The 111874-nt window shown below is 72.2% G+C and carries 103 protein-coding genes, 2 pseudogenes and 1 riboswitch (1 of these 106 cut by a window edge); of the genes and pseudogenes, 52 read left to right on the forward strand and 53 right to left on the reverse strand.

Annotated features, from left to right (window positions below):
- Nucleotides 1-1019 carry the 5' portion of an MFS transporter gene (locus ACFY6U_RS26330; protein ID WP_390042049.1) on the reverse strand. Its footprint begins 331 nt before the window's first position, so 1019 of the gene's 1350 nt are visible here — the first part of the coding sequence; it begins with the start codon at nt 1017-1019; its stop codon lies off the left edge, out of view.
- A 29-nt stretch (nt 1020-1048) separates the two neighbouring features.
- Nucleotides 1049-1486 (reverse strand): MarR family transcriptional regulator, encoded by a 438-nt coding sequence (locus tag ACFY6U_RS26335; RefSeq protein ID WP_351484269.1) that lies wholly within the window; start codon nt 1484-1486, stop codon nt 1049-1051.
- A 181-nt stretch (nt 1487-1667) separates the two neighbouring features.
- Here ACFY6U_RS26335 and ACFY6U_RS26340 point away from each other — a divergent pair, with 181 nt between their 5' ends.
- Complete coding sequence (locus ACFY6U_RS26340; RefSeq protein ID WP_293989037.1) at nt 1668-1862, forward strand: ribbon-helix-helix protein, CopG family; 195 nt, start codon at nt 1668-1670, stop codon at nt 1860-1862.
- A gap of 10 nt (nt 1863-1872) precedes the next feature.
- On the opposite strand, the gene ACFY6U_RS26345 is transcribed toward ACFY6U_RS26340, so the two are convergent.
- On the reverse strand, nt 1873-3324 hold the full coding sequence (locus tag ACFY6U_RS26345; RefSeq protein ID WP_390042051.1) for an NCS2 family permease: 1452 nt from the start codon (nt 3322-3324) through the stop codon (nt 1873-1875).
- A gap of 112 nt (nt 3325-3436) precedes the next feature.
- Here ACFY6U_RS26345 and ACFY6U_RS26350 point away from each other — a divergent pair, with 112 nt between their 5' ends.
- Nucleotides 3437-3691, forward strand: a complete 255-nt coding sequence (locus ACFY6U_RS26350) for a DUF2530 domain-containing protein (protein WP_293989033.1) — start codon at nt 3437-3439, stop codon at nt 3689-3691.
- Between the two features lie 301 nt (nt 3692-3992).
- A complete protein-coding gene (locus ACFY6U_RS26355; RefSeq protein ID WP_390042053.1) occupies nt 3993-6392 on the forward strand; it encodes an HAD-IC family P-type ATPase in 2400 nt (799 codons plus the stop codon).
- Between the two features lie 116 nt (nt 6393-6508).
- Here the strand turns inward: ACFY6U_RS26355 and ACFY6U_RS26360 are convergent, their stop codons facing one another.
- The 4 genes from ACFY6U_RS26360 to ACFY6U_RS26375 all read right to left on the reverse strand — a co-directional run bounded on the left by ACFY6U_RS26360 (nt 6509) and on the right by ACFY6U_RS26375 (nt 13558).
- Nucleotides 6509-7342: a hypothetical protein gene (locus ACFY6U_RS26360; RefSeq protein ID WP_390042055.1), complete on the reverse strand. Its 834-nt coding sequence runs from the start codon at nt 7340-7342 to the stop codon at nt 6509-6511.
- 173 nt (nt 7343-7515) lie between these two features.
- A complete protein-coding gene (locus tag ACFY6U_RS26365) occupies nt 7516-8439 on the reverse strand; it encodes a hypothetical protein (protein ID WP_390042057.1) in 924 nt (307 codons plus the stop codon).
- A 133-nt stretch (nt 8440-8572) separates the two neighbouring features.
- Nucleotides 8573-11689: a sacsin N-terminal ATP-binding-like domain-containing protein gene (locus ACFY6U_RS26370; protein WP_390042059.1), complete on the reverse strand. Its 3117-nt coding sequence runs from the start codon at nt 11687-11689 to the stop codon at nt 8573-8575.
- A 942-nt stretch (nt 11690-12631) separates the two neighbouring features.
- Nucleotides 12632-13558, reverse strand: a complete 927-nt coding sequence (locus tag ACFY6U_RS26375) for a DUF3027 domain-containing protein (protein WP_351484279.1) — start codon at nt 13556-13558, stop codon at nt 12632-12634.
- A gap of 647 nt (nt 13559-14205) precedes the next feature.
- Between ACFY6U_RS26375 and ACFY6U_RS26380 the strand changes: the two genes are divergently transcribed.
- The 4 genes from ACFY6U_RS26380 to ACFY6U_RS26395 all read left to right on the forward strand — a co-directional run bounded on the left by ACFY6U_RS26380 (nt 14206) and on the right by ACFY6U_RS26395 (nt 17636).
- Nucleotides 14206-15543 (forward strand): MFS transporter, encoded by a 1338-nt coding sequence (locus ACFY6U_RS26380; protein ID WP_390042431.1) that lies wholly within the window; start codon nt 14206-14208, stop codon nt 15541-15543.
- A 62-nt stretch (nt 15544-15605) separates the two neighbouring features.
- Nucleotides 15606-16079, forward strand: a complete 474-nt coding sequence (locus tag ACFY6U_RS26385; RefSeq protein WP_351484281.1) for a DUF2771 domain-containing protein — start codon at nt 15606-15608, stop codon at nt 16077-16079.
- Nucleotides 16049-16798, forward strand: coding sequence for a futalosine hydrolase (locus ACFY6U_RS26390; RefSeq protein WP_390042061.1), 750 nt, complete (start codon nt 16049-16051; stop codon nt 16796-16798). The genes ACFY6U_RS26385 and ACFY6U_RS26390 overlap by 31 nt, the downstream gene beginning before the upstream one ends.
- Nucleotides 16785-17636, forward strand: coding sequence for a 1,4-dihydroxy-6-naphthoate synthase (locus ACFY6U_RS26395; protein ID WP_351484284.1), 852 nt, complete (start codon nt 16785-16787; stop codon nt 17634-17636). Before ACFY6U_RS26390 ends, ACFY6U_RS26395 begins: the two co-directional genes overlap by 14 nt.
- Before the next feature lie 51 nt (nt 17637-17687).
- Here the strand turns inward: ACFY6U_RS26395 and ACFY6U_RS26400 are convergent, their stop codons facing one another.
- Nucleotides 17688-18071 carry a cold-shock protein gene (locus ACFY6U_RS26400; protein ID WP_093501504.1) on the reverse strand — a complete coding sequence of 128 codons (384 nt, stop codon included), beginning with the start codon at nt 18069-18071 and terminating at the stop codon, nt 17688-17690.
- A gap of 188 nt (nt 18072-18259) precedes the next feature.
- Between ACFY6U_RS26400 and ACFY6U_RS26405 the strand changes: the two genes are divergently transcribed.
- Nucleotides 18260-18514 (forward strand): hypothetical protein, encoded by a 255-nt coding sequence (locus tag ACFY6U_RS26405; protein WP_093501502.1) that lies wholly within the window; start codon nt 18260-18262, stop codon nt 18512-18514.
- On the opposite strand, the gene ACFY6U_RS26410 is transcribed toward ACFY6U_RS26405, so the two are convergent.
- The 3 genes from ACFY6U_RS26410 to ACFY6U_RS26420 form a co-directional block, all read right to left on the reverse strand.
- Nucleotides 18487-19116 carry an HAD family hydrolase gene (locus ACFY6U_RS26410; RefSeq protein WP_390042063.1) on the reverse strand — a complete coding sequence of 210 codons (630 nt, stop codon included), beginning with the start codon at nt 19114-19116 and terminating at the stop codon, nt 18487-18489. The two genes, ACFY6U_RS26405 and ACFY6U_RS26410, sit on opposite strands and share 28 nt — an antisense overlap.
- A 353-nt stretch (nt 19117-19469) precedes the next feature.
- Entirely contained in the window at nt 19470-20384 is a 915-nt protein-coding gene (locus ACFY6U_RS26415; protein ID WP_390042065.1) for a hypothetical protein, read from the reverse strand.
- 70 nt (nt 20385-20454) lie between these two features.
- Nucleotides 20455-20661: a hypothetical protein gene (locus ACFY6U_RS26420; protein WP_390042067.1), complete on the reverse strand. Its 207-nt coding sequence runs from the start codon at nt 20659-20661 to the stop codon at nt 20455-20457.
- 244 nt (nt 20662-20905) lie between these two features.
- Here ACFY6U_RS26420 and ACFY6U_RS26425 point away from each other — a divergent pair, with 244 nt between their 5' ends.
- Nucleotides 20906-23449 (forward strand): helicase-associated domain-containing protein, encoded by a 2544-nt coding sequence (locus tag ACFY6U_RS26425; protein WP_390042068.1) that lies wholly within the window; start codon nt 20906-20908, stop codon nt 23447-23449.
- A gap of 280 nt (nt 23450-23729) precedes the next feature.
- Here ACFY6U_RS26425 and ACFY6U_RS26430 read toward each other — a convergent pair whose 3' ends face one another.
- Nucleotides 23730-24278: a hypothetical protein gene (locus tag ACFY6U_RS26430; protein ID WP_390042070.1), complete on the reverse strand. Its 549-nt coding sequence runs from the start codon at nt 24276-24278 to the stop codon at nt 23730-23732.
- A gap of 233 nt (nt 24279-24511) precedes the next feature.
- Between ACFY6U_RS26430 and ACFY6U_RS26435 the strand changes: the two genes are divergently transcribed.
- The gene (locus tag ACFY6U_RS26435) at nt 24512-26155 is read left to right on the forward strand and encodes a DNA repair helicase XPB (protein WP_390042071.1); all 1644 of its coding nucleotides are present in this window, start codon (nt 24512-24514) and stop codon (nt 26153-26155) included.
- Here the strand turns inward: ACFY6U_RS26435 and ACFY6U_RS26440 are convergent.
- Nucleotides 26113-27234: a glycosyltransferase 87 family protein gene (locus tag ACFY6U_RS26440; RefSeq protein WP_390042433.1), complete on the reverse strand. Its 1122-nt coding sequence runs from the start codon at nt 27232-27234 to the stop codon at nt 26113-26115. The two genes, ACFY6U_RS26435 and ACFY6U_RS26440, sit on opposite strands and share 43 nt — an antisense overlap.
- A 150-nt stretch (nt 27235-27384) precedes the next feature.
- A complete protein-coding gene (locus tag ACFY6U_RS26445) occupies nt 27385-27570 on the reverse strand; it encodes a hypothetical protein (protein WP_351484294.1) in 186 nt (61 codons plus the stop codon).
- A 372-nt stretch (nt 27571-27942) separates the two neighbouring features.
- Between ACFY6U_RS26445 and ACFY6U_RS26450 the strand changes: the two genes are divergently transcribed.
- The gene (locus tag ACFY6U_RS26450) at nt 27943-30033 is read left to right on the forward strand and encodes a HelD family protein (RefSeq protein ID WP_390042073.1); all 2091 of its coding nucleotides are present in this window, start codon (nt 27943-27945) and stop codon (nt 30031-30033) included.
- A gap of 162 nt (nt 30034-30195) precedes the next feature.
- Here ACFY6U_RS26450 and ACFY6U_RS26455 read toward each other — a convergent pair.
- The 3 genes and pseudogenes from ACFY6U_RS26455 to ACFY6U_RS26465 form a co-directional block, all read right to left on the reverse strand.
- Nucleotides 30196-30261 (reverse strand): annotated as a pseudogene (locus ACFY6U_RS26455) (hypothetical protein); the annotation flags it as partial.
- 117 nt (nt 30262-30378) lie between these two features.
- Nucleotides 30379-31089 (reverse strand): copper homeostasis protein CutC, encoded by a 711-nt coding sequence (locus tag ACFY6U_RS26460; protein ID WP_390042075.1) that lies wholly within the window; start codon nt 31087-31089, stop codon nt 30379-30381.
- 136 nt (nt 31090-31225) lie between these two features.
- Entirely contained in the window at nt 31226-31897 is a 672-nt protein-coding gene (locus ACFY6U_RS26465; RefSeq protein WP_390042077.1) for a maleylpyruvate isomerase family mycothiol-dependent enzyme, read from the reverse strand.
- A 47-nt stretch (nt 31898-31944) separates the two neighbouring features.
- Between ACFY6U_RS26465 and ACFY6U_RS26470 the strand changes: the two genes are divergently transcribed.
- Complete coding sequence (locus tag ACFY6U_RS26470) at nt 31945-32610, forward strand: hypothetical protein (RefSeq protein ID WP_390042078.1); 666 nt, start codon at nt 31945-31947, stop codon at nt 32608-32610.
- A gap of 10 nt (nt 32611-32620) precedes the next feature.
- On the forward strand, nt 32621-33691 hold the full coding sequence (locus ACFY6U_RS26475; RefSeq protein WP_390042079.1) for a GNAT family N-acetyltransferase: 1071 nt from the start codon (nt 32621-32623) through the stop codon (nt 33689-33691).
- A gap of 26 nt (nt 33692-33717) precedes the next feature.
- On the opposite strand, the gene ACFY6U_RS26480 is transcribed toward ACFY6U_RS26475, so the two are convergent.
- Together ACFY6U_RS26480 and ACFY6U_RS26485 are read right to left on the reverse strand one after the other, a co-directional pair.
- Nucleotides 33718-33990, reverse strand: coding sequence for a DUF4031 domain-containing protein (locus ACFY6U_RS26480; RefSeq protein WP_294001256.1), 273 nt, complete (start codon nt 33988-33990; stop codon nt 33718-33720).
- A gap of 10 nt (nt 33991-34000) precedes the next feature.
- Nucleotides 34001-34387: a hypothetical protein gene (locus tag ACFY6U_RS26485; protein ID WP_390042081.1), complete on the reverse strand. Its 387-nt coding sequence runs from the start codon at nt 34385-34387 to the stop codon at nt 34001-34003.
- Nucleotides 34388-34441: 54 nt separating this feature from the next.
- Here ACFY6U_RS26485 and ACFY6U_RS26490 point away from each other — a divergent pair, with 54 nt between their 5' ends.
- The 3 genes from ACFY6U_RS26490 to ACFY6U_RS26500 all read left to right on the forward strand — a co-directional run bounded on the left by ACFY6U_RS26490 (nt 34442) and on the right by ACFY6U_RS26500 (nt 38053).
- Nucleotides 34442-35371 (forward strand): MurR/RpiR family transcriptional regulator, encoded by a 930-nt coding sequence (locus ACFY6U_RS26490; protein WP_390042082.1) that lies wholly within the window; start codon nt 34442-34444, stop codon nt 35369-35371.
- A gap of 110 nt (nt 35372-35481) precedes the next feature.
- Nucleotides 35482-36411, forward strand: a complete 930-nt coding sequence (gene murQ / locus ACFY6U_RS26495; protein WP_390042084.1) for an N-acetylmuramic acid 6-phosphate etherase — start codon at nt 35482-35484, stop codon at nt 36409-36411.
- A 16-nt stretch (nt 36412-36427) separates the two neighbouring features.
- On the forward strand, nt 36428-38053 hold the full coding sequence (locus ACFY6U_RS26500) for a PTS transporter subunit EIIC (RefSeq protein ID WP_390042086.1): 1626 nt from the start codon (nt 36428-36430) through the stop codon (nt 38051-38053).
- Here ACFY6U_RS26500 and ACFY6U_RS26505 read toward each other — a convergent pair.
- Nucleotides 37986-39563, reverse strand: a pseudogene (locus ACFY6U_RS26505) (subtype B tannase). The gene ACFY6U_RS26500 and the pseudogene ACFY6U_RS26505 sit on opposite strands and share 68 nt — an antisense overlap.
- A 239-nt stretch (nt 39564-39802) precedes the next feature.
- Between ACFY6U_RS26505 and ACFY6U_RS26510 the strand changes: the two are divergent.
- Nucleotides 39803-40120, forward strand: a complete 318-nt coding sequence (locus tag ACFY6U_RS26510) for a trypco2 family protein (RefSeq protein ID WP_390042088.1) — start codon at nt 39803-39805, stop codon at nt 40118-40120.
- 1 nt (nt 40121) lies between these two features.
- On the forward strand, nt 40122-43115 hold the full coding sequence (locus ACFY6U_RS26515; RefSeq protein WP_390042090.1) for a trypsin-like serine protease: 2994 nt from the start codon (nt 40122-40124) through the stop codon (nt 43113-43115).
- Nucleotides 43116-43124: 9 nt separating this feature from the next.
- Here the strand turns inward: ACFY6U_RS26515 and ACFY6U_RS26520 are convergent, their stop codons facing one another.
- Nucleotides 43125-43517, reverse strand: coding sequence for a hypothetical protein (locus tag ACFY6U_RS26520; RefSeq protein ID WP_390042435.1), 393 nt, complete (start codon nt 43515-43517; stop codon nt 43125-43127).
- A gap of 118 nt (nt 43518-43635) precedes the next feature.
- On the opposite strand from ACFY6U_RS26520, the gene ACFY6U_RS26525 reads away from it, so the two are divergent.
- Together ACFY6U_RS26525 and ACFY6U_RS26530 are read left to right on the forward strand one after the other, a co-directional pair.
- Entirely contained in the window at nt 43636-44475 is an 840-nt protein-coding gene (locus tag ACFY6U_RS26525) for a helix-turn-helix domain-containing protein (RefSeq protein WP_390042092.1), read from the forward strand.
- A complete protein-coding gene (locus ACFY6U_RS26530) occupies nt 44459-44710 on the forward strand; it encodes a DUF397 domain-containing protein (protein WP_390042094.1) in 252 nt (83 codons plus the stop codon). The genes ACFY6U_RS26525 and ACFY6U_RS26530 overlap by 17 nt, the downstream gene beginning before the upstream one ends.
- Here the strand turns inward: ACFY6U_RS26530 and ACFY6U_RS26535 are convergent.
- Genes ACFY6U_RS26535 through nthB form a run of 3 tightly spaced genes read right to left on the reverse strand, consistent with a single transcriptional unit; the run spans nt 44652 to nt 46239 of the window.
- Nucleotides 44652-44978: a nitrile hydratase accessory protein gene (locus ACFY6U_RS26535; RefSeq protein ID WP_390042096.1), complete on the reverse strand. Its 327-nt coding sequence runs from the start codon at nt 44976-44978 to the stop codon at nt 44652-44654. The genes ACFY6U_RS26530 and ACFY6U_RS26535 overlap by 59 nt on opposite strands.
- Complete coding sequence (gene nthA / locus ACFY6U_RS26540) at nt 44975-45571, reverse strand: nitrile hydratase subunit alpha (protein ID WP_390042098.1); 597 nt, start codon at nt 45569-45571, stop codon at nt 44975-44977. Before nthA ends, ACFY6U_RS26535 begins: the two co-directional genes overlap by 4 nt.
- Nucleotides 45568-46239 (reverse strand): nitrile hydratase subunit beta, encoded by a 672-nt coding sequence (gene nthB, locus ACFY6U_RS26545; protein ID WP_390042100.1) that lies wholly within the window; start codon nt 46237-46239, stop codon nt 45568-45570. The genes nthA and nthB overlap by 4 nt, the downstream gene beginning before the upstream one ends.
- Before the next feature lie 464 nt (nt 46240-46703).
- Here nthB and ACFY6U_RS26550 point away from each other — a divergent pair, with 464 nt between their 5' ends.
- From ACFY6U_RS26550 to ACFY6U_RS26560, 3 genes are all read left to right on the forward strand, one after another.
- Entirely contained in the window at nt 46704-47279 is a 576-nt protein-coding gene (locus ACFY6U_RS26550) for a hypothetical protein (RefSeq protein WP_390042102.1), read from the forward strand.
- Between the two features lie 103 nt (nt 47280-47382).
- Nucleotides 47383-48177: an SDR family NAD(P)-dependent oxidoreductase gene (locus tag ACFY6U_RS26555; RefSeq protein ID WP_390042104.1), complete on the forward strand. Its 795-nt coding sequence runs from the start codon at nt 47383-47385 to the stop codon at nt 48175-48177.
- A 59-nt stretch (nt 48178-48236) separates the two neighbouring features.
- Entirely contained in the window at nt 48237-49142 is a 906-nt protein-coding gene (locus tag ACFY6U_RS26560) for a GNAT family N-acetyltransferase (RefSeq protein ID WP_390042106.1), read from the forward strand.
- On the opposite strand, the gene ACFY6U_RS26565 is transcribed toward ACFY6U_RS26560, so the two are convergent.
- The 3 genes from ACFY6U_RS26565 to ACFY6U_RS26575 form a co-directional block, all read right to left on the reverse strand.
- Nucleotides 49125-50678 carry a carboxylesterase/lipase family protein gene (locus tag ACFY6U_RS26565; protein WP_390042108.1) on the reverse strand — a complete coding sequence of 518 codons (1554 nt, stop codon included), beginning with the start codon at nt 50676-50678 and terminating at the stop codon, nt 49125-49127. The genes ACFY6U_RS26560 and ACFY6U_RS26565 overlap by 18 nt on opposite strands.
- A 136-nt stretch (nt 50679-50814) precedes the next feature.
- Nucleotides 50815-51687 carry a metallophosphoesterase family protein gene (locus ACFY6U_RS26570; RefSeq protein ID WP_390042110.1) on the reverse strand — a complete coding sequence of 291 codons (873 nt, stop codon included), beginning with the start codon at nt 51685-51687 and terminating at the stop codon, nt 50815-50817.
- Between the two features lie 49 nt (nt 51688-51736).
- Nucleotides 51737-52330, reverse strand: a complete 594-nt coding sequence (locus ACFY6U_RS26575) for a GNAT family N-acetyltransferase (RefSeq protein ID WP_390042112.1) — start codon at nt 52328-52330, stop codon at nt 51737-51739.
- 300 nt (nt 52331-52630) lie between these two features.
- On the opposite strand from ACFY6U_RS26575, the gene ACFY6U_RS26580 reads away from it, so the two are divergent.
- Entirely contained in the window at nt 52631-53095 is a 465-nt protein-coding gene (locus ACFY6U_RS26580; RefSeq protein ID WP_390042114.1) for a hypothetical protein, read from the forward strand.
- On the forward strand, nt 53086-53490 hold the full coding sequence (locus tag ACFY6U_RS26585) for a hypothetical protein (RefSeq protein ID WP_390042116.1): 405 nt from the start codon (nt 53086-53088) through the stop codon (nt 53488-53490). Before ACFY6U_RS26580 ends, ACFY6U_RS26585 begins: the two co-directional genes overlap by 10 nt.
- Before the next feature lie 22 nt (nt 53491-53512).
- On the opposite strand, the gene ACFY6U_RS26590 is transcribed toward ACFY6U_RS26585, so the two are convergent.
- Nucleotides 53513-54640, reverse strand: coding sequence for an NADH:flavin oxidoreductase (locus tag ACFY6U_RS26590; RefSeq protein WP_390042118.1), 1128 nt, complete (start codon nt 54638-54640; stop codon nt 53513-53515).
- A gap of 216 nt (nt 54641-54856) precedes the next feature.
- Between ACFY6U_RS26590 and ACFY6U_RS26595 the strand changes: the two genes are divergently transcribed.
- Nucleotides 54857-55642 (forward strand): alpha/beta fold hydrolase, encoded by a 786-nt coding sequence (locus ACFY6U_RS26595; protein WP_390042120.1) that lies wholly within the window; start codon nt 54857-54859, stop codon nt 55640-55642.
- Between the two features lie 204 nt (nt 55643-55846).
- Here ACFY6U_RS26595 and groL read toward each other — a convergent pair whose 3' ends face one another.
- The 4 genes from groL to thrC form a co-directional block, all read right to left on the reverse strand.
- A complete protein-coding gene (gene groL / locus ACFY6U_RS26600) occupies nt 55847-57469 on the reverse strand; it encodes a chaperonin GroEL (protein ID WP_294001208.1) in 1623 nt (540 codons plus the stop codon).
- A 320-nt stretch (nt 57470-57789) separates the two neighbouring features.
- Nucleotides 57790-57996 carry a cold-shock protein gene (locus ACFY6U_RS26605; protein ID WP_007493268.1) on the reverse strand — a complete coding sequence of 69 codons (207 nt, stop codon included), beginning with the start codon at nt 57994-57996 and terminating at the stop codon, nt 57790-57792.
- A gap of 468 nt (nt 57997-58464) precedes the next feature.
- Complete coding sequence (locus ACFY6U_RS26610; RefSeq protein WP_294001193.1) at nt 58465-58740, reverse strand: ubiquitin-like small modifier protein 1; 276 nt, start codon at nt 58738-58740, stop codon at nt 58465-58467.
- Between the two features lie 43 nt (nt 58741-58783).
- Nucleotides 58784-60067 (reverse strand): threonine synthase, encoded by a 1284-nt coding sequence (gene thrC, locus ACFY6U_RS26615; protein ID WP_390042123.1) that lies wholly within the window; start codon nt 60065-60067, stop codon nt 58784-58786.
- An 18-nt stretch (nt 60068-60085) separates the two neighbouring features.
- A riboswitch (SAM riboswitch) is annotated at nt 60086-60247 on the reverse strand.
- Nucleotides 60248-60404: 157 nt separating this feature from the next.
- Between thrC and ACFY6U_RS26620 the strand changes: the two genes are divergently transcribed.
- Together ACFY6U_RS26620 and ACFY6U_RS26625 are read left to right on the forward strand one after the other, a co-directional pair.
- Entirely contained in the window at nt 60405-61349 is a 945-nt protein-coding gene (locus ACFY6U_RS26620; protein WP_390042125.1) for a glucosyl-3-phosphoglycerate synthase, read from the forward strand.
- A 94-nt stretch (nt 61350-61443) separates the two neighbouring features.
- Nucleotides 61444-62889, forward strand: coding sequence for a trehalose-6-phosphate synthase (locus ACFY6U_RS26625; protein ID WP_390042436.1), 1446 nt, complete (start codon nt 61444-61446; stop codon nt 62887-62889).
- A 109-nt stretch (nt 62890-62998) separates the two neighbouring features.
- Here the strand turns inward: ACFY6U_RS26625 and otsB are convergent, their stop codons facing one another.
- The 3 genes from otsB to ACFY6U_RS26640 all read right to left on the reverse strand — a co-directional run bounded on the left by otsB (nt 62999) and on the right by ACFY6U_RS26640 (nt 65548).
- Nucleotides 62999-63850 (reverse strand): trehalose-phosphatase, encoded by an 852-nt coding sequence (gene otsB, locus ACFY6U_RS26630; RefSeq protein WP_390042127.1) that lies wholly within the window; start codon nt 63848-63850, stop codon nt 62999-63001.
- A gap of 178 nt (nt 63851-64028) precedes the next feature.
- Nucleotides 64029-64262, reverse strand: coding sequence for a DUF3263 domain-containing protein (locus ACFY6U_RS26635; RefSeq protein ID WP_390042129.1), 234 nt, complete (start codon nt 64260-64262; stop codon nt 64029-64031).
- A gap of 17 nt (nt 64263-64279) precedes the next feature.
- Nucleotides 64280-65548, reverse strand: coding sequence for an extracellular solute-binding protein (locus tag ACFY6U_RS26640; RefSeq protein WP_390042438.1), 1269 nt, complete (start codon nt 65546-65548; stop codon nt 64280-64282).
- A 129-nt stretch (nt 65549-65677) separates the two neighbouring features.
- Here ACFY6U_RS26640 and ACFY6U_RS26645 point away from each other — a divergent pair, with 129 nt between their 5' ends.
- The 3 genes from ACFY6U_RS26645 to ACFY6U_RS26655 all read left to right on the forward strand — a co-directional run bounded on the left by ACFY6U_RS26645 (nt 65678) and on the right by ACFY6U_RS26655 (nt 68878).
- Nucleotides 65678-66616 (forward strand): ROK family protein, encoded by a 939-nt coding sequence (locus ACFY6U_RS26645; RefSeq protein ID WP_390042131.1) that lies wholly within the window; start codon nt 65678-65680, stop codon nt 66614-66616.
- Complete coding sequence (gene nagA, locus ACFY6U_RS26650) at nt 66616-67842, forward strand: N-acetylglucosamine-6-phosphate deacetylase (protein WP_390042133.1); 1227 nt, start codon at nt 66616-66618, stop codon at nt 67840-67842. The genes ACFY6U_RS26645 and nagA overlap by 1 nt, the downstream gene beginning before the upstream one ends.
- Before the next feature lie 106 nt (nt 67843-67948).
- Entirely contained in the window at nt 67949-68878 is a 930-nt protein-coding gene (locus tag ACFY6U_RS26655; RefSeq protein WP_390042135.1) for a 1-phosphofructokinase family hexose kinase, read from the forward strand.
- Here ACFY6U_RS26655 and ACFY6U_RS26660 read toward each other — a convergent pair.
- A complete protein-coding gene (locus ACFY6U_RS26660) occupies nt 68875-69828 on the reverse strand; it encodes a carbohydrate-binding protein (protein ID WP_390042137.1) in 954 nt (317 codons plus the stop codon). The genes ACFY6U_RS26655 and ACFY6U_RS26660 overlap by 4 nt on opposite strands.
- Before the next feature lie 118 nt (nt 69829-69946).
- Nucleotides 69947-71614, reverse strand: coding sequence for a diguanylate cyclase CdgB (gene cdgB, locus ACFY6U_RS26665; RefSeq protein ID WP_390042139.1), 1668 nt, complete (start codon nt 71612-71614; stop codon nt 69947-69949).
- A 380-nt stretch (nt 71615-71994) separates the two neighbouring features.
- Here cdgB and ACFY6U_RS26670 point away from each other — a divergent pair, with 380 nt between their 5' ends.
- Both ACFY6U_RS26670 and ACFY6U_RS26675 read left to right on the forward strand, forming a co-directional pair.
- Nucleotides 71995-72513 (forward strand): flavin reductase family protein, encoded by a 519-nt coding sequence (locus ACFY6U_RS26670; protein WP_390042140.1) that lies wholly within the window; start codon nt 71995-71997, stop codon nt 72511-72513.
- 65 nt (nt 72514-72578) lie between these two features.
- On the forward strand, nt 72579-73043 hold the full coding sequence (locus tag ACFY6U_RS26675) for a GNAT family N-acetyltransferase (protein ID WP_390042142.1): 465 nt from the start codon (nt 72579-72581) through the stop codon (nt 73041-73043).
- A gap of 158 nt (nt 73044-73201) precedes the next feature.
- On the opposite strand, the gene ACFY6U_RS26680 is transcribed toward ACFY6U_RS26675, so the two are convergent.
- The 6 genes from ACFY6U_RS26680 to arfB all read right to left on the reverse strand — a co-directional run bounded on the left by ACFY6U_RS26680 (nt 73202) and on the right by arfB (nt 78316).
- The gene (locus ACFY6U_RS26680) at nt 73202-73849 is read right to left on the reverse strand and encodes an ATP/GTP-binding protein (protein WP_390042143.1); all 648 of its coding nucleotides are present in this window, start codon (nt 73847-73849) and stop codon (nt 73202-73204) included.
- Nucleotides 73830-74228, reverse strand: a complete 399-nt coding sequence (locus tag ACFY6U_RS26685) for a DUF742 domain-containing protein (protein ID WP_390042145.1) — start codon at nt 74226-74228, stop codon at nt 73830-73832. The genes ACFY6U_RS26680 and ACFY6U_RS26685 overlap by 20 nt, the downstream gene beginning before the upstream one ends.
- Nucleotides 74225-74656 carry a roadblock/LC7 domain-containing protein gene (locus ACFY6U_RS26690; RefSeq protein WP_390042147.1) on the reverse strand — a complete coding sequence of 144 codons (432 nt, stop codon included), beginning with the start codon at nt 74654-74656 and terminating at the stop codon, nt 74225-74227. Before ACFY6U_RS26690 ends, ACFY6U_RS26685 begins: the two co-directional genes overlap by 4 nt.
- Nucleotides 74653-77202 (reverse strand): nitrate- and nitrite sensing domain-containing protein, encoded by a 2550-nt coding sequence (locus ACFY6U_RS26695; RefSeq protein ID WP_390042148.1) that lies wholly within the window; start codon nt 77200-77202, stop codon nt 74653-74655. The genes ACFY6U_RS26690 and ACFY6U_RS26695 overlap by 4 nt, the downstream gene beginning before the upstream one ends.
- Nucleotides 77203-77684: 482 nt before the next feature.
- Complete coding sequence (locus ACFY6U_RS26700; RefSeq protein WP_390042150.1) at nt 77685-77846, reverse strand: hypothetical protein; 162 nt, start codon at nt 77844-77846, stop codon at nt 77685-77687.
- Nucleotides 77847-77887: 41 nt separating this feature from the next.
- Nucleotides 77888-78316, reverse strand: coding sequence for an alternative ribosome rescue aminoacyl-tRNA hydrolase ArfB (gene arfB, locus ACFY6U_RS26705; RefSeq protein ID WP_390042152.1), 429 nt, complete (start codon nt 78314-78316; stop codon nt 77888-77890).
- Between the two features lie 182 nt (nt 78317-78498).
- Between arfB and ACFY6U_RS26710 the strand changes: the two genes are divergently transcribed.
- The gene (locus tag ACFY6U_RS26710; protein WP_294001156.1) at nt 78499-79074 is read left to right on the forward strand and encodes a TerD family protein; all 576 of its coding nucleotides are present in this window, start codon (nt 78499-78501) and stop codon (nt 79072-79074) included.
- 70 nt (nt 79075-79144) lie between these two features.
- Here the strand turns inward: ACFY6U_RS26710 and ACFY6U_RS26715 are convergent, their stop codons facing one another.
- Nucleotides 79145-79423 carry a DUF397 domain-containing protein gene (locus ACFY6U_RS26715; protein WP_390042154.1) on the reverse strand — a complete coding sequence of 93 codons (279 nt, stop codon included), beginning with the start codon at nt 79421-79423 and terminating at the stop codon, nt 79145-79147.
- Nucleotides 79420-80277: a helix-turn-helix domain-containing protein gene (locus tag ACFY6U_RS26720; protein ID WP_390042156.1), complete on the reverse strand. Its 858-nt coding sequence runs from the start codon at nt 80275-80277 to the stop codon at nt 79420-79422. The genes ACFY6U_RS26715 and ACFY6U_RS26720 overlap by 4 nt, the downstream gene beginning before the upstream one ends.
- 157 nt (nt 80278-80434) lie before the next feature.
- On the opposite strand from ACFY6U_RS26720, the gene ACFY6U_RS26725 reads away from it, so the two are divergent.
- From ACFY6U_RS26725 to ACFY6U_RS26735, 3 genes are all read left to right on the forward strand, one after another.
- The gene (locus tag ACFY6U_RS26725) at nt 80435-80842 is read left to right on the forward strand and encodes an ATP-binding protein (RefSeq protein WP_390042158.1); all 408 of its coding nucleotides are present in this window, start codon (nt 80435-80437) and stop codon (nt 80840-80842) included.
- 540 nt (nt 80843-81382) lie between these two features.
- Nucleotides 81383-81730, forward strand: a complete 348-nt coding sequence (locus tag ACFY6U_RS26730; RefSeq protein WP_390042160.1) for a hypothetical protein — start codon at nt 81383-81385, stop codon at nt 81728-81730.
- Nucleotides 81731-81942: 212 nt separating this feature from the next.
- Nucleotides 81943-82467: a GNAT family N-acetyltransferase gene (locus ACFY6U_RS26735; RefSeq protein ID WP_390042162.1), complete on the forward strand. Its 525-nt coding sequence runs from the start codon at nt 81943-81945 to the stop codon at nt 82465-82467.
- On the opposite strand, the gene ACFY6U_RS26740 is transcribed toward ACFY6U_RS26735, so the two are convergent.
- Entirely contained in the window at nt 82464-83834 is a 1371-nt protein-coding gene (locus tag ACFY6U_RS26740; RefSeq protein WP_390042164.1) for a M1 family metallopeptidase, read from the reverse strand. The two genes, ACFY6U_RS26735 and ACFY6U_RS26740, sit on opposite strands and share 4 nt — an antisense overlap.
- Nucleotides 83835-83948: 114 nt before the next feature.
- Here ACFY6U_RS26740 and ACFY6U_RS26745 point away from each other — a divergent pair, with 114 nt between their 5' ends.
- Entirely contained in the window at nt 83949-84449 is a 501-nt protein-coding gene (locus ACFY6U_RS26745; RefSeq protein WP_390042166.1) for a hypothetical protein, read from the forward strand.
- A 147-nt stretch (nt 84450-84596) separates the two neighbouring features.
- A complete protein-coding gene (locus tag ACFY6U_RS26750) occupies nt 84597-89753 on the forward strand; it encodes a hypothetical protein (protein WP_390042168.1) in 5157 nt (1718 codons plus the stop codon).
- A 116-nt stretch (nt 89754-89869) separates the two neighbouring features.
- Here ACFY6U_RS26750 and ACFY6U_RS26755 read toward each other — a convergent pair whose 3' ends face one another.
- The gene (locus tag ACFY6U_RS26755; RefSeq protein ID WP_390042170.1) at nt 89870-90556 is read right to left on the reverse strand and encodes a pentapeptide repeat-containing protein; all 687 of its coding nucleotides are present in this window, start codon (nt 90554-90556) and stop codon (nt 89870-89872) included.
- Nucleotides 90557-90904: 348 nt separating this feature from the next.
- Between ACFY6U_RS26755 and ACFY6U_RS26760 the strand changes: the two genes are divergently transcribed.
- A complete protein-coding gene (locus ACFY6U_RS26760) occupies nt 90905-93916 on the forward strand; it encodes a BTAD domain-containing putative transcriptional regulator (protein WP_390042172.1) in 3012 nt (1003 codons plus the stop codon).
- Here ACFY6U_RS26760 and ACFY6U_RS26765 read toward each other — a convergent pair.
- From ACFY6U_RS26765 to ACFY6U_RS26775, 3 genes are all read right to left on the reverse strand, one after another.
- The gene (locus tag ACFY6U_RS26765; RefSeq protein ID WP_390042174.1) at nt 93892-94551 is read right to left on the reverse strand and encodes a sigma-70 family RNA polymerase sigma factor; all 660 of its coding nucleotides are present in this window, start codon (nt 94549-94551) and stop codon (nt 93892-93894) included. The genes ACFY6U_RS26760 and ACFY6U_RS26765 overlap by 25 nt on opposite strands.
- A gap of 102 nt (nt 94552-94653) precedes the next feature.
- Entirely contained in the window at nt 94654-95523 is an 870-nt protein-coding gene (locus ACFY6U_RS26770) for a hypothetical protein (protein WP_390042176.1), read from the reverse strand.
- Between the two features lie 16 nt (nt 95524-95539).
- Nucleotides 95540-96337: a lytic transglycosylase domain-containing protein gene (locus tag ACFY6U_RS26775; RefSeq protein WP_390042178.1), complete on the reverse strand. Its 798-nt coding sequence runs from the start codon at nt 96335-96337 to the stop codon at nt 95540-95542.
- Between the two features lie 187 nt (nt 96338-96524).
- Here ACFY6U_RS26775 and ACFY6U_RS26780 point away from each other — a divergent pair, with 187 nt between their 5' ends.
- From ACFY6U_RS26780 to ACFY6U_RS26815, 8 genes are all read left to right on the forward strand, one after another.
- Entirely contained in the window at nt 96525-97370 is an 846-nt protein-coding gene (locus ACFY6U_RS26780; protein WP_390042180.1) for a DUF6668 family protein, read from the forward strand.
- Nucleotides 97367-97645 (forward strand): hypothetical protein, encoded by a 279-nt coding sequence (locus tag ACFY6U_RS26785; RefSeq protein WP_390042182.1) that lies wholly within the window; start codon nt 97367-97369, stop codon nt 97643-97645. The genes ACFY6U_RS26780 and ACFY6U_RS26785 overlap by 4 nt, the downstream gene beginning before the upstream one ends.
- Nucleotides 97646-97747: 102 nt before the next feature.
- On the forward strand, nt 97748-98038 hold the full coding sequence (locus tag ACFY6U_RS26790) for a hypothetical protein (protein ID WP_362591663.1): 291 nt from the start codon (nt 97748-97750) through the stop codon (nt 98036-98038).
- Nucleotides 98039-98058: 20 nt separating this feature from the next.
- Nucleotides 98059-98973, forward strand: a complete 915-nt coding sequence (locus ACFY6U_RS26795; RefSeq protein WP_390042184.1) for a hypothetical protein — start codon at nt 98059-98061, stop codon at nt 98971-98973.
- A gap of 1 nt (nt 98974) precedes the next feature.
- Nucleotides 98975-100210, forward strand: coding sequence for a hypothetical protein (locus tag ACFY6U_RS26800; protein ID WP_390042186.1), 1236 nt, complete (start codon nt 98975-98977; stop codon nt 100208-100210).
- Between the two features lie 135 nt (nt 100211-100345).
- Nucleotides 100346-101839, forward strand: coding sequence for an SCO6880 family protein (locus ACFY6U_RS26805; RefSeq protein WP_390042188.1), 1494 nt, complete (start codon nt 100346-100348; stop codon nt 101837-101839).
- A gap of 89 nt (nt 101840-101928) precedes the next feature.
- The gene (locus ACFY6U_RS26810; RefSeq protein ID WP_390042440.1) at nt 101929-103524 is read left to right on the forward strand and encodes an ATP/GTP-binding protein; all 1596 of its coding nucleotides are present in this window, start codon (nt 101929-101931) and stop codon (nt 103522-103524) included.
- Nucleotides 103521-105338: a type IV secretory system conjugative DNA transfer family protein gene (locus ACFY6U_RS26815; RefSeq protein WP_390042190.1), complete on the forward strand. Its 1818-nt coding sequence runs from the start codon at nt 103521-103523 to the stop codon at nt 105336-105338. Before ACFY6U_RS26810 ends, ACFY6U_RS26815 begins: the two co-directional genes overlap by 4 nt.
- A 72-nt stretch (nt 105339-105410) precedes the next feature.
- Here ACFY6U_RS26815 and ACFY6U_RS26820 read toward each other — a convergent pair whose 3' ends face one another.
- Together ACFY6U_RS26820 and ACFY6U_RS26825 are read right to left on the reverse strand one after the other, a co-directional pair.
- Nucleotides 105411-105695 (reverse strand): hypothetical protein, encoded by a 285-nt coding sequence (locus ACFY6U_RS26820; protein ID WP_390042192.1) that lies wholly within the window; start codon nt 105693-105695, stop codon nt 105411-105413.
- Between the two features lie 115 nt (nt 105696-105810).
- Nucleotides 105811-106851 carry an inositol polyphosphate kinase family protein gene (locus tag ACFY6U_RS26825; RefSeq protein WP_390042194.1) on the reverse strand — a complete coding sequence of 347 codons (1041 nt, stop codon included), beginning with the start codon at nt 106849-106851 and terminating at the stop codon, nt 105811-105813.
- Nucleotides 106852-107002: 151 nt separating this feature from the next.
- On the opposite strand from ACFY6U_RS26825, the gene ACFY6U_RS26830 reads away from it, so the two are divergent.
- A complete protein-coding gene (locus tag ACFY6U_RS26830; RefSeq protein WP_390042195.1) occupies nt 107003-107416 on the forward strand; it encodes a DUF4913 domain-containing protein in 414 nt (137 codons plus the stop codon).
- 7 nt (nt 107417-107423) lie between these two features.
- Here ACFY6U_RS26830 and ACFY6U_RS26835 read toward each other — a convergent pair whose 3' ends face one another.
- Nucleotides 107424-108662 carry an aldo/keto reductase gene (locus ACFY6U_RS26835; RefSeq protein ID WP_390042197.1) on the reverse strand — a complete coding sequence of 413 codons (1239 nt, stop codon included), beginning with the start codon at nt 108660-108662 and terminating at the stop codon, nt 107424-107426.
- A gap of 181 nt (nt 108663-108843) precedes the next feature.
- On the opposite strand from ACFY6U_RS26835, the gene ACFY6U_RS26840 reads away from it, so the two are divergent.
- From ACFY6U_RS26840 to ACFY6U_RS26850, 3 genes are read left to right on the forward strand one after another with little or no spacing between them, the layout of a single operon-like run.
- Nucleotides 108844-109692: an MHYT domain-containing protein gene (locus ACFY6U_RS26840; protein ID WP_390042198.1), complete on the forward strand. Its 849-nt coding sequence runs from the start codon at nt 108844-108846 to the stop codon at nt 109690-109692.
- Nucleotides 109693-109751: 59 nt separating this feature from the next.
- Complete coding sequence (locus ACFY6U_RS26845; RefSeq protein ID WP_390042200.1) at nt 109752-110408, forward strand: rhomboid-like protein; 657 nt, start codon at nt 109752-109754, stop codon at nt 110406-110408.
- 10 nt (nt 110409-110418) lie between these two features.
- Nucleotides 110419-111825 carry an NAD(P)/FAD-dependent oxidoreductase gene (locus ACFY6U_RS26850; protein ID WP_390042202.1) on the forward strand — a complete coding sequence of 469 codons (1407 nt, stop codon included), beginning with the start codon at nt 110419-110421 and terminating at the stop codon, nt 111823-111825.
- The last annotated feature ends 49 nt before the right edge of the window (nt 111826-111874 follow it).

Here is a 111874-nt window from a genome sequence, read left to right on the forward strand (position 1 = left end):
ATGCCGATCGGGACCATGAGCAGGGAGAACAGCCAGAGGGAGGGCGCGGTCGCGGCCACCAGCTCCAGGCCGCCGAAGGCGACCGCCGCCGCGAGCATCACGCGCAGCTTGGCCGTGCCGCGTCTGGCCGCGAGCAGGGCGCCGGCCAGGGAGCCGGCCGCCATCAGGGTGTTGAAGAGGCTGTAGGAGCCGGCGCCCGCGTGGAAGACGTCGTCCGCGAAGGCGGAGAGGTAGACCGGGAAGTTGAAGCCGAAGGTGCCGATGAACCCGATCAGGATGATGGTCCAGGTCAGGTCCGGGCGGCCGGCGACATAGCGCAGGCCCTCTCTGAGCTGGCCCTTCCCCTTCGGGGCGCGCCGGACGACGTGCAGGTCACGGGCGCGCATGAGCAGCAGGCCGACGAGGGGGGCCACGAAGGACAGGCCGTTGAAGAGGAACGCCCAGCCGGTGCCCACGCCGGTGATCATGAGGCCGGCGACGGCCGGGCCGACCAGGCGGGCGGACTGGAAGTTGGCGGAGTTCAGGCTGACCGCGTTCTGCAGCTGGTCCGGGCCGACCATCTCGGAGACGAAGGACTGGCGGGCCGGGTTGTCGACGACCGTGGCGAGGCCGACGGCGAAGGCGGCGAGGTAGACGTGCCAGACCTGGACGTGGCCGGAGAGGGTCAGCAGCGCCAGCGCGATGCCGGTCAGGGCCATCGAGGTCTGGGTGACGAGGAGGGCGCGCCGCTTGTTGAGGCGGTCGACCAGGACGCCGCCGTAGAGGCCGAAGAGCAGCATCGGCAGGAACTGCAGGGCGGTGGTGACGCCGACGGCGGTCGCGGAGCCGGTGAGGCTGAGGACCAGCCAGTCCTGCGCGATGCGCTGCATCCAGGTGCCTATGTTCGAGACGACCTGGCCGGCGAAGAACAGCCGGTAGTTCCTGACCTTCAGCGAGCTGAACATCGAGGACCTACGGGCTGCGGGGGTAGTAGGGGCGGTCGGTGCGGGGGCGGAAGGTGTTCCGGGTCCCGTACTCAAACGGATTCGCCTCCTCCTTCTATCGGCTGTTACAGGTGTGCGAGCTTCTCCAGCACGGGGGCGGCGGCGCGGAGTTTCGCCCACTCGTCCTCGTCGAGGCCGTCGACCAGGCCGGCCAGGAACGCGTTGCGCTTGGCGCGGCTCTCCTCGAGCATCGCCTCGGCCTGTTCGGTCTTGGTGACGACCTTCTGGCGCCGGTCCTCGGGGTGCGGCTCCAGCCGGACCAGGCCCTTGGCCTCCAGCAGCGCCACGATGCGGGTCATCGAGGGCGGCTGGACGTGCTCCTTGCGGGCCAGCTCACCGGGGGTGGCCTGGCCGCAGTTGGAGAGGGTGCCCAGCACCGACATCTCGGTGGGGCTCAGTGACTCGTCGACCCGCTGGTGCTTGAGCCGTCGCGAGAGTCGCATCACGGCGGAGCGGAGGGAGTTCACGGCGGCCGCGTCGTCGCCATGGGTAAGGTCCGGCATGTTCTTTAGAGTAACTCATTACTCTATCTAAAGACCACTCCGCCGCGCCGACATGCCCGTGACCTCGGCCACTGAATCCGGGGGTCTGGGGGCACCCCCAGAAAACATCGCATCACCCTTACGAGTGAGCTGGATCCGGAAAGTGACGCACCGGGCGCGCGGATGTGGCGCCCTCGTATGCATGGGGACCAGTGTGCTCAGCCTGCGTATAGACGGGGAGCTGCTCGAACGGCTCCGGTGTCATGCGGCGAAAAGAGGAATGAGCGTCCAGGACTACGTGGTCCGGACGCTCATTCGGGACGACTTCGACGAGCGGTTCTCGGCCGCCGTCGAGGAGACGGAGAGGTTCTACGGCGACCAGGTGAAGGTCACCTGACCCCGGGAGGTCACGTGAGGCCGAGGGCCGGCATCAGGTAGTAGAAGGCGAACACCGCCGAGACCACGTACATCGCGACCGGGATCTCCCTGGCCCGGCCGGCCGCCAGGCGCAGCACCACGAAGGTGATGAAGCCCATGCCGATGCCGTTCGTGATCGAGTAGGTGAACGGCATCATGACCATGGTCACGAAGGCCGGGATCGCCAGCGTGTAGTCGGACCAGTCGATCTCCTTGATCGACCCGGCCAGGATCAGGAAGCCGACCGCGAACAGCGCCGGGGTGGCCGCCTGCGACGGGACCATCGTGGCGACGGGGGTGAGGAACAGCGCCACGGCGAACAGGCCGCCCGTGACGACGTTGGCGAAGCCGGTGCGGGCACCCTCGCCGACGCCCGCCGTCGACTCGACGAAGCAGGTGGTGGCGGAGGACGAGCTGGCACCGCCGACCGCGACCGCGACACCGTCGATGAAGAGGACCTTGTTGATGCCCGGCATGTAGCCCTGGGCGTCGGTCAGCTTGGCCTCGTCGCTGACGCCCATGATCGTGCCCATGGCGTCGAAGAAGCAGGACAGCAGGACCGTGAAGACGAAGAGGATGCCGGTCAGCACGCCGACCTTGCCGAAGCCGCCGAAGAGGCTGACCTTGCCGAGCAGGCCGAAGTCCGGGGTGGCGGCCGGGTTGCCGGGCCACTTCGGGACGGTCAGGCCCCAGGTCGTCACGTGCGCGACGGCGTTGATGACCAGCGCGAGCACGGTCATCGCGACGATCGAGATCAGGATCGCGCCGGAGACCTTGCGGACGATCAGCGCGAGGGTCAGCAGCACGCCGAGCACGAAGACGAGCACCGGCCAGCCGTTGAGGTGACCGTCGGCGCCGAGCTGGAGCGGGACGGTGGTCTGGGCGACGTCCGGGATGCGGGTGACGAAGCCGGAGTCCACCAGACCGATCAGCATGATGAACAGGCCGATACCGATCGAGATCGCCTTGCGCAGGCTGTAGGGGACGGCGTTCATCACGCGCTCGCGCAGACCGCTGGCGACCAGCAGCATCACGACGATGCCGGCCAGCACCACCATGCCCATGGCGTCCGGCCAGGACATCCGGGGGGCCAGCTGGAGCGCGACGACGGAGTTCACGCCGAGGCCGGCGGCGAGCGCGATCGGGACGTTGCCGATGACGCCCATCAGCAGCGTCGTGAAGGCCGCGGTGATGACCGTGGCGGTGACCAGCTGACCGTGGTCGAGCTGGTGGCCGTACATGTCCTTCGCGCTGCCGAGGATGATCGGGTTCAGCACGATGATGTACGCCATCGCGAAGAACGTGGCGAAGCCGCCGCGCACCTCGCGGGCCAGGGTGCTGCCCCGTTCGGAGATCTTGAAGTAACGATCCAGCGCGCCGTACGCGGGGGTCGCACCCGGCTGTTCGGGGGCGGGGGCCTGAGTGGAAGCCGGGCTCGACATTGTAGGTTCCTACGATAAGAAGTAGTCAGACACAAACGGTTTCAGTATGAACGTATGATGTCTAGATCGCTATCTCCGCGCGTAGACCCTTGGGGTGCGTATGCTGAGCGCCATGGCGAAGTGGACCCCCCAGCACGAGGCACCGGAGCCCCTCGAGGGCCCTGTCGTCCCGACGATCATCGGCGGCACGATCATCTGGTTCGTCCTCTTCCTCGCCCAGCTCCCCTTCTACGGCTGGTACTCCGACCACGGCCACACCTGGTGGATCTGGACCTGCCTGGCCGGCGGCGGCCTCGGCCTGATCGGCGTGTACTACGTGAAGCGACGCGACGCGGCGATCAAGGCGCACCGGGCGACGGCCGAGTAGGGCATCACCGCGAGGCCGGCCAGAAGCGCCCCCTCGGGCGCCGGGCGGAACCGAAGGGAACACACGCCGGGCCTCGCGCCCTCGAACACCGGACGACCCGACGGGAACGCGGAGCAGGACTCGACCGTGGACGCCGGGGCGGCCGGAGGGTCGGCCCCGCTTTTCGGGGGGCCGAGTCGGGCGGGCGGGTGGGCAAAGGGTCCCGGTGTCTACAACCTGCGCACGACTTCGGTCCTCCCCTGGTCGGATCTTCCGGGCACTCGGCAGGTGAACGCGCAAATCCGCACGTACCGTCGAATGCATGCAGCACATCGACGCGGGCGCCGAGCTCGACCCTGTGCATCCCGTACCGTTGCCGGCGCCCGTGCGGGCGACCGGCCTGACAACCGCCGAGGTCGCGGAGCGGGTCGCGCGCGGCCAGGTGAACGACGTACCGGTCCGCAGCAGCCGCTCGTTCGGCGAGATCGTGCGCGCGAACGTCTTCACCCGGTTCAACGCGATCATCGGCGTGCTGTGGCTGATCATGCTGGTCGTGGCGCCGATCCAGGACAGCCTGTTCGGCTTCGTGATCCTCGCCAACACGGGCATCGGCATCGTGCAGGAGTGGCGGGCGAAGAAGACCCTGGACTCGCTCGCGGTGATAGGCGAGTCGCGGCCGACCGTGCGCCGGGACGGGGCCGCCGTCGAAGTGAGTACGAGTGAGATCGTGCTCGGCGATCTGATCGAGATCGGTCCCGGCGACAAGATCGTCGTGGACGGGGTCTGCGCGGAGGCCGACGGCCTCGAGATCGACGAGTCGCTGCTCACCGGTGAGGCCGACCCGGTCGTCAAACACCCCGGCGACCAGGTGATGTCGGGCTCCTTCGTGGTGGCCGGCGGCGGCGCCTTCGCCGCGACGAAGGTCGGCCGGGAGGCCTACGCGGCCCAGCTCGCCGAGGAGGCGTCCCGGTTCACGCTCGTCCACTCCGAGCTGCGCTCCGGTATCTCGACCATCCTCAAGTACGTGACCTGGATGATGGTCCCGGCCGCGATCGGCCTGGTCGCCACGCAGCTGGCCGTGAAGAACAACGGCCTCAAGGACGCCGTCGCCCGCACGGTCGGCGGCATCGTCCCGATGGTCCCCGAGGGCCTGGTCCTGCTCACCTCCGTCGCCTTCGCGATCGGCGTGATCCGGCTCGGCCGCCAGCAGTGCCTGGTCCAGGAGCTCCCCGCGATCGAGGGTCTCGCCCGGATCGACACCGTCTGCCTCGACAAGACCGGCACCCTCACCGAGGGCGGCATGGACGTCACCGAGCTGCGGGCGCTGGACGGCGTCGACGAGACGTACGTACGCAAGGTGCTGGGCTCGCTCGGCGAGTCCGACCCGCGCCCCAACGCCTCCCTCCAGGCGATCATCGACGCCTACCCGGACAGCGAGGACTGGCGGTGCGTGGAGTCGCTGCCCTTCTCCTCCGCCCGCAAGTACAGCGGGGCGACCTTCAGCGAGGGCGACGGGGAGCTGAGCACCTGGCTGCTGGGGGCGCCGGACGTGCTCCTCGGCGCCGACGACCCGGCACTGGCCGAAACCGTTCGCCTCAACGAGCAGGGACTGCGGGTGCTGCTGCTCGCCCGCGCCGACCGGGACCTCGACGACCCGGGGGTGGCGCAGGGCGCCGAAGCCACCGCGCTGGTGGTCCTGGAGCAGCGGCTCCGCCCGGACGCCGCGGACACCCTCCGCTACTTCGCCGACCAGGACGTCCGCGCCAAGGTCATCTCCGGTGACAACGCGGTGTCCGTCGGCGCCGTCGCGGCGAAACTCGGCCTCAGCGGTACGACGGTGGACGCACGCCGGCTGCCGGCCGAACGGGACGGGATGGCCGAGGCACTCGACTCGGGCACGGTCTTCGGACGGGTCACCCCGCAGCAGAAGCGGGAGATGGTGGGCGCGTTGCAGTCGCGCGGGCACACCGTCGCGATGACGGGCGACGGCGTGAACGACGTACTCGCCCTGAAGGACGCCGACATCGGTGTCTCGATGGGCTCGGGCTCCGAGGCGACCCGGGCGGTCGCCCAGATCGTCCTGCTCGACAACAGCTTCGCCACGCTGCCCTCGGTGGTGGCCGAGGGGCGGCGGGTGATCGGCAACATCACCCGGGTCGCCACGCTGTTCCTGGTCAAGACGGTGTACTCGGTGCTGCTCGCGTTGCTCGTGGTCTGCTGGCGGGTCGAGTACCCGTTCCTGCCCCGGCACCTGACGCTTCTGTCGACCCTGACGATCGGCATCCCGGCCTTCTTCCTCGCCCTGGCGCCGAACAAGGAACGGGCCCAGCCGCACTTCGTCCGCCGGGTGATGCGGTACTCGATCCCGGGGGGTGTGGTGGCCGGCGTCGCGACCTTCGTGACGTACCTGGTCGCCCGCCACCACTACACGGGGACCGGGTCCCTGGACGCCGAGACCAGTGCCGCGACCCTGACCCTGTTCCTGGTCTCGCTGTGGGTGCTGGCGATCATCGCGCGGCCGTACACCTGGTGGCGGGTGGCGCTGGTGGCGTCGATGGGCGTGGCCTTCGTGTTCGTACTGGCCGTGCCGGCGCTGCAGAGTTTCTTCGCGCTGAAGCTGGTGGGGGTGGCGATGCCGTGGACTGCCGTCGGCGTGGCCGTGGTGGGGTCGGCGGTGCTGGAGCTTCTTTGGAAGTGGGTGGAGCGGAGGTTCCCGGTGTGATGCGGTCTGAGGGGACTGCGCGGGCCCGGTGGGGGCTGGTCGCGCAGTTCCTCCCCCAGCCTTCGGCCGGGGGACCCCCAGCGCCCCCTACGGGGCGCTGCCCCTGAGGGCGCTGCCTACTGCACGTCGACGTAGTCGCCCGTGGCGCTGACCGCCGGGGTCGTGGTGGTGCCGGCGAAGGAGTAGCGGTAGTAGCCGTCCACCGTCGCGGTGGTCGTCGTCTTCAGGGCGCCCGTGGAGGACGTCTTGATGGTCTTCAGCGTCGTGTAGGTGCTGGAGCCCTTCTTGCGGAACTGGAGCTTGACCGACTGGCTCCCGTAGCCCGCGTACTTGCCGGTGTCCCAGTTGGCGCGGGTCAGGGTGCCGGTGACCGTGATCGTCTTGCCCTTCTTCACCGGCTCTGGGGCGGCGTTGACGGTCAGCTTGGACGCGCGCTGGACCAGGGTGGTGGCGAGGCCGCTCTGGTCCTTGTAGCCGACCTTGCTCAGGTCGGGGTTGGACAGACTCTGCCCGTTGAAGGCGACGGCCTCGGCGGCCACGTTCCAGCTGCCGGCCCAGACGCTCTCCAGGTCGCCGTCGGCCGGGTGGATGTTGATCTCCCCGGCGCAGGTGGCGGTGGTCGAGGAGGTGGCGGTGCAGGTGGCCGAGTCGGCGTCGCCGTACAGCTCGGGGGCCGAGTCGCTGTAGGAGCCCTTGTAGAGGAAGGCGTCCGTGTAGAAGTCCTTCGCGGTGATGTCCACGTCGGCGCCGTGCGTCAGCTTGTACGTGTACTTGACGGTGACCTCGGCGGAGGTGCCGACCTTGATCGCCTTGGCGATCGAGACGTTGGAGAAACTGGCGTTCAGCGTGTACGGCGTGCCCGAGTCACCGACGGCCTGCGCGGCCGGGACTGCAAGGGCGGAGAGGGCCAGGGCGCCGGAGACGGCGGCCACAGTGGCACGAATGCGCATGAATTCCCCAGTGGGAACAGTGGGCGCGAGGCCCAAGTGATCTAGGGAGTCTGTTGACTCGGGTGATCAGATCCACGAGGGGTGAGCGAGGTTGTACGAGAGAGACGTAATCCGGCCAGATTTTGCTTCCTTTGCGACCGGATTACGTCTCCTTGGGATTACTCCCGGTGCCGCTACTTCACGTCGACGTAGTCACCCGTCGCGTTGACCGCCGGGGTCGTCGCGGTGCCGACGAAGGAGAAGCGGTAGTAACCGTCCACCGTCGCCTTGGTGGTCGTCTTCAGCGTGCCGGTCGAGGACGTCTTGATGCCCTTGACGTTCGTGTACGTGGTGCTGCCCTTCTTGCGGAACTGCAGCCGCACGGACTGGCCGGTGTAGCCGTGGTACTTGCCGTCCTCCCAGTTGGCGCGGGACAGCTTGCCGGTGACCGTGATGGTCGCGCCCTTCTTCACCGGCTCCGGGGCGGCGTTCACCGTCAGCTTCGACAGGCGCTGGACCTGGGTGCTGCCGAGGGCGCCCTGGTCGGCGTACCCGACCTTGGTGATGTCGAAGTCGGCGCTGGCCGGGTCCTGGCCGTTGTACGCGATGGCCAGGGCACCGGCGTGCCAGAGCCCGGCGTCGGAGTTGAACAGCTCTCCGTCACCCGGGTAGATGTCGATGTTCCCCTTGCAGCTGGCGGTGGTCGCCGAGGTGGCCGTGCACTTCGCCGGGTCGTCGCCGATCAGGAAGTTGGCCGGGTCGTCGTAGGAGCCCTTGTAGATGTAGGCGCCCGAGAAGAAGTCCGCGGCCGTGATGTCGACATCGGCGCCGTGGGTCAGCGTGTAGGTGACCGACGTGGCGACGTGCGCGGTCGTACCGACCTTGACCGCCTTGGCGATCTTGACGTTGGAGAAGGTGACGTCCATGGCGTACGGAACGTCGTCGTCCGCGGTGGTGGCGGTGTACGCGGTCTTGCCGGACGCCGAGTGAGCGGCCGCGAAGAGCTTCGCCGCGTCGGTACCGAAGGACGAGCCGCCGGCGGCGTGCGCGGCCGGCATCGCGAAAGCGGAGAGTGCCAGGGCGCCGGAGACGGCGGCCACAGTGGCGCGTGTGCGCATGCGTTCCCCCATGGAAGTGATCGGGGAGTCTGGATGACTCGCCCGATCAGACCTCCGCCGGAGAACCAGGGTTGTACGGGATTTGAAAGTTCTGCGCTGAATCTGTGGCGGGTGGGTTCTGTCGTACGGCTGCTCAGTCGAACCAGCGGTCCCGCGCCAGCTCCTCCGTCCGGGACGGGTCCTCCAGGAGGGCCGCCACCTCGAAGCGGCGCGGCCACTGGCCCGCCGCCCAGGCCAGACCGGCCGCCACGCCCTCCAGGGTCGCGGCGTGCAGGACGCCGTCGCCGGTGAGGCGCCAGTCGATCTCGACGCCGTCGACCACCAGTTCCTCGTGCTCGACGTACGTCTGCGGAGTGCGCGGGCCGAGCAGGACGTGCACCGCATCCGGGACGTCGTGCTCCGTGCCCTCCGAGTCGACCGAACCCGTCACCGACTCGCTCAGCCGCCGCACCTGGAACAGCTCGGCCAGCTCGGCGGCCCGGGACGGCCGTACGGGGAGCAGGGGGACACCGGAGGTGAAGGGCAGGAGGTCGGGCGAGTCGACGACCACCGCGTCCGCCGCGTCCACGACCTCCACCCGGCCGTCGGTCACCGCCCGCACCTCGTCGGGAAGGGTCACCTGCTCCGGGTCCAGGTCCGCCAGCGCGCCGTACAGCGCGTGCAGCTGGGCGCCGCTGACAGAGCGGTCCGGGTCGGCGAGGCGGTCGAGCAGCTCGGCGGCACCGCCCGGCTCGTCCAGCAGGGCGGCCACCGAGGTCCGTACGCCCAGCGCGCGCAGCACCTGCTCGTCCTCGAAGCCGGTCGCGTCGGCCTCCTCGTAGAGGCCGCGCAGCAGCGGGTCGCCGCCGGCCGCCAGCAGGCCGGCCGGGCGGCGGCCGTCGAGGACCGGGTGCCCGCGCAGCCACCACGCGGTGTACGGCCGTACGACCTCGTGCGTGCCGTCGGGCAGCAGGATGCGGACCGGCTGGGTGAGGGCGTCGCGCAGCGGCGGCTGGGCGAGCAGGGCGAGGGCCTCGGGCCAGCGGTCCTCGTCGACGAGGTCCAGGTCGCGGACGGCGATCAGCTCGGTGGCGACCGGCGGCACGGGGGTGTCCGGGAAGCGGTCGAGGATGTCCTCGCACCAGACGTCGACGGCGTCGAGGAGGCCCGCGTCGTCGGGTTCCGCGAAGTCGCCCTCGCGGGGCTCCAGCTCGTCCGGGTCCAGGACGACGTCGGTGGCGCGGACGAGCGCGAAGTTCGCGAGCACCCCGCAGGCGGCGAGCGGTCCCTCGCCCCACTTCTCGGCCAACTCGGCGTCCACGGAGGCCAGTTCGCCCTCCCTGATGACCCGGGCGAAGGAGCTGCCGGGGAAGACCAGTTCACCGGCCGGGGCCAGCTCGCCGTCCTCGTCGGGGAGTGCCAGCGCGCCCAGCCACGGCTCGTCACCGGGCTCAAGACCGGCGTCCCGGACCAGCGCGAGCACGGTCTCCGCCAGCTCCTCGGCGTCCGGGGCGTCCTCCTCCCAGAGCGCGCCCCCCTCGTCGTCGAGCGAGGCCGCGACCGCGGCCCGTACCTGCGGGGTGGTGAGGACGGCGCGGGGGCTCGCGGGCAGGGCGCCGAGCTTCTCCAGGAGCGGGTGGGCGGCGTCCTGGTGGGCGACCTTGAGACCGAGCCGGGCCAGCACCTCGGGGTCGATGGCGGCCGCGTCCGCGGTGGGGAGCAGAACCTGCCGGGGACCGATCGTGGTCCGCCCGTCCGCCAAGGGCACCGGCAGGCCGGAGAGCCGGTCCGGGTCGACGCCCGCGAGGCTGTCGTAGAGCCGCCACCACCAGTCCGGGTCCTTCTCCAGACCGGCCAGGCGGTCGACGGCGTCGGCGAGCGGCAGCCGGGCGACGGACAACGTCCGCAGCTCGACGCGGCGTTCGAGACCGGCGGGCAGCAGCGTGGGCAGCACCTCGGCGAGGACCCGGACGGTCTCCGCCCCCGCCCCCTCCACGATCTCGGCGTCACGCGGCCGCAGCGCCTCCGGAAGGTCGGAGTCGTCGCTCTCCACGGCGGGCGGCAGGAACGCGGTGCGTGGCAGCCGCTCCAGGATCGCCTGGCGCAGCGCGCCGTCCAGCTCGCCCTTGCCGAGCGGGCCGGGCACCAGGTGGATGATCCCCTCCCCCACCGGCCGCCAGTCGGCGAGGAGTTCGGCGTACGCGTCGGCCGCGCGCTGCACCAGGAAGTCGGTGAGCGGGCCGGGGGCGGCGTGCCGCCGGGTGGTGTCGAGGGGGAAGGAGGCGATGAGCAGGGCGGGCACGCCGAGCGGCTCGTCGCTGGGGGTCGGGGCGTGCACGACGGCGGCGGTGCGCGGCCGGTCGGGGGCGCCCTGCGCGTCCGTGGGCACGGCCCAGGTCAGCGACCAGTGCGGCCGCAGCCGCTCCTCGACCGGGCGGTCGGCGAGCAGGTCGGGGGTGAGCGGGCCGTGCGCGGAGACGGTACGCCAGCGGGTGGTGCCCTGCTGGGAGTCCTCCACGACGGTGAGCGCGCCGTCGGTGCGGCGGCGCAGGGTGCGTACGGTGTCGGCGGTCTCGACCACGACCTCCTCCAGCCCGGGGAGGGCGAGGAGCACGGCGTCGTCCACGGCGTCGAGGAGGCGCTCGGCGAGATCGGCGGCCGCGGTGTCCCTCAGCGGCAGGATCACGACCGTGTCGTACGGGTCCGGGGCGGTGCCCTCGGCGGCGAACGGCAGCCGGAGCAGCGGCACATGGCCGTCCCGGCGGCGGATCTCGTCCCCCAGCCCCGGGCTGTGCCGGGCGGTCTCCTCGGCCAGCTCCCGCCCCTCGGCGAGGGACCAGCGCACCCCGCCGTGCCGCCCCACTACCGCGGGTTCGTCGGTCACGGCCAGCACGGCGGCGAACCCGACGCCGAACCGCCCCACCGCCCCTTCGCTGTCCCCCCGCTTCGCGGAGGCGCGCAGGGTGGAGAGGGACTCGACGCCGGCCGCGTCCAGCGGGGCGCCCGTGTTGGCGGCGAACAGGACGCCGTCGCGGAGGGTGAGCCGGAACCGTCCGGGCACACCGGCCCGTGCCGCCGCGTCCGCCGCGTTCTGCGCGAGCTCCACGACGAGCCGGTCCCGGTACCCCCCGAGGACCAGGTCCTCCTCGGCGTTCGCGTCCTCCCGGAACCGGGCGGGGCTGGTGGCCCAGGCGTCGAGGACACCGCGGCGCAGGCGGGCGGTGCCGAAGGGGTCGGCGCCCTCGGCGGCGGGCCGCACGAACTTGCTCACGTTCACTCTCCAAGTCGACGTGAGGACGAAGGTACCGCGCGCCGGGGGGTCGCCCGTCCGCCCAGCCGACTCGCCTGGCCGAGAAACGAACGACTGGTCGCGGCGCCAGGCGCTCGGCGGCTGCGGGAGCTGTCCCAGGGGGCGGCCCAGGGGGCGGCCCAGGGAGCTGTCCGGCACCCCCGAGCGGCACGGGGCGGTGCGCAGCGCGCGTCCACCGCCGCACGGGCGCGACCGGCCACGAGGGCGCCGCGGGCGACCGACGACACATCGCGGCACATCGCGGCACCATCCGACCGATCGCCCGACCCGACGCCCCGGGCCGATTGCCGCCCCCGAGGCTGCCGTACCTTGGCGCCCAGAATCGGGCTCGTCGGCGCGTTGGTGGCTGGGTGGCGCGTCTCCTCGACCTGCCCGATGGAGACATCGTCCTGTGCACCGGCGGCCCCTTGGGCACAGCCGTCGGCCAGACCGTCTCAGGCGCCCTCGCCGAGTTCCACGGCACGCAGGGCGCCCTCCTGACCGCCCTCACGGCGGCGGCCGGCAGGCTCCTGCTGGCGGCCGGGGACGGTCTCCGGCACCGCCGTGGCAGAAGGCCCGCAGCCCGGAAACGCGGGCGTCGGTCGCGAGGGACGCCGCCCGCTGAAGAAGGACGAAGAGAAGAAAGCACCCCCACCAGGGCCGCTCCCGCGAGCGAATATGCCCAAGTGGGCCGTATTCGAGGCAGGTTGTCGGCGAGGGCCTGCCCCCCCCCAGGAAGAGAACCGCTTCCCGATGGATACGGAAGACCCTGGTGCGCACCCAGCGCGCACTCCTGCGCCCAGCCCCGCGCTGCCGCCAGGAAGCACCCGAACCGGGGCCCGGCGGGTCCACGTCGTCCAGGCCACGTACCCGGGCCTCTGAGCCGCCCGCACATCGCGGGCGGCTCGGCCGAAGCGGTGTCGGCTACGAGTGGCCCAGCTCCGCCGACGTCTCGTCCTCCGTCGCCGGTACCGAACCGGAGTCGGAGGCGGGGCGGAGGGGGAAGGGGTCGACCCTCGTCTCGTCGATGACCGGCGGGGCCGGCTGGGGCGGCTTCGGCATGACCGCGGCCTCCGAGTGGCCGCCGCAGCCGTAGGAGAGGGAGACGACCCGGCCGTCGGCCGGGGAGAACTCGTTGGCGCAGACGCCGAAGGCCTGGCCGAGGGAGCCGCCGATGGGGGTGAGGAAGCCGCAGCTCACGCAGGTGGCGGGGGCCGCCTGGGCCATGGGGGTCTTGGCGCCGTACGCATCCTCCCAGCGGTCGGCGGCGATGTGCAGGCCGTAACGGGACAGGACCCGGGCGCGGCGCATGCCGAGTTCCTCGGCGACCGAGGCGATGGTGCCGCGGGAGGGGACCGTCGGCAGGTGCGCGGGCGTGCCCGCGGTGACCTCGGCGTCCTCCGCCTCCGCCAGCTCCTCCATCTCCGCCGAGATCGGGGAGTTCGGCTCCGGTCCGTCCTCGCCGGTGTAGCCGGGCTCCAGGCGGAGGTCCTCGGCCTCGGTGGGCAGCAGGTCGCCGGGGCCCATGTCGCCGGGGCGCAGCCGCTCGCTCCACGGCACCCACTCGGGGGCGAGGAGGGCGTCGGGGCCGGGGAGGAGGACCACCTCGTCCAGGGTGACGACCTTGGCGCGGGAGGCGCGGGCCACCGTCACCGCCCAGCGCCAGCCGCGGTACCCCAGTTCCTTGCACTCGAAGAAGTGCGTGACCACGCGATCGCCCTCGGCCACCGCTCCGGCGTGCTCGCCGACCACCCCCGGTGCGGCGGCCTCCTCGGCGGCCCCACGGGCGAGGTCGACGGCCTCGGCGCACAGACGGTCGGGGGTGCGGCTTCGCGTTGTCGCTGCGCTCACAGGTATCGCTTCTCTCCTACGCCGTCTCACGAGTGCGGTTGCCTCCGGCGGTGGGGCGGACGGAGCGGACCTGTGGGCCGCATCGACGTCCGCGTCCGATCGCGCTCGGGCGCACCTATGCCATCCATTCTGCTTTATGGCTGAGATACGCACGCTACCCCGTCGCCGGTGGTGGGGGACAGTCCGGCGTGCGAGCGGGGTGGGGGAGAGCCGACGGGGGTGGGGTGGCGGAGCGTTTCGGAGTGCGGGTGGGGGGTGCGTTTCGGGGGCGCGGGTGGGGGCGTGTTCTGAGTGCGGGTGGAGGTGTGTTCTGGGGTGGTGGCCGGTTGTGGGACGGGTACGGGTGGGTGGGGGCTGGTCGCGCAGTTCCTCCCCCGGCCTTCGGCCGGGGGTACCCCCAGCGCCCCTGGCCGGGCGCTGTCCAGCCGCGTCCCACCCGGCTGCGGGCAGGCGTGCCGCAGGACGACACGGGTGGGCGCAGCGGCACCCGGCCAGCGCCGGTGAGCGAACCCCCCTGCCCCCGGCGTCCCTGCGACTCGCTTGGTCACAAAGTGCACTAGGAACTGCACTCTCAGGGCACTATGAAGCACGTGGCAACCGCGAGGTCACCCCAACGCACCGTCGGGGTCGGTAGCGGTGCGGGCCGGATGCGCGGTGCCGTCCGCTCGGTCGGCCGTGCCCTGCACCTGCCGGTGACCGGTACCGCCCGCGGCATCCGCAAGGCCACCCACGCGCACGGCGCCGGCGAGTCCGGGCTGGGGAAGCTGATCGAACTGCATGCGGTCAACGGCGCGGGGGACGTGATGATCACCGTCGCGCTCGCCTCCACCGTGTTCTTCTCCGTGCCCACCGACGAGGCCCGCGGCCGCGTCGCGCTCTACCTCGCCATCACCATGGCGCCCTTCACCGTCCTCGCCCCTGTCATCGGCCCGCTGCTCGACCGGCTGCCGCACGGCCGGCGGGCCGCGATGGCCGGTGCGATGCTCGCCCGGGCGCTGCTCGCGCTGATCATCGCGGGCGCGGTGGCCGGCGGCGGCCTGGAGCTGTATCCGGCCGCGCTCGGGGTGCTGGTCGCGTCGAAGGCGTACGGCGTGGTGCGCAGTGCCGTCGTGCCCAGACTCCTCCCGCCCCGGTTCTCGCTGGTGAAGGCCAACTCGCGGGTGACCCTCGCCGGGCTGCTCGCCACCGGGGTCGCCGCCCCGGTCGGGGCCGGGCTGCACGCGATCGGCGACCCGTGGCCGCTCTACGGCGCCTTCGTGATCTTCGTGGCGGGAACCTTTCTCTCCTTCTCCCTCCCCCCGAAGGTCGACTCCGCCAAGGGCGAGGACGTGGCGCTGCTCGCCGCCGACGAGGAGCACCTGCACGGCCCGCTCCGCAAGGAGACGAGGCGGCCGGGACTGCGGACGGTCGGGCCCGCCGTCACCCACGCCCTGGGCGCCAACGCCGCGCTGCGGTGCCTCTCCGGCTTCCTGATCTTCTTCCTGGCGTTCCTGCTCCGCGAGCACCCGCTGACCGGCGAGAGCGCGGCCGTGTCGCTCGGGATCGTCGGGGTCGCGGCGGGCGCCGGCAACGCGCTCGGTACGGCCGTCGGGTCGTGGCTGCGCTCCCGGGCGCCGGAGATCATCATCGTGGCGGCGGTGGCCCTGGTGCTCGGCACGGCGATCGTCGCGGCGCTGTTCTTCGGCGCCTTCCTGGTGGCGGTGCTGGCGGCGATGGCCGGTTTCGGGCAGGCGCTGGCCAAGCTCTCGCTGGACGCGCTGATCCAGCGGGACGTGCCGGAACTGGTGCGCACGTCCGCGTTCGCGCGCTCGGAGACGCTGCTCCAGGTGGCCTGGGTGTTCGGGGGCGCGGTGGGCATCGTGATGCCGCTGAACGGCACCCTGGGACTGGTGGTCGCCGCCGCGATCGTGGCGGCCGGCTGGCTGGCCACCCTGCGCGGCCTGCTCAGCTCCGCCCGGCACGGCACCCGCCCGCGAGTGGCGTAACGAACCGGGCACGCCGTACCCCACATGGGGAGACGGCCCGGAGCGCCCGATAGCCTTCGGCCATGACCACGCTGCAATCCCGCTCGCGACGCCGCCGCGTCGTCGCCGCCGCCGGCGCCGTTTCCGCCGGACTGCTCGTCCTGTCGGCCTGTGACAAGCCGACGCCGATCGCCACGATCACCGTCGGTACGAACTCGGTCAACTCCGAGGCCACCTGCTACAACGACGGCAAGGCCCTGGACACGGAATCCCTCACCAAGTGTCTGAAGGACACCGGGATCAAGTCCATCAAGGTGGACCCGGACGACACGGTCCGCTTCGGCGTCGACCCGAAGATCGCGGACAACGGCTGGACGATCCTGATGAACGGTCAGGCGCTCACCGACTCCAGCACCAAGACCTACCGCACGATCCCGGGCAGCGTGTTCTTCAACGCCCAGTACGGCGCCTCCGGCAACTCGACCCTGGTCTCCATCAAGGAGGGCGACAAGTCGGTGCTGGGCCTGTGGTCCTTCAAGCTCAAGAAGGACGCCTGACCACGTCCGCCGCGCGGATCCTCGTAGCCACCGCGGTCCCGGCGGAACGGGACGCGGTGGCCCGGGCGTTCACCCGTCCGAAAGAGGTACGGCTGCCGGCCGCGACGCTGCTGCGCACCGCCGGGGGGTACGACCTCCTCGCCGCCGGGGTCGGTCCGGCCCTGGCCGCCGCCGGCACGGCGACCGCCCTCACCGCCGCCGCCCTCGACGACCGCCCCTACGCGCTGGTCGTCTCCGCCGGGATCGCCGGCGGTTTCCAGCCGGAGGCCCCCGTCGGCTCCCTGGTCGTCGCCGACGAGATCACCGCGGCCGATCTGGGCGCCGAGACGGCCGAGGGGTTCCTGCCGGTCACCGAACTGGGCTTCGGCACCGTCAGTCACCGCCCACCAAATTCACTCGTACGAGTTACAGCTCAGGCCACCGGAGCCCGCCCTGGAGCGGTACTCACCGTCTCCACGGTGACCGGAACCGCCGCCCGCGCGGCCGCACTGCGGACCCGGCACCCGGGCGCCCTCGCCGAGGCCATGGAGGGCTTCGGCGTCGCCGAGGCGGCCGCCGCGCACGGCGTGCCCGTGCTGGAACTGCGCGCGGTCTCCAACCCCGTCGGCCCCCGCGACCGTGCCGCCTGGCGCATCGGCGACGCCCTGGCCGCCCTGACCGAGGCCTTCGGGAAGCTCGTGCCCGCCCTGGAGAGTTGGAACGCACATGACCACCGCTGACCCGTTGCGCATCGCGTACTCGCCCTGCCCGAACGACACCTTCGTCTTCGACGCCCTCGCCCACGGCCGGATCCCGGGCGCGCCCGCGCTCGACGTGACCTTCGCGGACATCGACATCACCAACGGCATGGCCGAGCGCGGCGAGTCGGACGCGCTGAAGGTGTCGTACGCCGTGCTGCCGTACGTCCTCGACGAGTACGCGCTGCTGCCCTGCGGGGGCGCGCTGGGGCGGGGCTGCGGGCCGCTGGTGCTGACCCGGGAGGCCGGGACGGACCTGACCGGCCGTACGGTCGCCGTGCCGAGCGAGAAGTCGACGGCTTACCTGCTGTTCCGCCTCTGGGCCGCCGACACCCTCCCCGGTGGCGTGGGCGAGATCGTCGTCATGCCGTTCCACGAGATCATGCCGGCCGTGCGGGACGGGAAGGTCGACGCGGGGCTCGTGATCCACGAGGCGCGCTTCACGTACCAGAACTACGGCCTGCACAAGCTCGCGGACATGGGCGAGCACTGGGAGAACACGACGGGCCTGCCGATCCCGCTGGGCGCGATCATCGCGAAGCGCTCGCTGGGCGCCGAGGCGCTCACCCGCCTCGCCGACTCGATCCGTGCCTCCGTCCACGCGGCCTGGGACGATCCCGAGGTCTCCCGGCCGTATGTCATGGCGCACGCCCAGGAGATGGATCCGGCCGTCGCCGACCAGCACATCGGTCTCTACGTCAACGAGTTCACCTCGGAACTCGGCGAGGACGGTTACGCGGCGGTGCGCGGACTGCTCACCCGCGCGGCTGCCGAGGGACTCGTCCCGCCCCTCGGCCCGCACGCACTCGATTTCCCCTAGAAAAACGCACGGGACTTACCCGCTTCCGAGAGGCATATGCCTCTCGCACGGCTACACGTCCAGCTGGTCCGCGACCGCGCGCAGCAGCCCGGCGATCTTCGCGCCGGCGGCCTTGTCCGGGTAACGGCCGCGCTCCAGCATCGGCGTGATGTTTTCGAGCAGGGTCGTCAGGTCCTGCACGATCGAGGCCAGCTCGTCCGGCTTCTTGCGCTGGGCGGCGGCGACCGACGGGGTGGGGTCGAGCAGGACCACGGACAGCGCCTGGTCACCGCGCTGACCGGCGACGACGCCGAACTCCACGCGCTGGCCCGGCTTGAGTGCGTCGACCCCGTCGGGGAGAACCGAGGAATGGACGAAGACGTCACCGCCGTCGTCGCGGGAGAGAAAGCCGAAGCCCTTCTCGCTGTTGAACCACTTGACCTTGCCGGTAGGCACGTCTGTCCTCGTCCTCGTATCTCGTCGGAAACTGCTCGGAAAACTTCTGAATGCAACAGCTCTGGAACGGGCCTTGATAGCACTCGGGCGGGTCGACCACGACCCGCCGGTACCAAGGCTAATGGTCTTCGGGCGCGTGACAAGACGTCGCCCGGTTGTTCCTTCGGGCAGGGAACTACCCTGGTCGAGTGCGTGACAAAACCCAAGCGAATTCCGCCGGGCCCGGTGACCGACTGGTCCGTGCCGGAGCCGTGGTCTTCTTCATCGGTACGGTGGCCACACTCGTCACCGTGATACCGCTGTTCCTCGGTGCGAAGCCTTTTCCGACGTACATGTACCTGCTGAGCATGCTCATGGGCGTCGGCTTCCTGGTCGCGGCCGCCGGAGTGCTCCAGTCGGTCGCGGCCGGACGCCGTCAGGCGCGGGAGGCGTCCTCCCGGTAGCCGGCCAGCCAGGCGGGCAGCTCGGTGAGGTCGGCGAGCACCACGTCGGCGCCGGCCGCGCGCAGTTCCCCGGCGTCACAGGGCCCGGTGGCGACCGCCACCGACAGGGCTCCCGCCTTGCGTGCCCCGCGTACGTCTCCGACGTGGTCGCCGACGTACGCGCCCGCGGCGTGCTCGCGCAGCGCCACCGCCTTCTGCTCGGCCCACAGGTCGCCGACGACGGCGTCCGGGACTATGCCGAGGTGGCCGAGGTGCAGCTTCGCGTTGGGCTCGTACTTCGCGGTCACCACCACGCTCTTCCCACCGGCGTCCCGCACGGCCGCGATCGCCTCGCGCGCACCCGGCATGGCGGGCGTCGCCGCGATGGCGATCTCCGGATACATCGCCCGGTACAGATCACTCACCTCCGCGATCCGCTCGGCCGGAAACCAGTGGACCAACTCCTCGGCAAGCGGCGGCCCCAGCCGGGTCACCGCCAGATCGGCGTCGATGTACGTCCCGGTCCGCTCGGCGAGCGCCAGGTAGGTGGCGTGAATTCCGGGACGGGAGTCGATGAGCGTCATGTCGAGATCGAAACCGACGGTGAGGGGGCGAGGAGTCATATGCGCCATTGTGCAGGGTGGGGGGACGCCGGGGGCGGGGGCTGAGGTGCGCGGGGAACGCTGGCGCTGGTGGGGGCTGGGGCCGGGGTGGGGACGCTTACCGGCGCCGGCCGGAAAGAAACGGCCGGGGCAGCGCCCCTTCCGGGGCGCTGGGGGCACCCCCGGCCGAAGGCCGGGGGAGGAACTGCGCGACCGGCCCGCAGCCGCCCGACAACCGGCCACCCCACCCCTGCCGCGATCTTCGCGACCACACCGCACATGGACGGCCGAGGCCAGGCGCAACGCCCCGTCAGGGGCACTGGGGGTACCTCCAGCCGCCCGACAACCGGCCCCCCTGCCGCGCCGGACCTCCCCTACCGCGCCTTCTGGGACCGCCACACCACATACACGGCCGAGGCCAGCGCAGCGCCCCGTACCACCCACGGCCATGTCTCTCCCACCGCACCGCTCATCTGGCCCTGGGCGATCGGCGCGCCCCACCGCCCCGCGCTGCGTCCCCACAGCCACACCAGCCCGGCCGCGACGGACAGCCCCGGTACCCACATCACCGCCAGCTTCGTCTCCGCCGGGGTGAGCCGCCGGGAGCCGTAGGCGATGGCCCAGCCGAGGACGAGCGCGAACCAGTTGCCGAGGACCGCGCCCACCACGAGCGCGGCGGCGGCGAGCAGGAGGAGGGGGTTGCTCCAGCCGGTGGCGGGGCGGGGGACGACGCGGAGTCTGCGTCGTCCGGACGGCGCGGCCTCCTCCACGGCGGGGGCGGCCTCCTCCGGCTCGTCCTCCGGCGGCTCCGCCTTCCGCAGCCGGGGCCTGCTGAGCAGCTCCGGGATCTCCACCCCGCCGACGAACCCCGGCACGCCGTCGCCGTCCCCGAACGGGCTGCTGTCCACCCGCCACCAGTCCGGCGGCGCCGCCGCGCCGTCCGGCTCCGCGGGCCGGGGGCGGGGTACGACGCGCCGCAGGTCCTCGGCCGGTGCCGCGGGCTCCGCGTCCCGTTGGACGGGGACCGCGCCCGACGGCGCCTGCGGTGCGGCGCTCGCCGTCGTACCGCCCGCCGCCTCGACGACCTCGTCGGGCGTGCCCAGCCGGTCCAGGATGCGCCGTACCGCGGCCGGGCTGTCGACGGTCGCCTTCGCCCGCTGCCGGTCGATGTCGTTGCGCAGCCCGGAGACCAGTCGCATCCGCTCGGCCGACGACAACTGGCGCTGGTGCGCGATGTCCCCGACCCGGCTCAGATACTCGTAGACGACCTGATCGCTCTCGATACCCACGAAGTCCCCTCCGGGGCCGGTACGTTGCCTTGGATTACCCCGCCGGAACGACGGTAGCGCAGGCCACGGCTCATGTCGGCCTGCACACCAGCGGGTAGCGGGTCTCGGAGCAGGGGCGGTTGCCGTACTCGCGCAGGATGTCCTTGCCGTCCTGGTCGGTGAGGTGGCGCAGGAAGGCGGCGATGGAACCGGCGGGCGGTTCGCCATAGGTGCAGGCGTACTCGGTCTGCCGGTACGGGTAGGTGCCCTGCTCGACGCCTTCGAGGGTGGGCGGCATGCCGCCGACGTCCAGTCCCCCGAATCGCCGTGTCCACCGCGTTGTTGACATCGCGCGGCGGTCAGGGAGCCCAGGGTGACGACCGGGTGCCGGGTGTTGCCAGAGGTGCCGTGATCCTCCCCCTGAAATCCATTCGCCGGACATCTCCGCAACGTTCCGTTCGCCCCGTGGCTGCCCCTTACACAGAAACGGCCGCGGGACAGGTGATCCCGGTGCCCGGCCCGCACCCGCTACCGTGGGTCGGATGAGCAACCCGGCCACCCCGCCGCGTTCCCTCGCGGAGGCGCTTCGGGCCAGGGACGACGCCTCCCTGGCCGTACTGCTGCGTGCCCGCCCCGACCTCATCACCCCCGTCCCCACCGACCTGACCCAACTGGCCACCCGGGCCGGCACCCGCGCCTCGGTGCTGCGTGCCCTGGAACGGCTGGACCGCTTCGCCCTGCAGACCGCGGAGGCGCTGGCGGTGGCCGGCGACCCGGCGTCGTACCAGGAGCTGCTGGGCCTGATGGCCGGGGACGGCGGGGATGCGGCCGTCGCCGGCGAGCTGCCGCGGGCCGTCGCCGCGCTCCGCGACCAGGCGCTGGTGTGGGGCGACGACGACCGGCTGCGGCTGGTGCGGACCGCCCGCGAGGTGCTCGCCCCGTCCCCGCAGCACCCGTCGCCGACCGGTCTCGGCCCGACCGTCCGGGAGGCCACCTCGGGGATGTCGCCGGGCCGGATCCAGGAGATCGTGGCCGCCGCCGGGCTGCCCTCCACGCACGACTCGGTCTCCGCGGTGGACGCGCTCACCAAGCTGTTCGGCCACCGGAAGAAGATGGCGAAGCTGCTCGCCGCAGCGCCCGCCGAGTCCCGCGAGGTCCTCGCCCGGCTGGTCTGGGGGCCGCCGTACGGGCAGATCACCCCCGAACCGGCCGCCCACCTGCGCTGGCTGCTCGACCGCGGCCTGCTGCTGCCGACCGCGCCCGGCACCGTGGTCCTCCCCCGCGAGGTCGCCCTGCACCTGCGCGAGGGCCGCGCCCACCGCGAACCGGAGCCCGTGCCGCCCGCCGTCGAGCCTGCCGCCGCCCACCGTCCACAGGTTGTGGACGCGACCGCGGCCGGGCAGGCCTACACCACCCTCGCGACCGTCGAGGAGCTGCTGAAGGACTGGGACGAGGGCGGTCCCGCGGTGCTGCGGGCCGGCGGCCTGAGCGTCCGGGACCTCAAGCGGACGGCCGTCGCCCTGGACGTGCCCGAGCCGGTCGCCGCCTTCTGGGTCGAGCTGGCCTGCGCGGCCGGGCTGCTCGCCTCCGACGGCGAGGCCGACGAACGGTTCGCGGCCACCCCCGCCTACGACGAGTGGCTGGACCGCCCGCCGGCCGAGCGCTGGGCCCAGCTGGCGGAGGCCTGGCTCACCGCGACCCGCACCTCCGGCCTGGTCGGCGGCCGGGACGCCAAGGACCGCGCCCTGTCCGCGCTCGGCCCCGGCCTCGACCGCTCCGCCGCCCCCGAGGTACGGCACCGGGTCCTGGCTCTCCTCGCCGCGCTCCCGGAGGGCGCCGCCCCGGCCCCCGAATCGGTGCTGGCCCGGCTGCGCTGGGAACGCCCGCTGCGCGGCCCGCAGCAGCACGGCGACGACCTGCGCACCCGGCTGGCCCGCTGGACCCTGTCCGAGGCCGAGCTGCTGGGCGTGACCGGGCGCGGGGCGCTGTCGGCACACGGCCGCGCGCTCCTCGGCGCACCGGCCGCGGAGAAGACGCCCGGGCAGGCCGCGGAGCCGTCCGGGCCGGGCGACAAGCTCCCGGTGCACCGGCACCACCTCTCCCCCGCCCTCGAACCCCTCTCCCCGCCCGAGCAGGCCGTCGCCACCGCTGCCGCCGGCCGGCTGCTCGCCCCGCTCCTGCCCGAACCCCTCGACCACGTCCTGCTCCAGGCCGACCTGACCGCGGTCGCCCCGGGCCCGCTGCGCCGCCCGCTCGCCGACGCGCTGGGCATCCTCGCCGACGTCGAGTCGAAGGGCGGCGCCACGGTCTACCGCTTCACGCCCGCCTCGGTCCGCCGCGCCCTGGACGCCGGCCAGACCGCCTCCGACCTGCACGCGTTCCTCGCCACGCACTCCCGCACGCCGGTCCCGCAGCCGCTCGCGTACCTGATCGACGACGTGGCCCGCAGACACGGACACCTGCGGGTGGGCGCGGCCTCGGCGTACGTCCGCTGCGACGACGACACCGTCCTCAACGAGATCATGGCCGACAAGCGGGCGTCGGGTCTGCGCCTGCGCCGCCTGGCCCCGACGGTGCTCGCCACCCAGGCCGACCCGGCCGCCCTCCTGGAGGGCCTGCGCGCGATGGGCTACGCGCCCGCCGCCGAGTCCGCCGAGGGCGACGTCCTGATCACCCGCGCCCACGCGCACCGCACCCCGCCCCGGACGGCCCCCGAGCCGGTCCCGGACGGCCCGCCGCCACCGGACTCCACCCTCCTCGCGGCGGCGATCCGCGCGATCCGCGCGGGCGACCTCGCCGCGACCACCCCGCGCAAGTCCGCCGGGGCCGCCGGGGCCGCCGTCAGGGGCGGCGAACTCCCGCGCACCACCGCCGCCGAGACCCTGGCCACCATGCAGGCCGCCGTCCTCACCGGCGACACCCTCTGGATCGGCTACGTCAACGCCGAGGGCACCGCCAGCCAGCGCGTCATCGCCCCGATCCGCGTGGAGGGCGGCTTCGTCACGGCGTACGACCACACGGCGGACGAAGTCCGCACCTATCCCCTGCACCGCGTGACGGGCGTGGCAGAGCTCGCGGAGGGCTGAAGCGCCCCGCTGGGGAAGCCGCGATGTGCCGTCGTTCGGCTGCAGCTGCGTCGTGGCTGGTCGCGCGGTTCCTCCCCCAGCCTTCGGCCGGGGGTACCCCCAGCGTCCCTTTCGGGGCGCCTCACTCTCGGGCCAACAGTCCCGCGCCGGTGCGTCGGAGGACTGTCCGCGGCGCCGTCGCGGCCGGTCGCGCCCACGCGGCGGCAGCCGCATATCGGCACGGCCCCGCGCCCCTTTCGGGGCGCTTCAGCTCGGGGCGCTTCACAGTTCGGCGGCCCGGCTAGCAGTCCCGCACCGGCGCCCCGGCCGGCAGGCCGAAGTGGGCGCGGGCCGCAGCCCGCAGACCGGCGGACGGCATCTCCCGGTCGAGCCGAGCGGCAGCGTAAGGGCGGAAGTGGGTCTCCTCCCACTCCCCGTAGCCCTCGCCGTCCGGCGGCTCCTGCGCGGAGAGGACCCGGAAACCGCCGTTCGCCGGATCCCGTACCAGCCGGACCACCTGCGGTGTCTGCGCGCCGCTGCACTCGATCAGGGTGCCGCCGTCAGCGCCGTACTCCAGGCACAGCGTGTCGATGCCGGCCCGCACCCGGCCCCCGCTCTCCTCCAGTTCCAGGGCCTCCGCCCGGCAGAACCAGCGAGCCCTGAGCGCGGGCTCGTCGGTCTCCGCGTACCCGGACCCGGTCATCTCCGTCACCAGCCGCGCCTCGATCGCGGGACGCACCTGGGCCCACAGCCCGGCGTCCACCGCGCTCGACCCACGCGCCCACACCCCGGTCGCCACCAGCACCACCACGGCCCCCGCGCCGGTACCCCAGATGCGTACGGACGTCACCCCAGCCTCCCCACCGGGGCCACGCCCGTCCGTGGCCCCCTCGGACATGACACCCGAAACGGACCCAAGGTTGCACCGGACGATCAGGCATCTCCAGAAGCCGGTCACCGGCGGTGCACGTTCCGTCGAACGGCGAAGGTGATCGTTCGCGTATGAGGCACACTGGAACTTTGGCCCGTGACGATGGCCGCCATGGCGATGGCCGCACGGGCCGAACGGAAAGGGTGCAGCGCGTGAATGGTCCGTTGATCGTCCAGTCCGACAAGACACTGCTCCTGGAAGTCGACCACGAGCGGGCCGACGACTGCCGCCGGGCGATCGCGCCCTTCGCCGAGCTGGAACGGGCGCCGGAGCACATCCACACCTACCGGGTGACCCCGCTGGGCCTGTGGAACGCGCGGGCGGCCGGGCACGACGCCGAGCAGGTCGTGGACGCGCTGGTCGAGTACAGCCGCTATCCGGTGCCGCACGCGCTGCTGGTCGACATCGCCGAGACGATGGACCGGTACGGGCGGCTGACGCTCAGCAAGCACCCGGCGCACGGACTGGTGCTCACCACCACCGACCGGCCGGTCCTGGAAGAGATCCTGCGCTCCAAGCGGATCACCCCGCTGGTCGGCGCCCGGATCGACCCCGACACCGTCGCCGTGCACCCCTCCGAGCGCGGGCAGATCAAGCAGACCCTGCTGAAGCTGGGCTGGCCCGCCGAGGACCTCGCCGGGTACGTGGACGGGGAGGCCCACCCGATCGAGCTCGCCGAGGACGGCTGGGCGCTGCGGCCGTACCAGAAGCAGGCCGTGGAGAACTTCTGGCACGGCGGGAGCGGGGTTGTCGTCCTGCCCTGTGGGGCCGGGAAGACCCTGGTGGGCGCCGGGTCCATGGCGCAGGCCAAGTCGACGACCCTGATCCTCGTCACCAACACCGTCTCCGCGCGGCAGTGGAAGCACGAACTGGTGAAGCGGACGAGTCTCACCGAGGACGAGATCGGTGAGTACAGCGGGACGCGGAAGGAGATCCGGCCCGTCACGATCGCCACGTACCAGGTCCTCACGACCAGACGGAAGGGCGTCTACCCGCACCTGGAACTCTTCGACTCCCGCGACTGGGGTCTGATCGTCTACGACGAGGTCCATCTGCTGCCGGCTCCTGTCTTCAAGTTCACCGCCGACCTGCAGGCGCGCCGGCGGCTGGGGCTGACGGCCACCCTCGTGCGCGAGGACGGCCGGGAATCGGACGTGTTCTCCCTCATCGGGCCCAAGCGGTTCGACGCTCCGTGGAAGGAGATCGAGGCGCAGGGCTACATCGCACCCGCCGACTGCGTGGAGGTGCGGGTGAACCTGACGGACTCCGAGCGGCTGGCCTACGCCACCGCCGAGACCGAGGAGAAGTACCGCTTCTGTGCGACCACCGCGACCAAGCGGAAGGTCACGGAGGCGATCGTGAAGCGCTTCGCGGGGCAGCAGATCCTCGTCATCGGCCAGTACATCGACCAGCTCGACGAGCTGGGCGAGCACCTGAACGCCCCCGTCATCAAGGGCGAGACCTCCAACGCCCAGCGCGAGAAGCTCTTCGACGCCTTCCGCGAGGGCGAGATCAGCGTGCTGGTCGTCTCGAAGGTCGCCAACTTCTCCATCGACCTGCCGGAGGCGACGGTCGCCATCCAGGTGTCGGGCACCTTCGGGTCGAGGCAGGAGGAGGCACAGCGGCTGGGACGGGTGCTGCGCCCCAAGGCCGACGGCCACCAGGCCCACTTCTACTCCGTCGTCGCCCGCGACACGATCGACCAGGACTTCGCCGCCCACCGGCAGCGGTTCCTGGCGGAGCAGGGGTACGCCTACCGGATCATGGACGCGGACGAGCTGCTCGCGGAGGGCTGAGAGCCGCCTGGCGGGGCGGCGCCGGGCCGACTGTCCCGCAGGGTGCCGCTCCGCCGTCGTAGGGCGACCGCGGCGCCCGCCAGCAACGTCAGCCCCAGCAGGGGGTACGGCGACGCGCACGGCTGCTGCCACCCCGGCAGGTGCAGGTCGCGGTCGCCCGCGTGGGGCACCAGCCACATCGTGCGGGCCGTGAAGACCGGTGCCGCCGAAGCCGCGAGGAGGGTTCGCCCCTCGGCCAGCAGAACCGCCAGCAGCGGGACGCACCACACCCAGTGGTGGGACCAGCTGATCGGGCAGACCAGCAGGGCCGTGAACGCGGTGAGCAGGATGCCCCAGCGGTCGGAGCCGTGGACGCGACGGGCGCGGGTGGCCAGCCACAGGCCCGCCGCCGCCACCAGCGCCGCCGGGAGCACCCAGGCCAGGCCCGGTGCCGCCGTGCCCGTCGCCCTGGCGACCAGGCCCTGGAGCGACTGGTTGTCGATGATCCAGACCTTGCCGACCCGGCCGGTCTCGAACAGGCGTCGCGTCCAGAAGTCCACGGTGGCCGCCGGGAGGAGCAGGGCGCCGAGCAGGACCGTGCCCGTGAAGGACGCCGTCGCGGTGGCTGCCTCCTTTCTGCGTGCGGTGAGGAACAGGTAGACGATGAAGATCGCCGGGGTGAGCTTGACGCCCGCCGCGATGCCCAGGGCCAGGCCCTTGGCGCGGGCGCCCGGCGGGCGGATGAGGTCCCACAGGACCAGGCCGGTGACCGCCAGGTTGACCTGGCCGAAGAGCAGCGTCTGGAAGACCGGCTCCAGCCAGAGGGCGAGTGCGGTCGCCGCGCACAGCAGCGGGAGGGGTGCCGCGCGGCCGGCCAGACGGGCGGAGAGGGCGAGGAGCCAGGCGAGCAGGAGCGCGTTGCCCGCGAGGAACAGGGCCTTCAGGGCCGGGACTGGGATCCCGATCGTCGGGACGAACAGGACCGCCGCGAAGGGCGGATACGTCGCCGGCAGCCGCCACTCGGTGACCGTGAAGCCGTACAGATCACCGCCGTGGACCACGGCTTCGCCCTCGGCCCGGTAGACCAACAGGTCGGCCATCGGGGCGCGGAGCAGGATGCAGAGGGCGGCGAAGGAGCAGAGGGAGACCGTCAGTAAGGAGAGGGACAGGAGGAGAGGCAGAGGTGAGCGGGAGGAGGCGGCGGGGGGTGACGTCACCGTCCGGTTCGGCACGGGGGTGACACTATGCCGTTACTTGCGGCGTATGCCTGCTTCCTCGCCGTACTCACCGAGTATCGCGACGCTGAACGCCGCGCTGACGAAGACCTTGACGGCACGCAGGGCGTCGCCCAGGCGGTGGTGGGGTCGGGGGACTCCGTCGAGGGCTGTGGCGCCCGGGGGACTGCTGGGGGCTGGGTGGATGGTTGCTGCGCTCATGTCTCAATGGTGGAACTTCGGGCGTCGGTACGGCATCGGTCCACGGGTCCAATTTCCGGCACCCCCCGGTCCACCCCCCGATGGACGCCGTCCCCCACCTCCGGCCCACCCTCGGGGTGACGCATCCCCTAGGGGTCGCGGGGCGGGTGCTTCAGGAAATCCATTGGCCTCCCCCACCCCCACCTCACTACAATCTCCGCTCTTGCCCGCCACCTTCCCCGGAGTGCGGCCCACCCGTCTCCCACCCCCACCCTCAACCGAGGCCCTACGGGCCGCCCCTACGTTGCCGGACGGAAACCGGTCGGCTGATCGCCACCTGTGCGCCACCCACACCTGAGCGCCATCGACCCGCAGGCCTTCGGAGGCACCCCCTTGTCCACGCCCGCCCACGACCCGCTGACGGACCCGCACCCCGGCCCCCTCCCCGACCCCCTCCCCGACCCCCTCTCCCGCGAACGGTCCCATCTCGCCGAGTCCCGCGCCGCCCTGCGTGCCATGCGCGAGGACGTCGAGTCGCTGGACATCAGCGACGTCACCGCGAACTGGGTCAACGCCGAGGTCCTCGCCCGCCAGATGGAGGAGCGCATCAAGGCGCTGGCCGACCTCAGCGACACCCCGCTGTTCTTCGGCCGCCTCGACTACCTGCACGCCCCCGGCGCCGACCAGGCCGAGGGTGCGTACGGCGAGCGCTTCTACATCGGGCGCCGGCACGTGCACGACCACGACGGCGACCCGATGGTCATCGACTGGCGGGCGCCGGTCTCGCAGCCGTTCTACCGGGCCTCCAAGAAGGACCCGATGGACGTCGCGCTGCGCCGCCGCTTCGGGTACACCCGCGGCGACATCACGGCGTACGAGGACGAGCACCTCTCCGACCCCGCCGAGGCCGCCCGCACCAGCAAGCTGCTCCAGCAGGAGATCGAGCGCCCCCGCGTCGGCCCGATGCGCGACATCGTGGCGACCATCCAGCCCGAGCAGGACGAGATCGTGCGCAGCGGGCTCGGCGGAACGGTGTGCGTGCAGGGTGGCCCGGGGACCGGGAAGACGGCCGTCGGCCTGCACCGGGTCGCGTACCTCCTCTACGCCCACCGGGAGCGGCTGGCCCGCACCGGCACCCTGGTCATCGGGCCGAACCGCTCCTTCCTGCACTACATCGAGCAGGTGCTGCCCGCGCTGGGCGAGCTGGCCGTGCAGCAGGCGACGGTGGACGACCTGGTGGCCCGTGACGTCGACATCCGCGGCACCGACGACGCCCCCGCCGCGGTCGTCAAGGGCGACGCCCGGATGGCGGAGGTCCTGCGCAGGGCCGTCTACGCGCACGTCACGCCGCCCACCGAACCGGTCGTGGTGGTGCGCGGCTCCCGGCGCTGGCGGGTCCCGGCGTACGAACTGGAGGACATCGTCCGCGAGCTGCTGGACCGGGGCATCCGGTACGGCGCCGCGCGCGAGGCCCTGCCGCAGCGCATCGCGCACGCCGTGCTGGTCCAGATGGAACGCGCGGGAGAGGCGCCCGACGACCGTGTGCAGGACTCGGTGGCCCGCAACGCGGCGGTGAAGGCGGCCGTCAAGCAGGTCTGGCCGCCGGTCGACCCGGCGAAGCTCGTGCTGCGCCTGCTCACGGACGCGGACTTCCTCGCGGAGCACGCCGCCGGGATCCTCGACGAGGACGAGCAGAAGACGATCCTCTGGGCGAAGCCGGTGCGCGGCGTCAAGGCGGCCAGGTGGTCGGCCGCGGACGCGGTGCTGATCGACGAGACGACGGACCTGGTCCAGCGCACCCACTCGCTCGGCCATGTCGTCCTCGACGAGGCGCAGGACCTCTCCCCCATGCAGTACCGCGCGGTCGGCCGCCGCTGCACCACCGGTTCGGCGACCGTTCTCGGCGACCTGGCGCAGGGCACCACACCCTGGGCGACGCGGAGCTGGGCCGAGGCCCTGTCCCACCTCGGCAAGACCGACGGCGTGATCGAGGAACTGACGGCGGGTTTCCGCGTCCCGACCGACGTCATCACCTACGCCTCCCGGCTCCTCCCGCACATCGCCCCCGGCCTCACCCCGGTCGCCTCGGTCCGTGAGAACCCGGGTTTCTTCGCACTCCGGCCCGTCACGGACACCGCCGAAGTGGTCGCCGCGTGCGAGGAGTTGCTCCGCAACGAGGGTTCGACGGGGCTGATCGCGGCGGACGCGCGCGTGCCCGAGCTCGCGGCGGCGCTGACGGCGGCGGGCATCGGCCACCTGGCCCCCGGCGAGGAGACCACGGCCGAGACCCGCCTCACCCTGGTCCCGGCGTCACTGGCCAAGGGCCTGGAGTACGACTACGTGGTCCTCGACGAGCCCCAGGCCGTGGTCGACGGCGAACCGGACGAACGCACCGGCCTGCGCCGCCTGTACGTGGCCCTCACCCGAGCCGTCTCCGGCCTGATCGTGACCCACACGGCCCCGCTGCCGACGCAGCTGACCTGACGCACGGGTCCCCGGGCGCCGGCCCGCCTGCTCCCCTTCCGGCAGGGCCTTCAGTACGGCGTCCGGCAGCCCGGGGAAGCGGGCGGCCAGGTCCGGGCGGCGCAGCCGGACGTGGCGGTTGCGGCCGACCGCCCGGGTCGAGACGAGCCCCGCCGCGCGCATGATCTTGATGTGGTGCGAGACGGTCGACTGTGCAGGTGACCGACGCCCAGCGCAACGGGCGCACAGGTGTACTGCACGGCCACCTGTTCACGGTCGTCGGCGCCGCGCTGCCGGCCACGCTCGCCGCGACCTCGGCGGAGGACCCCGGCCCCGTTCACGGGCCGGGTTCCGCCACGCCGCGCATCAACGCGGTGCCGCGCCCCCGGCCCCGTCCAGCACCCGGCGCCAGGACCGCACCGCCTCCTGCGACACGGCCCCGTCCCAGCCCGCCGGCCGGGCCGCGCCGCCGATGTGGAAGGCCTCGATGCCCGCCGCCCGCAGCTCGGCTACGTGATCGAGCCGCAGGCCGCCGCCCACCAGGAGCGTCTGCTCGTACCCCGGCTCGCCGCGCCGCCCCGCCTCGGCCAGCAGCCGGGGCAGCCCCTCGTCCACGCCTTCCGCGGCCCCCGCCGTGAGGTAGGTGTCCAGGCCCGGCAGGTCGGCGAGCTGCTTGCGCAGGGCGTCCCGGTCCGCGGCCCGGTCGATGGCCCGGTGGAAGGTCCAGCGGCAGCCGTCCAGCCCGGCCACCACCCGCTCCACCGCGTCCAGGTCCACCCCGCCCTCCGCGTCCAGGAACCCGAGCACGAACTGGTCGGCCCCGGCCGCCCGCAGCTCCCCGGCCACCCCCACCAGACGGTCGGCGTCGCCCGCGGCGAACCCGTCCGCCAGCCGCAGCATCACGCGCAGGTCGATGTCGACGGCGGCCCGGATCGCGGTGAAGGTCCGGGGCGGCGGGGTCAGCCCGTCGGCCGCCATGTCGGTGACCAGTTCGAGGCGGTCCGCGCCTCCGGCCTGGGCGGCGACCGCGTCCTCGGTGTCGAGGGCGATCACCTCCAGGACTGCACGCGTGCTCATAGGGCCCCTTCCGTGGTGTTCCCCGTGCACCCCGGCCGCCTCCCGCAAGAGGTCTAGTCCGGAGGTCTAGTCCAATCCAGGGTACGCGGGGAACACCGACGGCCGCGAGACCACCCCCGTCACGCACCGGCCGCATTCAGCCGTAGAGGTTCAGCTCCGCCGCCTCCGCTCCCATCAGCTCGTACGCCGCCCCGTCCGGCGACCGCCCGGTGTACAGCCGTACGAGCGTCGCCGCCTCCCCCATGAAGCGGGCCGGGGTCCGGGTGCCGCTCGTCTCGCCCAGTTGCAGCGGTTCGTCGACGTCGTCCAGGTCGGCGTGGAGCCGCAGATGGCCCCGCTCCCGGGTCACCCGGGCCAGCAGGGAGAGCGCGTGGGGCAGGCCCGCGCCCGTGTAGGCGCCGGGTTCGCCGAGGGTGTCGCGGACGTCACCGGCGTGCACCCACTCGCCGAGGGCGATCCGGTCCAGCGCTCCGTCGGCCCGTCCCGCGATCACGTCCCCGGCCTCGGTCATCCCGCGCTCCAGCTCGTCGAGGACCCGGGCGTTGGTCCAGTCGGCGCGCTCGGCGATGTCCCGGTCGTTCGACTCGGGCGAGAACGCCCCGGGCTCGAAACGGCTCTCCACCACCCGGACCAGCGCGGCCGAGCAGTGGGCGAGCACGTCCCGCACCGTCCACCCGGGACACGCGGCGGTCGGCAGCGCGAAGTCCGCGTCCGGACGGGAGCGGAGGAGCGGGATCAGCGTGTCGCGCTCGACCGTGAGGAGTCGGCCGGGCAGCAGGGGGTCGCGTACGTGGTCAGCAGCAGTCATGGCTCCCACGCTAGGGGGATGTCGGCGGCGGGCGGGAGAATGGGCACATGGCCGATCTCCGCGATCTCCGCTCCCGCTGGCGGGACGCCCTCCTCATGGCGCGCGACGACGACTCCCGTCACCCCGACCCCGACCCGTACGCCGACGAACTGCTCCGCCGCTGGCAGGAGCCCCAGCGCCGGTACCACACGGTCGCCCACCTCACGGCGGTCCTCGACCGCATCGACGTACTGGCGGAGTACGCGGACGACCCGGACCTGGTCCGGCTGGCCGCCTGGTTCCACGACGCGGTCTACCTGCCGGACCGGTCGGAGAACGAGGAGCGCTCGGCCCGCCTCGCCGAACGCGCCCTCCCCGAGGCCGGGATCTCGGCCGGGAAGACTGCCGAGGTGGCCCGCCTGGTCCGGCTCACCGTCACCCACGACCCGGCCCCCGGCGACCGCGACGGCGAGGTCCTGTGCGACGCCGACCTCGCGATCCTCGCCGCCCCGCCCGCCGCGTACGCCGCCTACACCGCCGAGGTACGCGAGGAGTACCACTTCGTCCCGAACGACGCCTTCCGCACGGGCCGTTCCGCGATCCTGCGCCAACTCCTGGACCTGCCCCGGCTGTTCAGAACGCCGTACGGCCGTACCGAGTGGGAGCCGACCGCCCGCTACAACCTCGCCGCGGAGCTGGAAATGCTGTCGACCGCCGACGATCCGGCGTCCTAGGGTGCGGCCCATGCGTGAAATGGGCGGGGACCAGGTGGAAGAGGCCGTCGCGGGCTGTGCGGCCGCGCTGCGGCCCGCGGTGGCGAGGGACTGGACGGAGGTGCCGGCCGGCCGGCTGGACTGGAACTGCCACGACACGGCGGTCCACGTCGCCGACGACCTCGTCGCGTACGCCGCCAACCTGGCCGGGCGCGCCCAGGACGCGTACGTGCCCTTCGAGCTCAGGCTCGACGACGGGACCGACAACTCCGGCCTGCTGCACGTGATCGAGACGACCGGCGCCCTGCTCGCCGCCGCCGTCCGCACCGCCTCCCGCCAGGTCCGCGCCTTCCACCCCTTCCCGTTCGGCAGCGCGGACCGCGCCGGCTTCGCCGCGATGGGCGTCGCCGAAGTGCTGCTCCACACCCACGACATGGCCACCGGCCTCGGGCTCCGCTACCGGCCCTCCGAGGAACTCGCCGAGTCCGTCCTGGCCTGGCTGTTCCCGCACGTCCAGCCCGGCCCCGCCGCCTGGCCGACCCTGCTGTGGGCCACCGGCCGCGGCGAGCTGCCCGGCCGCGCCCCGGTCACCGACTGGCGCTGGCACAACAACCTGGTCATCCCCGCCGAGCGCCTCGACCTCGTCGGCATCCGCCCCGCCCAGGCCCGTGACCTGCGCATCGGCGGCGACGGCGGCTTCGAGTGGATCGACGGCGGCCCCTACGAGGGCACCCGCGACGCCGCCGGCTTCCTCCTCAAGGCGTACGAAGGGGGCGTCCACCGACCGGAGTTCGGCGTCTTCGCCCTGGTCCGCCGGGCGGACGGCCGTGCGGTCGGCGGCATGGGCTTCCACTCCGCCCCGGACGAGGAGGGCCGGGTGGAGATCGGCTACGACCTGGTCGAGGCCGCCCGCGGCCACGGCTACGCGACGGAAGCGCTCCGCGCCCTGGCCGACTGGGCCCTGGCCCGCGACGACGTACGCACCCTGTTCGCCACCGTCGAGACCGCCAACACCGCCTCCCAGGCGGTCGTCACCCGCGCCGGGTTCGGCAAGGTGGGCGAGGGCGAGAAGGAGCTGGCCTTCGCACTGCGGGCGGAGTAGAGCGCCGTAGGGGCGCAGGAGGGCCGTTACCGGCGGGGCACGTCGCTCTTGCGCCGGCGCAGCCCCGCCCCGTGCAGCAGCCGCACCACCTCGCGGCTGCTGACCTCCACGGCACCGGCCCGGACCGCGTCCGGGTAGCGGTGCGAGGGGATGTCGTAGTGGTCGCGCTCGAAGGCGCGGCGCAGTACGCCCATGTCCTCGGCGAAGGCGTGCAGTTCGGCGTACGAGACATCGCTGACCAGGTGGGACCACATCCGGCCGTGGCCCGGCCAGTTCGGCGGATCGATGTACACCGTCATGAGAACTCCGTCATGAGGAGGCCGTCCCGCCCCCGAGGGAGCTGCCGAGGGAACCGACCGAGGCGACCTTCACGCCCGCCTTGTGGCACACCCAGTGCGGGTCCGGGCCGAGTTCCGGTTCGACGTCCAGGGCGTGCGGGTCGCCGGAGCCGCACACCGGGCACAGCGGCCAGCGGCCGTACCGCCCGAGGAGCGCGTCCTGTACGTCCTGGGCCACCAGGCCCGCCACGTACCCCGCGCCCTCCGGCCACTGCTCGACCCACCAGCGGCGCTGTACGACGGAGTCCTCGACCAGCGAGACCACGTCCGCCTCGGCTACCTCGCCCGCGACCAGGTCGGCGAGCACGAGGGCGCGGGCAGCGTGCAACGCCTGTTCCAAAGGGCTTACCGGGTCCATGGTCCTATTGTGCGCGGTCTTGACCGGTACCCGAACCGAAAATATCTTTCAAGGGTGACCGAGAACGTGAAGGAAATTTTCGGCGGCCACGGAAGCGGCGGTGCGCCGCCGGCTCCCGCCGCCCTCGCGGCCAAGGTGCGGACCTTGGCGCCCTCCATGACGCGTTCCATGCAGCGCGTCGCCGAGGCCGTCGCGAGCGACCCCGCCGGCTGCGCGGCCCTCACGGTCACCGGCCTCGCGGAACTCACCGGCACCAGCGAGGCGACCGTCGTCCGCACCGCCCGGCTGCTCGGTTACCCCGGCTACCGCGACCTGCGGCTCGCCCTCGCCGGGCTGGCCGCGCAGCAGCAGTCGGGGCGGGCGCCCGCGATCACCACCGACATCGCCGTCGACGACCCGATCGCCGACGTCGTCGCGAAGCTCGCCTACGACGAGCAGCAGACCCTCGCGGACACGGCGGCCGGTCTCGACACGGTGCAGTTGGGGGCCGCCGTCAGCGCGCTCGCCGGGGCGCGGCGGACCGATGTGTACGGCATCGGGGCGTCGGGGCTGGTCGCCCAGGACCTCACGCAGAAGCTGCTGCGGATAGGGCTGATAGCGCACGCCCACAGCGATCCGCATCTCGCGGTCACCAACGCGGTGCAGTTGCGGGCCGGGGACGTGGCGATAGCGATCACGCACTCCGGGTCGACCGGGGACGTCATAGAGCCGCTGCGGGTGGCCTTCGAACGGGGGGCCACGACCGTCGCGATCACCGGGCGGCCGGGGTCGTCGGTGACGCAGTACGCCGACCACGTGCTGACGACGTCGACCGCGCGGGAGAGCGAGTTGCGGCCGGCGGCGATGTCGTCGCGGACCGGGCAGTTGCTGGTGGTGGACTGTCTGTTCGTGGGGGTGGCGCAGCGGACGTACGAGGCGGCTGCGCCGGCGTTGGCGGCGTCGTACGAGGCGTTGGCTCATCGACACCGGAATGTGCCTCGATAGACCGTGGGACTGACTGTTGTGGGACGGCTGCGGGCCCGTAGTGGCTGGTCGCGCAGTCCCCGCGCCCCTGAGTTGATGCACTCGTCCGCGTTGGAAAGAGCCGTCTGCCGATGACCACCGAACATCACACGCTCCGCACCGAACTCGAAGCCCTCACCACCGAGGCGTTCCGGCCCGAGCTCGCCGGGATCGACACGCTGCCCACCCTCGACATCGCGCGGCTCATGAACGGTGAGGACGCCGGGGTGGCCGGTGCGGTGGCTCTCCGGTTGCCGCAGATCTCGGCGGCCATCGACGCCATCGCCGCCCGGATGGCCCAGGGCGGCCGGCTGGTCTACGCCGGGGCCGGTACCGCCGGGCGGCTCGGGATCCTGGACGCCTCGGAGTGTCCGCCCACCTTCAACACCCGGCCCGGTCAGGTCGTCGGGGTCATCGCGGGCGGGCCGGCGGCCATGGTCACGTCCGTGGAAGGGGCCGAGGACTCGGCGGAGCTGGCCCGCACGGACCTCGACGCGCTCGGGATCGGCGCCGCCGACACCGTCGTCGGCGTCTCGGCCTCCGGCCGCACCCCCTACGCCGTCGGCGCCGTCGAGCACGCCCGCGCCCTGGGCGCCCTGACCGTCGGCCTCTCCTGCAACGCGGCCAGCGCGCTCGCGGCCGCCGCCGAGCACGGGATCGAGGTCGTCGTCGGCCCCGAGCTGCTCACCGGCTCCACCCGCCTCAAGGCCGGCACCGCCCAGAAACTCGTCCTCAACATGCTGTCGACGATCACGATGATCCGGCTCGGCAAGACCTACGGGAACCTGATGGTCGACGTCCGCGCCTCGAACGAGAAGCTGCGGGCCCGTTCGCGGCGGATCGTGGCGCTCGCCACGGGCGCGTCCGACGACGAGATCGAGGCGGCCCTCACCGCCACCGACGGCGAGGTCAAACCCGCCGTCCTGGTGATCCTGGCCGGTGTCGACGGGCCCACCGCAGCCCGCCTTCTGGAGGAGACCGGCGGTCATCTGCGCGCGGCGCTCACCGCGACGGGCGGCTGACGCGCACGCTCGGGGGGTGCAGAGATCGTCGTACGACACCGCCGCCGCGCTGCTGCCCCTGGTCGGCGGCCCCGGGAACGTCACCTCCGTCGCCCACTGCATGACCCGGCTGCGGCTGGGCATCGCCGACCGGGAGGGGGTCGACGCGGAGGCGGTGCGGGCGGTGCCCGGGGTGCTGGGAGTGGTGGCCGACGGGGACACCCTCCAGGTGGTGATCGGGCCGGGTGCGGTGGTGGCGGTGACCGCCGAGTTCGAAACACTGCTCGGCGCCGCCGCGACGGCCGGTCGCGCGCCGGGCGACGCCCGGTCGGGCGACTTCGAGTCGGGCGACCCCCTGCAAGGCGGCCCGTCTCCGGACGGCCCCGCCCCAGGCGGCATCCGGTCTGGCGGCGCGTCACCGCGACGCGCCCCGAAGGGGCGCGGGGAACTGCGCGAGCAACCACGACGCACCCGCGCCCGAGGACGTCGGCCCGATCACGACGCCGCGGACCTCGCCGCCCGCGGCGCCGAACTGAAAGCGGCCCGTGCCCGGCGCAACGCGACCCCCCTCAAGACCGCCCTCCGCCGTATCGCCGACGTCTTCGTGCCGCTGATCCCGGCCCTGATCGGCTGCGGGGTCCTCGCCGGTCTGAACGGACTCCTCGTGAACGCCGGTTGGCTGCCCTGGCTCACTCCCGCCCTCGCCGCCGTCGCCTCCGGCTTCATGGCCCTGATCAGTGTCTTCGTCGGATACAACACGGCGAAGGTGTTCGGCGGGACACCCGTCCTCGGGGGCGCGGTCGCGGCGGTCGTCGTCTATCCGGGCGTCGCGAAGGTGACGGCCTTCGGGGTGCCGCTCGCGCCCGGTCAGGGCGGGGTCCTCGGGGCCCTGGCGGCGGCGCTGCTCGCGGTCGGCGTCGAGAGGTGGTGCCGGGGGCGCGTCCCGGACGCCCTCGACGTGCTCCTCACCCCCACCGTCACCGTCCTCGTCGCGGGCCTCGCCACGCTCTACGGGCTCATGTACACCGCCGGTCTCGTCTCCTCCGCCATCGGCACCGCGGCCAACTGGCTGCTCGCCACCACCGGCCCGTTCGCGGGCCTGGTCCTCGGCGGCCTCTTCCTCCCCCTCGTCATGCTGGGCCTGCACCAGGCCCTGATCCCCATCCACACCACCCTCATCCAGCAGCAGGGCTACACCGTGCTGCTCCCCCTCCTCGCCATGGCGGGCGCCGGCCAGGTGGGCGCGGCCCTCGCCGTCTACGCCCGCCTCCGCCACCACACGCAGCTCCGTACGACGATCAGGTCGGCGCTCCCGGCGGGCCTGCTGGGCGTCGGCGAGCCCCTGATCTACGGCGTCTCGCTCCCCCTCGGCCGCCCCTTCCTCACCGCCTGCGCGGGCGGGGCGGCGGGGGGGGCCTTCGTCGGGTTCTTCGCGGTCCTCGGCGACCGGGTGGGCGCCACCGCCATCGGCCCCTCGGGCTGGGCCCTGTTCCCCCTGCTCACGGGGAACAGGGGCCCGGCCCTGGCGGCGGCGGTCTACGCGGGCGGCCTGCTGACCGGCTACGCCGTGGGCTTCCTGGCGACGTACGTCGGCTTCAGCGGCGCGGGTGTTCCGGTTGAACCGGGTGAGCGGGGTGACCCGTCACCTCGGAGATCCAGGTGATGAAGTCACCGGGGTCGTCGTCGGCGCCGTGCCCGGCGTCCCAGTAGTACTTGATGTCGACGTCGTCGCCGAGGTTCTCCAGCCTGGCGGCGAAGTTGGCGGCGACGGTGAGCGAGGTGTCGCTGTCCTTTGTGCCGAGACGGATCCACCAGTGCCGGGCCCGGTCCGGGTTGGCCTGCTGTGCCACGTGGTACATGGCGTTCATCTGGTCGAGCTTCTTCGGGATGTCGGTGTCGAGGCGCGCGCTGTCGCCCTCCGCGTGCCGCAGGCTGTAGCGGGTGAAGTGACGGGTGGCGGTGGTGCCGGTGCCGAACTCGTTGCACTCCGGGGTCGACAGGTCGAAGGCGTCGAAGGCGGGCGCGTTCTTCTTGCGGGCGCCGACGTGGGTGAGGAAGTCCGCCCAGGAGAAGGCGGCGTTCGTGCCGTCCCAGGTGATGAAGGTGTTCACGGCCAGGTAGGTGTCCCCGTCGGTGTCCGACAGGGCGGCCAGGTAGCGGGTGGCGGACGGCTCCAGGTGGGTCCTCACCAGGTACTCGTCGAGGTTGCGGTCGGTCAGCCGCCCGAAGCCCGGGGCCGTCAGCCGCAGCCCGGCCAGATAGTCGGTGAACTGCGCCTTCAGGTCGGCGGAGACGGTCGCGTCGACGCTCGAACCGTCGGCGAGCGGGTTGCCGCCCCAGTACCACTCGTAGGACATGTCGGAGTGTTCGAGGTCGGTGATCGGGCACCAGGCGCCGCTCGCGAACACCGCGTCACCGGCGTCGGCCGCGCCGAGCGCCGCCAGCTCCTCCGCGTAGAGAGGGCTGTCGCCGGAGGAGCCGAGCAGTGCGGAGAGCGCGCCCCCCGCGCTGGTCCCGGCCGAGACGATCCGGTCGACGTCGCCCGGTATCGGCCCCCGGTTGAACCTCACGTACCGCACAGCCGCCTTGAGGTCGACGATGGCGGCGGACGCACAGCCCTAGTAGACGCCGTTCGCGTCGACGAGGGTACGGCCCCGGGCCCCCGGCTCGACGACGACATACCCGGCGAGCAGCGCCAGCATCGTACGGTTCGGCCCGCTGCCCCCACCGCCGGGCCCACCCGGACCACCGGGTCCCCCGGGCCCGCCGGCACCCCCGCCGCCCCCGATCCCGGTCGCGCCCGCCACCGACGAAGGCATGTACCCGCCCACGTTGTTGGCGAGCAGCACCGGCGCGTGCGTCGCGTCCACGGCGACCCCGTCGACCGACACCGGAACGCTGACGTTGAGCCCCTGGTACGTGGCGTCCACCGGGTTCGCCACGTAGCTGCTGACCTGGTAGAAGCGGTACGTCACGTCGTGGGCGGTGCCCGCGGTGTCGGTGATGCTGGTGGTCAGCTCGGTGTAGGCGGTGGGGTCGAAGACCAGGGCCGAGTCCGTGGCCTCCGTGGCCGGGTCCGTGGCCGACGACGTGCCCGCCGTCGCCCGGGTGGCGGCCTGCGCGCCCGTCGCGAACCCGACCGCCGGAACCGCGGCGGCCGCCGTGAGCCCCATGACTACCGTTCTGCGCTTCGCTCGCTTCACTTCCGTCTCTTCTCTGGGCGGCTCGTGCGGGCATGAGTGCAACAGCGGTTACTGAGGGGTTGCTGTGAAGTCGATGAGTTGTCGCCAGAATCGTTGACACCGCCTGGTCGAGTGACAGCCGGCGCACAGAAGTTGGCCCGATTCAGCGGTCCCTGACACTGTGGCGGGAACACTTTCGGGGACGAGGCGTGCATTCAGGGGGAGTTGTCGTGGCGACGATCGGGTTGGCCGCAGCCATCGAGGAGTTGCGGCAGGAACTGTACGAGGCCCAGGACCGGGGCACGCACGAACAGTTCGCCTTCGAGATCCAGGAGGCCCAGCTGGAGTTGCTCCTGGAACTGCGCGACGACGTCAAGGGGGACGGGAAGCTCCAGTTCGGCGTGGCCACGGTGGGTGCGAGTGCCGGACACTCCTCAGCCCGGTCGCACAAGCTGACGCTCAAACTCCTGATCAAGGACCGGGCGACCGGCGGCGGCAGCCCCGAGATCAGCGGGGCGCAGTCCGGGTCGTGGGACGACGAAGACTGAGGTGGACCGGCGACGGCTCGCCCTGGTCCGGGGCGGGGAGGAGATGGGGTTCCGCCGCGTCGGCAGCGGGTACCTGGTGGCACCGCGCCTGGTACTGACGGCCCGCCACGTCGCCCAGGACGACGGGGGGACCACCTGGCCATGCATCGATGTGCGGGTGGGGCATCCACAGGACGAGACACGGCGCAGTAGGGCATCGGTGTGCTGGACCCACCCCGACGGTCTCGATGTCGCCCTGCTGCTGCTCGACGATCCGGTCGTCGTACCGGGCGACACGGTGCGCTGGGGCCGCCCGGTGGGCGAGGATCCGCTGCCGTACGACGCGCTCGGCTTCCCGTGGGCTTCGGCGGGGCACGGCCGGCGCCGCGCCGAGCATCTGCGGGGCGAGCTGCCCGTGCTGGGCGGCGGCAGCGGCGACCAGGACCTCTATGTCCTCGACCAGGGGCCCGCGCCGGGCGGTACGAAAGCCTGGGCGGGTGCCTCGGGCAGCGCGGTCTTCTGCCGGGACCTTCTGGTGGGGGTGGTCATCCATGACGACGTGGCGTTCGGGAACCGCCGGCTGCACGCGTGCCCGGCCCGGTCCTTCGTCGGGGAACCTGGGTTCGCCGAGCTGCTGGAGGACCACGGGGGCGGGCGTCCCCGGCTGAGCCAGGTGGGAACGGACCTGGACCGGTACCTGCGCGCCGCCCGGCTCGCCGCCGTCGAGCACCCGTACCCCGGAGTCGTCCCCGGCATCATGCCACCGCTGGCCCACATCTACGTGCGGCAGCAGGTCGTACGCCAGAAGTTCCCGGTCGAGAACCGGAGCAGGGAGACCGGGTTCAGGGCGGAGGGGCCGCTCGCCGTGTCCCCGCCGCAGCCGGCCGACGAGGTCTTGACCGGTGACGGGACCTGTCTCGTGGTCGGCGGGCCGGGCGGCGGGAAGTCGAGCCTGCTGCGTACCTGGCTCACCCACGGTGTCACCCAGTGGCTCGACGGCTCCGACGCCGGAACCCACGCGCCGGTCCTGGTGTCCGCGGCCGCCCTTCAGGGCGCTCCGCTCAGCAGAGCACTCGTCGACGCCGTCAACGCACAGCTCCGCCAGTACGGCCTCACTCGTCCCCTGCCCGACGCCTTCTTCGCGGACGCTCCGGGTCCGGGGCGCGGCTGGCTGGTGCTGGTCGACGGCCTCGACGAGATCACGAACCCCGCCGGCCGCGAGGACGTGCTCAGGACCGTGGCCCACGCCGGCGGCCAGTACACGTTCATCGTGGCCGGCCGTCCCGTACCCGAGACCGAATCCGGGCTCCTCGGCCCCCAGGTCCCGCGCTACCAGCTGGAGCCGTTCGACACCCACGACCTGCAACGCGTCGCGACCGGCTGGTTCCGCGCCCTCGGCGTCCCCGAACCCGAGCCGACCGCAGCGCATTTCACCGCCGCCCTCGGCACCGCCGGGCTGACCGAACTCGCCCGGGTCCCGCTGACGATGTCCATGCTCTGCCAGCTCCGTGCCGAGCACCCCGGAGAGCCGCTGCCCCGCGGGCGCGGCGAGATCTACCGGAACTTCGTCGAGCTGCTGCACGAACGGCAGTACGCCGCCGGCGCCGTGGCACAGGCCCGGGCCGCGATGAGCCAGTACGGCTCCGAGGCCGAGGCCGGGGCGGAACGGACCGTCGAGAGCCTCCAGGCCCTACTCGCCCACCTGGCCCACCAGCTGCTCCTGACGGACCACCCGGACCGGCCCGCCCTCGACATCGTTCGGCATCACCCGTCCGCGAAACGGCCCGCCGCGGTGCCGGAGCGGCGCTGGCGCGACTTCCTGGCGTCGGTCCTGTGCGGGACCGGACTGCTCACCCGGCGCTCGGACGACCTCGTCTTCACCCATCGGACGCTGGTGGAGTACTTCGGTGCGCGCCGTGTCGTCGACGACGAGGAGAGGCTGGGCGTCGTCTTCCGGAAGGCCTTCGTCCGTCGGGCTCGGCTCATTCCCCTGCTCAAGCACCAAGCCATGGGGGTCAGTCCACGGCTGTGGTTCAGTACGTATTGGATACCGCCCGGGGACGACCCTTTCGCCGGTTTCCTTCTCGACCTCACACCCGACGACCATCCTCTGAAGGAGAAGTTTCTGGGAGGGATGGCTTCCCGGCGGGCGGGACTCGACGGCTACCTCTTCCTGGCCCAACAGGTGGAGATGGGAACCGCTCTGCCCAAGCACATCATCAGCCGTACCGTGACCCTGCTCCGCCAGGCTGCCCGCGATCAGTCCCTGGCCGGAATCATCCGCATGATCGCGGCTGAGACACTCCTCCAGATCGTCCAGACGGACGGCGCGGCCCTGCTCAAGGAACTCGTCCATGACCCCGCAATGGGCGACTTCAGCCGTCTGAAGGCAGCGAAGGAGCTGATCCGGTTCTCTCCGGCAGAAAGCATCGGACACCTCCGTGAACTCGCCCAGGACACCACCCTGAGCAGCTACTACCGCCGAGAGGCGATGCTCATATCGGCCGAAATCGGTCAGATCGCCGGTATCGAACCACCCCCGGCACTCGCCCTCGACACCTCCCTCGACGGCCCGCACCGCTTGGAGGCAGCACGTGTGCTGGCCAGGATCGCCCCCGGGACTGCTGCCGAACGCCTGCGCTCCCTGGTCGCCGACCACACCGCGGATACCCATCACCGTCTTTACGCAGCACAGGCCCTGATGGAACTCGCGCCTACCGAGGGAGCGACGCTGCTGCGCGCCTTCGCCCTCGACCCCGCGGTCGACGGCTTCGAGCGTGTGCAGGCAGCAGCAGATCTGTCGGACATCGACCCCAGCGGTACCAGCGAACTGCTCACCAGGCTCGCTTGCGACCCCGAACTGGATACCAAAGACCGCCTCTGGGCCGCGCAGCGGCTCCTGTGGCACGATGCGCAACTGGCACAGCCGGTACTGCGCGAGCTGAGAACCGACACCGCCCTCAGCAAGAAACACCGCCGGCAGGCCGCCAGGCTGCTCGCCGGCAAACGCAAGTGACCAGGCCTCTCAACACGGCATCCGCCGGGCCTCGTTGACCCGCCGCACCTGCGCCCGCAGCACGTCGTCCGCCGGCGCCGGCTCCAGCGACTCGGGCGGGCAGTCCCACTCCCGCCCACCCGCCACGGGCCGCAACCGGACCCTTCCGCCGACGTGCCCCCTGACCTCGCCGATCCGCCCGTCCCGTACGTCCGTCACGAACGTCCCGAACGGCGGCCGCTCTCCCCGGACCACCGACGCCAGCCGCTCCGCGACCCGCACGTTGCACCGCCCCAACTCGACCAGAGCGAAGGGTTCGTCGCTCGCGCCGGTCACCGGGTCGACACAGAGCGAGGGCAGCACGACACCGGCACCCCGCAAGGCCGACCGCAACGTCTCCACAACCTCTTCGGTGGGTCGCAGCACCATTCCCTACCTCCACGCTGAGTTCCCGGTTCGCCACACAGCGTGTCGGGCGCGCCTCTAACCTGGCCAGATACGGCATCCCAACAACTTCGGCTGTTGAGACAGGGAGTGGCCCATGTCAGGACCCAAGGACCTGGACCCGTCGTCGTCGCCGCGCGCCCTGCTGGGGGCGGAGTTACGGCATGCGCGCGAGCGGAAGGGGATGAGCCAGGCGGAGTTGGGCCAGTTGGTGTTCGTGAGCGGTTCCTACATCGGGCAGTTGGAGGGAGGGACTCGGCGGATGTTGCCGGACCTCGCCCGCCTGCTGGACGAAGTCCTGGAGACGGACGGATTCTTCAAGCGGAATTGCAAGGCGGCGGCCAGGTCGAAATATGAGGATCACTTCGCAGACGTAGCGGAGATCGAGGCTCAAGCCACGGCGATCAGGGAATACGCACCTCTCCTGATTCCCGGGCTGTTGCAGACGCCCACGTATGCCCGGATCGTGAACCGCGCCTACGCTCCGACCGCGTCGGAAGAGACCATCGAGGAGTGGACGGAAGGCCGGATCGAGCGGATCCGCCTGCTTGACCGTCCGACAAAACCGTTGTTGTGGGCCGTGCTTGACGAGGCGGCGCTGCGCCGGGAAACCGGCGGCCGCGCAGTCATGGCGGAAGCCCTGCGCCACATTGCCGACCTGTCCCGTCGCAACCGGGTCATCCTGCAGGTGCTGCCGCTCAGTGCGGGTGCGCACGCGGGCATGGCGGGAGCCCTCAAGCTGATGGAGTTCGAGGATGCCCCTCCGCTGGCCTACCTCGAAGCGGTGCGCAGTGGGCGCCTGGAGGATGACCCCGCCACGGTCACCCAACTGAGGTTCCTGTTCGATCTGCTCGTTGCCTCGGCACTTTCGCAAGAGAAGTCGCTAGCCCTGATCGAGGCGTTGGCGCAGGATTACGCCCATGAGGTACACCCCTAACCACGACCTGAGCGCGACCACGTGGATCAAGTCGAGCTACAGCCAGGGCGGCGGAAACTGCCTCGAAGTCACCGCCGCCCACCCCACCCTCATCCCCGTCCGCGACTCCAAAACCGCCCCCCACGGCCCCACCCTCACCTTCCTCCCGGAAACCTGGTCGGCCTTCGTCGACGGTGTCAAGAACCGTGGTCGTGGCCCCGAGGGCGCCGCGCCAGGGTCTGGGCACGTGCGGTGATGTCGTCCGGGGAGACGACGGAGAGGCCGGCGAGTACGTCCTCCAGGGCGCCCAGCCACAACTGGTAGTAGCGGTACGGCTCGTCGCGGGGCGCGGCCGCGATGCGGGCGATCAGCGCTCCCTGGAACTGCGGCCAGGTGAACACGCCCGTCTCGCACAGGGTGACGGCCATGCCGAAGGCGCGGCTCTCCCACGGCTCGGCGAAGGTGAGTTCGCCGTTGGAGCGGGGCGGCGCGGCCGGGCCCTCGATGTCGAGCGGCGCGGTCATGGGGCCGTCACCTTGGCCACGCCGACCATCGCGTCCCGGGTGACCAGCGGCACGAGTTCCTCCTCGGACAGGTGGCCGGTGCCCGCCGGCCGCTCGGGCAGGACCAGCCAGCGGACCTCGCTGGTGGAGTCGTGGACGGTGATCCGCACGTCGCCGTCGAGTGCGAGCCCCATCTCGGCCAGCACCCGGCGGGGCTCCTTCACGACGCGGGCGCGGTAGGCGGGGTCCTTGTACCAGCTGGGCGGCAGGCCGAGCACCGGCCACGGGTAGCAGGAGCACAGCGTGCACACGACCACGTGATGCGTGGTGGGGGTGTTCTCCACGACGACGATGTGCTCGCCCTGGGGACCGGAGAAGCCGAGTTCCCTGATGGCGGCGGTGCCGTCCCGGAGCAGCCGGTCCCGGTACTCCGGGTCGGTCCAGGCCCTCGCGACGACCTTGGCGCCGTTGAGGGGGCCGACGTTGGTCTCGTACTCCGTGATGATCCCGTCCATCGCCCTGGGGTCGATCAGGCCGCGTTCGGTGAGCAGTTGCTCCAGCGCCTCGGTGCGCAGGGCCGGGGGCGGGCGTTCGCCGGATCCGGCGGTGGTCATGCGGCGGCCTCCAGGTAGCTCTCGTACATCTCGACGGTGAGGGCGAAGGGTTCGGCGTCGGCGCCCCACAGTTCGCGGGAGTCGAACCGCACCGAGTAGACGTACTGCGGGTTCTCGCCCTGGAAGTGGGCGTTGGTGTCCGGCAGTACGGAGGCGGGCTGTACGGCCTGGACCGTGCCGGTGTGGCCGCGGGCGTAGCGCGGCAGCCGGGTGTGTCCGGGCACGGACGCGGCGCGGGCCCGTACCCGCTCGCCGACGGTGAAGGCGGGCGCGGTGTCCACCGTGCGCAGCGAGCCCTCGGCGGTCGGCGCGTAGTCGGGCCGGTGGGGCTCGGGGCTCGGGGGCTCCGTGACGTGTTCGCCGCGCAGGTTGCGGGCGCGGGCGTCGATCGCGCCGGGCGCGAGGACGGCACTGTCGTGGAGCATCAGCTCCCCGGCGTTGAGCCAGCGGCCGTAGTAGCCGTCGTCGAAGTAGGCCGCCCGGTCCAGCCGCTCCAGCGCGTGCCGGAAGGCGTCCACGTTGACACCGCCGGACGCGACACGACCGGAGAGGATCGCCAGCGCGAAGGCCCGGCGCTGCCAGGGCTCCGCGAAGACCGGTTCGTCACGCACCGGGGGCCGGACGGGACCCCATCCGGGTGTGCCGCCCAGGTCGGCGATACCATCCATGACAGATCTCCCCGATACGGGACAAAAGGCCTACACGTGAAGCGTAGGCGACGGTCCGTGCCGCGTCCCGTCCACCCGACGCCGAGCACCGCAAACCGCCTCCTCGGGCTCCGCATCACCCGTTTCGGTGGGCCCAGTCCAGGAAGAGCGATACGCCGTTGGCGACATAATGCGGTCCGGCACATGGATTGGAGACGCGCGGCGCCTGGCCGTGGCCCTGGACGCTTCCCTCAGCATCGCCTTGGACGACGATCGCGAGGAAGTCACGTTCACCGCCCACCCGGCAGCCTGATCGCGCCCTGCCCCACACCATGCTGCGAGCATCCGGCTTCGCCTCGGCAACCTGCACCGGCCAGTGGCGCGACGCCGTCACGGTCTGCGTGCCCGGAGTCGGTCGCAGCACCTCGCATCGCATTCGAAACGTTCCGGCGGTGTTGTCAGCGCCCTGTGCAACCCTGGTCCCCATGAACCACTCCCAGCTCACCGCCCTGGGCCGGGCCCTTCGTCTGCTCGGTGAGCACGGGGAGGCCCTGACCGGAGACACGACCGACGGCAAGTTGCACGAGGTCAAGGACGACCTGCGGCGGGCGCTCGACCTGCTGGAGGAGAGCGTCAGCAGTGCCGCGCCGACCACCCGGTGCGCCGAGCATCCGCAGGGGCCCGTGGACGAGAGCGCCCCCGATCTGTGCCTGCTGTGCGAGACACGGCGGCGGGCCGCGCGGCGGTCGGAGTTCGCGGGTGGGCCCCGGCCCGTGCCGGAGGAAGCCGCCGGGCCCGCCATGTCCCGGTACGGCGTGCGCGCCGACCGGCCGCAGCCGCAGCAGCGCTGGCTCCCGGAGGCGTGGAACGGCCGGGAGTGGGAGCTGTGCGGCACCCCCCGGCGCGACCGGCGCGAGGCGGAGCTGTACCTCGCCGCCCAGCGCCGCGGGTCCCGGCCGGCGATGGCCTACCGGCTGGTCCATGAGTTCACCGACTACGAGGTGCTCCGGGTCTGGGGCACTCCCGTGCACGTGGACATCGAGCCGCTGGGCAATCTGTAGCGGCCGGTGCCGCCATCCAGGCACTGAACGCCCGAACCCTTTGTGTCGGAGCGCCCGTCCGGGTACCTGAGCGGAGACACACGCGCGGAAGGGGTCCAGCGGGATGAGGATCGATCTGACGGGGCGCACGGCACTGGTCACCGGCTCCACGCAGGGCATCGGCGCGGCGATCGCCGTCGGCCTGGCCCGGGCCGGGGCCCGGGTGGGGGTGAACGGCCGGGATGCGCGACGCGTCGAGGAGAGCGTGGCCCGGCTGAAGGAACAGGTGCCCGGGGCCGATCTCGTGCCGGTCGCGGCGGACGTGACCGGCGAGGAGGGCGCCCGGCGGACCGCGGAGGCGCTGCCGCAGGTGGACATCCTCGTCAACAACCTGGGGATCTTCGGCGCCGAGGACCCCCTGCGGATCACCGACGACGAGTGGCGGCGCTACTTCGAGGTGAACGTCCTGGCCGCGGTGCGGCTGACCCGCCTCTTCCTGCCGGGCATGACCGAACGCGGCTGGGGGCGCGTCCAGTACATCGCCAGCGACTCGGCGGTCGTCATCCCCGCGGAGATGATCCACTACGGCATGTCGAAGACCGCGCTGCTCGCGGTGGGCCGCGGCTTCGCCAAGCAGGCCGCCGGTACGGGCGTCACGGTGAACTCCGTGATCGCCGGTCCCACCCACACCGGAGGCGTCGAGGACTTCGTCTACGAGCTCGTCGACCGCGACCTGCCCTGGGACGAGGCCCAGCGCGTCTTCATGCGCGAGCACCGGCCCCAGTCACTGCTGCAGCGCCTGATCGAGCCGGAGGAGATCGCGAACATGGTCGTGTACCTCAGCTCCGACCAGGCCTCGGCCACCACCGGTGGCGCCCTCCGGGTGGACGGCGGCTACGTCGACTCCATCCTGCCCTGACCTGTACCGGCAGGCGGACACCGCTGCCCCTTCCGGCACTCTCTGACTAAAGTCAGAGAATGGATGCTGCACAGATCGACCAGGTACGGCGGTTCAACCGCACCGTCACCGAGCGCGTGGGCGTGCTCCACGACCGCTATCTGGGCCGTGACCGGCCGATCGGCGAGGCCCGGCTGCTCTGGGAGATCGGCGAGCGGGGCGATGACGTGCGGCGGCTGCGGGAGCGGCTCGGGCTCGACTCCGGATACGTCAGCCGACTGCTGCGGTCCCTGGAGGCGGATGGCCTGGTGGCGGTGGAGCCGCAGCCCCAGGACAGGCGGGTACGTACCGTGCGGCTGACCGAGAAGGGCCGAGCGGAGCGAGCCCTGCTCGACGACCGCAGCGACGACCTGGCCGGTTCGATGCTCCAGCCGCTCAATGCCGAGCAGCGTGCCCGGCTGGTCGCGGCCATGGCCGAGGTCGACCGGCTGCTGACCGCCGGCACGGTCACCCTGGACGTCGTCGACCCCGACCATCCCGACGCCCGGCACTGCCTGCTGGCCTACTTCGCCGAGTTGCAGGAGCGCTTCGACACCGGCTTCGATCCCGCGCGCAGCCTGCTGCCCGACGCGGGCGAACTCCGGCCGCCACGCGGCCTGTTCCTGGTCGCCCGGCTGCACGGCGAGCCCATCGGCTGTGCGGGGGTGAAGCTGCCGCCCGGGGCACCGGCCGAGATCAAGCGCATGTGGGTCGCCCCGCAGGCCCGCAGGCTCGGTCTCGCCCGCCGGTTCCTGACCGAGCTGGAGGCGCAGGCGGCCGGGCACGGCTACGACACCCTGCGTCTGGACACCAACAAGACACTCAGCTCCGCGATCAACCTCTACCACTCCTACGGCTTCCAGGAGGTCCCGGCATTCAACGACGAGCCGTACGCCCACCACTGGTTCGAGAAGCGGATCACCGTACCGTCAGCCGAGCAGCGGTGAGGGGCTGAAGTCGTACCCCTCCCACAGCCGCCTGCTCGTCTCCTCCGGGTACGCCGTCACCGTGGGGGCCGTGTCCAGGACCTGGGTGGTGCGGGCCTCGGTGTCGTAGGCCGGCCAGCCCGGGTCGCCCGTGGCCGCGAAGGACGTCCACGCGGTGCGGAAGCGGGCGGAGAGGGCCCTGGCCTCGGGGGTGACGACGGTGCCCGCCCAGAGGAGGTTGGCGAGGTCCGCCTCGAACGTGCCGAAGAGGAGCGGGATGTCCAGGCCGTGGCAGGCGCCGAGGAGGCCGTCGTTGCCCGGGGCGCCCCAGGTCAGCTCGTAGAGGTGGGCCCGGCCGCCGCCCGCGGTCTGTGCCTCCGCGAGACGCAGGGACGGTATGGCGAACAGCCAGTCGGTCTGGACCCGTTCGTACAGGTCGCTCGGCGAGGCGTCGGGGTGGGCGGCGCGGTAGGCATGGTCGCCCGCCGCACCGCCCGGTGCGAACAGGCGCAGGGCGCCGGTCGCCTGCTCCTCCGTGATCTTGCCGTACATCCCGCTCATGACCAGGAAGAGGCGGAACTCGTCGCGGTTGTGACCGACGAGGAGGTCCACGTCCCGGGCGGAGCCGGAGGCCAGGGCCTGCCAGGGGGTGCTGGGGAGCACCTCGCCGTCGACCACCGGGGAGAACGGGGTCACCGTCGGCGCGATCTGGCCCCAACGGTCCACGTACTGGGGCATCTTGACACCGAGCGCCTGCCCGGCCCCGGTCAGCCGGCGCGGGTCGGTGGTCGCCAGGTCGGCCACCGTGGGGCGCAGGCCGGCCTCGGCCGCGAGGGCCCTGCCGATGTCCTCGGCCAGGTCGGGGGAGAAGAAGGTGCCCGGGACGCTCTGCGCGATCGCCCGCCGGAACAGCCCGCGCGCCCTCGGCATCGCCAGCAGGGACGCCACCGACCCGGCGCCCGCCGACTCGCCGAAGACCGTGACCTGGTCAGGGTCGCCGCCGAACGCCCTGATGTTCTCCCGCACCCACTCCAGCGCCGCCACCTGGTCCAGCAGGCCCCGGTTGGCGGGCGCCCCCTCGATCTGGGCGAAACCCTCCATGCCGACGCGGTAGTTGAGGGAGACCACGACCACGTCGCCGTCGCGGGCGACGTGCTGGGCGTCGTAGCCGGGGCTGCCGGAGTGGCCCAGCTTGTAGGCGCCGCCGTAGATCCACACCATCACCGGACGGCGGGCGGCCGGGTCCGGGGCGGGCGTCCACACGTTCACCGTCAGCCAGTCGTCGCCCTCGGGGGCCTCCAGGACACCCGTGCGCCCCTGGATGCCCAGGTCCTGCGGGGGCGGCGGGCCGAAGGCGTACGCCTCACGCGTCCCGTCCCACGGGCGCGCCGGCCGCGGCGCGGCGAACCTGGCCGCTCCCACCGGAGCTTCGGCGAACGGTATCCCCCGGAAGACCGCCAGGCCGTCCTCCCGCAGGCCGCGCACGGCACCGGCGCCGGTACGCACGACGGGACCCTCGGTGGCGGCCGTCTGCCCGGCGGACTCGTTCGTGATCATGATCGCTCGCTTTCGACGGCTGGTTGCTGCCACTTCCTGCGACTGGCCGCTGCCGGTTTCACAGCCGGTCACTGGTGAAACGCCCGGCACTTCGCACGAGTGCCGAACACACCTCACCCGTTGGAGTGAATCCAGGTCAGCCGTGCCGGGCCATGAACGCCCTGGCCTCCGCCTCGCCGATCTCGTACACCGTCTCATGCGCCCGTGGATCGCGCGCATGGAAGGTGTGGAACATCGGGCTCGCCGGACCGCCCAGCTCCACCAGCGAGGCCGACGCCCCGCGCACCGCCCGCTCCCCGCCGGGTGCCACGGTCAGGTCTACCCGGTTGACCACCCCGGGCGTCACCCAGACCGGCACCGACTCCAGCAGCCCGAAGAGCTGGGTGTGGTAGTGGCCGGTCAGGATCACCCGTACGTCGGCGCCCCGGACCACGGCCGCCAGGTCGCCGGGATCGCGCAGCCCGAAGAGCTGCTGCATCGGCGACATCTCCAGGGCGACGGGCGGGTGGTGCAAGGCAAGGACCGTGCCGTGCTCGGCTGGGGTGCGCAGCACCTCGCGCAGCCACTCCAGCTGGGGCGCGCCGAGGCGGCCGTGGACCTTGCCCGGTACGAGGGAGTCCAGGGTGACGAAGCGCAGGCCGCCGACCGTGCTGACCGCGGCCCGCTCGGCCGAGTCGAAGGAGAGTTCGGCGCGGTCGGTGCCGTCGGCGTTCAGATGCCCGCTGCCCAGCACCTTGGCGAAGGCCTCACGCTCGTCGTGGTTGCCGGTGGTGCACAGGACCGGGATGTTCCGGTCCCGCGCGAAGGCGCCGATCAGTGTGCGCAGGGCGGTGTACGCCTCCACCGCGCCGTCGTCGGCGAGGTCGCCGGTGACGACGACCGCGTCGAGGCCTTGGAGATGGCGGAGTTCGTCGAGCATCAGCCGCAGCGACGCGGTGGCGTTGACGCCCCGCGCGTTGGGGGCGTCGGTGCGGTCCAGGTGGGTGTCGGAGAGATGCAGGATCCTCATCTTCCGCAGGTTAGGGGGCGGTTGCGGATGCGGGCCAGGGAGAGGACCGTCAGCGGGCCGGGCGCCACATGCCGGTCACGGTCCCGCCGCCCGGCATGGTGATCCCGGCGCACGGGGTGAAGCCGACGCTCTCGTACCGGCGGTTGTTGGCGGGGTTGGTCGACTCCAGATAGGCGGCCGCGCCCACGGCGTCGAGCCGGGTCAGGGTGTCGGACAGGAGGGCCATGCCGAGTCCCTTGCCCCGGTGGTCGGCACGGGTGCCGAGGATGGTCAGGTGGAAGAAGGGTTCGTCGGGGTGGGCCGCCCCGAAGCTCGCCTCGGCCGCCTCGACCGCACGCGCCACTCCGGCTCCCGCGACCCGCTCCATCAGCCTGGGCCGCTCCCGCTCCTCCTCCTCGGTCAGCTCGACGCCGCCCGCCGGGATCCACACGACCACCGCCTCCGCGCCCGGCGTCACGAACGTCCACGGGTAGCGCAGCGCCGAGGTGGCGTAGACCCGCCACAGCACCGCCGCCTGCTCGGCCCGCCGGCTCTCGTCGGGGAAGACCGGACCCCACACCGGGTCGTGGAAGAAGGCACTGGTGAGGGTGGTCACGATGGCGTCGAGATCGGCGGGGGTGGCCAGGCGGAAGGCGTCGCTCATGGGGTCGAAGGTAACCGGGAGGGCCCAGGCCGAGAAGTGGCCTGTCCGCGTGGCAGGGACGGGGGCACCCGCGGCCGTCACAAGCACATAACGAAGTACGCGCACCAAGTGGGTTGGCCCCGCACCCCACTTGAGACGTTCGGGCAGGTCAGCACCGCGCCTTGGGACCGCTCCCGGGAGATGCCCTCACAGGTTCCTGACGTCCCATACCTCAACAGTGAGCCGCCGACCGGAGAGCCGAGCCGTGACGAGACACGCGAGACATGCGGGACACGCGACCCGTGCGACGGGCGAGCGCCGATGAGCGGCCTGCTCAGGCAGTTGCGCGTCTCTCTGCTGATCACCCTCGGGATGTCCGCCTTCACCGCGGCGGGGGACCTGCTGGACGGCCTGGTGCACGGCGACTTCCTCGCGACCCTGGGCGACCGGGCCTCGGAGGTGGCCATCGTCTGCACCCTCGTCGCCCTCGTCCACTCCGCGATCTACGGCGTGATGCACGTCGGGCGCCCCGAGACGCGCGAGGTGCGGGGCGTCCGGGCCGGGGTGGGGGTGCTGATGGTGCTCGACGTGGTCCCGCTGTTCACGACGGGACATGTCGTACTGGCCCTCATCCCCCTGCTGGCCACCGTCGGCGGCTGGGCCCTCGGTGAACACACGGGCGTGACGGCGGACGCCGCGCCCTGGGGCGCCCTGCTCTTCGGCCTCCTGTCGCTGCCGGTGCAGCTTGTGGTCGCCGTGGTCATGAGCATCGCGGGGTGGCTGTGACCGTCTCCGCGGACACCGCCGCCGCGTGGGCCACCCTGCTGACACTCGCGGGTCTGCCCGCGATCGGCTACGCGCTCTTCACCAGGCTCACCGGCCGGGGGCGCGGAGACGCCGCCCCTTGGCGGGTTCAGGACGATCCCACGACCTGGGTCGGGGCGGGTGCGGCGGTCGCGGGCCATGTGCTGGCCGTGGTCGCCGTGGTCGGGGAGTGGGGCAGGGTGTTCGGTTTCCTGACGACGGCGTACGTGGGCGGGTGCGTCGCCGGCGCGTTCGTCTATACGTACGACACCTGGGTGCGCGGGGGTGAGCAGCGCCGGAGCGCCCTGCGCCCCGTGCTCCTGCTCGTGGCGCCCTACGCGGTCGCCCTCGGGTTCTTCGGCCGCATCGCCGGCTGACCCGAGGGCGGACCGGACGGGGTCAGCTCAGGGTCTTCAGCGCCGCCCCGTCGAACGGCTTCAGTTCGTCCGCCCGGCCGGCGAGGACCTTCGCCGCCCACTCCGGGTCCTGGAGCAGGGCGCGGCCGACGGCGACCATGTCGTACTCCTCGCGCTCCAGGCTGTCGAGGAGGTCGTCGATGCCCTTGGTCCCGGAGCCCTCGCCGACGAAGGCCTTGAGGAACTCGCCGTCGAGGCCGACCGAGCCGACGGTGATGGTGGGCCTCCCGGTGAGCTTCTTGGTCCAGCCGGCCAGGTTGAGGTCGGAGCCCTCGAACTCGGGGAGCCAGTAGCGGCGGGTGGAGGCGTGGAAGACGTCGACACCGGCGGCGGCCAGCGGGGTGAGGATCGCCTCCAGCTCCTCCGGGGTCTCCGCGAGGCGGGCGTCGTAGTTGTCGGACTTCCACTGCGAGTAGCGGAAGATGACGGGGAACTCCGGGGAGACCGAGTCGCGTACGGCGGCCACGATCTCCGCCGCGAACTTCGTGCGGGCGACCGGGTCGCCGCCGTACGCGTCGGTGCGGCGGTTGGTGCCCGCCCACAGGAACTGGTCGAGCAGGTAGCCGTGGGCGCCGTGCAGCTCGACGCCGTCGAAGCCGATGCGCTCGGCGGCGGCCGCGGCCTCGGCGAACGCGCGGATCACGTCGTCCAGGTCCTGCTGGGTCATGGCCCTGCCCTCGCCCTCGGTGCCGTCCAGGCGGACGCCGGAGGGGCCGACGGCGGGAGCGTCCGCGAACGGCGGCTGGCCCTGCTGGCGGACCATGCCGATGTGCCACAGCTGCGGGACGATCGTGCCGCCGGCCGCGTGCACGCCCTCGGCGACCTTCGCCCAGCCCGCCAGCTGCTCCTCGCCGTGGAACCGCGGGACGCGGCTGCTGTCTCCGGCCGAGTCGTGGCCGACGTACGTCCCCTCGGTGACGATCAGCCCGACACCGGCGGCGGCCCGGCGCGAGTAGTACGAGACCACGTCCTCACCGGGGACGCCGCCGGGGCTGAAGTAGCGGGTCATCGGCGCCATCACGATCCGGTTGGGGACCGTGAGCCCGTTCAGGGCGATGGGGCGGGAGAGGATCTCGGCCGCGCGGGAGGCCGGAGGCGTGGTGACGGTCACGTGGGGGGCTCCTCGTGAGTAGGTCGAGTACCTGGGGTGGTGGCACCCGAGTTCGTAGACCGAACGGTATGTGCACACGCATCGAGTGCGCATCCGTGCACAACGATCTGTCCGGACGCGCACATTCCCGCTCCGACGCCGAAGCCGTGTGACCCCCGCCACGAAGCGCCGCCCTATCGGGTGGCGGCCCCACCGGCGCCCTGCGAGCATCTGCGGATGCTGACGCTCGCCGACGATCTCGGCCACCTTTCCTATGTCGTCGACGGTGACGGGCCGCCGGTCGTGCTCGTGCACGCCGGAGTGGCGGATCACCGCATGTGGGACGCGGTCGTGCCCGCCCTCTCGGCCCGGCACACGGTCGTCCGGTACGACCTGCGCGGTTTCGGCGAGTCCGCGCCCCCGACCGGGCCGTTCGACGAGACCGACGACCTGCGGCGCCTCCTGGACCACCTCGGCCTCGAACGGGTCCGGCTGGTGGGCGCGTCCTGGGGCGGCCGGGTGGCCGTGGAGTTCACGCTCGTCCAGCCGGACCGGGTGCACTCCCTGGCACTGTTCGCCCCGCCCTGGCCGGGATACGACTGGTCCGCGGAGATGGTCGCGTACGACGAGGCGGAGACGGCCGCCCTGGCCGCGGGCGACCTGGACACCGCGGTCCAGGTCAACCTGGACATGTGGCTGCGCGGGCCGGCCCGCGGGTGGCACGACGTCGCCGCCGGACTCGCCGACGAACTCCGCGGCCCGCTGCGGACGTCGCTGGTGAACCAGGACGTTGTGGGCAGGCACTCCCAGGGCACCACGGCCGGTGACATCACCGCCATCTCCGTCCCCACCCTGGTGGGGATCGGCGGGCTCGACACCGCCGACTTCCGGGACATCGCCCGCCGGTACGCCGCCGGAATCCCGGACGCCACCCTCGTCGAGTTCGCCGCCGCCGGACACCTCGTCGCACTGGACACACCCCTCGAACTCACCGCGGCGCTGGGGCCGTTCCTCGCGCGCTAGGCGCCGGCCGGCGGATCAAGTCGCTGGAAAGCAGCGGTGGCCGTCTCTGAGGGAGGGCGTGCCAGACCCCGCGTCTGCGGCAGGATCCACCGGACCGCCCCCGGCACAACGGCCGAAGCCCGCCGGGCACAGCGAAGGGCGGCACCCCCTGTCGAACAGGAAGTGCCGCCCTCGGTGCTGCGTCAGAACATCCGAGCCTCAGGCTCAGAAGTCCATGTCACCGCCCGGCATGCCGCCCGGAGCGGCCGCGGCGGCCTTCTCCGGCTTGTCGGCGATGACGGCCTCGGTGGTGAGGAACAGCGCGGCGATGGAGGCGGCGTTCTGCAGGGCAGAGCGGGTCACCTTCGCCGGGTCGATGATGCCCTCGGCGACCAGGTCGACGTACTCGCCGGTCGCGGCGTTGAGGCCGTGACCCGGGGTGAGGTTGCGGACCTTCTCCACCACGACGCCGCCCTCGAGGCCGGCGTTGACGGCGATCTGCTTCAGCGGGGCCTCGAGGGCGAGCTTCACGGCCTGCGCGCCGGTCGCCTCGTCACCCTCCAGCTCCAGCTTCTCGAAGACCTGGGAGGCCTGCAGCAGGGCCACGCCACCACCGGCGACGATGCCCTCCTCGACGGCCGCCTTCGCGTTGCGAACGGCGTCCTCGATACGGTGCTTGCGCTCCTTGAGCTCGACCTCGGTCGCGGCACCGGCCTTGATGACGGCGACGCCACCGGCGAGCTTCGCCAGGCGCTCCTGGAGCTTCTCGCGGTCGTAGTCCGAGTCGGACTGCTCGATCTCGGCGCGGATCTGGTTGACCCGGCCCTGGACCTGCTCGGTGGAGCCGGCGCCGTCGACGATGGTGGTCTCGTCCTTGGTGATGACCACCTTGCGGGCGCGGCCCAGCAGGTCGAGGGTCGTGTTCTCCAGCTTGAGACCGACCTCCTCGGAGATGACCTCGCCACCGGTGAGGATGGCGATGTCGTTCAGCATCGCCTTGCGGCGGTCGCCGAAGCCCGGGGCCTTGACGGCGACGGACTTGAAGGTGCCGCGGATCTTGTTGACGACCAGGGTCGACAGGGCCTCGCCCTCGACGTCCTCGGCGATGATCAGCAGCGGCTTGCCCGACTGCATGACCTTCTCCAGGAGCGGGAGCAGGTCCTTGACGGAGCCGATCTTCGAGTTGGCGATCAGGATGTACGGGTCGTCGAGGGACGCCTCCATACGCTCCATGTCGGTGGCGAAGTACGCCGAGATGTAGCCCTTGTCGAAGCGCATACCCTCGGTGAGCTCCAGCTCCAGACCGAAGGTCTGGGACTCCTCGACGGTGATGACGCCTTCCTTGCCGACCTTGTCCATGGCCTCGGCGATGAGCTCGCCGATCTGGGTGTCGGCGGCGGAGATGGAGGCCGTGGAGGCGATCTGCTCCTTGGTCTCGACGTCCTTCGCCTGCTCGAGCAGCGCACCGGAGACCGCCTCGACGGCCTTCTCGATACCGCGCTTCAGGGCCATCGGGTTGGCGCCGGCGGCCACGTTGCGCAGGCCCTCGCGGACCAGGGCCTGGGCGAGAACGGTCGCGGTGGTCGTACCGTCACCGGCGACGTCGTCCGTCTTCTTGGCGACTTCCTTGACCAGCTCGGCGCCGATCTTCTCGTACGGGTCCTCCAGCTCGATCTCCTTGGCGATGGACACACCATCGTTGGTGATCGTGGGGGCGCCCCACTTCTTCTCAAGGACGACGTTGCGGCCCTTGGGGCCGAGGGTGACCTTGACGGCGTCGGCGAGCTGGTTCATACCGCGCTCAAGGCCGCGCCGCGCCTCCTCGTCGAACGCGATGATCTTGGCCATGTGAAGTGGTCCCTCCAGGACTGGGGGTGAGTCTTCGGACCGCGCCCGCGCCCGCGACGGACGGCTCGCCGACCCGTGGGTTCCTTGCCCCACCCGGCCTGCGGGCCTCACCGACCCGGTCCTTCGTTGTCACTCTCACCTTCAGAGTGCTAACGCCAATGATTAGCACTCGCCCATGCCGAGTGCAAGCGCCTCCCGGGGATCGGCCCCCGGAGTCAGGCCCCCGGGCATGCGCCGGGCATGCCGAAGGGCCCGTGCCCCGGGAGGCACGAGCCCTTCGAAGAAGTACAGAAGAACGTCGCTGTCAGTCGGCGCGTGCTTCAGCCGGTCGCCAGCCGGACCATGTCCGCCTGCGGCCCCTTCTGGCCCTGCGAGATCTCGAAATCGACCCGCTGACCCTCTTCCAGGGTGCGGTAGCCGTCCATCTGAATCGCGCTGTAGTGGACGAAAACATCCGCACCACCGTCGACCGCGATGAAGCCGTACCCCTTCTCCGCGTTGAACCACTTGACGGTGCCCTGAGCCATGCCTAACTCCCCTATTACTGGCCCTTGCACAGATCCACACTTCGCGGATCCGGGTCAGACCTCACCCCCCATTGGTTGGGGGCGTGCGCCGGAACGCGTCGACCGCGGCTGAATGTATCTGTCCAACTGCCGTCTGCAACAGGTCAATCGGACGAGAATTCTGGACGGAAGGGGTCCGGAATGTAGCAAGAATTCGGCCGAATTCAGGGCAAGTCGGACCCCATAAAGGCCACAAAAGCCGCATATAACCCGCACACTTTGGCTACTTCTTGTCGGGCTCGCGGTATCGAATACGGGGCTCCCGACCTGGAGATCGGGACCGTGTTCCCCAACTCTACCGCGCTCAACCACACAGAATTGCCCCCTCCGCTTCTCTCACGGAGGGGGCAATCAGATGAACAGTCGGTGATCGGCGTTACCGAAGGTAATGTTCGGTCATTCGATCAGCCTGTCAAGCAGGTCGGCAGGTCAGCCGCCCGCGACGGCCGGGATGATGGAGACGCCGGCCCCGTCCGGGGTGGCGGTCTCCAGGCCCTGCTCGAAGCGGACGTCGTCGTCATTGACGTACACGTTGACGAACCGGCGCAGCTTGCCCTGGTCGTCGAGAACCCGCGCGGAGATCCCGGTGTGGTTCTTCTCCAGGTCCGAGATGACCTCGCCGAGAGTGGCGCCCTCGGCGGCGACTTCGGCCTGACCACCGGTGTAGGTGCGCAGGATGGTGGGGATGCGAACGGTGACGCTCACGTTTTTACCTCCGGTCTGGGCAACGCCCTATTTCTCGGGGGACTCAGGCGAGCCCGGCCTCGCGGAAAGACTCCAGATTCGGGCGAATGGTCGCGGTGAGTCCAGTCCCCGCCACTGCGTCCAGCGTCTTCAGCCCATCACCAGTGTTGAGTACAACGACCGACTTCGCCGGATCAATCAACCCATTCTCAATGAGCTTTTTGGTGACTCCAACCGTCACCCCGCCGGCGGTTTCCGCAAAGATTCCCTCGGTCCGCGCGAGCAGCTTGATGGCGTCGACGACCTGCTCGTCGGTGACGTCCTCCACCGCGCCGCCGGTGCGCCGCGCGATGTCGAGGACGTACGGCCCGTCGGCCGGGTTGCCGATGGCGAGGGACTTGGCGATGGTGTTCGGCTTCTGCGGGCGGACCACATCGTGGCCCTCCTTGTAGGCCACCGACACCGGCGAGCACCCCTCGGCCTGGGCACCGAAGATCTTGTACGGCTTGTCCTCGACGAGCCCGAGCTTGATCAGCTCCTGCAGACCCTTGTCGATCTTCGTGAGCTGCGAGCCGGAGGCGATCGGGATGACCAGCTGGTCCGGGATCTCCCAGCCGAGCTGCTCGCAGATCTCGTACGCCAGGGTCTTGGAGCCCTCCGCGTAGTACGGCCGCAGGTTGACGTTGACGAAGCCCCAGCCCTCGCCGGCCGAGTCGCCGATCAGCTCGGAGCAGAAACGGTTCACGTCGTCGTAGTTGCCCTCGATGCCGACGAGCTCGCCGCCGTAGATCGCGGCCATGACGACCTTGCCCTGCTCCAGGTCGTGCGGGATGAACACGCAGGAGCGGAAGCCGGCCCGGGCGGCGGCGGCGCCGACCGCGCCGGCCAGGTTGCCGGTGGAGGAGCAGGAGAGGGTGGTGTAGCCGAAGGCGCGGGCGGCCTCGACGGCCTGGGCGACGACGCGGTCCTTGAAGGAGTGCGTCGGGTTGCCGGAGTCGTCCTTCACGTACAGCCCGCCGGTCACCCCGAGCTCACGGGCCAGGTTGTCGGCCTTGACGAGCTTGGTCCAGCCGGGGTTGATGTTCGGCTTGGTCGCCACGTCCGCGGGGACGGGCAGCAGTGGCGCGTAGCGCCAGATGTTCGCGGGACCCGCTTCGATCCGCTTCCGCAGCTCCTCGGTGTCGTACGCCGAGAAGTCGTACGCGATCTCCAGCGGGCCGAAACACTCCTCGCAGGCGAACACCGGGCCGAGCGGCACGCGGTGACCGCACTCGCGGCAGCTGAGGGCTGCGGCGGGGCCGAGGTCGACGGTGGAATCCGTGGTGCTTGCAACAGTCTGCACAGCCATGTGAGGCGAGGCCCTTTCTCCTCATCTTCCTCACGACGCATCTCGCCGTGAGACGGATTTGGCACCTTCCCTAGCCGGGAGCCTCGCGGACGATCGACACTGATCGGCGATCTACGAGAACCGACTGGAGGGTTGCCGGGGCTTCAACGGGCCGTATCCCTCTGCCCCTCTGGATGAGCGGTATGCGGTTGTCGACGCCGGGTGACCCCAGGACATGCGATGGTCATCGGCGTTGTTCAAGACTGTAACCGAAGGCCAGGACAGTTGAGAGAGTCGTCCGTAACGCGAGATGGATCACACGTCGTCGTGTGGCCGTGACAGTGAGGAGCCGCTGACCGTGCTGGAAGAAGTCGAGCGCTGGCTGGCCACCCGCTCCTGGTCCGTATCCGATCGTCCGCTGCACCGGATCATGGCCGCCAAACGGTCCTCCGGGCAGACGGTCAGCGTCGTGCTGCCCGCGCTCAACGAGGAGGAGACCGTCGGCGACATCGTCGCGATCATCCGCCACGACCTCATGCAGCAGGTGCCGCTCGTCGACGAGATCGTGGTCGTCGACTCCGGCTCCACCGACCGCACGGCGGCCGTCGCCGCGGCGGCCGGCGCCCGCGTCGTGCACCGCGACGCGATCCTGCCCCGCATCCCCGCCGTACCCGGCAAGGGCGAGGTCCTCTGGCGCTCCCTCCTGGTCACCACCGGGGACATCGTCTGCTTCGTCGACGCCGACCTGCGGGAGTTCTCCTCCGACTTCGTCACCGGCATCGTCGGCCCGCTCCTCACCGACCCGGACGTCGACCTGGTCAAGGCGATGTACGACCGCCCGCTCGGCGGCGCCGCCGGACAGGGCGGCCGGGTCACCGAGCTGATGGCCCGTCCGCTGCTGAACATGCACTGGCCCCAGCTGGCCGGCTTCGTCCAGCCGCTCGGCGGCGAGTACGCGGCCCGCCGCTCGCTGCTGGAGCAGCTCCCCTTCCCGGTCGGCTACGGCGTGGAGCTCGGCATGCTGGTCGACGCCCTGCACCTGGTCGGCCTCGACGCCCTCGCCCAGGTCGACGTCGGCGTCCGCAAGCACCGCCACCAGGACGGCCAGGCCCTCGGCCGGATGTCCGCCGCGATCTACCGCACGGCCCAGCTCCGGCTGGCCCGCGGCCACCTGATCCGCCCCTCCCTCACCCAGTTCGAACGGGGCGAGGACGGCTTCGAACCGCGCACGTACTCGGTGGACACGGAGGAACGGCCGCCGATGGTGGAGATCACGGAGTACGCCGAGCGCAAGGTGGCGTGACTTCGCCGTACGGCCGTATACGGCGGCGCGTCGGGCGCGGCCGTACGTTTGAGCGTTTACGGGCCGGGCTAGGTTGTGGCGTATGGCTTCCCCCATGGCTTCCACCGGCGGTGCCGAGGTGCTGGTCGCCTCGAACCGCGGCCCGGTCTCGTACGAGCTGCGCGAAGACGGTTCGCTGCACGCCAAACGGGGCGGCGGCGGGCTGGTCTCAGGGCTGTCGGCCATCGGGCCGGACGCGAACGCGGTGTGGGTGTGCGCGGCACTGGGCGACGGTGACCGGGAGGCGGTGCGGCGGGCCGAGGGCGGCAGGCTGCCGGCCGGGGAGACCGGCGGGCAGCAGGTCCGGATGCTCGACATCGACGCGGACGTCTTCGCCGACGCGTACAACGGCATCGCGAACTCGGTCCTCTGGTTCGTCCACCACATGCTCTACCAGACCCCGCTGGAGCCGGTCTTCGACGCGGAGTTCCGGCGGCAGTGGGGTTCGTACCAGGCCTACAACCGCGCCTTCGCGCAAGCGCTGGCGCAGGAGGCGGGCCAGGGGGCGGTGGTGGTCATCCAGGACTACCACCTGGCGCTGGCCCCGCGGACGCTCCGCCGGCTCCGCCCCGACCTGCGCATCGGCCACTTCTCCCACACCCCCTGGGCACCGCCGGACTACTTCCGGCTCCTGCCCGACGACATCGCGGCGGAGCTGCTGAGCGGGATCCTGGGCGCCGATCACGCGGCGTTCCTGACGCGGCGGTGGGCGGACGCGTTCGTCGACTGCTGTCATGCGGTGCTGGGGCCGGGGATCCCGGCCGCCGATCCGTCGTCCGGCGGGACCCGGATCGGGGTGCACGGGCTGGGTGCCGACGCGGACTTCCTGCGGAAGCGGTCGCACGAGCCGGACGTCGGCGAGCGGATGGCCGCTCTTCGGGAGGAGATCGGGGAAGGGCGGAAGACGATCGTCCGGGTCGACCGGACGGAACTGTCGAAGAACATCGTGCGGGGGCTGCTGGCGTACCGGCAGCTGCTCGACGACCGTCCCGAGTGGCGGGAGCGGGTGGTGCACGTCGCGTTCGCGTACCCGTCGCGGCAGGACCTCGCCGTCTACCGGGACTACACGGCGGAGGTGCAGCGGGTCGCGGACGAGATCAACGCCGCTTACGGGACGCCCGGTTGGACGCCGGTGGTCCTGCACGTCAAGGACGACTTCGCACGGTCGCTGGCGGCGTACCGGCTGGCCGACGTGGCGCTCGTCAACCCCATCCGGGACGGGATGAACCTGGTCGCCAAGGAGATTCCCGTGGTGTCGGACGAGGGGTGTGTGCTCGTGCTGTCGCGGGAGGCCGGGGCGTACGAGGAGCTGGGCGAGGACGCGGTGGTCGTGAACCCGTACGACATCGGGGGGACGGCCGACGCGTTGGCACTGGCGTTGGCCATGCCGGTGGAGGAGCGGGCGGAGCGGTGCAAGAGGCTGGCCGAGGCCGCTACGGCGTTGCCGCCGGCGCGGTGGTTTCTTGAGCAGCTTGAGGCGTTGGGCGGGTCGGTTCGGTAGCGACGGATCTGCGGGCCGGTGGGGGCTGGTCGCGCAGTTCCTCCCCCAGCCTTCGGCCGGGGGTACCCCCAGCGCCCCTACGGGGCGCTTTGGTACGGGGCGCTACAAGTCATGAAGCGCTCAGAGCGGCCAGGCTTCTCAGCAGTCGTACGACTCCCTCCGGACCGTCCACCACCACGTCCGCCCTGTCTGCAAGCTCTGTCACCTCTGTGCTGCCGCTGCACACCAGGAGGCCGGGGACGCCCTCCTCGCGGAGTTTCTCCACGGCGGCGAAGGCGGGGATGTCGCCCAGGTCGTCGCCGACGTAGAGGATCGCGCCGGCGTTGATGTGCCGTGCGTACTCGCGCAGGGCCACGCCCTTGTCCATGCCCGGGGGACGGAGTTCCAGGACGAGGCGGCCCGGTTCGACGATCAGGGCGTGCTGGGTGGCCAGGTCGGTGAGGGGGGCGCGGAGGGTTTCGAAGGTGGCCCGGGGGTCCGGGGCGCGGCGGGTGTGGACCGCGATCGCCCGGCCCTTCTCCTCGATCCAGGTGCCCTGCGAGGCACCCGCGCGGTCGAGGAGGGCGGGGAGTCCGGCGCGGACGGCGGCGATGCCGGGGTGCGGGGGCGGTGCGGTGAGTTCGCCGGTCGCCGCGTCCCAGCGTTCGGCGCCGTAGTGCCCGAGGACGACGAGGTGTTCCAGACCGGGCACGCCCGCGAAGCCGCCGTAGCGGACGGCCACCTCGGCCGGGCGGCCGGTGACGACGGCGACGGCGGCCACCTTCGGCGCGAGCGCGGCCAGCACCGGTACGGCATCCGGGTGGGCCCGCGCCTGCTCGGGGTCGGCGACGATCGGCGCGAGGGTGCCGTCGAAGTCGAGACCGACCAGGGCGGAGCCGGGCCGCGAGACAAGCGCAGCAAGGCCGTCACGCCCGGCCGGGGTCCGCGGCGTCGGGAGGGGTTCCGTGATGTGGGTTCCCATGAGCCGACACTATCCGACCACCCCGTCAGCAGCAGCGCCCCTTCAGGGGCGCGGGGGGTAGGAACCACGCCACCAGCCCCCACCGGCGGGCAGATGCAGACGGCCGACGGGGGTCGAAGGGGGCGCAGCCCCCTGGGGACGGGACGGGTAGGGGCGGCGGGGGCGAGAACGCCCCGGTTCAGCGTTCCGAGCGGCGCGCCTCCCGGACCCGCCGCAGCCGGTTCACCGTCACCGGGTCATGGGCCAGCGCCCGCTCGTCGTCCAGCAGGGCGTTCAGGAGCTGGTAGTAGCGCACCGGAGCCAGGTCCAGTTCCTCGCGTATCGCGCGTTCCTTCGCGCCGGGGCTGGCAAAGCCCCGGCGTTCGAGGGCGAGGATGGCCTGCTCGCGCACGCCCAGTTCTTGCCGGTCCATGCCGAGAACGGTAACGCTCAGCCGGTCCCGCTCGTACGGCTGTCGGCCGTCGCCGCCTCGGCCTGGATCCGGGTGAGGACGCCGGTCGGGTCGCCGGTCGGGCTCACCGCCGTACCGATCTGCTTCTTGATGTCGGCGCTGATCGCGGCCCAGGAGGTCTTGCCCGCGGGGTAGAGCTCCGAGGTGGGCAGCTGCTCCAGGAAGGGCCGCAGCTGCTTGTCCTCGGCCCGCGTGGAGTCCGTCATCGCCTGGGACGCGGAGGTGGTGACGGGCAGCAGGCCGTACTCGCGGGAGAAGGCGAGGACGTTCTTCTCGCTGTAGACGTAGTTCAGGAAGTCGCCGATCTGTTTGGCGTGGCCGTTCTGCTTGAACGCCGCCATCCAGTCGGCGACGCCCATGGACGCGGTTCTGGTGCTCTGGCCGGCGCGGGCCGGCATCGGGACCGCGCCGAACTTCACGCCCTTCTTCTCGGCCTGCTTGATCAGCGTGGGGTGGCCGTTGAGCATGCCGACCTGGCCGTCGGCGAAGGCGGTGAACGCGGCCGCGCGGTTCAGCTTGCCGGGGGCCACCGGGCCGGTCAGGCCCTTGCCGACCAGCTCGTCCTTGAGCCAGGTGAGGGTGTCGATGTTCTGCGAGGAGTCGATCGTGTACGTGCCGGTGTCGTCGGTGTAGCCGCTGCCGCCGCTGAGCAGCCACTGCATGGTCTCCGCCTGCGCCTCCTCGGGGCCGAGCGGCAGCGCGTACGGGTACTTCACACCGTCCGCCTTGAGCGCCTTCGCGTCGGCCTCGAGCTCGTCCCAGGTGGTGGGCGCGGTGGTGATGCCGGCCTGGGAGAAGAGGGTCTTGTTGTAGAAGAGGACGCGCGTGGAGGCGGCGAAGGGTATGCCGTACTGCGCGTGGTTCCACTGGCCCGCCTCGGCGAGCTGGGAGGGGAAGTCGGCCTGGACCGGGATGGAGAGCAGGTCACCGGCCTCGTACAGCTTGCCGGCGGCCGCGTAGTCGGCGTACGCGCCGATCTGCGCCAGGTCGGGGGCCTTGCCGGCGGCGACCATGTCCTTGACCTTGCGGTCCACGTCGTTCCACGAGTAGACGGTGACGTCGACCTTCACGTCGGAGTGCTGCGCCTCGTACGCCGCGGCCAGCTTGTCCCAGTACTTCTGGGAGCTGTTGGCGGCGGAGTCCCCGTAGTCGGCGGCGACGAGTCTGAGGGTGACGTCCGAGGAGCCCGTCGTCCCGCACCCACCGAGGACCGCCGTCATGCCCGTTGCGGACACCACCGCGATCATTCCTGCCCTACGCCGCCGCACGTGTACTGCCCCTGTCTAACTGTCTCGCCGTTCAATATGTGGACCCATAAGGTCTACACCACGCAAGTGGACTAGACCTCTCCCGGGTAGACGGGCCACACTGTTCCCGTGAGACATGTCATCGCCCTGGACGTGGGCGGCACCGGAATGAAGGCCGCACTGGTCGGCCCGGACGGCGAGCTGCTCCACCGGGACCGCCGGGCGACCGGCCGGGACCGCGGCCCCGACGCCGTCGTCACCGCCATCCTCGACTTCGCCGCCGAGCTGCGGGCGTACGGCGAGCAGCACCTCGGCGAGCCGGCGTCCGCGGCCGGGCTCGCGGTCCCCGGAATCGTGGACGAGCGGGCCGGCGTCGCGGTCTACGCGGCCAACCTCGGCTGGCGCGACGTCCCGCTGCGCGCCCTCCTCGCCGACCGCCTCGGCATCCCGGTCGCCCTCGGCCACGACGTCCGCACCGGCGCCCTGGCCGAGGGCAGGCTCGGCGCGGGCCGGGGCGCGGACCGCTTCTTCTTCGTGGCCCTCGGCACCGGGATCGCGGGCGGCTTCGGCCTGAACGGCCGGGTGGAGTCGGGTGCGCACGGCTTCGCGGGCGAGATCGGCCACGTCGTCGTACGGCCGCAGGGTGCCCCCTGTCCGTGCGGGCAGCGCGGCTGTCTGGAGCGGTACGCGTCCGCGGCCGCGGTGAGCGAGGCGTGGGCGAAGGCCTGCGGCGACCCGGACGCGGACGCGGCGGACTGCGCGAAGGCCGTCACGTCCGGCGACCCGAACGCCGTCCGGGTGTGGGACGAGGCGGTGGCCGCCCTGGCCGACGGCCTGGTCACGGCCCTCACCCTGCTGGACCCACGCGTCCTCATCGTCGGCGGCGGCCTGGCGGAGGCGGGGGACGTGCTGTTCGAGCCCCTGCGGGAGGCGGTGCAGCGCCGGGTGACGTTCCAGAAACTGCCGACGATCGTCCCGGCCGAACTGGGAGACACGGCCGGTTGCCTGGGGGCGGGCCTGCTCGCCCAGGACCTGTTGACGACGACCACTACGGAGGTAACCCCCTGATGGCTGCGACCGAGCCGCACTACAGCGCCCCTTCAGGGGCGCGGGGAACTGCGCGACCAGCCCCCACGGACCCGCAGCCCGCAGACCACGGACTGGTCCTCTCCGGTGCCCGGGCAGTCCTCCCCACCGGAGTGGTCGAAGACGTCCGAATCGCAGTCGACGGCACGAAAATCGCCGCCGACGCCCCCGCGAACGCCCACCTCATCGACCTCACCGGCCACTGGCTCCTGCCCGGCTTCGTCGACATCCACAACCACGGCGGCGGCGGAGCCTCCTTCAGCTCCGGCACCGCGGAGCAGATCCTCACCGGCGTCCGCACGCACCGCGCGCACGGCACGACCACCCTGGTCACCTCCACCGTCACCGACGACATGGACGTCCTGGTCCGCCAGGCCGGTCTCCTCTCCGAGCTCGCCGAGCAGGGCGACATCGCCGGCATCCACTTCGAAGGCCCCTTCATCTCCCCGTGCCGCAAGGGCGCCCACTCCGAGGCGCTACTGCGGGACCCGGATCCGGCGGAGGTCCGCAAGCTGCTCGACGCGGCGCGCGGGCACGCGAAGATGGTCACGCTCGCCACCGAACTCCCCGGCGGCATCGAGTCGGTACGGCTGCTCGTGGAGCACGGCGTGATCGCCGCCGTCGGCCACACGGACGCGACGTACGAGCAGACGGTGGAGGCGATCGACGCGGGCGCCACGGTCGCCACCCACCTGTACAACGCGATGCCGCAGATCGGCCACCGCGCGCCCGGCCCGATCGCCGCGCTGCTGGAGGACGAGCGGGTGACGGTCGAGCTGATCAACGACGGCACGCACCTGCACCCCGCCGCCCTGCAACTCGCCTTCCACCACGCGGGTCCGGACCGGGTCGCGTTCATCACGGACGCGATGGACGCGGCCGGCAGCGGTGACGGCCGCTTCCTCCTCGGTCCGCTGGAGGTCGAGGTCACCGACGGGGTGGCCCGGCTCGTGGACGGCGGTGCCATCGCCGGTTCCACGCTGACGCTGGACCGCGCGCTGCGGCGGGCGGTCACCGTCGACGGGCTCCCCGTCGAGCACGCCGTCGCCGCCCTGTCCGCCAACCCGGCGCGGCTGCTGGGCCTCTACGACCGCGTCGGCTCCCTGGAGCCCGGCAAGGACGCGGACCTGCTCGTTCTGGACGCGGACTTCACGCTGAAGGGCGTGATGCGCCGGGGTGCGTGGGTGATCGCACCCGAACTGTCCTGATCCATCCCCCTGTTGAGAGACGGCGACCCTAGGCCGGTCGCCGTCTCTTTGGCATGATCGAGGCCCCCCAACCGATGACACGGGCATACACGAGGGAGGTCGCCCGGTGATCCTCACCGTCACGCTGAACACCGCTCTGGACATCACCTACCGGGTCGGCGCCCTGCGCCCGCACACCTCGCACCGCGTCTCCGCCGTGACCGAACGGCCGGGCGGCAAGGGGGTGAACGTGGCCCGGGTGCTGGCCGCGCTCGGGCACGAGACGACGGTGACCGGGCTGGCGGGCGGGGCCACCGGGCGGGCCGTGCGGGAGCACCTCGCGGAGACGCCGGGAGTGGTGGACGCGCTGCTGCCGGTCGCCGGGGCGACCCGCCGGACCATCGCCGTCGTGGACGAACTGACGGGTGACACGACCCAGTTGAACGAACCCGGCCCGCAGATAGCGCCCGCGGAGTGGGGTGCCTTCCTCGACCGCTACGAGGAACTGCTCACCGGCGCCTCGGCGGTGGCGCTGTGCGGCAGCCTGCCGCCCGGGGTTCCGGTAGGGGCGTACGCCGGGCTGATAAAGACCGCGCGGTCCGCCGCCGTCCCCGTCCTCCTCGACACCAGCGGAGAGCCACTGCGACGCGGGGTCGCGGCCCGCCCCGACCTGGTCAAGCCGAACGCCGACGAACTGGCCGAACTCACCGGCTCCCACGACCCGGCCCGCGCCACCCAGGACGCCCGCCGCCGCGGCGCCCGCGCGGTGGTCGCCTCCCTGGGCGCCCAGGGCCTGCTGGCGCTCACCCCGGAGGGTCGCTGGCGCGCCACCCCACCCACCCGAGAACACGGCAACCCGACCGGCGCCGGCGACTCGGCGGTCGCCGGCCTGCTGGCGGGCCTCGTCGAACACCTTCCCTGGCCGGACCGCCTGACCCGCGCGGTGGCCCTGTCGGCGGCGACGGTACGGGCCCCGGCGGCGGGCGAGTTCGACCGCCTCACCTACGAGAAGCTGCTGGGCCGGATCGCGGTGACCGGTGGGACGACGGCTGCTTAGCCCTTGTTCGTGTGCTTGCCCTGCTGCACCCACAGCTGGTCCAGCAGGACGTCGCAGCTGTCCCCGCTCTGGCAGGAGAGGGAGATCGTGTTGGTGCCCTTGGTGAGGGTGGGGTACGTGTAGCTGGTCGTCCAGGCGTTGGCTGGGTCGCTCTGGCCCGTGTAGTTCTTCAGCGGGAACTTGCTGCCGAACGCCTTGCCGTTGATCGTTAGCGTCATGGCCTCGTCCTGTGTCGCGCTGTAGTGCGCGAATACGGTGTAGAGGCCGTCCGCAGGGATGCCGTCGACCGTCCAGGTGACACCGGCGCCGGTCTGGTTGAGGTTCGTCACGTAGATGCCGCCCTCGGCCTTCGCGCCCTTCACGTCCGACGCCAGCGTGGCGCCACCGTCCAGGCGGAGGGCCTTCGCGTCGATCGGCGGGATGTCGCCCGTGGAATCGGCCGAGCTCGTGCTCGACGGCGACGGCGACACGCTCGCGGACTGGGTCGGGGTGGTGGAGGCGCCATTGCTCGCCTTGTTGTCGTCCCCGTTGCCGTTCATCATCGCGACGCTGATGCCTATGACGACGGCGGCGACGACGGCGACGGCGCCGATGAGGAGGCCCTTGGTGTTGGGGCCACGGCCGCGGCCCGCGGGCGGTACCGGTGTGCGGGTGGTCGGGGCGCCGCCGGGGAAGGTCTCCGGGGCCTGGTACGCCGCGTTCGGCTGCTGGCCGTAGCCGGTGCCCGGCTGCTGCGGGATGGTCTGACCGCCGTACTGCTGCTGCGGCGCCTGCTGCTGGCCGCCGTACGTACGCTCGCCCACCGAGCGCACCCTGCTGACCTGATGCGGGTAGCCGTAGCCACCGGAGCCGGACGGCGGCTGGGCCCCTCTGGCCTGACCATCGGCATAGAGGTAGCCGAACGGGTCGTCGTCCTCGGGCGTGCTCGCGCCGTTGTCGCCGGGCGTCATCCCTTGGTACTCCTCAACAGGTGCGGGCGGATGCGGTACAGGTATTGAGAGTCGAGCCTACCCGGTCTGGCTGAGCCAAACGGGTGACTCGGATCGCATCAGCACGATGACCTGCGGATCATCCGGCACGGCGATGTGCTTTGGGACGAGATCGTTTCTCTACGTACATCCGCTCGTCGGCGGATTTCAGGACTTCGTCCGCCGTCATGCCGCAGTGCGCCCACCCGATGCCGAAGCTGGCGCCCACCCGCACGGCCCGGCCCTCGGCGCGGATCGGCTGGATGATCTCGTTGCGCAGGCGTACGGCCAGGTCCTGGGCGTCGGCCTTGCCGAGGCCGTCGGCGAGGATCACGAACTCGTCGCCGCCGAGGCGGGCCACGGTGTCGCCGTCCCGGACGCCCCGGGTGAGCCTGCGGGCCACCTCGATGAGGACGGCGTCGCCCGCGTTGTGGCCGAACCGGTCGTTGATCGACTTGAAGCCGTCGAGGTCGCAGAAGAGCACCGCGAGCCCCTTGGCGCCGTCGTCGCGGCCCTCCTCGGGGGCGACGGTGTGCACGTGGTGGTCGTAGCCACCGTCGTACGACTGTGTTCCGCCCGCCGTGCCGGCGAAGTCGAAGCCGTGGCCGTTGGCGTCGTAGGCGGGGTGGCCGTAGGCCGCGTCCAGGGATTCCAGCTCCCCGGCGTGTCCGGCGCGCCGGCAGAGCCGGGAGGAGAGGCGGGAGCGCAGCTCCGCCGAGTTCGGGAGGCCGGTGAGGGAGTCGTGGGAGGCGCGGTGGGCGAGCTGGAGCTCGCGGCGCTTGCGTTCCTCTATGTCCTCGACGTGGGTGAGGAGGAAGCGGGGGCCGTCGGCCGCGTCGGCGACGACGGAGTTGCGGAGCGAGACCCAGACGTAGGTGCCGTCACGGCGGCCCAGGCGGAGTTCGGCGCGGCCGCCCTCGGCGGAGGTACGGAGCAGGGTGCCGATGTCCTCGGGGTGGACCAGGTCGGAGAAGGAGTAGCGGCGCATCGCGGAGGCGGGGCGGCCCAGGAGGCGGCACAGGGCGTCGTTGCTGCGCAGTATTCGGCCGTGCTGGTCGCCGCCCATCTCCGCTATCGCCATGCCGGAGGGGGCGTACTCGAAGGCCTGCCGGAAGCTCTCCTCGCTGGCCCGCAGCGCCTGCTGCTCGCGCTCCAGGCGGACCAGGGCGCGCTGCATGTTGGCGCGCAGCCGGGCGTTGCTGATCGCGATCGCGGCCTGGAAGGCGTACATCTGCAGCGCCTCGCGGCCCCAGGCGCCGGGGTGCCGGCCGTTGCGCGGGCGGTCGACGGAGATCACGCCGAGCAGTTCGCCGCAGGAGCTGCCCGAGACGCCGGGCGTGTACATGGGGGCGAAGAGCCGGTCGGAGGGGTGCCACTCGTCCTCGAACCGCGGCGCGGGGCCGTCGGTGTACCACTGCGGGACGTCGTCGTCGTCGAGGACCCAGCCCTCGGTGTGCGGTATGAAGACGAGGTCGCCCCACTTCTCGCCCATGTTCAGCCGCCGCTCCCAGGACTCGCGGGAGCCGACCCGGCCGGTGATCAGGGCCTCGGCGGCGGAGTTCCCGGAGAAGGCGGCGACCACGAGGTCGCCCTCGGCGGGGCGTACCAGGTTGATGCAGGCCATCTCGTAGTTGAGGGCGGTGATGACGCCGTCGGCGACGGTCTGCAGTGTGTCCGCCAGGCTGCGGGCCGTGTTCATGTCGGCCATGACCTGGTGCAGCTGTCGCAGGGACGCAAGACGGACGTAGGGCTCCGACTCGGTCTCCATGCTCGCCCTCCCCCCGAGACCTCGCAGCGAATCAAGGGTCTGCTTCGGCGCTACTTTTCCCCGCCACTGAATCACAGCGCGCTGCCCACTCGGTACACAGGGTCAACAATTAACGCCCCTTGTGACTCAAGTCACAGGAGAACGTGAACAATTGCGTGGAGTTTCTGCGTTTTCCCTGTGTGTTTACTGAACACAGCCTTTGTGGGTGTGCGCACATGATGCACGTTACGGCCTTTCGCCGCGGCACACCCCGCCCTTGGTCCTAGGACCCGGCTCGGGCCGATGGCCGATGTGACCGCACCGGGTCCGACACTAGCGTTTCCGGCGTGCTGAAGACTCCCTCCCCCGCCGCCGCAGAAGCCACCGGGCATGCTGTGGGGGTGAGCAACGAAGCGTTCAAGGCCGCCCTGTCCCGGCTGGCCGCCGGCGTGGTCCTGGTGACCGCGCAGGAGCCGTCACTGGACCCGGACGACCCGCTGGCGCCGGTCGGCGAGGACGTCGGCATGACCGCCACCGCGTTCGTGTCGGTGTCCCTGGACCCACCATTGGTGCTGGTCAGCCTGCGTGAGGGCTCCCGGATGGACGACCTCCTCGACGAGCAGCCGCGGTGGGCGGTCTCCGTGCTCACCGAGAGCCAGCGGCACATCGCCGGCCGGTTCGCGATGAAGGGCCGCATCAGCGACCGCCTGCTCTTCGAGGACATCCCGTACGTCCGCGGCGAGGCCAGCGGCGCCCCGCTGGTCGGCGGTGCCCTCGCCACGCTGGAGTGCCGCACCGAACAGCGCATCGCGGCCGGCGACCACACCCTCGTCATCGGCCGCGTCCTCACCGCCGAACTGCCGAGCGCGGAAGGCGGGCCGCTGATGTATTTCCGGGGCCGCTACCGCCAGCTGGGATGAAACCGCGCGGTCCGTTTCGGTAAATTCCGTGGGCAGTTGCCGAACGGCCCTTCTAGAGTGCGCGGATGTCTTCTCCGCTCCGCCTCGAAGAAGTGACCACCGCGAATTTGGCGGCGGCACTGCGCATTCGCGTCCGGCCCGACCAGGAACACAACGTCGAGCCGGTCGCCGAGTCCCTCGCCGAGGCGTACGTCCATCCGGCGGGGGTCGCCTGGCCCCGCCTGATCGTCGACGGAGACCGCACGGTCGGCTTCCTGATGGCCTTCCTCGACATCGACTGGCGCGCCGACGGCACCCTCTTCCGCTCCGGCCTGTGGCGCCTCAACATCGACGCGGCGGAGCAGGGCAGGGGCTACGGCCGGTTCGCGGTGGAGTCGGTGGCCGCGGAGCTCCGCCGCCGGGGCGGCAAGGAGATGTACGTCACGTGGCATGCGGGCCCCGGCGGCCCCGAGGCGTTCTACCTGCGGCTGGGTTTCCGGAAGACCGACGAGGTCAGCGGGGACCAGCCGGTGGGGGTGCTGGCCCTCTGAGCAGGTCGGGCGAAATCCGGTGCCGCTCGGCGGCGTCCCGGACAGGCACACGGCGGTAGCGCACGTGCCGCGGCCGCCGCGTGGGCGGCCCAGGCGCCCCGTGTCCACCCGCGCGGGCCAGGGCGGTGCTCGGCCGCTCACTCGGTCTCAGGACGTGCCTACCCGTACATGGCCGCCTGACCGGCCATCAAGTGGTCGACGAGCGCCAGCAGCACGTCGCGGCCGTCCGCCCGGTCGCGGGCGTCGCAGAGCACCAGCGGCACCTGGGGGTCGAGGGCGAGCGCCGCGCGGATCTCCTCCGCGGTCCGGTCGCGGACCCCGTGGAAGCAGTTGACGCCGACGACGAAGGGGATGCCGCGGCTCTCGAAGAAGTCGATCGAGGCGAAGCTCACCTCCAGCCGCCGGGTGTCGACCAGGACCACCGCGCCCATCGCCCCGTTGACCAGGTCGTTCCACATGAACCAGAAGCGCTCCTGGCCGGGGGTGCCGAACAGGTACACCACCAGGTCGTCGTTGATGGTGATCCGCCCGAAGTCCAGCGCGACAGTGGTGGTGAACTTGCTGTCCACCCCCTCCAGGTCGTCCACGCCGACGCCGGCCCGGGTCAGGTACTCCTCGGTGTGCAGCGGGGCGACCTCGCTCACCGCGCCGACCAGGGTCGTCTTGCCGACGCCGAACCCGCCGGCGACCAGGATCTTCACCGCGAGCGGAGCGGTGTCCGTACGGCCCGCCGTGTGGTCTGCGGCGCGACCGGACACAGGGCCGGGCACGTGGCCCGACGCGTGCTCAGAGCTTGCGTAGTCCATCTCTCACCGCCTCGAGGATCGTCATGTCGGAAAGGCCGCCGGCCCGGCTGAGCGGCTGCGGAGAACGGGCCCACATATGTCCGGAGTCGACCAGGTCGCCGATGAGGATCTTGGTCAACGACACCGGGAGGCCCAGCTTGGCGGCGACTTCCACCACTGCCTTGGGGTCCCGGCAGAGCCCGAGGATCGTGCGGTGCTCCGGCTGCATCCTGCGCACCGCGAGCGCCGCCTGTGTGGTGACCTCGGGCAGCGTCCCCACCAGGGTGACCAGCGTCAGATCCGATCGCTCGGGGGTCGTGCGCCCGCTGGTGATCGTGTACGGACGGACCAGTTGCTCGTCGGCGTCACCGTCGTCGAACCCCTCGGTCCAGTGCCTCATCCGGCTCTCCCCGCGTCATCGGACGGCGGAGTACGCGCGTCGGTGCCCAGTCGCTGGCCGACCTGCTGGACCAGGGTGTGCATCGCGACACTCATCAGCTCGGCGTCGACCTCCTGGGAGGCGGTCACCGCCAGGTGGGTGCCGCGGCCGGCGGAGATCACGAACAGCCACAGGCCGGCCATCTCGACGATGACCTGGTGCACCGGGCCGCCGCCGAAGAGCTGCCCGGCACCGCGGGCGAGGCTCTGCTGGCCGGTGGCGATGGCGGCGAGCCGCTCGGCGTCCGAGCGTTCGATGGTCCGCGAACGGCTCATCACCAGGCCGTCGTCCGACAGCACGATGGCGTGCCGGGTGCCCGTGACCTGGTCGACCAGCCCGTCCAGGAGCCAGTCCAGATCCACGTCAGTGGCCGTCGTTCGCTGCGTCATTCTCGATCATCCGTCCTAGAAGAGCCGGACCGGCCGGGCGAGGCGGGCTCTTCACCATGGCCGTCGCCATTGCCGTTGCCATTGCCATTGCCTTCGCCGAAGCCGGTACCGTCACCGCTGCCGTCGTGGTTGCCGCTGCCGTCGTTGTCGCCGCTGCCGTAGCCGCTGCCGCGGCCTATGTCGTAGCCGGTGGCACTATCGCCGCTGTCACCGGTGCCGTCGTCCAAGGCCCCGCCGACGCCGCCCGCGGTGCCGTCGTCCGGGTCGCCCCCGCCGCGGGCCAACCGGGACTGCCGCTGGAACACGCCGATCGTGGCCCCGGACCGGCCGGCCCGGTCAGGGACCGTCGTCCAGAGATCCGGCTCATACAGTTCCGCCAGTTCCGCCTGCTCCGCCGATTTCGCCGGGATCTGGAGTTCGGGCGCCAGGCTGGCCTGGCGGACCCGCTGGGGCAGCGGCCGCGCCGCGGTCGCCGGGGACGGGGACGGGGATGCCTCGTTCTCGTCCGGCGGCCGGGGAACGGAGGCGGTGACGTTCGCCATCGCGTGTCCCTTGGCGCGGGTGGGCAGCCGCCCGCCCTCGTACGGCGCCCGCAGACCGGTACCGGCGTCGTGCGGCTGCCGCCGCGGACCGGGCAGGTGGGGCAGGGCCTCCGGGGGCTGCGCGACCGGCTGGGGCGCCGTGCCGGGCTGTTCCACCACCACCTGTTCCGGCAGCAGCACGACCACCCGGGTGCCGCCGAAGGCGGACGGCCGCAACTCCACCCGCAGGCCCAGGCCCGCCGACAGCCGGGCGACCACGTACAGGCCGAGCCGTACGTCGTCGGCCTGGGTCATCACGTCGAGCTGCGGCGGCGCCTCCATCAGCGCGTTGGCGGCGGCGTAGTGCTCTGGCTCCATGCCCAGGCCACGGTCCTCGATCTCGACCGCGACGCCCCGGCCGACCCTCGCGGCCCGCACCTCGACCGGGGTCGGCGGCTTCGAGAAGGCGGCGGCGTTCTCCATCAGCTCCGCCAGGATGTGCACCAGCGAGCCCACCGCCCGCTCGGACACCCACGGCTCTTCCTCGACGTCGATCGAGATCCGGCGGTAGTCCTGCACCTCGCCCTGCGCGGCGCGCAGCACGTCGAGCAGCCGCACCGGCTTGCGCCAGCGGCGCTGCGGCTGGCCGCCACCGAGGATGACCAGGTTCTCCTCGTAACGGCGGAGCCGGGCGGTGAGGTGGTCCAGGTCGAACAGGCCCTCCAGCACCTCGGGGTCCTCGTGCGTGCGTTCCAGCTCGTCCAGCTTCCGCAGCTGGAGGCCGATGAGGATCTGGGTGCGCCGGGCGATCCGCTGGAGCAGCCGCTCGAAGCCGCGGTGCTGTTCGGCCTGCCGCACCGCGGTGGCCACGGCGCTGCGGCTGGCCGCGTTCAGGGCCCGCCCGAGCTCGCCGAGCTCGTCGGGGGTGGGCTCGACCAGCCGGACCTCGCGGTCCACGTCGACGTTCTCGCCGCGCTCCAGCCGGGACACCACGTCGGGCAGCCGCTGCTGGAGTTCCACGGCTTCCTCGCGCAGGGCGTAGATGCGCCGGCGCAGGAGGACGGTGAGACGCCACGTGGTGAGGACGACCAGGACCACGGCGAGCAGGCCGATGGCGCTGACGGTGATCAGGGTCCACTGGAGCCGGCTGACGCTGTCGGCGGAGACCTTGTCCAGGTGCGCGACCCGGGCCAGGATCAGATTCAGCTGCAGTGGCTGGTTGGCGTCCACCGCTGCGCGCCATTGGGTGTGGATCTGGCCGAGCACCAGCTCACCCTGCGAGTGGTGGGGGCCGGCGACGATGACCTGCTCCTCCAGGCTCTGCTGGGTCTTCCATGACTTGGCGGACGTCATCTTTGTGTACGCGTCGCGTTCGGCACCGGTGAGGCCGAGGGCGACCCGCTGGAGCAGGTACTCCTGAGCACCGACGGCATCGACGAAGACGTCGTATTCATCGACCTTCAGATGACCGGTCTTCCAGTCGCGGCCGAGCAGAGCGTCCTCGCGCCCGATCCTGTCGGCGGCGCCGTAGAGGTCGACCAAGGGGTTCGCCAGCAAGGCCACATCGGCGTTGCTCCGGTGGCCGAGCACGGTGAAGACGGTGATCAGCGACTCGACGGTGCCGCTGTAGTAGTCGAACGCCGCCTTTTGACCGGCCGACCCGGTGTCCACCGCCCGGCGCTGCGCGGCGAGCCGGTCGAGATCGCGCACGGTTCCGGACAGGGCCGTGCCGAGCCCCTGCTGCCCGTGCGAGGTGTCCTCGTCCGCCACCGAACGGAAGCCGGTCACCGCCCTGTCGGTCGCCGCGCGCGCGGCGACCAGCTTGCCGTGGATGGTGGTGCCGGGGTCGGCCTGCGCCTCCGCGGTGAGCCGCCGCTCCTCTTCGAGGGACTGGAAGAGGACGGCCGACGGCCGGCCCAGCGAGGCGGTCAGGGCGCTCTGGGCGTTCTCCGACTGCCAGCGGGTGGCCAGCTGGTACGTGCTCAGGCCCCACAGGGCCGCGAGCGCGAGGCTCGGTACGAGCACGAGGACGATCAGAACGGTACGCAGGGGCAGTCGACGGGAGCTCCCGCCCGACCCGACCGGCTGTGAGAGAAAGTCAGCTGACGTCGGCACAGCACCATGCGATGGCTGGTTCTCGGCGGCCATGCTCCTGGTTCGCCTGCCACCAAACCCGCCAAATCCGGTCACCTTAGGGACACTCCCCCCACCGTTCGGTGCATCCATGAGGAAAAAATCGCCAAAGTCCGGCGACTGGTGGCAGATAGTAGCCACATCCCATGGATTCCGTAAGCGTTTCCGTCGCACCCCACGGATCCCCCGGACGGCGGAACGACGTTCCGACCGGCCGCTCCGGAAACCGTTGTCCGACCGCGATCGCGAACGGCCCGGCAGTGACCGGCAAGGCCATGACCAAGGTGGCGGTGATCCGCCTGACGCCCGTCCGGTTCTCCGGGCAGTCGTCGCGGTGCGGCCATGAACCAGCCACCCGGCAGGATTTCAGCAGCTCAGATGCTGTCGGCGAGGCGCCCCAGGTCTCGTCCGCCGTCGCGGCCCCGGGTTCCGGCAGCGAGCGGTCCGCGGGCGAGCCCGGTGGCCTCGTCGCCGCACGCCACGAACAGACCCTCGTTCCCGACTGCGTATGCCGACAGGGGGATCGGCTGCACCACCGCGCCCTCCCAGACCTCGGCGGGAGGCCACAGAGACGGCGTTACGACCAGTCGCGGCCGGTGCGCCCCCGCTTGGTGTCCGAGCGCTGCTTCTTCTCCCGCAGCCGGCGCTCGTTGATCCCGCGCGGGATGCGGGTCGGCCTGCGCGGCTTGGGCGGCGGCGCGGTGGCCTCCGCGAGGAGCGCGGCGAGGCGTACGGCGGCGGTCTCGCGGTTGCGCCACTGCGAACGGTGCTCGGACGCCCGTACGACGATCGACCCGTCGACGAGCCGCCCCGCCAGCCGCTCCAGCGCCCGCTCCTTCCACACCGGCGGCAGCGCCTCGGTGTTCGCGAGGTCGAAGCGGAGCTCCGCCTGCGAGTCACTGGTGTTGACGTGCTGGCCGCCCGGCCCGGACGACCGCGAGAAACGCCAGTGGAGCTCGGCCTCGGGGAGCGAGACGGAGCCGCGGATGACGTAAGGACCGGACATGCCCCTATGGTCGCGCGCCTGACCGGCGCACGTCACGCGAATAACGTTCATCACCTGTTTGGCAAAGAAGGTAAAGGAAGCTGGAACCTTCGGTACCCCTCGTGGCGTTCATACCGGTAGCTGTAGCTTCAAGCCCGTACGCCGCACGGCCGTACGCGAAACGAGGGAAAGGACCCCCGACCATGGCTGTAAGCCTCTCCAAGGGTGGCAACGTCTCGCTCACCAAGGAGGCTCCGGGCCTGACCGCCGTCACCGTGGGCCTCGGCTGGGACGTCCGTACCACCACCGGCACGGACTTCGACCTGGACGCCTCGGCCATCGCGGTCAACGGGCAGGGCAAGGTCTACTCCGACGCCCACTTCGTCTTCTTCAACAACAAGCAGACCCCGGACAACACGATCGTCCACACCGGCGACAACCGCACGGGCGAGGGCGCCGGCGACGACGAGGCGATCAACGTCAACCTGGCCGCCCTGCCGGCCGACATCGACAAGATCGTCTTCCCGGTCTCGATCTACGACGCGGAGACCCGCTCGCAGAACTTCGGCCAGGTCCGCAACGCCTACATCCGCATCGTCAACCAGGCCGGCGGCGCCGAGATCGCCCGCTACGACCTCTCCGAGGACGCGGCGACGGAGACGGCCATGGTCTTCGGCGAGCTGTACCGCAACGGCGCCGAGTGGAAGTTCCGCGCGGTCGGCCAGGGCTACGCCTCCGGCCTGGTCGGCATCGCCCAGGACTTCGGCGTCAACGTCTGACGGACGCGGCACGCTGCGCCGTGCGGGAGCCCCTGGCCGTGTGGTTGCGGCCGGGGGCTCCGGCGTCAGCTCAGTGCGCGGACGCGTAGGGCAGGAAGGCCGACCAGGCGGAGGGGGCGAGGGCGAGCTGGGGGCCGGGGGTGGCGCGGTACTTGGAGTCGCGGATGTGGATGGTGGTGGGGGTGGGGGCTATTTCCAGGCAGGATTCGCCGTTGGTGCCGCCGCTGTAGCTGCTCTTGAACCATCCCAGGGCCACTTCGACGCAGGACTCGCCGTCATTGCCGCTGCTGTAGCTGCTCTTGAACCACGCCAGTTCGGAGGCGTCCCCGGAGGGTGCCTTGCGAATCATGTTTCTCCCAGCAGTTGCTCGATGAGGGCCAGTGACTCCCCTGGTGAGAGAGCCTGCGCCCGGATGGTGCCATACCGCAGCTCAAGGATGCGGAGCTGTTTCGGGTCCGTTGTCGGACGGCCGTTGAACGCGCCGTAGGAGCGTCCCACCGCCGTACCATCCGGGAACTTCAGCAGCTCGATGGTGCCGTCCAAACCGGAGTGGACCTCGGAGTTCAACGGCATCACCTGAAGCATGACGTTGTGTAGCTGGCCCACCGCCAGCAGATGATCGAGCTGCCCTCGCCACACCATTGTGCCTCCGATGGGACGGCGCAGTGCAGCCTCTTCCAGTACGAAGTGGATGGACGGTGCCGGGTCACGCTCGAAGACTGACTGCCGAGCCAGACGGGCGGTCACCATTCGCTCCACGTCATCCGGTGAGTAGGGCGGCTGGGCCGCCGAGATGACGGCCCGTGCGTGCTCGGGTGTCTGCAAGAGTCCATTGACGCTGTTGCACTCATACACCCCGATCTCAACCGCCTGCCCCTCCAGCTTGGCAAGCTCCCGCACCTTCTTCGGATACCGAACCCGCTTCACGTCCTCCCAGGTCGCCGAGATCAGCCCACCCGCGCCCAGGACCTCGTCGGCCCGGTTCAGGTACTCCTGGCGGGGAATCCGCTTGCCGCCCTCCACCTTGTAGACCATGTCTTCCCCATAGCCGACCGCCTCCCCGAACTCGGCGGCCCGCATCCCCACCGCCTCGCGCCGCAGCTTCAGCTGACGCCCCACGGTGGCGATGACCGCCACGCCCCAGTCGTCGTCCGGGTCGACCTCCCAGCCCGGCTCGGTCACCTCGCCGCCGTCCACGCTCATCCCACGCCCCCTCTGCCGTACGCCCGTACCCGCGGACGCCTCTACCCGTACGAACGCTCCCGACAGCCAGGACAGCACCGGACAAGCGCCGGACAGTCACCGTACGCAAGGGCTCCGTCACTGTTCACGGTATGCACGCCCGGCCACGCTGAGTGACGTGAACGATGAAATCTCCACCCCCGTCCGCAACATGAGCCTGCGGTTCTCGCCCACGCCGCGTGGCGCCCGCCTGGCCCGTCTACTGGCCGCCGAGCAACTGCGTGCCTGGGGGCTGCCGTTGGATCCGGCGCGGCAGATCGTGGCCGAGCTGGCGGCGAACGCGGCGGCGCACGGGCGGGTGTCGGGGCGCGACTTCGGGCTCCTGCTGTACGTCGTCGGGGACACCCTGCGGATCGAGGTCACGGACACCCGCGGCGACCGCCTGCCGCATGCCCGACCCCTTACGCCGGAGGCCGAGTCGGGCCGGGGCCTGGTCCTCGTGGAGGCGCTCGCCGACAAGTGGGGGGTGGCACCGGGGCTCTCGCCGCGCAAGACCGTGTGGGCCGAGATCGGGGTGTCGCCGTAGCCCGGAAACGCGGACTTCGGTCCCTTGGGACGTCACCACTCAAGGAACGAATCGGGGAGAAACAACCCCACCAAGCCCCACCCCTCCCGCCCGTCGCGCAGCGTCACTCCCGCGAGTGAATATGCCCAACTCGACTGGCTTTGAGGCGGGTTGCGTGCCCTACGTTCAGTGCACCAACCGCAGAAAAACTTCGGCCCTCGCCGGGACGGCAATCCCCGTGCGAGGGCCTGACCACCTAGGAAGTCAGACCCTTCCCGATGGATACGAAAAACCCTAGCGCGCCCTCCTGCGCCGAGTCCCGCGTTGCCGCCAAGAAGCACCCGAACCGGGGGTCCGGCGGGCTCCTCCACGACAACGCCAGCCACACCTCCCACCGACTTCGTGGTGATCGGCAACCACCGCTCCGCCCTGTCCTCTCACCGACACCAGGACACAACCATGACCACCGCACGCCGCCTGCCACCCCAGCCCGCGCACGTTCTGTCCTGTTGTCTGCCGTCAGGCCGGATACTCTGGCCGGCGCACTCTCTGGAGGACAGCATGAGCACTCAGGCCGACCACGGGCACGAGTTGATCCCCCGTCCCGAGCTGACGCCGGAAGCCCTGCGTGCGGCCCTTGCCGTCGTCGCACCGGGTCGTCTGCACGAGATGCAGGCGACAAAAGACGAGGCCTTCGCCAAGGCCGTCGAGTGGCAATCTCTCAGCCCGGTGCAGAGCTGGGTTCTGATCTGGGCCAAGGAGATCGAGATCGCTCGTCGGCGAGACCTGTCCGCTCGGTACGCCCAGGCGGAGCAGGATCTTGAACACGGCGATCCGGTCATCGCCCAGGAGGCCCTTCGCGAGATGAGCGCGATCACCGAAGAGGCTCTGAGGGCAGTGCGTACGTGAGCTGGAAATGGGAGTACGCATTCGGAGCCGAAGAGGCCGCCCGTACTGCTCCGTCAGACTTCTCAGCCGCTGTTTCACGACGTGCCGACGAACTGGTCAACGCAGCAGAAGCTCTTCATGTCCACGGCCAAGCCTACGGAGGGCTCGATCCTAAGGGCGGCGACGTCATCGTCTCCGGCGGTTGGTTCAGATACCAGATTAGGTTGGCCGGCATGATCCTCGCCCCCGTCCCCGTCACCCCCGACCACGACATCCCCGCCCCGGTCCTCTCCGAGCTCACCGCTCTGTACGCCTCCAACCGGGAGTTCCAGGCGCTGAGCGGCGATTTCCCGGACCCGGACGACATCCGGCCGGAGCAGGTGGCCGCGGAGCTGGCCGACGAGTTGGCGAGTCCGGACGTGGAGGTGCTGCTGGCGCGGGCCGAAGGGCGGCTGGTCGGAGTGGTCGTCACGCTGGCGCGGCATCCGGATCCGGCCGACCCGGATCCGTGGATCGGGCTGCTGATGGTGGACGCCGGGGAGCACGGGAAGGGGTACGGGCGGCGGATCGCGGGGGAGGTCGAGCGGCGGTTCCGGGAGGCGGGCCGGGACGCCGTGCGGCTCGCGGTGCTGGAGAACAACCCGAAGGGACTCGCCTTCTGGACCTCGCTGGGGTACGAGGTGATCGGCCGCCGTCCGGACCGGCAGCACGGGCGCCCGTGTGCCGTGCTGCGCAAGGAGCTGAGTACCGGCGATTAGGGCCGCGGCGGCTTTCCGTCGCCGTACAGCCAGTCCTTCCAGATCGCGGTGAAGTCCTTGCCCGGTGCCTTCTTCTCCACGTACGCGGTGAACTCGGCGGTGTCCGCGTTGCCGTGGCGGTGGGCGGCTGCCCAGCCCTGGATCATGTCGCGGAAGCTGTCGTCGCCGACCGTCTGCCGGATCTTCTGCAGAACCATCGCGCCCCGCTCGTACACCGGCCGCTCCGAGATGTACGCGGCGCTCGGCGGATTCGCGGGCGGGAAACCCCAGAGGGTCGCGTCGTCCGCGCGGGTGGCGTAGACCTTGTCGAAGGTCTGCTGGACGGTCCGCCCGCCGTGGTCCTCCTCCCACAGCCACTCGACGTAGGTGGCGAAGCCCTCGTTGAGCCACATGTCCCGCCACGTCCGCGGGGTGACGGAGTCGCCGTACCACTGGTGGGCGAGTTCGTGGACGAGGGTGTCGGTGTCCGGGGCGCCGGGGAAGACGGGCCGGTTCTGGGTCTCCAGCGCGTACCCGGCGTCCCCCGGGCGGTCGATGATCGCGCCGGTGGAGGAGAAGGGGTAGGGGCCGAGGTTGCGCTGCTCCCACTCCACGATCTCGGGGAGCTTCGCCAGTACCGCGCGGCTCGCCTTCGCCTGGGTGGGATCGACGGCCGTGTACACCGGCAGGCCGTCGGGGAGAGTGGAGCGGGTGACCGTGTAGTGGCCCACGGCGACCGTGGCGAGGTAGCTCGCCATCGGCTCGGCGGTGTGCCAGGCGTAGGTGGTCAGGCCGTTCTCCGTCGTCTCGCCGCGCAGCTCCCCGTTGGAGACGGCCTGGAGGCCCTTCGGGACAGTGATCGTGATGTCGTACGACGCCTTGTCGGAGGGGTGGTCGTTGCCGGGGAACCAGGCCATCGAGCCGACGGGTTCACCGAGGGCCAGCGCGCCGTCGGCGGTGCGCAGCCAGCCCTCCTTGGAGCCGTCGGGGTCGGTGAGCGTCTCCGGCCGGCCCGAGTAGCGCACGGTCGTGGTGAAGGCCTCCCCCTTTTCCAGGTCGTCGTGCGGACGGACGGTCAGCTCCTGGCCGGCGCGGTTCCAGCGGGCCTGCCTGGCCCCCACGGTGACGTCGTCGACGTCCAGGCCCTTCAGGTCCAGGTCGAAGGCGGTCAGGTCCTGGGTGGCGCGGGCGGTGATGACGGCGGTGCCGGTGAGGCGGCGGGTGCCGGGGTCGTAGGCGAGGGTCAGGCCGTAGTGGGCGACGTCGTAGCCGCCGTCGCCCGCCTTCGGGAAGTACGGGTCGCGGACGCCCGCGCCGCCCGGGGTGCCGTGGACCCCGCCGTCGCACGCGGCCAACGCGAGGCAGAGCAGGGCTGACGGGAGGACCATTCGGTACCGGGGAACGCTCATGGCCGATCGGGGAACGCTCGCGGTCGGTCGGTGCACGCTCTTGGTCGATCGGGGCACGCTCGCGATCGTAGGACGCCATGACACCATCGGCACGTGCTCGACATCGGATACGCCCTCTCCAACCGTTTCCCGGACCCGCCCCAGACGGACTACCGGCGCGTGGACGTCCACGCGCTGCGCCACGACCTGTTCTGCGGGGACGTCTACCTCGCGGACACCAAGGCGGACCGGGAACTGTCCACAGCCTGGGGATGGGTGCCGGTGCTCGACTTCGCCTGGGCGCTGTGCGACATCGTGGAGCGGATCGACCGCGACCCGGCGGGGTCGCGGGCCGCCCGGCCCCAGCACGCGGAACTCGACTTCACCGAGTCCACCGACCGCATGCTCTTCGAGCGCCGCTTCGGCTGGGTGGACATCGAGGCGGACTGGATGCCGGCCGAGGAGCCGCCCCTCACCTTCTCCCACACCGAACTGCGCCGGGAGGCGCGGGACTTCCTCCACGACCTGCTCGCCGACCTCACCGACATGCACGAGGACCTGGCGGACAATCCGGCGATCTGGACGCTCCAGGCCCGCTTCCCGAGGGTGTCGTAGCCTTCCCGGACCTCGCCGGGCCCGTCCTGCCGGTTGAACGACCGCCGGGTGTATGGAAGTTGACCTCCTGTCGAGGCGGAAGTGACAAGTGGGGCCGGAGTCCGCGGAAGGCGTTCCGGCGGTCCCGGCCGCGCCTACGTTGACTCCGTGCGGACGCAGCAACAGGCAGGCGACAGCGGAAAGGACGCCTCTCCCGAGGCCTCCCGGACACCGGCCACCGCCACGCCCATCGGCTCCACCGTGCCCGTCGGACCCACGGAGCACGCGATGCTCGCCCTCCAGGGGAAGGCGGGGAACGCGCGCACCGCACTGGCGCTGCAGGACGCGAAGGGCAAGGGCGTCGCGCGGCCCCGGCCGGTACGCGGCAGGCCGGTGGCCCCCGTGGCCACCGTCGAGGAGGAACGCACCGAACCCGGCCTCGTGCTGCCCCCGTACCTGATGGACTTCCAGGCCGCCGGGCTGTCCACGGCGTACGGCCTGACCGGGCACGAGTTCGTGCGGAACGCGGTGGCCGCCGTCGTCGGGCACGGCGACGGCACCGTCGCCGAGATCGGCGCCGAGCTCGCCGGACGCCCCGAGTCGTTCTACGGGCAGGGCCGCGCCTTCGCCGTCAGGGGCAGGACCGGCAAGGAGTGGTACGACGTCACGGTCACCGTCTCCCGCGCCCCCGACGACCGGCCGCCCGTCTTCCACCCGGGGGACCTGCTCGCGAACACCGTCCCGGACCCGGACGGGGCGCCGCTCGCCGCGGTGGACGGCACCGAGGGCAAGGACACCAAGGTCGACGTCCAGCACAACACCGCCACCACCGTCGCGACCACCGCGAGCGGCAATTCCAGCAAGGGCGCCGGAGGCATGGCCTTCGGTCTCGCGCCCGTCGTACCGGGGCTCTGGCTGGGCGGCGCCGGCCTGGTGAACGCGCAGCCCTGGCAGTCCTCCCGGGAGTCCCGCAGCCAGCGCAACGTGGCCGAACCCCGGGTGCTGCGCAGCGAGAAGGGCTCGGTCGAGGCACCGCGCAAGGTGCGGTACGGCGTACGGATCAGGAAGCAGGGCACGGAGCACGCGCAGACCTTCCACGGCTCGGGCGCCCTCACCCAGCGCGTGCCCACCGAACACCTGGTGCCGGCCGGCACCCAGGCCCCCGCCGCTCCGCAGGCCGTCGACGCGGACACCGCCCGGAGCGTCTCGCTCGCCGACTCCATGGCCCCGGTCGCCGTCACCGACACCGCCGCCCCGCACCAGGGCGGCGGCGGGCTCTTCGACACGGTCGCCTCCGTCCTGCACCCCTCACTCACCGCCCCCGGCGCCCCCGGCCGCTCCCGCCTCTACGACGCCACCTCCACCGCGACCGTCCTGGAGGACATGCCCCGCCTGCTGCGCGACGGCGTCACCGGCGAGGACCTCGCCTCCAAGGACGGCAGCAGCACCGGCAGCTACCGCCTGCACGCCGAGATCACCGGCATGTCCCCCGCCTGGGGCACCGGCGGGACCCAGCTGCGCACCCATCAGCAGACCCAGCACACGGTCACCGAGAGCGCGGGCAAGGGACGCGCCCTCACCGGCGGCCTGGGCCCGGCCATCGGCGTCGGAGCGGTCGGCAACGCCGCCGTCGTGCGGGGTACGGCCATGCCGGTCGCGGGAGCCCGCAAGGCGCGGTTCACCGTGGCCGAGCAGACCGTCTCCAGCCGCCAGGGCGCGGAGGTGCGCGGCGACAAGGTGCTCTACCTCGCGACCGTCCGGTTCACCGCGGAGGGCACGGGGCCGCGCTCGGCCGAAATGATCCTGCGCCCCGGGACCCGGGTCGCCCGGCACTCGATGCGGGTGTGGATGAGCCTGCGGGCCGACGAGGCACAGTCGCTCGGGCTGCCGCTGCCGCCCGGCACCGAGGCCGGGGAGTTCATCAAGAAGCCGAAGCGGACCGACGAGAACGGCGACGAGGCCGACGTCGAGCGGCATCTCCCGTTCGGCGCCATGGGCTCCAGCGTCACCCTCAGCCAACTCGACACCCGCCCCATGGTCCGGGCCGTGCAGGAGCTGTTCGCGACCGATCCCCGGCTGGCCGGCTACCTGCCCCCCTTCGGTACGGACGCGGTGGCCTCGACGCCGGGCAAGGAGGAGGCCGCGCTCCAGCGGCGCAACCACCGCGAGCTGATGGCCGCCCTGTCCGAGACCAACCTGCGGGTCAACAAGGACCAGCTGACCTCCACCGGCATCCGGGTGCGGCTGCGCCGCAAGACCACCCTGCACTCCCACGACGTGCAGATCCGCGTCCGCGGGCAGCTCCGCGAGACCGGCTACCTCGGCGACACCGACGACTGGCTGGTCCGCAGCCACTCCGGCGTCACCGGCAACACGCAGAGCGGACGCGGCAGTTCGCGCTCGATCGGCGGTCTGGTGCTCGGGCAGGCCAGGCTCGTCCCCGGCGTCCTGACCGGCTCGGCCCGCTACGAGAAGCACAGCACCGGCACCCGCCGCAACCAGGCCGGCCCCACCACCCGCACCGACGTCCTCACCAACGGCTCCGACAAGGCCAGCACCTTCGGGGCGGCCCTGCGCCTCGACGTCGACGTCACCATGACCTCCCGGCAGCGCAAGCTCGGCCGCGCTCTCACCCCCGGCTCTCCCGGCCAGGACACGCCCGAGGCGAAGCGGCTGGCGGGACTGCACCTGGACGAGCAGGACGTACGGCTGGTCACGCCGACCGAGTTCACCCTCGACGAAGAGGGCAAGCGGCGGCAGGACGCGGTGGGCGGCCGGCGCCGGGCCCAGGCACCGCGCCCCGAGCACGCCGTCACCGCCGAGGGCATCGGCGACCTGGCCGGCCTCGTGCCCCGGCCGTCGGTCGGGCAGCCGCTGCGGGACTGGCAGCTGGTGGAGACGGTCGGCGACGGCCAGGCCGTCCGGGACCTCGCCTTCCAGCTGCTGTCCAAGGCGGCCGCCCGCAACAAGGGCGTCCGCGAGGATCCCGCGCTGCAGACCGAGGGACTCGCGCCGCGGCTGGCCATCGAGGAGCGGTTCGGGCCGCAGGCCATCACGGCATCGCTGCGGCAGGCCGCGTCCTCCGGGTGGGTGGTCAAGAACCTGCGCTATCCGCGCCGGCTCGCCGCGCTGAACGGGGCCGTCGGCACCCGGCTCACGCTGACCAACCCGAAGTTCCTGCACCAGGGCGCGGGTCCCGGCACGGAGACCTTCGTGCTCGGCGGCCACCAGGCGGCCGGCCAGGAGGGGCAGGGCACCACCAGCACGTGGCAGTTCGGCGCCACCGGCTCGGAGAACGACGCCGAGTGGCGCCTGGGCCAGGGCCTGTCCGGGAACCGCACCACGAGCCGGGGCGACGCCCGGTCCGCGGCGCTGTCCGGCACGGTCGAGCGCAACGCCCACACCCCGAAGAAGGCGCCGCTCTACCTGGTCCAGTGCGACCTGCTCGTCACCATGGTCGCCGAGGTCAAGGTCACCGGCGGCGGCCCTTACGTGGCGACGGCCGCCCGAACCCTGCCGGCCGAGGCGGCGGTGTGGCTGACGGAGGCGCAGCTGCCGGCGGCGATCCGCCGGCAGCTGAAGCTCGACCCGGAACCGGCGCCGATGACGCCGTCGTCCCGGCAGCCGGGGCAGCGGCCGGCAGAGAGCTCCCGGGCGGGTGCCGCACGCGAGGGCCGGGAGCAGTCGCGCGCCGCCGACACCGCCGGGTCCTCGACGGCCGCGCCGCAGCGCGCCACCGGTCCGTCCTTCGCCCGTGCGCTCCCCCTCGGCTTCGGCATGGTCGAGAACCTGCCGAACTTCGTGCCGCTGCTGGCCCGGCTGCGCACCCGGCTCGCGGAGAGCGGACAGCAGACCCTCGCCGACGACCTGCTGCCCCGGCAGCAACTGGCCGACCGCAACGACAACGTGCAACGCCTGCTGCGCGTCCTGGACCGCGACGGCAGCGCGGGACTGCTGTCCGGCGCGATGGACGGCGGGGTCACCGTCGAGCTGTTCGACGGCCGCAAGACCCCGTACTGGGCGGTGTTCAAGGTCAACCGGCTCGCCGACGGCACCTACGACGGTGCGGCGGACGACGGCCGGGACATGGAGTACATCACCGCGGCCGTCGCCCAGCAGTCCGCCACCCACGACGAGGGCGTGTCGCTCGGTCTGGAGGGGATCTTCGCCGGCTCCGGCAAACCGGACGGCGGGGCCGGGCAGCTGAAGAGCACGGGCGGTGCGGCGGGGCTGGGCGCCGGCTCGGGCGGCTCGCGGCGCTCCGGCACGGCGAGCCGCGGGCAGCTCGGCATGAAGACGGTCGCCGAGGCGAAGACCGCGAAGTCGTCGAAGATGCGGGTGCCGATCGAGGCGACCCTCGAACTGCACCGCGGCGACCGCCGGCTGGCGCTGGTCTCGCTGGGCCGCCAGGCCGTGACCCACCGCGTCCTGGACAAGGACCTCGCCGCCCTCGGCCGGCTGACCGCGCCCGGCCGCCGGCCGGTGGCCCCGGCACCCGGCCCGGGGGACGGCCGCCCGGCCGCGCTCGGCACCTGGCGCTCCGGCGGTGTGCGGCTGCCGATGGAGGCGCAGGTGAACGGCTTCCAGGGGGCACCGCAGGTACGGGAGCTGGTCGACTCCGCGGTCCGGGAGGCGGGCGGCGGCGACCGCTTCCGGTCCAAGGGCCAGGCCGCCGCGTACACCCTGCAGGAGGCCGTCTCCACCGAGTGGCTGATCGCGGCGCTGCCGCTGCTGACCTCGGCCGGGGCGGAGCTGCCGCCGGTGCACGCCACCGGGGTGGAGGGCCAGGACCTGCGGGCGTCCCTGCACGCGCGGCTGCGGGACGGCCGGGTCCTGGGCGTCGGCGACAAGATGACCTTCGAGACGGTGGGGCAGAGCCACCTGGACGCCCCCCGGCCCACTCAGACGGACGGCCTGAGCTCCGCCGACCACGGCCGGTCGGCACGCGGCCTCGCGGGCGCGGGACTGCTCAACGCCGACGAGTTCCGCCTCAACCAGATGATGGGCAACGCCGGTGGCGCGGGCGGCGCGGCGGACACGGCGGTGAACGCGTCCGGCTCGATGCCGCTGCACAAACCCAAGTCCGCTTCGGTGCTGGTGCAGTTCACGCTGGACGTGCGGGTGGTGGCGCGGGTGGCCAACCGCGTCCGCTCCGGCCGTACCGGCACCGCCGTACGGGAGCTGACCCTGCCCCGGCCGGTGGTGATCCGGATGCCGGAACCGGCGGTCCGCCGCATGCTCGCCGCCCAGCCGGACCGGCTCCAGGATCCGGACGACCATCTGGGCCTGCGGAAGAAGGCGGCGTCGGCGCCTCCGGCGAGCTGAGTGCCTCGGGCGGTGCGCCTGCCGCGGGTAGGTGGGGGATGGTCGCGCCCACGCGGCGGTAGCCGCACATCGACACGGCCCCGCGCCCCTGTGGGGCGCGCTGCCCTCGGGGTTGGTCAATCCTCCACGCGGATGCCCAGCTGTGCCGCCAGCACCGGGGCCAGGTCCAGGAGTTGGGACATGCTGATCACCGCTCCGGCCAGCCGCTCCACCCCTGTCGCGATCTCCAGGGACGCGGCGCCCCGCAGATCGACGTCCTTCATCGTCACGCCCCTGAAGTCGGCCGCCTTCACCGTGCAGCCGGTGAACTCGACGCGCTCCAGCACCGCGTTGCCGAAGTCCGGTTCCACCAGGACGCAGCCCTCGAAGACCACGTCTCTGAGCTTCGCGGTGCGCAGGTTGAGGTAGTCGATCTTGCCGCCGCGGATCACCACCCGCTCCAGGACGGAACCGTGCAACTGGGTGCCGCCCAGCCGGGCGTCGACCAGCTCGACATCGCGCAGGGTCGCCTCGGCCAGATCGGTGCCGACACCTCTTATCCCGGTGAGGACCGTGTCCAGCACGCGCGCGTGCCGCAGCCCCGTCTCGTCGAAGGCGCAGTCCGTCAGCGCACAGTCCATGAAGCGGGCGCCCGCCCCGTCCTGCCCCGCGAAGTCCGCCTCCCGGAACGCCTGCCCGTCGTAGTCCCCGTCCGGCTCCAGCTCGCCCCCGCCCCAGGCCTCCAGCTCGGGCAGCCGCACCTCCGGTCGCCGCGCGCCCTTCACCCTGCCTCCACCGGCCCCACCGGCCCCTGTCCTCGCCATGCCCTCCATAGTGCAGGCCCCCACTGACAATCACCGCGGCCCGCCCTCGACCTCAAGCGCACTTGAGGCCGAAGAGTCGGAAGCGTCGAAGAGCCGGACCGCCGGATCGGCCATCACCTTTGCTCGACGAGGGCGGCCGGCACCTCGTCTTCGGCTGGTCGGCGGAAGGGATCACCGGGCCCTGGAGACCCGGGCGACCATCGGAGAAGGTGGTCCTGGAACCGTGACCTGGCCCGTGCCTCGACCTGCGGGAACGGCCCGCACAATCCCGCCGATGACCTGTGGCCGACCGGCCAATTCGCACCATCCGCCTGACGTTCCGCAATCCGCTCGCTACTCTCCGGCCCTGTGAAGGCAACCGGTACGGATCCGCTCCGGTTCTCGCTGCTCGGCCCCCTGCGCGCGTGGCGGGCCGAGTCCGAACTGGAACTCGGATCGCCCCAGCAGCGCGCCGTCCTCGCCGGGCTGCTGCTGCGCCGGGGCCGCGCGGCCGGTCTCGGCGACCTGGTGGCCGGTGTCTGGGGCACCGACCCGCCGCCAGGCGCGGTCTCGGTGCTGCGCACCTATGTCTCCCGCCTCCGCAAACTCCTGGAACCGGAGCGGGAGACGGGCGAGCCGCCCCGGCTGGTGGTGTCCCTCGGCGACGGGTACGCCCTGCGCACCGACGCGGTCTCCAGCGACCTCGACACGTTCGAGGAGTACGTGGCCCGCGCCGAGCGGCACCGCGCGGCGGGCGACCCGGGCAGCGCGGCCGACCTGCTCCGCACCGCGCTCGGCACCTGGTCGGGCACCCCGCTCGCCGGAGTCCCCGGCCCGTACGCCGAGGCCGAGCGCACCCATCTGGACCGGCGCCGGCTGGGCATGCTGGAAACCCGACTGCGCCTGGAACTCGAACTCGGCCGGCACGAGGCGGTGCTGCCGGAGCTGGCCGCGCTGCGGGACGCGCATCCGCTGCGGGAGAACGTGTGCGAACTGCTGCTGCTCGCCCTGTACCGCGCGGGCCGGCAGGCCGAGGCGCTGGAGGAGTACGCCCGTACCCGCCGTACCCTCGTCGACGAACTGGGCATCGAACCGGGGCCCTCGCTGCGCGCGCTGCACGCCAGGATCCTGGCGGGGGAAGGGGAACCGGAGACACCGGCCGCCCCGGGCGCCGTGGGCCCCGCCGGGGACACGGCGGCCGGGCCACCGCCCTTGCAGGCACCGCCGTTGCCCACGGCGGCACTGCAACCCGCGCAACTCCCCGCCGACCTACCGGTCTTCACCGGCCGACGCAGCGAACTCGACCGCGTCACCGCGCTGTTACCCGAGGACGGGCCGCCGGCCGGCGCGACGATCGTGCTCGTGGAGGGAATGGCCGGCACCGGCAAGACCAGCCTCGCCGTGCACTGGGCCCACCGCGTCGCCGACCGCTTCCCCGACGGCGCCCTCTACGTCAACCTCCGCGGCTACGACCCCAGCGGCGCCGGCATGCCCCCCTCGTACGCGCTGCAGACGTTTCTCGTCGCGCTCGGCGTGCCCCCCGGCTCGGTACCGGACGGACTCGACGCCCAGGCCGCCCTCTACCGCAGTGTCCTCGCCCGGCGCCGGGTCCTGATCGTCCTCGACAACGCGCGGGACGCCGAGCAGGTCCGGCCGTTGCTGCCCGGCACCCCCGGCTGCCTGGCCGTCGTCACCAGCCGGTCCCGGCTCAGCAGCCTGGTCGCCGGGCAGGGCGCGTACCCGCTCGCGCTCGGCCCGCCGACCCCCGAAGAGGCCCGCGAGATGCTCGTACGACGGCTGGGCCCGACCCGGGTCGCGGCCGAACCGGAGGCGGCGGACGCCATCGTCGGCCTGTGCGCGGGGTTGCCGCTGGCCCTCGCCATCACCGCCGCGCGCGCCGCCCAGCACCCCGGCTTCCGGCTCGCGGACATCGCCGACGAGCTGCGGGAGAACCACGGCGGCCTCGACGCGTTCGCCGGCGGCGACGCCGAGACGGACGCGCGGGCCGTCTTCTCCTGGTCCTACCGCGCGCTGCCGCCCACCACCGCGGAACTCTTCCGCCGGCTCGCCCTGCATCCCGGCCCGGACCTCACCAGCGCGGCCGCGGCCGCCCTGGCCGGGGTCCCGGTCAGGGCGGTCCGTGCTCTGCTGGCCGAACTCACCACCGCGAACCTGCTGATGGAGCGCTCCCCGGGCCGTTTCGTCTTCCACGACCTGCTGCGCGCGTACGCGACGGAACTCGCGGAAGCGGAGGCGGAGGCAGAGGCGGGTGCGGGTGCGGGGGTGGAGAGGGAGGCGGGGGCAGCGGCGGCGGACTCCGCGACCGGGCGCGCGCTGCTACGCCTGCACGACCACTATCTGCGCACCGCCCACCACGCGGCCGCCGTGCTCGGGCCGTTCCACGAGATGGTGCCGCTGCCCGAAGCCGTGCCGGGCAGCTCCCCGGCCCGGTTCGAGGACCGCAAGCAGGCCACCACCTGGCTGCGCACCGAACGGCAGGTGCTCGGCGCGGTCGTCGCGCACGCCGCGGCCCACGGCTACGACGAGCACGCCTGGCGCACGGCCTGCGCGCTGGACCTGTACTTCAACCGCCTCGGCTACAGCCACGACCTCGTCGAGATCAACGCCATCGCCCTGCGCGCCGCCCGCGCGCTCGGCGACCGCGTCGGCCAGGCGCACGCCCTGCGCGGGCTGGGCTACTCGGCGCTGCGGCTCGGCCGCGCGGAGGGCATGCGGCAGCTCGAACACGCCCTGGAGCTGTTCCAGGAGGCCGGCGACGGCTTCGGCGAGGCCCTCACCCGCCGTTCGCTGGCCTTCCAGACCAACCGGGCGGGCCGGCACGACGTCTCGCTCGGCCACTACGCCCGTGCCCTCGCGCTCTACCGGGAACTGGGGCTGCGCAACGGCGAGGCGGGGGTGCGCAACGAGGTCGGCTGGACGTACATCCTGCTCGGCGAACACGGGAAGGCGTTGCGCGCGTGCGAGCAGGCCATTGCCGTGTACGCGGAGACCGGCGACCTGTTCGGCCTGGCCTCCGCGGAGGACAGCCTCGGCTACGCGCTGCACCATCTCGGCCGGTACGAGGAGGCCGTCCCGCGGTTCGAGCGGTCGGTCGAACTGTTCCGGGAGATCGGCGACCGCTACATGGAGGCCGACTCGCTCCGGCACCTGGGGGCCACCCACCGCGCCGCCGGCGACCCGGCTGCCGCGCAGACGGCCTGGTCGAGGGCCGTCGCCCTGCTGGCCGAGGCGGGCAACCCGGAGGCGGAGGAGGTACGGGAGGACCTGCGCGCCCTGGGCGAGACCGGCGCGCCGGGCACCGGCCCGTCCGGTGCCGCGAGGGCGGCGGCGAAACTTCAGGAGGGGTCGCGTTCGGCGTGACCACCGCCAGGTAAGGCGGGCCCGGTCCGGGGCGGAGGCGGGGGCGGCGGGCCCTCGCCCAGCGAGATCCCCTGTTCCTGGAGGGCCAGTTTGAGGTTGCGCAGGGCGTAGTAGACCCGGGACTTCACGGTCCCGTGCGGTATGCCGAGGGCCTCCGCGGCCTCCTGCGTGGTGCGGTCCGCGAAGTACGTCGCCTCCAGCGCCTCCCGGTGCGCGGGCGAGAGGGCGTCCAGTGCCTCCCGCAGCACCATCGCGGAGAGCATCCGGTCGATCTCGTCGGTCCCGGCCACCATGGCGGACGTCTCGCCGAGCCAGGCACTGCCGTCCACCTCCACCGGGCGGGCGCGGCGCGTGCGGTGGCCGTCGATGACGAGGTTGCGGGCCACCCGGAACAGCCAGGGCCGCACGGACACGTGCGCCGCGTCGGCGGGGTCCGCCCAGCCGTTCCATTTCTCCGCGTTCTTCCAGCAGCGCAGCAGCGTCTCCTGGACGATGTCCTCCGCACGGTGGCAGTCCCCGCCGACCAGCCGCACGACGTACGCGTACAGGGCGGGACCGTGCGCCTTGTAGAGGCCGTGCAGCGCCCGTTCCTCGGGCGAGACCGCGGCGGCCGATCCGATGACAGTCAGGTTCATGGGCGTTCCTCGGTGTGATCGACCCCCGTGGGCCGAGAAATTCCGTGCTCCGACGAGATGACCTGGGCGGGGTGCGGCGGCGAGAGCCGCTGACGGTGGCCCTCAAACCGGTCCGAGTGTGCCGGGCCGGGATCCACGTTCCGTTGACGCCTGGTGTACGACCCCGTCGAGGTGCCAGCGGACCGCCGCCACCACCTCGGCATGGGTCGGCGGCAGCAGCTCGCGCCGCGCCAACTCATCCCACAGTCCGAGCAGTTCACGGCCGTGACCGTGCAGGGCCCGCGCGTCGTCGAGGGCGCCCCAGGCCGCGGCGGCACGGGCCACGGCGTCGGCGGCCCGCGGATCCCCGCCGCGGCAGCGGACCCGGGCCACGGCCAGTGCGAGCGCGACGGTCTGCCGCCGTCCGTCGCGCAGCCGGGCGAGCACGGATTCCAGCGCCCGCACCTCCCACACGTACGGATGCGTACCGCCGTCCACCTGCGCGAGCCGCCTCCGCAGGGTGCTCGCCAGTTCGTACGCCTGCTCCAGCTCGCGCACGGCCACGTCGTCGACGAGCCGCTTCATCCGAGCCGCGAGGGGGGCCGGGACGAGGGGGGCAGCGGGGCGGACGGCCGCCGGGGGCGCGGGCGTCGGGGGCGGCGGCGGGGGGTCGGGCGTCGGAGGCGGCGGCGGGGGGTCGGGCGTCGGAGGCGGGGGCGTGGGCGCGGGCGTCGTGGGGAGGACGTGGCTGGAGCCGTCCGGGGCGACCTCCAGGTGGAAGCGGGTCGCGCCGGGGCGGTCGTGCACCCATGCCGTGACCGGTGCCCCCCGTTCCCGTGCCTGCCGTTGGAGCAGGTCCAGGACCAGTTCCTGGACGGACCGGCCGGCTTCGGGGAACAGCGGCACACTGTCGACGAGCGCCGCTCCGTCGTCGGAGAGGAACACGTCGACTTGACCGCCGTTCTCCCGGTCGCCCCCGTGGTTGGTCTCCATGGTCGTACTCCTCACTTCACTGGTTGTCCGGAGCGGGCGGCGGGGCGGGCGGCGAGGTCGTCGACGGTGGTGGCGTGACGAGGCCCTCGTACTTGGCCAGCAGGGCCCGCACCCCGGCCACGTAGCCCTGGGCCTCGTTGGTCTTCGGCACGCCCCGGGCCTGCCGGACGGCGTCCAGCCCCCGGTCGTAGCCGACCAGCGCGAGGTCCAGGACGGAGCCGTTCGCCGCGCCGCTGTCGATGAGCTGCTGGGCCTGGCCGGCGAGATCGCACAGGAAACGGCCCTGCGCGAGGATCGAGTCGGCCGGATCGAGTGCCGACGTCTTGCCGTTGCCGTCCTCGTCCTCGCCGAACCGCGCGAAGACCGCGGGCGGCAGCTGTGAGATGCCCTGGGAGCCGTCCGGTCCGACCAGGGTCCGGTTGAAGTTCGACTCGCGCTCGATCTGCGCGGCGATCACCGTCGGCCCGATCGCGTCGCACAGCGCGCCCGCCTTCTGGATGGGGTCGACGAGATCGGCGGGGACGGCGGCGGGGTCGAGCTCCCCCTTGCCGTCGCCCTGGAACACCGCGATCAGGTCGTCCGCGGAGGGCTGTCCGCCGCCTCCGCCGCCCCCGCCGAACGCCGTGATCAGCGCGATCAGGGGCGCCAGGATCACCCCGAAGCCGCCGATGACGATGATCACGATCACCCCGCCGAGCAGCACCACCGGTGACAGCAGGCAGCCGCAGCCGGATGCGGCCAGCGCGTTGCGCACGGCGGCCGAGGCCGCCCCGTCGGCGCCGTCGCCCGTTCCCTCTTCCGAACCTGAACTCATGTGTGTGCCTTCTCCCTTCCGGCCGTCCGCCGTGGAACCGGCCGCCGGTGCCTTGAACCGTCTGGGGTGACCGTGCGTTGTGAGGTCCAACGGACTCGTGAGACTCAAACGGGCCGGAAAGCAAACCGGTTCAAACCATGAGAAACCGGATGGGCATCAACGACATGAGAGACAAGGCGGCACGCGCATGACCGCTCCACCGACCACTCCGCCGGGACCGCAGTCCTGGGTACGCGGCCCGACCGCCTACGGCGGAACCGACGCCCCCACCACCTCCGTTCCGGTGCCGGTGCCGGTGCCGTTGTCGACACCGGCAGCACCCGCACCGGCCGCCACAGCAGCGCCCGCACCGGAACCCATGCCGGCGTACCTGTCGGCGCCCGCACCGGAACCCATGCCGGCATACCTGTCGGCACCCACACCGGCCCACGTGCCCGCGCCCGAAGCCGCGCCCGAACCGGCCCCCCTGCCCGGCGCGCCCGTGCAGAGCCGCCGGCATCGGCGTCGGACCGGGGCGCCGCCCCCGGCGGTGCCCGATCCCGCGGCCTCCTGGAACGCGCCGCCGGAGTCCGGACCGCCCCGGACCGGCCGCCGCGCACAGCGGACCGTGTGCTGGGTGAAGGCGCACGGCGGGGCCGGTGCCAGCACGCTGGCGGGGCTCTTCGGGGGCATGGACGCGGGGAGCCGGTGGCCCGACCCGGCCGCCGGCGAGCCGAGCCGCCTCATGGTCGTGGGCCGTACCAACGCCGACGGCCTCCAGGCGGTAGCCCAGGTCCTGAACGCGCTGCGCGAGGGACGCGCCCCCGGGGGCCTGGACCTGCTGGCGCTGGTCCTGGTCGCGGACGCCCCGGGACGGCTGCCGTTCAGTCTGGCCCGCCGGGTGCGGATCATCGGGTCGGTCGCGCCGGTCCAGCGGGTGCCGTGGGTGCCGGCCTGGCGGGTGGGCGACCGGCCGAAAACCCTGCCCCGCGAACTCTCCGCACTCGCCGAACTGATCGGCATACGCCCGGGGGACGAGGAGGGCGGCCGATGACCACGACCGCCCCGGCCACCCTGCCCCTCACCCTGGCCGCGTTCGACCCGGGTGCCGACGGCGACCAGATCCTCGGCATCCTCGCCTGGTCCGCGTCCGCCTGCGGCGTCGCCGGGCTCATCACCGTCGGCATCCAGATGGCGCTCCAGCTCCGCCGCGGCGACCCGGGCGAGGGCGGCGAGCATTTCCGGGGCGTCTTCTTCGTCCTGCTGGGCTGCGTGATCGCGGCCTCGGCGGGCCCCCTGGTCGCCGCGCTGGGCGACCTGTCCATCTGACCCCGCCCCACACCCGTACCCGCGGTGACGCGTCCCCGCACGCCCACCCGTACCCCTTTCATCAGCTTTCATCCGCTTTCATCATGATTCACGGAGGGCATCATGAGCACACTCCTGCACTCGGCCTCGGTCCTGCTGGCCGACGGCGCGGTACCCGACCCCACCCGCAACGCACCCGACCAGCTCACCGGCAAGGTCAACACCGTGCTGGGCATAGCCGCCTGGGCGGGCACCGCGGCCGGTGTCGCCGGCGTGCTGATCACCGGCGCGATGATGGCCATCTCCCTCAAGCGCGGGGAGAGTTCGGAGCACATGGGCCGGCTCGGCATGGTGCTCGGCGGCTGCGTCCTGGTGGCCACCGCCGGCCCGCTGATCCAGTTCGTCTTCCAGTGAGCCGGCGGGAGACGACCCTCATGCGAGACCATGCGAACGACCGTCAGGACGGCTTCGGCGTCCCCTGGCGGGACGAGACCCCGGTACGACGGGAACCAGCGGGCCTGCACCGGCGCGGCCCACGCGCGAACAGCCGCGGCCCGCGCGAGGACATCCTCGGCTCACGCGACGAGACCCGTGTCCCGCGTCCGCAGTGGGCCGAGGACGGTCCGCGCCCGTTCTGGCGGCAGCGCAGCTGGCAGCTGTCGGCGGGCTTCTTCGCCGTCGTGCTGTTCGTGGCCGCCGTCGTGGCGCTGACCAGGGGCGGCGGCTCGGGCAGCGGCGGCGGCCCGGTCTCGGCGCGCGGCGGGCAGGTGGTGGCCCTGCCGACCATGCACGGCGCCCGCCCCGAGGGCTGCGCCACCGACGACGACACCGGCGACGGGGACACCGCGCCGCCCACGGCCGTGCCCACCGACGTGCAGTGGCGCGACCTGTCCGGCACCCGGGTGCCGGTCTCCGCCTCGGCGGGCCCCACCATGACGACCGGACCGGTGTGGTGGTGCTTCGCGCACACCCCGACCGGCGCCGCGCTCGCCGCGCACGTCATCCCGTCCCAGATGAGCGGGCCCGCCTGGCGGTCGGTCGCCCGGATGCAGGTGGTCGCGGGCCGCGGCCGTGACCTGTTCGTCGCCCAGCGCGCCACGGTGCCCGACACCCCCCAGGGCGCCTCGGGTTCCTCGGCCGCGTACGCGGGGTTCTCCGTGCTGTCGTACCAGAAGTCGGCCGCGACGGTGGCGCTGCTCATCAAGACGGCCAGCGGCTACGCCGCCACGAACGTCGGGCTGCGCTGGGGCGACGGCGACTGGAAGGTCGAGGCCGCCGCCGACGGCTCCCTGCACACCCCCGTCCGGACCGTCTCCGGCCCCGGCGGTTTCCTCCTGTGGGGAGCGTGAGATGGCGGCGACCTGTACCACCGGCAACCCGATCGCCGACGCGGCCAAGGGCTTCTTCGACTTCCTCGGTGACCCCATCGGCACGATCGTCGCGGGGATCGCCAACGCCGTGCTGTCGGCCGCCATCTCGGTTTTCGGCAGCCTCACCACCGCCATCCCGACCCTGGCCGGGGAGGACTCGGCCCGCGCGGTCGACGACCAGACACAGGGCATCGTGGTCTACCTCGCGGTCGGCTCACTGCTCTTCGCCGCCGCCCGGATGGCCCTGGAACGGCGCGGGGACGCGGGCCGTACCGCGCTCAAGGGCGTCATCCGGATGATCCTGGTCGCGGGCGCCGCCACCACCGTCCTCACGGCGGCGGCCCGGCTCTCCGACCAGTACGCCGACGAACTCTTCGCCCAGGGCGCGCAGAACCAGCTCAACAACTTCGGCTGCCAGAGCGACATCGAGTCCTTCCTGCTGCTGATCCTCGCGTTCCTGCTGCTGGTCGCCGGGATCGTGCAGACCATCCTGCTCTTCGTGCGGCTCGGCGTGATGATCCTGCTGCTGGGCACGCTGCCGCTGGCCGCGGCCGCCTCGATGACCGACTGGGGCGGCGGCTGGTGGCGCAAGCACGTCGGCTGGATGATCGCCTGGCTGCTCTACAAGCCGGCCGCCGGACTCGTGCTGTTCGCCGGTTCGGCGATCTTCACCGCGGGCGGCCAGGGCGGGGCGGACGGTACCGGTGACATCAACCAGCGCATCGCCGGTATCGGCGTGATGCTGCTGTCCGCGATCGCGCTGCCCGCGCTGCTGAAACTCGTCGTACCCGCCACGGCCGCGCTCGGCAGTGGCAACGCCATGTCCGTGGCGATGTCCACGGCCGGCTCGCTCGCCTCGGGCGCCCGGTCGGTGGGCGGCGGCGACAGCGGTGGCGGGGCCGGCCAGGCGGGCCCCTCGGGCGCGGCGGGCACCGGCGGCGCGAGCGGCGGCAACGGCACGAGCGGCGGCAACGGCGCCGCGGGCACGACGGGTTCGGCCGCCTCGACCGGCTCCGCGGGGTCCACCGGATCCGCGGGTGGTGCGGGCTCCGCAGGCGGTGCCGGGTCCGCGGGTGGTGCGGGCGCGGCCGGTGCGGCCGGTGCCGCGGCGGCGGCAGGGCCCGCGGCGGCCGCGGTCGCCGCGGCGCAGTTCGTCGGCCGGGTCGCCTCCGGCGCCGTCCAGGACGCGGACGGCGACCGGGGCCACAACAGCTGAGCCCCGCAGCCGGGTTCGCTCCACGTCACACACCACGCCCCACACACGACGCACCACAAGTCGCACCTAGCACTTCACACCTCACACCTCACACCTCACACCTCACACCTCACACGAGAAGGAGGCCCCCCTCCCATGTCCACGGAAGCCGTCACCCATCCCACCTACGGGAACTGGCGCCGTCCGCGCAGGCCGGGTCTGGGTCCGCTCGGGCTCGTCGGCACCTTCGGTGTCTTCGGCGGGCTGATCCTGACCCTGCTGGTGTCGCTGATCTCGCTGACCGCGGCGCTGGTCGTGCTCGGACCGCTGCTGCTGTTCCTGGTCCCGCTCGCCGTCCGGACCCAGGACGGCCGCAACGTCTACCAGCTGATGACCCTGCGGATCGGCTGGCGCCGCCGCAAGCGCAAGGGCGCCCACCTCTACGTCTCGGGCCCGCTCTCCCGCCGTCCCGGCGGCCGGTTCCGCCCGCCGGGGCTGCTGAACAAGGTCACCATGCACGAGGGCCGGGACGCCTACGACCGGCCGTTCGGGGTGCTGCGGCACGCGGCCCGGAGCCAGTACACGATCGTCCTCGGCTGCGACCCCGACGGCGGCTCCCTGGTCGACCCCGACCAGGTCGACGTGTGGGTGGCGATGTGGGGCGACTGGCTGGCCCGGCTCGCCCACGAACCCGGGCTGCGCGGCGCGGCCGTGATCGTGGAGACCGCCCCCGACCCGGGCACCCGGCTCGCCAACGAGGTGCTGCCCCGTATCGCCCCCGACGCCCCGCCCGCCGCCCGCGCGGTGATGGAGGAGGTCGTCCAGCGCTATCCGAGCGCCTCCTCCGAGATGCACACGTACGTCACCCTCACCTACGGCGTCCCGCCGGGCCAGAAGCGCACCCCGGACGATGTCCTCACCGACCTCGCGATCCGGATCCCCGGCCTGCTGAGCGGGCTGGTCGGCGCGGGCGGCGGCGCGGCCTACCCGCTGTCGGCGGAGCGCATCGCCGAGGTCGTCCGCGTCGCCTACGACCCGGCGGTCGCCCCCGACGTGCTCAACGCCCGCGCCCAGCACGGCGGTACCGGCCTGGAGTGGGAGGACGCCGGTCCGGCCGCCGCGGTCGAGACCGTCGGCAGCTACCGGCACGACTCGGGCGTCTCCCGGACCTGGCTGCTGACCCTGGCGCCGCGGGGCACCGTACGGTCCTCGGTGCTGCGCGGGCTGCTGGAGGCGGCGCCCGGCACCCGGCGCAAGCGGGTCGCCCTGGTCTACCGGCCCATCGACCCGGCCACCTCGGCCCGGATCGTGGAGTCCGACCGGCGCAGCGCCCAGTTCATGGCGACCTCCGGGCGGGGCATGGTGCAGGCCCGCGCCGCCTCCGAGGTGCGCGCGGCCGAGCAGGCGGCGGCGGAGGAGGCGGCCGGTGCGGGGCTCGTCGAGTTCTCGCTGATGCTGACGGTCACCGTGGACTCGGACGCGGAACTCGCCGACGCCGGAGTGACCGTGCGCAACCTGTCGGCCGCCGCGCGCGTGCAGTTGCGCGCCGCCGACCGGATGCAGGCGGCCGCCTTCAACTGCACGCTTCCCGCGGGGCTGCTGCCCTGGGAGCAGACCCTGGTTCCGCAGCAGTTGCAGGAGGCACTGTGAGCAGGCGCGACAGCGAGAAGAAGCCGGCCGACCGGCTGTACGTGCCGGCCCGCGGCTGGGCCGGACCCGGTGGCGGGCGCGTCGGGCACATGGACCCGCCGACCATGTGGCGGGCCACCACCGTGCAGGCGTGCGGCATGTGGCCGTTCGCGGCGGGTTCCGGCTCGCCGATGACCGGGGTGCCGCTCGGGCAGCACCTGTTCACCGGGGCCACGGTGTGCGGCGACCCGCTGAACTGGTTCACCCGGGCCCGGTACATCTCCAACCCGTCCCTGTTCATGCTGGGTATGCCCGGACTCGGCAAGTCCACGCTGGTCAACCGGATGCTGATCGGGCTCGCCGCGACCGGGGTCGTACCGCTGGTCCTCGGCGACCTCAAGCCCGACTACGCCGACACCGTGCGGGCGCTGGGCGGTCAGGTGATCTCCATCGGGCGCGGGCGGGGCGGCATCAACGTCCTCGACCCGGGCGCGATGGGCGCGGCGGCGGCCCGGATCGGCGGGGAGGCCGGCGAGGTCCTCAAGGCCGAGACACACGGCCGTGTCCTGAACATGGTGGCGGCGCTGATCACCATCGTGCGCGGCCGTCCGATGGACGACCACGAGCAGTCGGTGCTCTCCGCGGTCCTGCACCACCTGCGCGAGCGCACCCCGGCCGGCCGGTCGGTCCTCCTGCCCGATCTGCTGCGGGTGCTGGCCGAGGGGCCGGACCGGGTGCGGGCGGTGACCCTGGACCGTGGCGACGACACCCGCTACCGGGACGCCGTGGACCCGCTGCACCGCTCCCTGCTGGGCATCCTGGACGGCCCGCTCGGCGACACCTTCGCCTCCGAGACGTCCACCAGGATCGACCCGGACGCGCCCGCCGTGTGCATCGACATCTCCGGCATCGGGGAGGCGGACACCCAGCTGACCGCCGCGGCGATGCTGGCCGCCTGGTCGGACGGGCTCGGCACGGTGGCCGCGGCGCACGCGCTGGCGGACGCCGGGCTGGCGCCCCGCCGCTGGTTCTTCACGGTCCTCGACGAACTGTGGCGACCGCTGCGGGCCGCCTCCGGCATCGTCGACCGCATCGACGCGCTCACCCGCCTCAACCGCTCGCTCGGCCTCGGCGACGCGAAGATCACCCATACCCTGAAGGACGCGGAGGCCCTGGGCACGGACTCGGACCGGGCCAAGGCACGCGGGTTCGTGGAGCGGGCCGGGATGGTGGTGTGCGCGGGTCTGCCGCGAGCGGAGATGGAGGAGCTGGGCAAGGTCGTGGGCCTGTCCCAGCGGGAGATCGAACTGGTCTCCTCCTGGTCGTCCCCGCCCGGCTGGGGCACGTCCGGCGACCACGAGGAGCCGCCCGGCCGGGGCCGCTTCCTCATCAAGGTCGGCGGCCGCCCCGGCATCCCGATCCGGGTCGCCATCACCGACGTGGAACGCCGGCTCCACGACACGAACACCCGCTGGACACCGAACGGGGTGACGGCGCCCCGGGTGGTGGACCTCGGGGCGATCGGGGCAGGCGGAACGGCTGATGCCGGTTCCGGTGCCGCGGTGGAGGCCGTCTCCCAGACCGTCCCGCAGGCCCTCCCGCAGACCGTCCCGCAGGACGCCCCACAGGCTGTCGTCCCGCAGGGCGCCGCGCCCCTGGACGACCCGCCGACCATGTTGCTCGGTCGGCTGCGGAGGCCCGCATGAGTGCCGGGCGGCCGTCCGCCGCCGTGGGCGGTCAGGAGATGGCGTCCTGGGCGATCGTCGCGGTGGCCGCCGTGTCCCTGCTGGTGTTCACGGTGCTGTGGTGCGGCGGCACCCTGGGCGCCGGGCTCAGCGGGCACGGCTGGAGCGCGCCGCCGTTCGCGCTGTCCACCGTCAGGGTGCTGGTCGCCGACGGCCCGGCCCGGCTGTGGCCCGGGGCGCCGCCCGGCGCGGTGTACGCGGGTCTGGTCGGACTGCCCGCGCTGCTCGCGGTGCCCGTCGTCATCGGCGTACGGCTGGTGGCGAAGCGGCTGGCGCGGCCCTCCGGGCTGGCCGGACGCCGGGAACTGGCGAGCATGTGCCCGCAGGGCATCGCGGCCCGCGCCCGCGACCTGCGCCCCACCCTGAAGGGCCGCGACCACCTGCACCCGGACGAGACCGGCAACCTCCTCGGCGACCTCGCCCCCTCGGGACCCGAACTCCGCTCCTCCTACGAGGACGTGGAACTGGACCTGATGGCCCCCCGGGCCGGCAAGTCCACCGGGATCGCGATCCCCCGGGTGCTGCGCGCGCAGGGCCCGGTGCTGCTGACCTCGAACAAGTCCGACGTGTACGCCGTCACCCGCGCCGCCCGCGCCGGGATCGGCACCGTGTGGACCTTCGACCCGCAGGGCATCGCGCACACCCCGCGCGGCATGTGGTGGAACATGCTCGGCGAGTGCACGACGATCGAGGGCGCCCGCCGGCTCGCCGGCCACTTCGTGGCGTCGGTCAACGACGACTCCTCCCAGAAGGACTTCTGGATCGCCGCCGCCCAGAACACCCTGACCGCCCTCTTCCTGGCCGCCGCGCGTGGCGGGGTCGACGTCCGCGAGCTGCTGGCCTGGCTCGCGGACCCGGCCGACCGCACCCCGATCGACCTGCTGCGGGACGCCGGACTCCCGGCGATGGCCGACCAGTTGCAGGGCACCGTCCGGGGCGCGGTGGAGACCAGGGACGGTATCTACGAGACCGCCCGGCAGACCGTCTCCTGTCTCCTGGACCCGGAGATCCTGGCCTGGGTGACCCCGGACCCGGACCTGCCCGAGTTCGTGCCGGCCGTCCACGTCCTCGGCCGCGACACCCTCTACCTGCTCTCCAAGGACGGCGGCGGCTCGGCGGCGGGCGTCATCGCGGGCATCGCGGACGCCACCATGCGGGCCGGTGTGGTGGCGGCGGAGCGGATGGGTGGCCGGCTGGACCCGCCGATGACGGCGGTCCTCGACGAGGCGGCGAACGTCTGCCGTATCTCCGACCTCCCCGACCTGTACTCGCACTTCGGCTCCCGCGGCATCAACGTCGTGACGCTGTTGCAGAGTTACCGGCAGGGGGCGCGGGTGTGGGGCGAGGCCGGCATGGACGCGCTGTGGAGCGCGGCGACCGTCAAGCTGCTCGGCGCGGGCCTGGACGACGCGGACTTCGTGCAGAAGATCTCCACCCTGGTGGGCCAGCACGACGTGCGCACCCCCAGCGTCTCCCGCAGCAAGGACGGCACCTCGCGGTCGTACTCCTACCGCCAGGAGTCGGTGCTGCCGCCGGACCGGATCCGCGCCCTTCCCAAGGGCACGGCCCTGCTTCTCGCCACCGGTGTCCGGCCGGCCCTGATCCGGCTGCGCCCCTGGTACAAGGAGCCGGACGCGGGCCCCGTCTCCGCGGCGGCGAATGCGGAGACGGCGGCCATCACCGAGCGGGCGGCGGCCCGGCTGGGGGCCGGGCCGGTGACGCTCACGAAACCGACGGAGCAGGAGGACGAGGCCCCGGCCTCGCCGGGCGCGTAGCGGGGGCCACACGGTACGGGCCGGGAGCGGGGTTCCGCTCCCGGCCCGAAGTCCTGCCCGACGGGCCGACGGTCACCGTGCCAGACCGACCGCGGCCGCGATGCCGAAGGCCAGCGTGCAGGACACGAACCAGGCGAAGGCCGCGCCCAACGGCTGCCGTCCGGGGGCGGCGTCACGCCGCCCCCGGCTCGCCCCGTCGGTCCACCGCCCCGGGAGGAGCGGCCGTGCCCGCCCCGGCCGAGGCCGTACCGCCGGCCGCCGAGACCGTGCCGCGAGTACGGCTTCGTACACCGCGCGTGCCAGACAGCCGATCCCCGTGGCCGTGCCGAACGCCTGAATGACCAACTCGCCGTTCATGACTCTCCCTTGCCTCACGCTCACTTGGCCGCACGGACGCGGCGGGCCCACCGGTCCAGGACGCGCTGCGCACCCCGGCCCGACGGGCCCGCCGTGCGGGTCCCGCCCGTTCGTGTCACTGACCGAGTGGTTTGTTCTGGTTGTTGCCGGTGCTCAAGGCCGGGACGGTGTTCTTGGCCGACGCGGACGCCTTCGAGGAGCCGGCGCTGTTCTGGAGGTCCTGGGTTCCGACCGGGGTCAGGTTCGCGGCGGCGGCCGTCTGCTTTGCCTGCAGGATCTTCTCCGAGGTCTTGATCAGGGAGTCCATCCCCGTGACGAAGTTGTCCCGGAACTTGTCCCTGGCGTCCGTCATGTCGACGCCCTTCTTGGTGACCTCGAAGGGCTTGTCGGCGTCGATGACATGAGCGAAGTCGATGAGCTTCGCGTCCACCACGGCTTTTCCGTCGTGCTTGTCCGTACCCGAGACCGTGAAAACGCTGGAGGCGACCAGACCGATGTCGGTCGTCTTCACCGCGTCCCTGATGCCTTTCATCTTGTCGACCATCTGCTGCCACACCGCGGGATCGTCCGAGAACTTGCTCAGGATCTTCTCGGAATTCATGCCGGTCAACGTACGACTCGAGTTGGCGTCATCCCCTGCCACCACACGCCAGTTACGGACGGCGGACCCGGTGGCGATGTCAAAGAATTTGAGCTTGATGGACTTGAGGATCGCTTCCGGGGCGTCCTTTCCCTGCTGCGCCGTGTTGTCCTTGTAGCTCGTCGTCTGAGAGCCGACCTTCATGTCCAGGATCTTCTTTTGCTGGACGTTCGCGATGTTCTCCATGTACACGTACTTCTTGTCGTCCAGAGCGGCCTTCTGGCCTTCGTTCAGATCGTCCTTCAGCGTGGTGCGCACCTGGTCGGCGGTGTATGTCTCGGGCACCACACCCCGCATCGCCGGGTAGTCCCCGTTCCGGACCCGTTGGTAGAACTCGTTCTCCGTGTTGTGGCCCCCGGCCGGCTTCTGCACGATCTGCCGGTCCGCACCGAGGAACTGCAGGTCGCCGTGGCCTCCCGCACTGTTGGCCTGCTTATTCCGCTGATCCTGTTCCTGTTCTTCATCGGTGCCGTAGCCCAGCTCGATGTGGATTTCCTCGTCCTCGTTCTCCACCATGCGTACGCTCCTTTGTGGGATACCTCAGCAGTCCACAACGTGTCTGGCAGGCTCCGGAGTTCAACGCAACCGAATCCTCTTGAACCCTCGGCCGGCCTTTGTCGTAGTGCGGGGTGAAACGGCCACACCACAAGGGACCGGAGTACCTCGAATGCCCTCGACACAGGAACAGCAAGAACGTGAAGAGCACCGGCAACAGCAGCAGAAGCCGGTTTTCATCCTCTATCTGACGGGCGCCGAACACGACGAGGCCCTGCACGGACTGATGCAGTGGGTACGCCATCTCCTGCTGCCGGTCTACGGCCGGGAGGTCACCTCCACGGCCCCCTGGTGCACGAGTTGGTGGCTCCACCGCGAGGCCGTGGCCCAGTTGTACGGCCTGTGGCTGTCCTGGCAGGAACTGACCGGTGCCGCCGCCGGGTTGACCGGTCCCGCCGTTTGGCACCGCGACCACCTCGCCCACGTCATGACCGCACTCCGCGACCCGTCCGGCCCCTTCGCGGGCTGCAAGGCGAACGGCCACCGGGAGAAGGAGCCCCCGGCGATGGCGCCCTACGTGGAGTGAGCCGCCGTCACAGCGTCCGGGAGGTCGTCACCGACGCGATCTGCGACGGCGGTCGCACGGCGGCCTCCTCCCTGCCCCTGGTCGGGCCCCGGCCCAGCGACTCCGTGTTGACACCGCGCAACGCCGCCGCCTCGGCGACCGACGACGGCCCCGGGGGGTAAGCGACCGTGTTCAGCGCCGGCCGGACCTCCTTCCAGGTGTCGGCGTCGTGCAGCAGGGCGTAGCCGAGTTCGTGCGCCACCGCCTGCTCCCGCGGGTTCGGACCCAGGTGCCCGGCGAGCACGTCGGCCAGCCTCAGGTCCCGGTACTCGCCCCGCAGCCCCACCCGGTCCGGCACGGTGAGGCCCTCCAACTCCTCCCGGGTGAACCCGCGCTCCTCCATCAGCCAGCGGCTGACCGCCTCCCGGTCCACGGCCCCGCCCGCCGCATGAGCCCGCACCTCCGCCCGCAGCCGTTCCGGCTCCTCGTAGAGGGGGACCAGGAGGTCCCTGACCCCGTCCGGGAGGGGCGTGTCGTCGTTCCGGAGGACGATGCCGGAGGCGGAGGCGGGGGTTGGGGTGGACCGCGCGGGGACCTGCGACGGGTACGACGGGTACGGCGCGTACGGCGCCGGCGGCCCCTGTGACGCCTGCGGTGTCCCCACTTGCTGCGGTGTCTGCGCCGCCCGCCCCAGCAGCTCCCCCAGTGCCCGCACCACCTTGTAGTAGCGCAGGTCCTCCTCCCCGCCCAACGCGTCGAGCAGGTTCTTCCGCCAGCCCTCCGCCGCGCCCTGTCCCCGCCCGGCGGCCTCCGGTGCGAAGTCGACGACGCCGACGCGCCCTTCCTGCCGGAGGTCCACGAGGAGGTTCGCGTGCCGGGGTGCGACCCCGGCGACCCCCGCCTCCCGGACCGTCCCCTCCTCCTTCAACTCGCCGAGTACCGCCCAGGCCTCCTTGACCTGTTCCTCGGGCGCGTCGAGATTGCCGATCACCGCGGCGTCGAGGCGCCCGTCGAACCTCGCCGCGACCTCCTGGAGCCTGGCCTTGAGGTCGGCCCGGCTTTCGTCCGCCCGTACGTCGAACCGGTAGAGGACCTCGATCCCCTCCCGGTCCACCCCACTGTCCCGGACCGCCTCGGCCAGTTCGTCGGTCGTACGGCCGTAGCCCTCCGCCGCGTCGAACCGGCGGTAGCCGAGATCCACGGCATCCCGCACGTCCTGCGTGCTCCGCCCTTCCAGCCCGAACACGAGCCACGACCTGTGCGCCATCCGAGCCCCCGCCTCCCCTCTCCACTGCCTACCGGTGTCCCCGGCGCTCACTCCTGCACCGACACAACGGCGGACGCGCGGGACCCGGTTCACGTCCCGCTTGAACCGCGCGCCCGGGCCGGGCCGTTGACGTCACCACGACCCGAGACCACACGGTGAGACACCAGCAGGGAGTGCTCCCATGAACGGCACAGTCTCCAACTTCCACTACGGCGCCGTGACACCGATCACGGCCTATCTGATGGCCTGCCTGGGCTCGGCGCTCGGTCTGCGCTGCACCACACGGTCGCTGCGCCGCGCCCGGCCGGGCCACAGGGCGGGCTGGCTGCTGCTGGGCGCGGTGTCGCTCGGCTGCGGCATCTGGACCATGCACTTCATCGCCATGATCGGCTTCGGCGTCGCGGAGACCCCTGTGGACTACGACCCGAAGCGGACGATGCTCAGCCTCGCGATCGCGATCGTCGTGGTCGCCCTGGGCGTCTTCCTCGTCGGCTACCGGGGCGCCGCACCCGCGAACCTGGCCGCGGCGGGCGTCTTCACCGGACTCGGCGTGGCCGCCATGCACTACGTCGGCATGGCCGCCCTGGAGATGCACGGGACCGTGCGCTACCGGACGGCGGAGGTGGTGCTGTCCGTGGTGATCTCGGTGGTCGCCGCCACCGCGGCCCTGTGGGCGGCGGTCTCGGTGCGTGGGGCCTGGCCGGCCTTCGGGGCGAGCCTGGTCATGGCGATGGCCGTGACCGGCATGCACTACACGGGCATGGCCGCCGTCACGGTCCGGCTGCACGAGGTCTCGCCGGGCGCCCCGTCGTCCGTGGGACTGCTGTCGTTCCTGCTGGTGATGCTGGCCGGACCGCTGGTGGCCCTGCTGGTGGCCGGCGTGATCGTGATGTTCGACCCGGACGTGGTCCTGGGCGACGGCCCGTGGAACACACCGGGCACGGGCCCCGGCCCGATACCGGGTGCGAGGAGCGGTGGGCTGCTCGCGCCGCGGCCGCCGGACGGCATCGCGCCCCGGGCTCTGAGGTGACCAGCTCATCCGGAATGTCACTCACACACCCGCCGTTACGATCGTGCGTGAATCGCCTCATGGGATTTTTCCGGGGACTCGGCGGCAGGGTGTGGGCGTACGTCCGCAGCGCCCCCGGTACGTACATCTGGCTGGCGATTCTCTTCGTGACCACCGTCGCCCTGCACCACATGTCGCCGCAGTTCGAGCAGCAGTTCCTGCGGCAGCGGTCCACCAACATCCGGGAGCTGTCGGACAACCCGGTGCGGGTGCTGGTCGCCAGCGCGATGTGGATCGACGGCGGACACTGGCTGCCGTACGCCTTCCTCTACACCGTGTTCCACGCGCCGGCGGAACGCTGGCTGGGCACGGTGCGCTGGCTGGTGGTGTGCGTGGCCGCGCACGTCCTCGCCACCCTGATCAGCGAGGGCGCGCTGCTGAAGGGGATCCACGACGGCATCGCCCCGCACTCCGCGGTCAACACCCTGGACATCGGGGTGAGTTACGCGCTGGCCGGGGTGATCGCGGTGCTCGCGTACCGGATCGCGACGCCGTGGCGGTACCCGTACGTCGTGGCCGTGCTGCTGGTCTACGGGCTGCCGCTGACCGAGTCGCCCACCTTCACCGACCTGGGACATCTCGTCGCCGCGCTGATCGGTCTCGGCTGCCGGCCGCTGACCGGAGGGCGCGGAAAAGCATGGAATCCGAAGGAGACACTGGCCGCCCTCAAGGGTTAGCGTCCAGGTCATGAGCACATCGGCAAGCGGTGTCGTCAACGGCGGCATCTCCTTCTGGTACGCGGACGACGGCCTCCCGGCGGTACGGGAGCCGCTCGCCGGTGACGCCTCCGCGGACGTGGTGATCGTGGGCGGCGGCTACACCGGCCTGTGGACCGCGTACTACCTGAAGAAGGCCGCCCCCTTCCTGCGGGTCACCCTGCTGGAGCAGAAGTTCTGCGGCTACGGCGCCTCCGGCCGCAACGGCGGCTGGCTCTACAACGGCGTCGCCGGCCGCGACCGGTACGCCGCGCTGCACGGCCACGAGGCCGCCGTACGCCTGCAGAAGGCCATGAACGAGACCGTCGACGAGGTCGTGGCGGTCACCGCGGCCGAGGGCATCGACGCCGACCTGCACAAGGGCGGGGTGCTGGAGGTCGCCACCACCCCGGCCCAGCTGGCCCGCCTGAAGGCCTTCCACGAGCACGAGCTGTCGTACGGCGAGAAGGACCGCGAGCTGTACGGCGCCGGGGAGACCCGGGAGCGGATCCGCGTCGCCGACGCGGTGGGCGGCACCTGGACCCCGCACGGCGCCCGGCTGCACCCGGTGAAGCTGGTGAAGGGGCTGGTGGCGGCCGTGGCAGCACTCGGCGTCGTCATCCACGAGTCCACGCCGGTGACCGAGATCCGCCCCCAGCACGCCGTCACCCCCTACGGCACGGTCCGCGCCCCCTACATCCTGCGCTGCACCGAGGGCTTCACCGCGAACCTCAAGGGCCAGAAGCGCACCTGGCTGCCGATGAACTCCTCGATGATCGCCACCGAGCCGCTGACGGCGGAGCAGTGGGCGTCGGTGGGCTGGGAGGGCCGGGAGACCCTCGGGGACATGGCGCACGCGTACATGTACGCGCAACGCACGGCCGACGGGCGGATCGCACTCGGCGGGCGCGGGGTGCCGTACCGGTTCGGGTCGCGGACGGACAACGACGGCCGCACCCAGGCCGCGACCGTCGAGGCGCTGCGCGAGATCCTGGTGCGGTTCTTCCCGTCCCTGGCGGGTGTCGGGGTCGAGCACGCCTGGTCCGGGGTGCTCGGGGTGCCGCGGGACTGGTGCGCGACCGTCACCCTGGACCGGTCGACGGGGCTCGGCTGGGCGGGCGGCTACGTCGGCTCCGGCGTCGCCACCACCAACCTGGCCGCCCGTACCCTCCGCGACCTCGTCCAGCTCGACTCCGGCCAGGCCGGCCGCACCGACCTGACCGAGCTGCCGTGGGTGAACCACAAGGTCCGCAAGTGGGAGCCGGAGCCCTTCCGCTGGCTCGGCGTCCAGGGCATGTACGCCACCTACCGCGCCGCCGACCAGCGCGAACGACTCCGCCCGAGCACCGGCTCCTCCCGGCTGGCCCGGGTGGCGGACCGGGTGGCCGGGCGGCACTGAGGCCCCCTCCCGCGCGGGCGCCCCCGGAAACCCGCCGAGGCCGTCCGTC

The sequence above is a fragment of the Streptomyces sp. NPDC013157 genome, from assembly GCF_042899865.1.
Classification (GTDB): domain Bacteria; phylum Actinomycetota; class Actinomycetes; order Streptomycetales; family Streptomycetaceae; genus Streptomyces.

Excerpts from the sequence above, each read along its gene's own strand:
- ACFY6U_RS26335 (WP_351484269.1), bottom strand. The coding sequence starts at position 1,486 with ATGCCGGACCTTACCCATGGCGACGACGCGGCCGCCGTGAACTCCCTC.
- ACFY6U_RS26340 (WP_293989037.1), top strand. The coding sequence starts at position 1,668 with ATGGGGACCAGTGTGCTCAGCCTGCGTATAGACGGGGAGCTGCTCGAA.
- ACFY6U_RS26345 (WP_390042051.1), bottom strand. The coding sequence starts at position 3,324 with ATGTCGAGCCCGGCTTCCACTCAGGCCCCCGCCCCCGAACAGCCGGGT.
- ACFY6U_RS26350 (WP_293989033.1), top strand. The coding sequence starts at position 3,437 with ATGGCGAAGTGGACCCCCCAGCACGAGGCACCGGAGCCCCTCGAGGGC.
- ACFY6U_RS26355 (WP_390042053.1), top strand. The coding sequence starts at position 3,993 with ATGCAGCACATCGACGCGGGCGCCGAGCTCGACCCTGTGCATCCCGTA.
- ACFY6U_RS26360 (WP_390042055.1), bottom strand. The coding sequence starts at position 7,342 with ATGCGCATTCGTGCCACTGTGGCCGCCGTCTCCGGCGCCCTGGCCCTC.
- ACFY6U_RS26365 (WP_390042057.1), bottom strand. The coding sequence starts at position 8,439 with ATGCGCACACGCGCCACTGTGGCCGCCGTCTCCGGCGCCCTGGCACTC.
- ACFY6U_RS26380 (WP_390042431.1), top strand. The coding sequence starts at position 14,206 with ATGCGCGGTGCCGTCCGCTCGGTCGGCCGTGCCCTGCACCTGCCGGTG.
- ACFY6U_RS26385 (WP_351484281.1), top strand. The coding sequence starts at position 15,606 with ATGACCACGCTGCAATCCCGCTCGCGACGCCGCCGCGTCGTCGCCGCC.
- ACFY6U_RS26395 (WP_351484284.1), top strand. The coding sequence starts at position 16,785 with ATGACCACCGCTGACCCGTTGCGCATCGCGTACTCGCCCTGCCCGAAC.
- ACFY6U_RS26410 (WP_390042063.1), bottom strand. The coding sequence starts at position 19,116 with ATGACTCCTCGCCCCCTCACCGTCGGTTTCGATCTCGACATGACGCTC.
- ACFY6U_RS26420 (WP_390042067.1), bottom strand. The coding sequence starts at position 20,661 with ATGCCGCCCACCCTCGAAGGCGTCGAGCAGGGCACCTACCCGTACCGG.
- ACFY6U_RS26425 (WP_390042068.1), top strand. The coding sequence starts at position 20,906 with ATGAGCAACCCGGCCACCCCGCCGCGTTCCCTCGCGGAGGCGCTTCGG.
- ACFY6U_RS26440 (WP_390042433.1), bottom strand. The coding sequence starts at position 27,234 with ATGGCCGACCTGTTGGTCTACCGGGCCGAGGGCGAAGCCGTGGTCCAC.
- ACFY6U_RS26445 (WP_351484294.1), bottom strand. The coding sequence starts at position 27,570 with ATGAGCGCAGCAACCATCCACCCAGCCCCCAGCAGTCCCCCGGGCGCC.
- ACFY6U_RS26460 (WP_390042075.1), bottom strand. The coding sequence starts at position 31,089 with ATGAGCACGCGTGCAGTCCTGGAGGTGATCGCCCTCGACACCGAGGAC.
- ACFY6U_RS26465 (WP_390042077.1), bottom strand. The coding sequence starts at position 31,897 with ATGACTGCTGCTGACCACGTACGCGACCCCCTGCTGCCCGGCCGACTC.
- ACFY6U_RS26470 (WP_390042078.1), top strand. The coding sequence starts at position 31,945 with ATGGCCGATCTCCGCGATCTCCGCTCCCGCTGGCGGGACGCCCTCCTC.
- ACFY6U_RS26475 (WP_390042079.1), top strand. The coding sequence starts at position 32,621 with ATGCGTGAAATGGGCGGGGACCAGGTGGAAGAGGCCGTCGCGGGCTGT.
- ACFY6U_RS26480 (WP_294001256.1), bottom strand. The coding sequence starts at position 33,990 with ATGACGGTGTACATCGATCCGCCGAACTGGCCGGGCCACGGCCGGATG.
- ACFY6U_RS26485 (WP_390042081.1), bottom strand. The coding sequence starts at position 34,387 with ATGGACCCGGTAAGCCCTTTGGAACAGGCGTTGCACGCTGCCCGCGCC.
- murQ (WP_390042084.1), top strand. The coding sequence starts at position 35,482 with ATGACCACCGAACATCACACGCTCCGCACCGAACTCGAAGCCCTCACC.
- ACFY6U_RS26525 (WP_390042092.1), top strand. The coding sequence starts at position 43,636 with ATGTCAGGACCCAAGGACCTGGACCCGTCGTCGTCGCCGCGCGCCCTG.
- ACFY6U_RS26530 (WP_390042094.1), top strand. The coding sequence starts at position 44,459 with ATGAGGTACACCCCTAACCACGACCTGAGCGCGACCACGTGGATCAAG.
- ACFY6U_RS26535 (WP_390042096.1), bottom strand. The coding sequence starts at position 44,978 with ATGACCGCGCCGCTCGACATCGAGGGCCCGGCCGCGCCGCCCCGCTCC.
- nthA (WP_390042098.1), bottom strand. The coding sequence starts at position 45,571 with ATGACCACCGCCGGATCCGGCGAACGCCCGCCCCCGGCCCTGCGCACC.
- nthB (WP_390042100.1), bottom strand. The coding sequence starts at position 46,239 with ATGGATGGTATCGCCGACCTGGGCGGCACACCCGGATGGGGTCCCGTC.
- ACFY6U_RS26550 (WP_390042102.1), top strand. The coding sequence starts at position 46,704 with ATGAACCACTCCCAGCTCACCGCCCTGGGCCGGGCCCTTCGTCTGCTC.
- ACFY6U_RS26555 (WP_390042104.1), top strand. The coding sequence starts at position 47,383 with ATGAGGATCGATCTGACGGGGCGCACGGCACTGGTCACCGGCTCCACG.
- ACFY6U_RS26560 (WP_390042106.1), top strand. The coding sequence starts at position 48,237 with ATGGATGCTGCACAGATCGACCAGGTACGGCGGTTCAACCGCACCGTC.
- ACFY6U_RS26565 (WP_390042108.1), bottom strand. The coding sequence starts at position 50,678 with ATGATCACGAACGAGTCCGCCGGGCAGACGGCCGCCACCGAGGGTCCC.
- ACFY6U_RS26570 (WP_390042110.1), bottom strand. The coding sequence starts at position 51,687 with ATGAGGATCCTGCATCTCTCCGACACCCACCTGGACCGCACCGACGCC.
- ACFY6U_RS26575 (WP_390042112.1), bottom strand. The coding sequence starts at position 52,330 with ATGAGCGACGCCTTCCGCCTGGCCACCCCCGCCGATCTCGACGCCATC.
- ACFY6U_RS26580 (WP_390042114.1), top strand. The coding sequence starts at position 52,631 with ATGAGCGGCCTGCTCAGGCAGTTGCGCGTCTCTCTGCTGATCACCCTC.
- ACFY6U_RS26595 (WP_390042120.1), top strand. The coding sequence starts at position 54,857 with ATGCTGACGCTCGCCGACGATCTCGGCCACCTTTCCTATGTCGTCGAC.
- groL (WP_294001208.1), bottom strand. The coding sequence starts at position 57,469 with ATGGCCAAGATCATCGCGTTCGACGAGGAGGCGCGGCGCGGCCTTGAG.
- ACFY6U_RS26605 (WP_007493268.1), bottom strand. The coding sequence starts at position 57,996 with ATGGCTCAGGGCACCGTCAAGTGGTTCAACGCGGAGAAGGGGTACGGC.
- thrC (WP_390042123.1), bottom strand. The coding sequence starts at position 60,067 with ATGGCTGTGCAGACTGTTGCAAGCACCACGGATTCCACCGTCGACCTC.
- ACFY6U_RS26625 (WP_390042436.1), top strand. The coding sequence starts at position 61,444 with ATGGCTTCCACCGGCGGTGCCGAGGTGCTGGTCGCCTCGAACCGCGGC.
- otsB (WP_390042127.1), bottom strand. The coding sequence starts at position 63,850 with ATGGGAACCCACATCACGGAACCCCTCCCGACGCCGCGGACCCCGGCC.
- ACFY6U_RS26635 (WP_390042129.1), bottom strand. The coding sequence starts at position 64,262 with ATGGACCGGCAAGAACTGGGCGTGCGCGAGCAGGCCATCCTCGCCCTC.
- ACFY6U_RS26640 (WP_390042438.1), bottom strand. The coding sequence starts at position 65,548 with ATGATCGCGGTGGTGTCCGCAACGGGCATGACGGCGGTCCTCGGTGGG.
- nagA (WP_390042133.1), top strand. The coding sequence starts at position 66,616 with ATGGCTGCGACCGAGCCGCACTACAGCGCCCCTTCAGGGGCGCGGGGA.
- ACFY6U_RS26660 (WP_390042137.1), bottom strand. The coding sequence starts at position 69,828 with ATGACGCCCGGCGACAACGGCGCGAGCACGCCCGAGGACGACGACCCG.
- cdgB (WP_390042139.1), bottom strand. The coding sequence starts at position 71,614 with ATGGAGACCGAGTCGGAGCCCTACGTCCGTCTTGCGTCCCTGCGACAG.
- ACFY6U_RS26675 (WP_390042142.1), top strand. The coding sequence starts at position 72,579 with ATGTCTTCTCCGCTCCGCCTCGAAGAAGTGACCACCGCGAATTTGGCG.
- ACFY6U_RS26680 (WP_390042143.1), bottom strand. The coding sequence starts at position 73,849 with ATGGACTACGCAAGCTCTGAGCACGCGTCGGGCCACGTGCCCGGCCCT.
- ACFY6U_RS26685 (WP_390042145.1), bottom strand. The coding sequence starts at position 74,228 with ATGAGGCACTGGACCGAGGGGTTCGACGACGGTGACGCCGACGAGCAA.
- ACFY6U_RS26690 (WP_390042147.1), bottom strand. The coding sequence starts at position 74,656 with ATGACGCAGCGAACGACGGCCACTGACGTGGATCTGGACTGGCTCCTG.
- arfB (WP_390042152.1), bottom strand. The coding sequence starts at position 78,316 with ATGTCCGGTCCTTACGTCATCCGCGGCTCCGTCTCGCTCCCCGAGGCC.
- ACFY6U_RS26710 (WP_294001156.1), top strand. The coding sequence starts at position 78,499 with ATGGCTGTAAGCCTCTCCAAGGGTGGCAACGTCTCGCTCACCAAGGAG.
- ACFY6U_RS26715 (WP_390042154.1), bottom strand. The coding sequence starts at position 79,423 with ATGATTCGCAAGGCACCCTCCGGGGACGCCTCCGAACTGGCGTGGTTC.
- ACFY6U_RS26720 (WP_390042156.1), bottom strand. The coding sequence starts at position 80,277 with ATGAGCGTGGACGGCGGCGAGGTGACCGAGCCGGGCTGGGAGGTCGAC.
- ACFY6U_RS26730 (WP_390042160.1), top strand. The coding sequence starts at position 81,383 with ATGAGCACTCAGGCCGACCACGGGCACGAGTTGATCCCCCGTCCCGAG.
- ACFY6U_RS26735 (WP_390042162.1), top strand. The coding sequence starts at position 81,943 with ATGATCCTCGCCCCCGTCCCCGTCACCCCCGACCACGACATCCCCGCC.
- ACFY6U_RS26740 (WP_390042164.1), bottom strand. The coding sequence starts at position 83,834 with ATGGTCCTCCCGTCAGCCCTGCTCTGCCTCGCGTTGGCCGCGTGCGAC.
- ACFY6U_RS26755 (WP_390042170.1), bottom strand. The coding sequence starts at position 90,556 with ATGGCGAGGACAGGGGCCGGTGGGGCCGGTGGAGGCAGGGTGAAGGGC.
- ACFY6U_RS26765 (WP_390042174.1), bottom strand. The coding sequence starts at position 94,551 with ATGAACCTGACTGTCATCGGATCGGCCGCCGCGGTCTCGCCCGAGGAA.
- ACFY6U_RS26770 (WP_390042176.1), bottom strand. The coding sequence starts at position 95,523 with ATGGAGACCAACCACGGGGGCGACCGGGAGAACGGCGGTCAAGTCGAC.
- ACFY6U_RS26775 (WP_390042178.1), bottom strand. The coding sequence starts at position 96,337 with ATGAGTTCAGGTTCGGAAGAGGGAACGGGCGACGGCGCCGACGGGGCG.
- ACFY6U_RS26780 (WP_390042180.1), top strand. The coding sequence starts at position 96,525 with ATGACCGCTCCACCGACCACTCCGCCGGGACCGCAGTCCTGGGTACGC.
- ACFY6U_RS26785 (WP_390042182.1), top strand. The coding sequence starts at position 97,367 with ATGACCACGACCGCCCCGGCCACCCTGCCCCTCACCCTGGCCGCGTTC.
- ACFY6U_RS26790 (WP_362591663.1), top strand. The coding sequence starts at position 97,748 with ATGAGCACACTCCTGCACTCGGCCTCGGTCCTGCTGGCCGACGGCGCG.
- ACFY6U_RS26795 (WP_390042184.1), top strand. The coding sequence starts at position 98,059 with ATGCGAGACCATGCGAACGACCGTCAGGACGGCTTCGGCGTCCCCTGG.
- ACFY6U_RS26800 (WP_390042186.1), top strand. The coding sequence starts at position 98,975 with ATGGCGGCGACCTGTACCACCGGCAACCCGATCGCCGACGCGGCCAAG.
- ACFY6U_RS26805 (WP_390042188.1), top strand. The coding sequence starts at position 100,346 with ATGTCCACGGAAGCCGTCACCCATCCCACCTACGGGAACTGGCGCCGT.
- ACFY6U_RS26810 (WP_390042440.1), top strand. The coding sequence starts at position 101,929 with ATGGACCCGCCGACCATGTGGCGGGCCACCACCGTGCAGGCGTGCGGC.
- ACFY6U_RS26815 (WP_390042190.1), top strand. The coding sequence starts at position 103,521 with ATGAGTGCCGGGCGGCCGTCCGCCGCCGTGGGCGGTCAGGAGATGGCG.
- ACFY6U_RS26820 (WP_390042192.1), bottom strand. The coding sequence starts at position 105,695 with ATGAACGGCGAGTTGGTCATTCAGGCGTTCGGCACGGCCACGGGGATC.
- ACFY6U_RS26825 (WP_390042194.1), bottom strand. The coding sequence starts at position 106,851 with ATGGTGGAGAACGAGGACGAGGAAATCCACATCGAGCTGGGCTACGGC.
- ACFY6U_RS26830 (WP_390042195.1), top strand. The coding sequence starts at position 107,003 with ATGCCCTCGACACAGGAACAGCAAGAACGTGAAGAGCACCGGCAACAG.
- ACFY6U_RS26835 (WP_390042197.1), bottom strand. The coding sequence starts at position 108,662 with ATGGCGCACAGGTCGTGGCTCGTGTTCGGGCTGGAAGGGCGGAGCACG.
- ACFY6U_RS26840 (WP_390042198.1), top strand. The coding sequence starts at position 108,844 with ATGAACGGCACAGTCTCCAACTTCCACTACGGCGCCGTGACACCGATC.
- ACFY6U_RS26845 (WP_390042200.1), top strand. The coding sequence starts at position 109,752 with ATGGGATTTTTCCGGGGACTCGGCGGCAGGGTGTGGGCGTACGTCCGC.
- ACFY6U_RS26850 (WP_390042202.1), top strand. The coding sequence starts at position 110,419 with ATGAGCACATCGGCAAGCGGTGTCGTCAACGGCGGCATCTCCTTCTGG.